The organism is Fulvivirga sediminis (assembly GCF_016757215.1).
In the GTDB taxonomy this organism is placed as follows: domain Bacteria; phylum Bacteroidota; class Bacteroidia; order Cytophagales; family Cyclobacteriaceae; genus Fulvivirga; species Fulvivirga sediminis.
In genome coordinates this window covers 57,672-173,014 of sequence record NZ_JAESIY010000008.1, presented here as the reverse complement: position 1 = coordinate 173,014, position 115,343 = coordinate 57,672, and the positions used below count along the sequence as shown (strand labels likewise).

The 115,343-nt window shown below is 37.8% G+C and carries 75 protein-coding genes (2 of these 75 cut by a window edge); 37 read left to right on the top strand and 38 right to left on the bottom strand.

The window, feature by feature from the left end; all coding sequences use genetic code 11:
- The 6 genes from JL102_RS15345 to JL102_RS15320 form a co-directional block, all read right to left on the bottom strand.
- Positions 1 to 831: the 5' portion of a cupin-like domain-containing protein gene (locus JL102_RS15345; protein WP_202245310.1), read on the bottom strand. 75 nt of this gene lie to the left of the window's left edge; only the first 831 of its 906 coding nucleotides appear in the window; it begins with the start codon at positions 829 to 831; its stop codon lies beyond the left edge, outside the window.
- Positions 832 to 1,127: 296 nt separating this feature from the next.
- Entirely contained in the window at positions 1,128 to 3,491 is a 2,364-nt protein-coding gene (locus JL102_RS15340) for an ABC transporter permease (RefSeq protein ID WP_202245309.1), read from the bottom strand.
- 102 nt (positions 3,492 to 3,593) lie between these two features.
- Positions 3,594 to 5,981 (bottom strand): TonB-dependent receptor, encoded by a 2,388-nt coding sequence (locus JL102_RS15335; RefSeq protein ID WP_202245308.1) that lies wholly within the window; start codon positions 5,979 to 5,981, stop codon positions 3,594 to 3,596.
- 20 nt (positions 5,982 to 6,001) lie between these two features.
- Positions 6,002 to 7,402: an MFS transporter gene (locus JL102_RS15330; RefSeq protein WP_202245307.1), complete on the bottom strand. Its 1,401-nt coding sequence runs from the start codon at positions 7,400 to 7,402 to the stop codon at positions 6,002 to 6,004.
- A complete protein-coding gene (locus JL102_RS15325) occupies positions 7,395 to 27,704 on the bottom strand; it encodes a non-ribosomal peptide synthetase/type I polyketide synthase (protein ID WP_202245306.1) in 20,310 nt (6,769 codons plus the stop codon). The genes JL102_RS15330 and JL102_RS15325 overlap by 8 nt, the downstream gene beginning before the upstream one ends.
- A gap of 425 nt (positions 27,705 to 28,129) precedes the next feature.
- Positions 28,130 to 28,636, bottom strand: a complete 507-nt coding sequence (locus tag JL102_RS15320) for a UpxY family transcription antiterminator (RefSeq protein WP_202245305.1) — start codon at positions 28,634 to 28,636, stop codon at positions 28,130 to 28,132.
- Positions 28,637 to 29,194: 558 nt separating this feature from the next.
- Between JL102_RS15320 and JL102_RS15315 the strand changes: the two genes are divergently transcribed.
- On the top strand, positions 29,195 to 30,898 hold the full coding sequence (locus tag JL102_RS15315; protein ID WP_202245304.1) for an AMP-binding protein: 1,704 nt from the start codon (positions 29,195 to 29,197) through the stop codon (positions 30,896 to 30,898).
- A 68-nt stretch (positions 30,899 to 30,966) separates the two neighbouring features.
- On the opposite strand, the gene JL102_RS15310 is transcribed toward JL102_RS15315, so the two are convergent.
- Positions 30,967 to 31,482: a M23 family metallopeptidase gene (locus JL102_RS15310; protein WP_237390612.1), complete on the bottom strand. Its 516-nt coding sequence runs from the start codon at positions 31,480 to 31,482 to the stop codon at positions 30,967 to 30,969.
- Positions 31,479 to 31,982: a hypothetical protein gene (locus JL102_RS15305; RefSeq protein ID WP_202245303.1), complete on the bottom strand. Its 504-nt coding sequence runs from the start codon at positions 31,980 to 31,982 to the stop codon at positions 31,479 to 31,481. The genes JL102_RS15310 and JL102_RS15305 overlap by 4 nt, the downstream gene beginning before the upstream one ends.
- Before the next feature lie 531 nt (positions 31,983 to 32,513).
- On the opposite strand from JL102_RS15305, the gene JL102_RS15300 reads away from it, so the two are divergent.
- From JL102_RS15300 to JL102_RS15290, 3 genes are all read left to right on the top strand, one after another.
- Positions 32,514 to 33,068 (top strand): RNA polymerase sigma factor, encoded by a 555-nt coding sequence (locus tag JL102_RS15300; RefSeq protein WP_202245302.1) that lies wholly within the window; start codon positions 32,514 to 32,516, stop codon positions 33,066 to 33,068.
- A 65-nt stretch (positions 33,069 to 33,133) separates the two neighbouring features.
- Entirely contained in the window at positions 33,134 to 34,099 is a 966-nt protein-coding gene (locus JL102_RS15295; protein WP_202245301.1) for a FecR family protein, read from the top strand.
- Positions 34,100 to 34,111: 12 nt separating this feature from the next.
- Positions 34,112 to 37,213, top strand: a complete 3,102-nt coding sequence (locus tag JL102_RS15290; RefSeq protein WP_237390611.1) for a TonB-dependent receptor — start codon at positions 34,112 to 34,114, stop codon at positions 37,211 to 37,213.
- Between the two features lie 111 nt (positions 37,214 to 37,324).
- On the opposite strand, the gene JL102_RS15285 is transcribed toward JL102_RS15290, so the two are convergent.
- The 5 genes from JL102_RS15285 to JL102_RS15265 are packed head-to-tail and all read right to left on the bottom strand — an operon-like array spanning position 37,325 to position 40,360.
- Entirely contained in the window at positions 37,325 to 38,152 is an 828-nt protein-coding gene (locus JL102_RS15285; RefSeq protein WP_202245300.1) for an O-methyltransferase, read from the bottom strand.
- A gap of 54 nt (positions 38,153 to 38,206) precedes the next feature.
- Positions 38,207 to 38,434: a hypothetical protein gene (locus JL102_RS15280; RefSeq protein ID WP_202245299.1), complete on the bottom strand. Its 228-nt coding sequence runs from the start codon at positions 38,432 to 38,434 to the stop codon at positions 38,207 to 38,209.
- Between the two features lie 33 nt (positions 38,435 to 38,467).
- Entirely contained in the window at positions 38,468 to 39,055 is a 588-nt protein-coding gene (locus JL102_RS15275; RefSeq protein ID WP_202245298.1) for a DUF6940 family protein, read from the bottom strand.
- Positions 39,056 to 39,110: 55 nt separating this feature from the next.
- The gene (locus JL102_RS15270; protein ID WP_202245297.1) at positions 39,111 to 39,584 is read right to left on the bottom strand and encodes a threonine/serine exporter family protein; all 474 of its coding nucleotides are present in this window, start codon (positions 39,582 to 39,584) and stop codon (positions 39,111 to 39,113) included.
- A complete protein-coding gene (locus JL102_RS15265; RefSeq protein WP_202245296.1) occupies positions 39,581 to 40,360 on the bottom strand; it encodes a threonine/serine exporter family protein in 780 nt (259 codons plus the stop codon). The genes JL102_RS15270 and JL102_RS15265 overlap by 4 nt, the downstream gene beginning before the upstream one ends.
- Positions 40,361 to 40,818: 458 nt before the next feature.
- On the opposite strand from JL102_RS15265, the gene dnaE reads away from it, so the two are divergent.
- Both dnaE and JL102_RS15255 read left to right on the top strand, forming a co-directional pair.
- Positions 40,819 to 45,066: a DNA polymerase III subunit alpha gene (gene dnaE, locus JL102_RS15260; RefSeq protein WP_202245295.1), complete on the top strand. Its 4,248-nt coding sequence runs from the start codon at positions 40,819 to 40,821 to the stop codon at positions 45,064 to 45,066.
- 87 nt (positions 45,067 to 45,153) lie between these two features.
- Positions 45,154 to 45,609 (top strand): hypothetical protein, encoded by a 456-nt coding sequence (locus JL102_RS15255; RefSeq protein WP_202245294.1) that lies wholly within the window; start codon positions 45,154 to 45,156, stop codon positions 45,607 to 45,609.
- Between the two features lie 39 nt (positions 45,610 to 45,648).
- Here the strand turns inward: JL102_RS15255 and JL102_RS15250 are convergent, their stop codons facing one another.
- A complete protein-coding gene (locus tag JL102_RS15250; protein ID WP_202245293.1) occupies positions 45,649 to 46,749 on the bottom strand; it encodes an AI-2E family transporter in 1,101 nt (366 codons plus the stop codon).
- 165 nt (positions 46,750 to 46,914) lie between these two features.
- Between JL102_RS15250 and trxA the strand changes: the two genes are divergently transcribed.
- Entirely contained in the window at positions 46,915 to 47,238 is a 324-nt protein-coding gene (gene trxA, locus JL102_RS15245) for a thioredoxin (RefSeq protein WP_202245292.1), read from the top strand.
- 55 nt (positions 47,239 to 47,293) lie between these two features.
- Here the strand turns inward: trxA and JL102_RS15240 are convergent, their stop codons facing one another.
- Complete coding sequence (locus JL102_RS15240) at positions 47,294 to 47,731, bottom strand: NUDIX domain-containing protein (protein WP_202245291.1); 438 nt, start codon at positions 47,729 to 47,731, stop codon at positions 47,294 to 47,296.
- 236 nt (positions 47,732 to 47,967) lie between these two features.
- Positions 47,968 to 51,216 carry a leucine-rich repeat domain-containing protein gene (locus JL102_RS15230; RefSeq protein WP_202245289.1) on the bottom strand — a complete coding sequence of 1,083 codons (3,249 nt, stop codon included), beginning with the start codon at positions 51,214 to 51,216 and terminating at the stop codon, positions 47,968 to 47,970.
- 174 nt (positions 51,217 to 51,390) lie between these two features.
- Here JL102_RS15230 and JL102_RS24135 point away from each other — a divergent pair, with 174 nt between their 5' ends.
- From JL102_RS24135 to JL102_RS15215, 4 genes are all read left to right on the top strand, one after another.
- Positions 51,391 to 51,501 carry a hypothetical protein gene (locus tag JL102_RS24135; RefSeq protein WP_394369245.1) on the top strand — a complete coding sequence of 37 codons (111 nt, stop codon included), beginning with the start codon at positions 51,391 to 51,393 and terminating at the stop codon, positions 51,499 to 51,501.
- A 497-nt stretch (positions 51,502 to 51,998) separates the two neighbouring features.
- Positions 51,999 to 52,376 (top strand): VOC family protein, encoded by a 378-nt coding sequence (locus JL102_RS15225; RefSeq protein WP_202245288.1) that lies wholly within the window; start codon positions 51,999 to 52,001, stop codon positions 52,374 to 52,376.
- An 82-nt stretch (positions 52,377 to 52,458) separates the two neighbouring features.
- Complete coding sequence (locus JL102_RS15220; RefSeq protein ID WP_202245287.1) at positions 52,459 to 53,394, top strand: endonuclease/exonuclease/phosphatase family protein; 936 nt, start codon at positions 52,459 to 52,461, stop codon at positions 53,392 to 53,394.
- Entirely contained in the window at positions 53,391 to 54,257 is an 867-nt protein-coding gene (locus JL102_RS15215; protein WP_237390610.1) for a DMT family transporter, read from the top strand. The genes JL102_RS15220 and JL102_RS15215 overlap by 4 nt, the downstream gene beginning before the upstream one ends.
- A gap of 8 nt (positions 54,258 to 54,265) precedes the next feature.
- Here JL102_RS15215 and JL102_RS15210 read toward each other — a convergent pair whose 3' ends face one another.
- The gene (locus JL102_RS15210; protein ID WP_202245286.1) at positions 54,266 to 54,967 is read right to left on the bottom strand and encodes an SGNH/GDSL hydrolase family protein; all 702 of its coding nucleotides are present in this window, start codon (positions 54,965 to 54,967) and stop codon (positions 54,266 to 54,268) included.
- A gap of 54 nt (positions 54,968 to 55,021) precedes the next feature.
- Positions 55,022 to 55,579: a thioredoxin family protein gene (locus tag JL102_RS15205; protein WP_202245285.1), complete on the bottom strand. Its 558-nt coding sequence runs from the start codon at positions 55,577 to 55,579 to the stop codon at positions 55,022 to 55,024.
- Between the two features lie 217 nt (positions 55,580 to 55,796).
- Between JL102_RS15205 and JL102_RS15200 the strand changes: the two genes are divergently transcribed.
- A complete protein-coding gene (locus tag JL102_RS15200) occupies positions 55,797 to 56,306 on the top strand; it encodes a metallophosphoesterase family protein (protein ID WP_202245284.1) in 510 nt (169 codons plus the stop codon).
- A 58-nt stretch (positions 56,307 to 56,364) separates the two neighbouring features.
- On the opposite strand, the gene JL102_RS15195 is transcribed toward JL102_RS15200, so the two are convergent.
- Entirely contained in the window at positions 56,365 to 56,559 is a 195-nt protein-coding gene (locus JL102_RS15195; protein WP_202245283.1) for a hypothetical protein, read from the bottom strand.
- A 142-nt stretch (positions 56,560 to 56,701) separates the two neighbouring features.
- On the opposite strand from JL102_RS15195, the gene hisS reads away from it, so the two are divergent.
- The 5 genes from hisS to JL102_RS15170 all read left to right on the top strand — a co-directional run bounded on the left by hisS (position 56,702) and on the right by JL102_RS15170 (position 62,920).
- The gene (gene hisS, locus JL102_RS15190) at positions 56,702 to 58,078 is read left to right on the top strand and encodes a histidine--tRNA ligase (RefSeq protein WP_202245282.1); all 1,377 of its coding nucleotides are present in this window, start codon (positions 56,702 to 56,704) and stop codon (positions 58,076 to 58,078) included.
- Entirely contained in the window at positions 58,071 to 59,564 is a 1,494-nt protein-coding gene (gene hutH, locus JL102_RS15185; RefSeq protein ID WP_202245281.1) for a histidine ammonia-lyase, read from the top strand. The genes hisS and hutH overlap by 8 nt, the downstream gene beginning before the upstream one ends.
- Before the next feature lie 2 nt (positions 59,565 to 59,566).
- Entirely contained in the window at positions 59,567 to 61,450 is a 1,884-nt protein-coding gene (locus tag JL102_RS15180) for a T9SS type B sorting domain-containing protein (RefSeq protein WP_202245280.1), read from the top strand.
- A gap of 120 nt (positions 61,451 to 61,570) precedes the next feature.
- Positions 61,571 to 61,903: a YbaB/EbfC family nucleoid-associated protein gene (locus tag JL102_RS15175; protein ID WP_202245279.1), complete on the top strand. Its 333-nt coding sequence runs from the start codon at positions 61,571 to 61,573 to the stop codon at positions 61,901 to 61,903.
- Positions 61,904 to 62,920 (top strand): glycosyltransferase family 2 protein, encoded by a 1,017-nt coding sequence (locus JL102_RS15170; protein WP_202245278.1) that lies wholly within the window; start codon positions 61,904 to 61,906, stop codon positions 62,918 to 62,920.
- Between the two features lie 11 nt (positions 62,921 to 62,931).
- Here JL102_RS15170 and JL102_RS15165 read toward each other — a convergent pair whose 3' ends face one another.
- Positions 62,932 to 63,150 carry a PspC domain-containing protein gene (locus JL102_RS15165; RefSeq protein WP_202245277.1) on the bottom strand — a complete coding sequence of 73 codons (219 nt, stop codon included), beginning with the start codon at positions 63,148 to 63,150 and terminating at the stop codon, positions 62,932 to 62,934.
- Between the two features lie 226 nt (positions 63,151 to 63,376).
- Here JL102_RS15165 and JL102_RS15160 point away from each other — a divergent pair, with 226 nt between their 5' ends.
- Together JL102_RS15160 and JL102_RS15155 are read left to right on the top strand one after the other, a co-directional pair.
- Positions 63,377 to 65,149, top strand: coding sequence for a TPR end-of-group domain-containing protein (locus JL102_RS15160; RefSeq protein ID WP_202245276.1), 1,773 nt, complete (start codon positions 63,377 to 63,379; stop codon positions 65,147 to 65,149).
- Between the two features lie 124 nt (positions 65,150 to 65,273).
- Complete coding sequence (locus JL102_RS15155) at positions 65,274 to 66,251, top strand: pyruvate dehydrogenase complex E1 component subunit beta (RefSeq protein ID WP_202245275.1); 978 nt, start codon at positions 65,274 to 65,276, stop codon at positions 66,249 to 66,251.
- 82 nt (positions 66,252 to 66,333) lie between these two features.
- Here the strand turns inward: JL102_RS15155 and JL102_RS15150 are convergent, their stop codons facing one another.
- The 3 genes from JL102_RS15150 to ffh form a co-directional block, all read right to left on the bottom strand.
- Positions 66,334 to 68,154 carry a M61 family metallopeptidase gene (locus JL102_RS15150; protein WP_202245274.1) on the bottom strand — a complete coding sequence of 607 codons (1,821 nt, stop codon included), beginning with the start codon at positions 68,152 to 68,154 and terminating at the stop codon, positions 66,334 to 66,336.
- Positions 68,155 to 68,229: 75 nt separating this feature from the next.
- Entirely contained in the window at positions 68,230 to 69,723 is a 1,494-nt protein-coding gene (locus tag JL102_RS15145) for a cytochrome C (protein WP_202245273.1), read from the bottom strand.
- Between the two features lie 272 nt (positions 69,724 to 69,995).
- Positions 69,996 to 71,324, bottom strand: coding sequence for a signal recognition particle protein (ffh, locus tag JL102_RS15140; protein ID WP_202245272.1), 1,329 nt, complete (start codon positions 71,322 to 71,324; stop codon positions 69,996 to 69,998).
- Between the two features lie 244 nt (positions 71,325 to 71,568).
- Here ffh and mobA point away from each other — a divergent pair, with 244 nt between their 5' ends.
- A complete protein-coding gene (gene mobA / locus JL102_RS15135; protein WP_202245271.1) occupies positions 71,569 to 72,120 on the top strand; it encodes a molybdenum cofactor guanylyltransferase in 552 nt (183 codons plus the stop codon).
- On the opposite strand, the gene JL102_RS15130 is transcribed toward mobA, so the two are convergent.
- From JL102_RS15130 to JL102_RS15110, 5 genes are all read right to left on the bottom strand, one after another.
- The gene (locus tag JL102_RS15130; protein WP_202245270.1) at positions 72,117 to 73,652 is read right to left on the bottom strand and encodes a PorP/SprF family type IX secretion system membrane protein; all 1,536 of its coding nucleotides are present in this window, start codon (positions 73,650 to 73,652) and stop codon (positions 72,117 to 72,119) included. The genes mobA and JL102_RS15130 overlap by 4 nt on opposite strands.
- Positions 73,649 to 76,039 carry a T9SS type B sorting domain-containing protein gene (locus JL102_RS15125; protein ID WP_202245269.1) on the bottom strand — a complete coding sequence of 797 codons (2,391 nt, stop codon included), beginning with the start codon at positions 76,037 to 76,039 and terminating at the stop codon, positions 73,649 to 73,651. The genes JL102_RS15130 and JL102_RS15125 overlap by 4 nt, the downstream gene beginning before the upstream one ends.
- Before the next feature lies 1 nt (position 76,040).
- Positions 76,041 to 76,784 carry an energy transducer TonB gene (locus tag JL102_RS15120; protein ID WP_202245268.1) on the bottom strand — a complete coding sequence of 248 codons (744 nt, stop codon included), beginning with the start codon at positions 76,782 to 76,784 and terminating at the stop codon, positions 76,041 to 76,043.
- A complete protein-coding gene (locus tag JL102_RS15115; RefSeq protein ID WP_202245267.1) occupies positions 76,781 to 77,362 on the bottom strand; it encodes an RNA polymerase sigma factor in 582 nt (193 codons plus the stop codon). Before JL102_RS15115 ends, JL102_RS15120 begins: the two co-directional genes overlap by 4 nt.
- A gap of 73 nt (positions 77,363 to 77,435) precedes the next feature.
- On the bottom strand, positions 77,436 to 77,837 hold the full coding sequence (locus JL102_RS15110; RefSeq protein WP_202245266.1) for a molybdenum cofactor biosynthesis protein MoaE: 402 nt from the start codon (positions 77,835 to 77,837) through the stop codon (positions 77,436 to 77,438).
- Positions 77,838 to 78,350: 513 nt separating this feature from the next.
- Between JL102_RS15110 and JL102_RS15105 the strand changes: the two genes are divergently transcribed.
- A complete protein-coding gene (locus tag JL102_RS15105) occupies positions 78,351 to 80,801 on the top strand; it encodes a YfhO family protein (protein ID WP_202245265.1) in 2,451 nt (816 codons plus the stop codon).
- Here the strand turns inward: JL102_RS15105 and JL102_RS15100 are convergent.
- The 5 genes from JL102_RS15100 to JL102_RS15080 form a co-directional block, all read right to left on the bottom strand.
- Positions 80,798 to 81,790 carry a 2-hydroxyacid dehydrogenase gene (locus JL102_RS15100; RefSeq protein ID WP_202245264.1) on the bottom strand — a complete coding sequence of 331 codons (993 nt, stop codon included), beginning with the start codon at positions 81,788 to 81,790 and terminating at the stop codon, positions 80,798 to 80,800. The genes JL102_RS15105 and JL102_RS15100 overlap by 4 nt on opposite strands.
- 7 nt (positions 81,791 to 81,797) lie before the next feature.
- Positions 81,798 to 85,595 carry a glycosyltransferase gene (locus JL102_RS15095; protein ID WP_202245263.1) on the bottom strand — a complete coding sequence of 1,266 codons (3,798 nt, stop codon included), beginning with the start codon at positions 85,593 to 85,595 and terminating at the stop codon, positions 81,798 to 81,800.
- Positions 85,582 to 86,874, bottom strand: a complete 1,293-nt coding sequence (locus JL102_RS15090; protein ID WP_202245262.1) for a glycoside hydrolase family 2 TIM barrel-domain containing protein — start codon at positions 86,872 to 86,874, stop codon at positions 85,582 to 85,584. The genes JL102_RS15095 and JL102_RS15090 overlap by 14 nt, the downstream gene beginning before the upstream one ends.
- A 141-nt stretch (positions 86,875 to 87,015) precedes the next feature.
- Positions 87,016 to 87,939 carry an NAD-dependent epimerase/dehydratase family protein gene (locus JL102_RS15085; protein WP_202245261.1) on the bottom strand — a complete coding sequence of 308 codons (924 nt, stop codon included), beginning with the start codon at positions 87,937 to 87,939 and terminating at the stop codon, positions 87,016 to 87,018.
- A gap of 2 nt (positions 87,940 to 87,941) precedes the next feature.
- Positions 87,942 to 88,598, bottom strand: a complete 657-nt coding sequence (locus JL102_RS15080) for a phosphoadenylyl-sulfate reductase (protein ID WP_202245260.1) — start codon at positions 88,596 to 88,598, stop codon at positions 87,942 to 87,944.
- 243 nt (positions 88,599 to 88,841) lie between these two features.
- Here JL102_RS15080 and JL102_RS15075 point away from each other — a divergent pair, with 243 nt between their 5' ends.
- The 15 genes from JL102_RS15075 (at position 88,842) to JL102_RS15005 (ending at position 106,433) form a co-directional block, all read left to right on the top strand.
- On the top strand, positions 88,842 to 89,255 hold the full coding sequence (locus JL102_RS15075; protein WP_202245259.1) for a 6-pyruvoyl trahydropterin synthase family protein: 414 nt from the start codon (positions 88,842 to 88,844) through the stop codon (positions 89,253 to 89,255).
- Positions 89,212 to 89,901 carry a GTP cyclohydrolase I FolE gene (folE, locus tag JL102_RS15070; protein WP_202245258.1) on the top strand — a complete coding sequence of 230 codons (690 nt, stop codon included), beginning with the start codon at positions 89,212 to 89,214 and terminating at the stop codon, positions 89,899 to 89,901. The genes JL102_RS15075 and folE overlap by 44 nt, the downstream gene beginning before the upstream one ends.
- A gap of 265 nt (positions 89,902 to 90,166) precedes the next feature.
- Entirely contained in the window at positions 90,167 to 92,437 is a 2,271-nt protein-coding gene (locus JL102_RS15065; protein WP_202245257.1) for an aconitate hydratase, read from the top strand.
- 101 nt (positions 92,438 to 92,538) lie between these two features.
- The gene (locus tag JL102_RS15060) at positions 92,539 to 93,714 is read left to right on the top strand and encodes a THUMP domain-containing class I SAM-dependent RNA methyltransferase (protein WP_394369244.1); all 1,176 of its coding nucleotides are present in this window, start codon (positions 92,539 to 92,541) and stop codon (positions 93,712 to 93,714) included.
- Positions 93,711 to 95,999, top strand: a complete 2,289-nt coding sequence (locus tag JL102_RS15055; RefSeq protein WP_237390609.1) for a patatin-like phospholipase family protein — start codon at positions 93,711 to 93,713, stop codon at positions 95,997 to 95,999. Before JL102_RS15060 ends, JL102_RS15055 begins: the two co-directional genes overlap by 4 nt.
- A 548-nt stretch (positions 96,000 to 96,547) precedes the next feature.
- Positions 96,548 to 97,054, top strand: coding sequence for an RNA polymerase sigma factor (locus tag JL102_RS15050; protein WP_202245255.1), 507 nt, complete (start codon positions 96,548 to 96,550; stop codon positions 97,052 to 97,054).
- Between the two features lie 17 nt (positions 97,055 to 97,071).
- On the top strand, positions 97,072 to 98,550 hold the full coding sequence (locus JL102_RS15045; protein WP_202245254.1) for a phytoene desaturase family protein: 1,479 nt from the start codon (positions 97,072 to 97,074) through the stop codon (positions 98,548 to 98,550).
- On the top strand, positions 98,547 to 99,383 hold the full coding sequence (locus JL102_RS15040; protein WP_202245253.1) for a phytoene/squalene synthase family protein: 837 nt from the start codon (positions 98,547 to 98,549) through the stop codon (positions 99,381 to 99,383). Before JL102_RS15045 ends, JL102_RS15040 begins: the two co-directional genes overlap by 4 nt.
- Entirely contained in the window at positions 99,383 to 99,904 is a 522-nt protein-coding gene (gene idi / locus JL102_RS15035) for an isopentenyl-diphosphate Delta-isomerase (RefSeq protein ID WP_202245252.1), read from the top strand. Before JL102_RS15040 ends, idi begins: the two co-directional genes overlap by 1 nt.
- An 84-nt stretch (positions 99,905 to 99,988) precedes the next feature.
- Positions 99,989 to 101,284, top strand: a complete 1,296-nt coding sequence (locus tag JL102_RS15030) for a cryptochrome/photolyase family protein (RefSeq protein ID WP_202245251.1) — start codon at positions 99,989 to 99,991, stop codon at positions 101,282 to 101,284.
- A complete protein-coding gene (locus tag JL102_RS15025) occupies positions 101,281 to 102,726 on the top strand; it encodes an SDR family oxidoreductase (protein ID WP_202245250.1) in 1,446 nt (481 codons plus the stop codon). Before JL102_RS15030 ends, JL102_RS15025 begins: the two co-directional genes overlap by 4 nt.
- A 9-nt stretch (positions 102,727 to 102,735) precedes the next feature.
- Positions 102,736 to 103,212, top strand: coding sequence for an SRPBCC family protein (locus tag JL102_RS15020; protein ID WP_202245249.1), 477 nt, complete (start codon positions 102,736 to 102,738; stop codon positions 103,210 to 103,212).
- Between the two features lie 3 nt (positions 103,213 to 103,215).
- A complete protein-coding gene (locus JL102_RS15015) occupies positions 103,216 to 103,689 on the top strand; it encodes a sterol desaturase family protein (RefSeq protein ID WP_202245248.1) in 474 nt (157 codons plus the stop codon).
- 3 nt (positions 103,690 to 103,692) lie between these two features.
- Complete coding sequence (locus JL102_RS15010) at positions 103,693 to 104,397, top strand: lycopene cyclase domain-containing protein (protein WP_202245247.1); 705 nt, start codon at positions 103,693 to 103,695, stop codon at positions 104,395 to 104,397.
- 92 nt (positions 104,398 to 104,489) lie between these two features.
- On the top strand, positions 104,490 to 106,433 hold the full coding sequence (locus JL102_RS15005) for a cellulase family glycosylhydrolase (protein ID WP_202245246.1): 1,944 nt from the start codon (positions 104,490 to 104,492) through the stop codon (positions 106,431 to 106,433).
- A 235-nt stretch (positions 106,434 to 106,668) separates the two neighbouring features.
- Here the strand turns inward: JL102_RS15005 and JL102_RS15000 are convergent, their stop codons facing one another.
- The gene (locus JL102_RS15000) at positions 106,669 to 107,130 is read right to left on the bottom strand and encodes a response regulator (protein WP_202245245.1); all 462 of its coding nucleotides are present in this window, start codon (positions 107,128 to 107,130) and stop codon (positions 106,669 to 106,671) included.
- Positions 107,115 to 109,091, bottom strand: coding sequence for a sensor histidine kinase (locus JL102_RS14995; RefSeq protein WP_202245244.1), 1,977 nt, complete (start codon positions 109,089 to 109,091; stop codon positions 107,115 to 107,117). Before JL102_RS14995 ends, JL102_RS15000 begins: the two co-directional genes overlap by 16 nt.
- A gap of 402 nt (positions 109,092 to 109,493) precedes the next feature.
- Between JL102_RS14995 and JL102_RS14990 the strand changes: the two genes are divergently transcribed.
- Positions 109,494 to 110,279 (top strand): hypothetical protein, encoded by a 786-nt coding sequence (locus tag JL102_RS14990; RefSeq protein ID WP_202245243.1) that lies wholly within the window; start codon positions 109,494 to 109,496, stop codon positions 110,277 to 110,279.
- A gap of 59 nt (positions 110,280 to 110,338) precedes the next feature.
- Here the strand turns inward: JL102_RS14990 and JL102_RS14985 are convergent, their stop codons facing one another.
- From JL102_RS14985 to JL102_RS14975, 3 genes are all read right to left on the bottom strand, one after another.
- Positions 110,339 to 111,928, bottom strand: coding sequence for a BCCT family transporter (locus JL102_RS14985; RefSeq protein ID WP_202245242.1), 1,590 nt, complete (start codon positions 111,926 to 111,928; stop codon positions 110,339 to 110,341).
- Positions 111,929 to 111,945: 17 nt separating this feature from the next.
- Positions 111,946 to 113,124 (bottom strand): hypothetical protein, encoded by a 1,179-nt coding sequence (locus JL102_RS14980; protein ID WP_237390608.1) that lies wholly within the window; start codon positions 113,122 to 113,124, stop codon positions 111,946 to 111,948.
- A 240-nt stretch (positions 113,125 to 113,364) separates the two neighbouring features.
- Positions 113,365 to 115,343, bottom strand: the 3' portion of a protein-coding gene (locus JL102_RS14975) for a DEAD/DEAH box helicase (RefSeq protein ID WP_202245241.1). The gene runs 1,405 nt beyond the window's last position; 1,979 of the gene's 3,384 nt are visible here — the last part of the coding sequence; the start codon falls outside the window, past its right edge; its stop codon occupies positions 113,365 to 113,367.

The window sequence follows — 115,343 nt, the reverse complement described above, 5'->3', positions numbered from 1 at the left end:
AGCTATTAACATATTGTACATAATATTTGGCCTGGGCGCTCTTTTGCGTAATGCGGTTGCTATTCCTTTTCTTACAGTTTGCTTGGTATGCCAATCAATATTAAAAGAAATAGAATTAGTAAGACCTCTCACCTGATGTAATGTACCAGCAGGCATAAAAAGAATATCGCCGGGTCCCACATGAAATTTAATAGGTGCAACCTCCTTAAATAAAGGATACATATCGTAGTTGGGTTTATCGAGATTCACTTTAGACCACTTCCATTTATGCATATAACATTTATCTAAGTCTTTGGCCAATACAATAGTGAATTCCTTATAGCCTTTCACTTGAAAAAATAGATTATTAGTAAATAATGTATCTATATGCGGAGGTGTAAAGCTATTTTCCGCACCCATAAAAAAGCATATATAATTCCACCATTTATCTTTGTACCACTTAGGTAAAAAGTCTGTAGGAAAAGGCTCTATATCATCGCTAAGTTGAGGCATAATTTGAAATATTGGGAAATCATGAAGATAGTGAGAAGGTCTATTGTTTCGGGATGGAGTAGAAATGATCTGTACATATTCTTTTAATGTCATGCAAGAAAGTTCTCCTCTAGACACATCCCCTTTTTTAGCCACAATCTTATTATCCATAGTAAGATTACCGAAATATGATTCATCCCAACAATGATATGCCTTCCACTGCTGCATCATATCTTTGATAATTACTGGCTTATTTTTACTTACATACTCACTGTAGAATTTTTGCGGACTGAGATTGTACTCAACATCCAATGGAGATTCTGCAATTTCTGAGGGAAATATTGAAACACTTTGATTCATAGCTGTTTAGAGTTAAATATTAAGTATTTGGATTTAAAGGTTAATTTTCAGAAAGCAATAGGACATCTGGCCTACCTCAGAACGGGGAAGGGTTCTTTTGACTCCGGAGTTATTATATTCTGTGATAATAGCTTTGCGTTTTATGATGCAGAAATCATCATTTGAAGTACGCAAAGTATCCTAAAGAATAATATTGATGATTAAAATACCACCCAATTCTAAAGGTTTTGAAAGAAGATATTAATCAAGTAATTAATTACTGCATAATCACACCAATAGGCGTGATTAATTTATATTTATTCAGAACGTAAAGCTTTAATAGGACTAGCTTTTATAGCTGAAATAATACGGTAACTTATAGTACTAAAAGCCACCAAAAATATTACCAGAGCAGAGAGTAGAAATGGTAAAATAGAAACCTTAACGTGATAAGCGTAGATTCCGTCAAGGAATAAATTCACTAACAAATAACCAAAGGCACTGCCTAATATGGTGGCTAAAATAAGTAGAATAACGAACTCTTTATTTACTACATAAAATATGTGCAAAGATGATGCTCCCAATGATTTACGAATAGCGATTTCTTTCAACTTCCTAATCACCTTTATAGAAACCATTGTAAAAAGTCCTGTAACTGACAAAATAAGTGCTACTACAGCCAGAAAAAGAAATATGCTTTTCACATTACTATTAGCCACCCGAGCTTCTCTTGTGGTGTCTTCCTGGTAAAAACTCTCATATTGCTCACTGAAATTAGAGTTCCAGTTTTGCTTTAGGTAATCATTACTCTCTATTAGATTTGAGGCATTTGTTTTAGTGATTAAGTAATGAAAATTATCTGGTGCAGTTAACTGTACTACTACCGGTTTTATAGCTTCCCACATGCCTTTATTATAAAAGTTTTTCAACACGCCTACCGCTTCATAAACTTTACCGTTTATCTCTAGCTTCTTACCTACTGCATCTTTCCAGCCAAAAGCACTCATGAGCTGCTCGTTTACCAAGACTGCATTATTTCTATCTGCCTCTGAATGTTTATGAAAATTACGACCATTTATTATTTGAAGACCTAAGGTTTCCACATAGCCATCTCCTACTTCAAGCAAATCAACCTCCTCTTCTACGCTACCACTCTTTACTACTGCCACTCCATTATCTACTCCTATTTGATGCTGGCTGCCACTGACTCCAATTGTATTGCTGTGCTGAGATGCTAATTGATAAAACCGCTCATACTGCTGCCTTCCATTTACTTTAACTACTATAAGAGATTCTTTGTCATAACCATAGTCAAGTGTATTTTGATACTCTGCATTTTGCATAAAAATAACTCCTGCAGCTACCGCAGCCAAGGAGGATGAAAATTGAATGGTAAGAAGAAATTTTGAAAACACCGTAGTGCTACCAAATTTCAGCTTCTCTTTAAAAATCTGTGCTGGCTCATGCTTGCTGATAAAAAAAGCAGGGTATGCTCCAGCCAGAAAACTAGCTATCAGCACCATTATCAATAGAAAAACAATAAAAGCGATGTCATTAAAATGCAGCTCAATATCAAGCCCCACCCAAAGGCTACTGTAGGCAGGTATTAACTTCTGAGCAATAATGAGAGCTACCAGCATTGACAAAAAGCAGAAAAAGAGGCTTTCTATTAAAAATTGACTAATCAATTTAGAATGTGTAGCCCCGAATACTTTCCTTAAGCCAATTTCTTTTAACCTCTTACTGGAAAGAGCTATACTGGTATTAGTAAAATTAAAACAAGCTACCAACAGAATTATCCCGGCCATAATAATAGGACTTACTATAGCTGAAGGTATAAAACTATGTTCCAAATAGTTAGCATACATGTCTCGCCCGTCAGGAGCCACCTCCATCATCGGATCGATATAGAAATTATTAACATCCCAGATATCTTCAAGACTGTTTTGTACAGAAAGGTATTTACTTAGATTTTTTTCAACCTCAGCAGCCGCCTGAGGAGTACTTGTGGTGAAAAAAGTAGCATATACCCATTGTGACCAATCGCTATTCTTTACCTCATTAAAATCCAGATAATTTTGAAAATTGGTAACGGCATCAAACTGTAGGCTTGAATTTTCTGGTATTTTCTCAAAAACACCACCTACTAGAAATTCAGCATAGCTATTATCTTTAAGTAGAATTCTTAAAGTTCTTCCTACAGGGTCTTCACTCTTAAAAAACAACTCAGATGTTTCTTCAGAAAGATAAATGTAATCTTTTGCACCAAAGTCTGACTTACTACCATACTTCAGTGGAAAAGAAAATATATCAAGAAAATCATCATCTGCATAAGCCACCCTTCTGCTAAAGGTATCATAATCTTTCTTGAAATTAACACTACTATATACAAACCGGGTTACTTGGTCTATATTAGCGATATCATTTTTAATAACATCACCTATGGGTAATGGCACCACTCCCCAATGCTGAAGCTCGCCCTGAACTTTTCTTAAACTATTGATCCGATATATGTTGTCCTTTTGAGTATGAAATGCATTAAAGTTCTCATTAAACTCAAAGCTAAGATAAGAGATCATGCAAAATGTGAAAGCAAAGGCCAGTCCTAAAACATTAATACTGATGTAGAGCTTATTTTTAAATAAATCTCTAATAAAAACCTTTAAATAATGGGTAAACATAGGTTAAGGTTAAGGTTTATAAAATATATGAAGTGAAAACTGAACAGTACTAAACCAGGTTAGAACTGTACAGCTTTCATAATTTTGAAAGAGAAGTAAAAATTAGAATTCTATCTTATAACTGATAAAAGGGAGTATTCCCAAGCCATAATCTTTTTCGATTTGCTGAGAACGAAAGTTGTATACATATTCGGTAAACTGCTGAATATTAAAAGCATTTTTGAGCTGCACAGCAATTATTCCTGCATATTTAGCTCTATTCATCCGGTAGGTTACTGTGAGATCTATATTATAAAATCCTGGATCTCTTTCTTCATAAGCATGGCTATAGTCAAAAACCACCTCTTTATCATTAACCGATTGCTGCTTATCAATCAAAGCTTGTCTGAGCCCACCTGAAAACGTTAATCTTCCATTGATCCCTAAGACATTATTTTTGCTTCTGCCTACTAAGATTTCCTTACCTCCCAAAATATTAAGTAAATAATTGCTATTAAACCGGGTGTTATATCGCTTACCATCTCCTCCTTCATACGTTGATGAAAAAACGGAACTGCTCAGCATATAATAAAATCCTTTTTTAAAGAAGCGTTCAAACGTAAGGTCTATCCCTACGTTTCGCCCTGTACCCTCATTCACCAATACTTTATCAAAGAATGGTTCTCTAGTAAAATTAAGAAGGGAATAATAAGTGCCTTTCTCTACAGGCACATTGAAAAGGTACTGGAAATATGGCTCTACTTTTAACCTTAGGTGATCATTAAAAAGATGATCATAGGCAATAACAATATGATGAGCTCTGGTGAACTCCAGAGATTTATTAGGAGTACCTAAATCACCTTGTGCATCTGGTATTTTGGCAAAATAGATATTTAGTGGTTCCGTATTACTGTGTAGACCATAGCCAAAACTAATAGTGTTAGAAGGGTTAACTGTATATTTAAGTCCTACTCTTGGCTCCACTGACAAATCATTATTAACACTAAAATGTAATAAGTGAACGCCAATGTTAGCCACAGTTCTTGGGGTCAACTGCAAACTACTTTGAGTATATGCCTGAAACATGTTAGCCTGCCCATCATCATCCACATATTGCACCAAGTCATTTTGTTCTTTTTCATAGGATTTCAGATTTAGGTTGTATCCCATTCGGTGCAAATAAAAACCTGTCTTATTAGTATGCCTGCTTCCGAAATAATTTTCCAGAAACGAGGCTAATGTAAACCGGTAAGTATTATCTACAATATATTGATCTGGCCTTACCGCCTTCTCTTCAAAAAGCCCCTGATCCATAGTGAATCCGGTGCCTGAGGCAGCCAAGGTAGATTGTATATAAGTCTTTGAATTGATATTATACTTATGTACCAAGCCTGTAGCGCCTACCGACATGTCTATTTCAAATTGCTCACGATCATAGTTTGTTTCCCATAAACTAGAATCGCTCTCACCTTCATCTTTATTAAAACTCTTGCCACCAATACCGTATAAGGAAAATACACCCATCTTTTCTGTTGGTAAATTAACTTTAAAAGAGAAGTCCTGATAAGTAGCTATTTGGTCTCTATCTAGTATTTCACTTATTAGCCCAATAGTAGAATAACGATAATTGGCCAGGTATGAACTCCCTTTGCCTTTTACAAACGGCCCTTCTGACCCTACCTCAATACCTTGAACTCCTAACTGAACCATATGCTCTCGATTTTGATTATTACCATTACGAAACTTCATATCAAATACTCCCGCCATGGCATTACCATATTCAGCAGGAAAAGCACCGGTAAAAAAATCTGAGTTAGCGAGAAGGTTACTGCTAAAGATGGTCACAAGCCCGCCGCCTATTACATTCACTCCTCCAAAGTGACTAGGATTGGGTATCTCAACCCCTTCTAGTCTCCAGTGAACCCCTTTAGGGCTATTTCCCCTAATAATCAAGGCATTATCCTGCGTAGCAGGACCAGAAGCCACTCCCGCAAAGGCAGACACCATTCTGGCCGGATCATCCAATCCTCCTGCATATCTACGAGTTTCTTCTACAGAAAAGGACCTGGCACTCACTGTTGCCATTTCATTAAGAGGCTTATCCTTGGAAAACTTGTCTTTAACAACAATTTCATTCATTACCATAGTGCTCTCTTCTAATGATGCCTCCAGCACCAATTCTTTGGCTGAGCTCACCAATACTTGTCGGAGTGTAGTAGTCTCATATCCCATACTACTAATCTGTATGTCATAACGGCCTATGGGCACATTTTCAATAATAAAATCACCATCAATTCCGGTTACACTACCTTTTATAGGATCCGTGCCCACCACTATCACACTGGCTCCCACAAGCGGTTCCCGGGTGTTAGCCTCTGTTACATGTCCTCTAATACTCTGACTTAGTACCTGGCAGTAAGCCGGCTTTGTTGTTAGAGATAAATTAAAAAACATAAAAAGCACAAAAAATAGAACTTTAGGTTTGTAGGTCTTCTTAAGGTTAGGTTGCATTTTGATTTAAAATATTTTGTTTATTTATTGGTTTTGATAACGTCAATAATTTCAAACTCCTCAGAATTCACTAACTCTAGTTCACTTGGATCTACAACTTCTTCCTTGTCAGGAATAACAGGCTCTGAAGGCACCTTGGGCACAAAACTCAAAAAAGCTCTAAAGTGCTTATTGAAAGAGGCCGAAATAACTATTAAAAGCATAATAGCCCCGACTGCTATAAACATTAATCTTACATTCTGCTGAGCCATATCTAGAACTATACCCGCCGCTCCATATGAAATAGGAGTTATACCTTCTGTAAAGGTGGTCAGGTTACCGAAAACCCTGCCTCGCATTTTTTCATCTGTATTAAACTGTATTAATGTTATAATACTGATATAATTAAAACCATTGCACAGACCTATTATAAAAACAAAAAGCATAATCAGAACTATCTCATTCACCACCCCCAATAGCACTACCAGTATCCCCATGGCCAGCCAAGCTAAGGAAATGGCTACCTGTCTTGTTTTACCTTTAAAATTGACTGATCCTGCACCAAGATATCCTAATACTGCACCTGCCCCAAAACAGGCCATTACATACCCGTACCAATCTGGAGATAACTTCAAATCATCTTCAATAAAAAATGGCAAGAATAATACTAAAGGAGCCAAAAAAAAGCTGATACAGGTTATTACTAAAAAAACTGTGCGTAGACCGTTATTTTTCCAAATATATTGAAAGCCATCACCCGTTTCAGTTATGAAACTCTTCCATTTCCTAGCTTTACTTAGTACTACTTTGGCTCTGGATTTTTCATGAGCGAATACCATGAAGCTTTCGGAAAAAGCAGATACCAAATAGCTAATTCCATCTACCAAAAAAAGTACGGGTGCTCCCAATATACGAAAGCACACACCTCCAATTCCCTGCCCTAAAAATATGGCTAATTGAGTGGATACCTGTATTAATGAATTAGCTTTCTCCACTTTTTCCTTCGGCACTATATTAGGTATACTAGATAATACTGCTGGCTCAAAAAACGCCTTTGCAGTAGCCACCATTACGCTTACCATAAATAAAGCCACTAACAACGCTGCTTCAGGCACAGAAAACCATACCATAAGAGCAAATGACGTTACGACTATACCATTAATAAGATCGCACAATACTATCACCTTTTTGCGCGAAGCTCTGTCTGATAAGGTGCCTCCAAATGGTCCCAAAACAATTCCAGGAATTGTGCTTACCATAAGTAAAATACCCAGCAATGAAGCAGAGCCAGTTACCTCCTTGATCCAGAAGATCATACCTATATGAAATGCCTGAGACCCTAACTGACTAACCAACTGCCCCTGCCATAGCAGCACAAAGTTCTTATTGAATAACTTATTTTTCATGCCTGTTTTTTCTACACGTTTTATATAATTATTCATTCTTTAACTGTTTCTCAGTATAGAGTTCAACTACTTCTTGCCTAACTAGCTGCTCAAAACTTTTGACAATTGTTTTGATGGTTCGTTTGGCCACTGCCTTTTTATTAAAGGCAATGTAAAGTTCTAGCTGGTTATCTAAAAAGAATTCGACTGATACATCATGTGCTGTTTGGCCATAAAAAGATACGTCTTTTACGGAGATGTAATTATCATTTTTTGTATTTTTTACTGTATCCTTAACGGATTTTCTTGGGTAATTCTGCACTACAACAACATGATCTATATTTATATTATACTGTAGAAGTAATTGATCTACAGCTACATATTCATGAGTTTGACTATCCAGAAAGTGCCGCTTGGTATTCATGGAAAGTTCAGATAATTCGGTTTCTTTAATGCTCTCAAAGCGCAAAGGCACTACATTTATAAAAAGCCCTATGGTTTGCAGAGCACCCTCAAGATTCATAGGTCTTCCAGAAACCACTGTGCCAAATAGTACATCTTGCTGCTTAGAAACACTGCTAATCACTTTTGCCCAAATGGACATTAATAAATGTGAAAGAGTGATTTGATGGTCTTGAGCAAATTCTTGAAGCATTTGTGTCTGATTAAGAGAGAGCTCCAAGCTTACTGCATCATAATCATCACCTTCATTTCTCCGTTGTTTCCTTGGTATCAGCTCTTGGTGATGATATCCCTTCATATATTCAGACCAATATTCTAAGGACAGCTGATGATTAATCTGATTTAACCACTTTATAAATTTTTTATAAGAAGTCTTTGCTCCTAATTCTAATTTCTGATGATTTATGAATGAATTATAGATCTCAGTTAGTTCATCAAGAATAATATGTATACACCATCCATCCATCAGTATGTGATGAAAAGTAATTAATAGCATATCCTCTGACATGAACCCTCTCAATAAAGTAAATCGAACGGGAGCTTGCTGTTTAAAATCAAAACCTTGAGCTCTGTCACTACTTACTACTTCATTTATACCTTGCGATAATCCTGTTTGAGCCACCATCATCCTATAATTAATTGAATGTGGAGGAAGCACCGCTTGCACCGGCTGACCTTGATAATTCTGATAAAATATGGTTCTTAACATCTCGTGCCTTTCCACCAAATAATCTAGCGTCTTACGGATTGAAAGTTCATCTACTTTACCGTCGAATTGCAATAACATTTGCTGCACATATGCCTCACTATCAGGGTAGCTGCTTTTATAGTTAAAGAGAGCCTCCTGTACCGGCGAAAGGCCGAAAGCATCTATAGGGTAAACCTGTGGCTGCTCATTATGTAAAACGTCAGATAGACCATTGGTTGCTGTCGATTTTATGATCTTTTTCAAACCATTTTCAAAACCTTTTAACAGCTGAGACATACATTTTTCAGTATGCCGACGAGGGTTATAACCCAGACTCAACTTCATCATTCCTCCAGTGATTGCGCCAGACACTTCCAGCTCATTATACCGTCTATCACGAGGATCGATATCCTCAGGTGTATAATCACCGGCCATCTTGAGTATCTCTGACTCGGCACTATTATCCAGTTCACCTAAATAGTTAAATGCTATGGCTGGATTTTTTAACGAACTTTTATTTCTCTGCTTTAAAACACCATATCCCAGCCCCTTATGAGGTATTTTTCCTCTTGTCTCTTTTACTTTTTGTACCTGAACTAAAACAGAATCTGATTTATTGAATTGAAAAACCAAAGGGTACATAGACGTAAACCATCCTACCGTTCTACTCACATCCAGTCCTAATTCATTTTCTCTTCCATGCCCTTCAAGAAGTATACTAATATGATCCAGGTCGAAGCTTTCATTTATAGCCATACCCAATGCAGTAAGTAATATATCATTGATCTCGCAATTCATCAACTTGGGTACCTGAGACTGTAACATCTCTGTCTCTTTAAGTGATAGTACCAAAGAAATTTCCATAGCCTCCCCTACTAAATCTTGCTCTATTGACTTTCCTGGTATATGCTCAACCACTCCCTCTTCGGCCTCATTCCAAAATAATTTCTCTTTTAACAGCTCCGTACTGTTTGAGTAGTTATGCAATGCTATAACCCACTGATAGTAAGAGTTCGTAAGAACAGGAATCTTTGGTTTTTCTCCTTTTTTATAACTTTCATAAAACCTCACAAGATCTTCATGAATAATGCGCCAAGAATAAGTATCTACCACCAAATGATGTAACGCTATGAATAATTGATCTTTATCCTGAAAATTAAAGATGGCAGTTTGGATAAGCTCCGCCTTTTCAGGCCTCATCAATTGCTGCATTGATTTGATTATACTATCCCTTTTCTCTAAAGGAGACGTTTCTTCAGATAGGTCATATACTATTAAATTCACCTTATTGTTAGATAAAACTTGCTGCCTCCACCCCTGATCTGTTTTGAAAAATTGCGTTTTAAGCATCTCATGATGTATACTGAGATCTCGGACTGCCTGCCTCACAGCATCTATATCTAAACGTTCATTAGCATCTAGAACTATGGATTGATTATAATAATTGATGCTTTCTCTTTCACCCGAGAAAAACCAATTCTGAATGGGAGATAGAGGGAAAGGATCGACAGAAGTAGCTGGTGATATTGACAGTTCAGCGGTTTGCAATAAAGGACTAAGAGAAGCAATGTTACCCTTTTCATAAAGGCTTTTAACATCTAACATATAACCAGCCTGCCTTAAGTCTGCAGTCATCTGTAATGCTTTTATACTATCACCGCCCAACTCAAAGAAATTATCTGTTAATGACAGTGCAGATCTATTCAGATACTTCCTAAAAACTTCGTATAACACTCTTTCTTTATCACTTAGCAGGTTTTCATTTTTAATGATATTAGTTTCAAAATCACCCTTTCTACTCAGTGCTAATTTTTCGAAATCAACCTTCCCATTATTATTAAGTGGAAAATCTGAAACTAAATAGATGTAAGCAGGAATCATATAGTCAGGCAAGAACTTCATCAGGTAGGATCTCAGTATCTCTTTATTGATAGCTATTTCTTCTGATTCTGCAATTACATAGGCTACTACCTCTTTGGGGCTTGTTTCTGTAACATGAACTACAGCATTTTTAACAATCTTGTTCTGCATCAAACAAGCTTCAATTTCGCCTAACTCTACCCTATGCCCCCGTATTTTCACCTGATCATCTACCCTTCCCATAAAATCCAGCGTGCCATTAGGCAGCCATTTCACTAAATCTCCGGTGCGGTATAATCGTTCTTCTTTTAAATAAGGTGAGGTTATAAATTTCTGGTCGGTAAGGTCTTTGTTACCATAATACCCCAAGGCCAGCCCCACTCCTGCCAGGCACAACTCCCCCTGCCACCCCATGGGTACAGGTTCTAACCTATCATTAAGCACATAGCATCTTATGTTACTTATAGGCTTTCCTATACTTACTCTTTTCTGTCCTTCAACTAAACCTGCTACCTTATTAACTGAGGCACATACGGAACATTCCGTTGGTCCATAAGCATTATAATAATTGAGCTTACCGCTCCAGTGTGCTACATCCTTTATTATAGCCGGCTCACCAGCTGTAATAATATGTTTTAATGTAGGAAAATCACAGCCTGATAATAAATTTAGATAAGTAGGTGGCAAAGTGACTACAGTTACTTCATTATCATTTATATAGGAAACAAAGCTCTTTATATCTCTAACGATAGCTTTGTCTATAATAACCATTGAAGCTCCCGAATACAGTGCCATAAAAATTTCATAAATGGACGCATCAAAAGCCAGCGAAGCAAATTGTAAAACTTTATCATTAGGGGTCAGCTCAAACAACTTGGCCTGATCCAGACTCATATTTACATTACCCTTATGAGGAACCAGCACTCCTTTTGGCTTCCCTGTAGACCCTGAAGTGTATATTAGATATGCTGCAGCTTCTGGTTGTATATTTTTATGAGGATCATCATACCGTTCATCTTTATCAAGCTGCATATCCTCTATTAGAATAATGGTGCGAGACAAATAAGATTCTTTTGGGATATGATTTAAATGCTCTGCATCCGTAACAACTATTTCAGCTCCAGAGTCTTTCAAGATGTATTCTATACGATTTTCAGGAGAAGATGGGTCTACAGGCATGTAAATAGCTCCACATTTCATTATACCCAGCATACTTGCAATAGTATTTACATTTGAAGGACAAATGACCGCAACTCTAACACCTTCAGCAACCCCTTTCTGCTCAAGGTAATGCGCTGCCTGGTTAGCCATATTATTTAGCTGAATATAATTAACCTTGTGCTCATTATGAATAATAGCTATTGCCTCTGGGGTTAACACAACTTGTTTTTCAAAGGTGTTAACCATAGTACCTGTAGAAGTAATAGGCTTACTTGTATTATTAAAATCATAAAGCAGCGTTTTTTCCTCCTCTGCCGATAGATATGGAATACTAAGCAACGGTTTTTTAATATCCGCCAGAACGCCATCAATAAGGTTAGTGAAATAACTGAAAATTTGATAGACCGAATCTTCACTAAACCTATTCCTATTGTAAATGAATTCTAGTTTTAGCTCCTGACCAGTATGTATCATTACACTAAAATGAAAGTTAGTCTGTTCAAAAGAGTCTATGTTATCCAAGCCTAGCTTAAGAGCTATATCTTCATTTGGTGCCAGTGTGCCTATTTCCTCCTCCTCTAATGGATAGTTAGCAAAAGCAAGTATATGATCAAACAGCTGCTGATGGAGTGCTGATAAGCCTTGTATTTCTCCTAATGGCAGGTATTGATATTTTTCACTTGAAGCAATCTGTACTTGCAAGGCTGCCATTACATGCTCCATTGTGGTGGTATTAGCCAAACTAACTCGTACAGGAACAGTATTGATAAATAAACCGATCATACGCTCAATACCTGGTACCTCGGCAGGTCTACCTGAGAGTACTTCTCCATAGACTACATCATTTTTTCCCGTATATTTAGCCAGCAAAAGACCCCAAAAAGCTTGTAAAGCCACATTTAAAGTCACCCCTGCCTGACTTGCCACTTTTTTAATACGTTCAGTACGATCCTGATTAAGCCCTAATTGAATTACCTCATTTTCATATTCATCTTTTAAAAATGTACTCTGAGAAGTTATTTCAGCTAGTGAAGAATAACCACTAAGTAGTTCCTTCCAATAAGCCCTTGCCCTATCTTTATTTCTAGTGTTCAGCCAATCCTGATAATGAGCATAGGATGGTGCTGGAAGTAATTGAATCGGCTTGCTCTCGCACAATCCATAGTAGATTCTAAATAGTTCGCTGAAAATTATTCCTACACACCAACCATCAATAATAATATGATGATGACTCCAGATAAACTCATACTTTTCATCCTCTATTTTTAATAAATATACACGCACTAAAGGCTCTTGTGATAGATCAAATGGAACCTCTTTATCCGTCTCCTTTATTCTGCTAATCTTATTGACCTTTTCACTTGACTCACTGGCACTTATATCATCATAATAAAACTTTACTTCTCTATTTTTTAAAATCAGTTGCAATGGTCCGACTGTAGTTTCCACAAAGGCTGCCCGCAGAATTTCATGTCTTAGCATCAATTCATTGAAAGCTTTTTGAAAATGCTTAGGGTTCACTTTACCATAAATAGGGAAAGAAGTCTGTTCAAAATATGCCAATGATGTTGATGAGACCTTATCATTATAAAACAAGGCCTTTTGCATGGCAGATAAGGGATAAATAGTTTCTAATGAAAACTCCTTTTGAAGCTCATCAAGCTCCTCTATAGAGAGGTGATTCACATGGGTGTCATGCGGTGTGAGGTGTGAGTTATCAACATACTTACAAACCTGCAACAAATTATCCAGCTCGTTAAGCCAAGTCTCTCCTAATAGCTTTATAGTAGCATGATCTATTTGTTTATCAGTATAATTAAACTGTATACTAAGTTTTTTATTAATCACTTCAGCGGTAACCTCTAGAGCATACCTTCTTTTATTGTGAGGTGATTCTTGAATACCTGTATTATCTGTACTTACAGTAAAATGTTTTTCTTCCCAATCTCCGTCAAACTGTCCTAAGTAATTAAATAGCATTACAGGTTTAAAAGCTCTGGTTATATCACTAAAATCAGCCATTAAATACTTCGCTATACCATAACCGAAGCCTTTTTTTGGTATTTTGCGCATGTATTCCTTCACGGTTATCAGCTTTTTCTCTAGTGATGACTCTGGAAGCGTAATAGCCACCGGAAATACTGTTGTAAACCACCCCATAGTACGACTCACATCTACCGATACGGGAAGCTCTTCTCTTCCATGTCCCTCAAAGTCAGCTACAAACTTTTCGGCCCCAAAGCATTGCTGAACAGCCATAGCCAGCGCTGTAATGAGAATATCACTCACTTCAGTATTATACTTATGATGAACTTCAGAAATAAGAGTTAACGTTTTCTCTTTTGATAATGACAGTGTTAATGTACTGGCATCAGAGACTAGCCCTGAGTCAGCCGTTTTTATGCCTAAGGTTGGAACGGTAGTGTTTTTAACCAAATCCAGCCAATAAGTACGCTCAACTTCTGAAAGAAGCTTGTCAGTATTTTCCTTTAATAGACTGGCCCACAGCTGATAAGAATCCGTTTTAGGAGGAAGAGTTGCAGAATCATCACTCATAAAAGCTGAGTATAAATGGCCAAAATCTTCTATTAAAATCCTCCATGACACGCCATCTACCAGCGTATGATGTATAGCAATCAATAACTGATCATGAGATGGAAGTCTAAAGAGAGCTACTTTATACAACGGATATTGACTGAGGTCAAAGCTCTGTTGCAATCTTTCTACTTCGTAAGCCATTTGCTCCAATCCATCCGCGGGTGTTATATTGCGGTAATCATATTTCCATAAGATGAGGTCTGCTTGCTTAGCAGGCATAACATACCCTTTCCAGCTTTTATTTTTCTCTATAAAGTAAGTCCTCAAACTATCATGATGCTCCAATAAAGCTTTCCATACTCTTTTAAGCTTATCTTCCTCAAACCGCTGATTTGATTTTAGCCATACACTTTGATTGAAATGATGGGTGTCAGGCTTAATTTCTTCAAATAACTGATGGTAAATAGGCGTGAGAAGCACCTCCCCAACCACCTCTCCTTGGTTAGCTACTTTCTTTATAGGTTCCATTTTCAAAGCCATGTCACCTATTACAGGATGTAAAAAAACATCTTGTACTTTTAACCTATATCCTTTCGTCTGTAAGCGAGAGCCTAATAGAATAGCCTTGATAGAATCTCCCCCTATATGAAAGAAATGATCCGTTCTGCTAATCACCGCAGCAGTAAGTAAGCCTAATAGCACTTCACATAAAGCTTCTTCCTTTTCACCCACAGGAGCCAGGTAGTGATTAGCTAAAGACACGTTATGCTCTATTTGAGGCAAGGCTTTCCTGTCAATTTTTCCTGTAGGAGTTAAGGGAAAATGATCTAACTCTATCAAATGACGAGGCACCATATATTTAGGCAAATATTTAAAGCAAAAGTCTTTTAGAGCATCTAGTCCTCCTTGTACCTTACCTGTAAAATAAACGACCAGTTGATGAAGACCATTTTCTGAATTTACCACTGCTAATGCCTGCTTGACATCCTCATGACGGGTTAAAATAGCTTCAATTTCTCCCAACTCTATCCGGATTCCATTGATTTTTACCTGATGGTCTTTCCTTCCTAAATACATAATGTTACCATCATGACGACGAATAACAAGATCTCCTGTAGCATATAGGCTTTTACCTGAGATGTTTTTAAAAGGGTTGTTAATAAACACCTTTCTTGTCTTCTCAGGATCATTAAAATACCCCTCACCGACACAATCTCCCCCCAGAAAAAGCTCACCCACCACCCCAAAAGGAACAGGCTGATGTCTTTTATCTAAAACCAATGCTTTCACATTATCTATAGGCATACCTATAGGAATAGCATCCGGCACCTCTTCTGCCGCCCACATATGATAAAAAACAGTACCTATAGATGTTTCTGTAGGACCATAAGTATTAGTAATACTCACCTCAGGAAAAATAGCTCTGAAATTGCGAATAATCTTACTATTCATAGCCTCACCTCCAATTAGAAGATACTTAAGAGATTTAAAGCCACTGACATCCTGTTGGTTTACCTTTAAATAATCTACAAAGAGGGCAAAAACAGAAGGCACAAAATCGGTTATTGTTACTTTATATTCTCTAATTAGTTCGGCCACCTCCTGAAAGTCTAAAGCAGCAGAAGTAGCTGGTATAATTACCTGAGAGCCTGTGGTAAGGGGCCAAAACAGCTGCCATACAGCCGCGTCAAATATATGCTTACTAGTAAATAATATCCTCTCATTATTACCACCACTATACACATTATTCATATACATGAATCTGTTACGAATACCACGATGTAAATTCATAGCACACTTAGGCAATCCGGTACTACCAGATGTAAAAAATCCATAGATCAGATCATCTGGACTAATATCTATACCCGGGTTTTCTTCTTTACTATCTGCTGACTCTACATAAAAACAGATTTTGGGCTGTTTCACAGTAATTCCTTGATTACCAACCACAGCATCCATGAGTACTACCTTAGGAGATATAGTATCTAAAAGAAGTTGAATACGTTCCTGGGGCCAGTCAGTATCAAACGGAACAAAGACACCACCAACCTTCATCACCGCCAGCATTGCCACCGGTAACTCTACACTCTTCGTCATCAATAAAGGAATTAAGTCTCCTTTATTAATGCCTATATCCAATAATTCAAAAGCTAAAGCATTAGACTTTTCATTTATCTCTTTATAGCTAAACTGTTTTTGTTTATAGTGAATGGCTGTAGCTTCCGGATATCTTTCAGCACTTTTTTCTATCATCTGCACTATAGTATCTCCATCAGGATAAGGAACATCTGTCATATTACATCCTGTGGTAAGCTGGTACATTTCCTGGGTTGTAAGCATGCTTACATGGCCTACTATTTCCTCAGGTTTTTGTAACATATTCATCAGCAGCTGATGGTAGTGATTAATTAGCTGAAGAGCCATTTCATCACTAAACAGATCAGTGTTATATTCCAGTCTTAGAGAAAGGTCTTGCTCTCCTTCCGTAAAATCAAAACAAAGGTCGAATTTGGAAACTTGAGTATCTGTTTCAAAAAGCTTTAGGTCAAATCCACTCCACTGGTCTAAGGATGACTGCACATCGCTCGTATTATCCATGGTAATCATTACATCGAATAATGCAGAACGTGACAAGTCTCGCTCTACTTTACTATTCTCTACTAGTTTATCAAAAGGATAAGCCTGAAACCTGTAGGCCTCCATAAGGTTATTATGCACCTTTTTTACCACCTCAGCAAAATTTTCTTCATCGTAAATTTGGGTTCTTATAGCTAGTGTATTTACAAAGAAGCCTATTTGATTTTCAAGGTCTACGTGTTCTCGACCAGACACAGGAGTTCCTATTATCATATCAGCCTGATGAGTATACTTATGCAGTAGAACATATAGTGCAGCCATTAAAGTAGTAAAACCCGAAACCTGATAAAGCCTATTAAATTTTTTAAGTTGCTGCCTTTCATTCACCGAAAATTGCTTCACCAACGCAGCACCTCTATATGTTTTTACAGCTGGCCTGGTATAGGTTGTAGGCATATCTAGCACAGGAATGTCTCCCGAGTATAATGAAAGCCAAAAATTTTCGGCCTCTTCCATTCTGTCTCCTGCTAATTGTCGGTTGTGCCACACGGCATAGTCCTTATATTGTATGGCCAATGGTGTAGGATTATAATCCAAGCCTTTACTCAGGCTATCGTAGGCGGTAAACCAGTCGCGTATAAGTACCTCTATAGACCAAGCATCTGCTATAATATGATGCATAGTAATAAGGATTACATGCTCTTGCTCTGACAGCTTTAATATTTTTACTTTTATAGCGTGTTCAACAGCTATATCAAACACCTCATTAGCAAAATCTTTTGCTAGTTTATCTGCAACATCTTTTGGATCAGGGCTGGAGGAAATATCTCTGAACGAAAATGTCTTTAAAACATCCTTATCAATAAGTTTTTGTCTAGGTTCACCATAATTCTCTATAATAACCGTACGTAGAATCTCGTGCCTGAGAAAGAGTTGGGCATATGCATTCTGCAAAGCTTCCAAGTTTAATTCACCCTTAAAAAGAAGTGCTCCTGGCATGTTATAAACCGTACCCTGATCTTCTAATTTATTAAGAATCCATAGCCTTTTCTGACCATATGACAGCTCATAATCCTCTAATTCTTCAACCCTTTTAATAGAACCCGCTGATTCAGTACTCTTTAATATCTCCGCTTCCAGAACATGAGACAAACTCAGAATAGTGGTATTCTCAAAAAGCTTCCTCAAATCGGTTTTATAATTCAGTTGTTGATAAATACGAGAGGCTACTTGTGTGAGCTTTAAGGAATGACCTCCAAGCTCAAAGAAGTCATCTTCTAAGCCAATAGGAGATAGATGAAGAACTTCTTCCCAAATAGATACCAATGTTTTTTGCAATTCTGTTTCCGGTGCCTTATAGGTCTTTTCAGGCGTATAACTATCTAGCTTTTCCAATAAAGCTCTACGGTTCACCTTCCCATTTCGTGTAATGGGCCATGTATCCATTTTCAGCAGATATGAAGGAACCATGTACGCGGGCAAAGTATGCTTTAAGTGCGCCCGCACCTGAGCAGTATCTAAACGAGAATTATCCCCCGCATAAAAGGCTGCCAACTGTTTATTACCATTAGCATCGTCAACAGCTATCACCACAGCATGCTCAATAGCGGAATATTCCACAAGAACATTTTCAATTTCACTGAGTTCGATTCTAAAGCCTCTGACTTTAACCAACGAATCATTTCTGCCTATCATCATTACATTTCCATCCTGAAGCCAATAAGCAAGATCTCCGGACCGATACACTCGCGTGCCTTTTATGACATCTAATAAGAAATGAGCTCTGTTTAATTCCGAATTATTGAGGTATCCAAGAGCTAGCCCTGGCCCTGCAATATAAAGTTCACCCGCCACACCTGTAGGACATGGCATGCCATGTTCATCTAAAATGTAATAGCGCGTATTGGCTATTGGCTTACCTATAGGCACATAATTCACATTAGGTAATTCTCCATTTACCGCTTCGTAATAGCTGGAATCTACAGTTGCTTCTGTAGTACCATAACTATTAATAATACGCATCTGATGCCCAAAACGCTCACTCAGCTTACGATAGTCTTCCATCATAAAAACGTCAGAACCTACTATTAGCAGCTGCATAAAGGACACATCTAATCCATTTTCAAATACGTAGTCCATTAATGGTAAGATCAAAGATGGAGTAGATTCGAAAATATTGATCTTACGAGTATTTATAAGATCATAAAGCCCTTCTATATCCATCCGTATGTACTGAGGGCAAATAACCATGTAGCCGCCCGATAAAATACCTCGGCAGAAATCTCCCACAAACACATCCCAGGCTATGCTGGCCAGCTGAAGGTAATGCTCTTCAAAAGTATTTAAGCGGTATTCTTTTAGCCATGAATAGGCCATATTGATAATAGCCTGATGAGCCACTTCAACTCCTTTAGGCTTTCCGGTAGAGCCTGAAGTATAAACTATATATGCCGCTTGATCCTGAATATTAGCAAAAGGCAGATTGACAACAGACTCATTGCAGACAACCTCCTCCAGATTTTTCACATCATAACAAGCAACACCTTCAGCGTCCAAGATTTCACCCCTTTCCTGATCTGTTAACAATAGCTTGGGACCACTATCAGAAATAATATAGTCCACTCTACTCGGCGGATATTCAGGATCAATAGGCAGAAAAGTAGCTCCTGCTTTCAGGACGCCTAAAAAATAGACATACATCATTTCTGACCTACTTACCATCACACCTACCCTATCCCCAGACTGAACCATAAGGACATTTCTCAAATAATGAGCCCATTGATTAGCCTTTTCATTGAGTTTTTGATAGGTAAAGGTTTTCTCTTCATATATAATAGCGATTTTATCAGGCGTTTTAGTGACTTGCTCTTCAAATACCTCTGGCAGTGCATTTTTCATAATTACCTCTTGCCTTGATACCTCATTAAAAGATTGAAGCACTAACCTTCTTTCATCATCACCAATCCAGTCCATTTGGGCTATGGACTGATTCTCGCTTGACATCCCCTCTAATATTTTACTATAAAAAGACATCCACTTTTTTAATGTGTCACTGGTGAGCAGGTCTGTATTGTAATCACAGTCTATCCATAATTCTCCATTTATTTCGGTAACATCTACCGATAAATCATAAGCGGTGGCAGCCACATCTCCTTGGGAAAAATATGAGTCTAAACCTTCAAAAGACGGGATTTTTACTCTGGGGTTAACTGTGAATAACACTTCTGCCAATGGCGCTCTGCTCTTATCACGAGTTTGAGGCATTTCATTCAATAAATCAGCAAAAGCAAATTGTTCATGCTGAAAACTTTCTAGAAGCTCTTGCCTAACTGCCTGAACATGCTGCTTTATAGTGTAAGAGCCTTTAAGAGAGCTTTTAATGGGCACCACATTAGCGCAATAGCCCACCATACAGGTATCGTCTTCATCATTTCTACCTGCGGTAGGAATACCAATTACCAAATCATTCTGGCTACAAAGTTTGTGCATTAAAATGGAAAAGCCTGATAAGAGTGTCATAAAGGGCGTTACCCCTTGTTTTTTACTTACTTCTTTAACGGTAGAATTTAATTTTTCAGAAAAGACAACCGTGCATCGTGCTCCCGCATATGTTTTTTGAGGTGGTCTATTGGTATGTATAGGTAAATTCAAAACAGGCATCTCCCCTGAGAATTTTTCTAAAAGATATTGTTTTGATTTTTCATACTCTTTGGAAAATGCATCTTCGGTTCTTCTTTTTAAGTATGAAGCAAAGGAACCAGGCTTTGACAAAATAACAGGCTTATTGGTCACCATAGCAGAATAGCATTTACTCCATTCTTCTAGCAAGAGACTTACTGACCAGCCATCACTCACAATATGATGACTCACTAATATCAACTCAAAATGATTATCTTCCAGAGCTAAAAGACAAGCTCTTATTAAAGGTGGTTGGCTAAGGTCGAATACCTTACTTGCAACTTCCTGTTTAGCCATACTTATGGCTTCTTGTTGTATAGAAGTAGCCATACCCTTAAGAGACATTAACTCAAGCTCACAGATTACGTTATTTATAACGGTCTGAAATTCACCTTCCTTATCAATACTTATTCTTAAGGCCTCATGCCGATCGACCAACTGCTGTAAAGACTTTTTTAGTACATGAACATCCAAATTTCCTTTTAGCGTTACTGCTCCTATCATGTTATAAGCAGCTGCCCCTTCAGGACTCATAGCGGACAGCATCCACAGTTGCTTTTGAGCACTGCTAAGAGGTGTAGAGTTAGAGCCGTGAGATACACCATTGGTAGATAATGGTTGGGCCGCAATATCAAAACCTTTAATTAGAACCTCATTTCCATGATCAGGACCTTCTGGGGTAGCTTCCGGAAAAAAGCCACCTGCTATCATTTCTTCAATAGCTTCCTTTACTTTTACAAGTATGGACTGAATATTTTCCAGGGTATGTTCTGTTGATATAAAACATATTTTTCTTTCCCAGCCATAAACCCCTTTATAAATCAATAGCTTATGAAAAATTTCTAATTCTATAGGTCTTAGCATCGCCGAATACTTCCCTGAACCCTCAAATCGGAATAAAGATCCAAAATTCACTATCTTAATGCTTATAGAAAGATTTTGAAAAAAGGCATTTAATGAAGCGGCCATGTAATCTGTGAGCCTATTCACACGCTCATACATGGCATTACCTTCTTCTATAATTTTTTCAGTAACTGCCAGAGCAGCTGCCATCGCTAGTGGATGCTTACAAAAGGTGCCTCCAAAAAAGGTCATAGGTACAGAAGGATAAGAATCATCTCCATAAGACCAACTACCTCCATCGATCACATCCATATATTCCTTTTTACCAGCTACCACACCTATCGGCATACCTCCACCGATTACCTTGCCATATGTGGTAATATCAGATTTAAAATCAAGTAACTGCTGAGCACCACCAGGAGCTATACGGAAACCGGTAATAATTTCATCAAAAATCAAAGCCACTTTATTCTTTTGAGTGACCTGCCTCAATTGTCTTAAAAAAGATATTGGGAAAATACCCGGTCTGCGACTCTGAACTGGCTCTATAAGTACAGCCGCAATTTCAGCAGCATGCTCTTCTATATATCGGATTGAATCTTCACTATCGTAAGGTAGCACTATGGTGTCTTCAACCATTCCAAGAGGTGTTCCTGGCGCTATAGGAAAAGATCTTTCGTTATCCTCGCTTGTGCCTGGCTGAGCAAGATTACCGTCAAAGGTACCATGATAAAAACCTTGAAAAACTACTAATTTCTGTTTATTATGCTTGGCTCTGGCAATACGTACTGCAGCCATTACAGCTTCGGTTCCTGTATTACAAAATGTAATTCTCTCTTGCCCGGTAATTGCACTAATACGCTGTGCCAGCTCACTTACCTTATCAAATTGAGAGGCCAGCTCTATACCTTCATGTAACTGATCTGAAACAGCCTTTTTTATAAATAAAGGAGTATTGCCAAAAAAATTAACTCCATAGCCCAAAGCCACGTCAACATATTCATTACCATCTATGTCCTTGAATTCTCCTCCTTTTGAGGATACCGAAACTATGGGATATTGCATCTCTTTGAGCAGCATTCTAAAATCAATAGAATTTATCCAATCAGCCAATACTGCACGACTCTCCTGAGCATAAAGCTTAGAACCTGCCGTTCTTGAAGTAAATTTTGCGACCAATTGATCAAGAAATACTTGCTGCTTATCCGTTAATTGCCGCGGCTCATTAAGCATTATTTCTTTGGCATTAGCCGGAGGTATTGAGCTTTCTTTTTTCTGCCTCTTTTCATAATTTACCTCTGAAGTACTTGCACTATAAGTCGACGAAGATGAAAGAGCCTCTATTTGTCTCTTAAGTGTGTCTTGCAGCAGCACATTATTCTTTTCTAGTAAAGCCAGTTGTTTTTCAAAGAGATGCTCCTTTCCTCTGCTCGCTGCCAAAACTTTAATATCGCTCGCTTCGCCCTCCTTATTTTCTGTTTCTAAAATCGGTTCTACAGCTGGATTTACGTGTGCATGAGATTTTACATATTGGTCTTTAATAGTTTGAGGAATATTTTCATCAATGTAAATGGCAAGCTTCTTCAATGTATTCTGATACTCAAAAAGCTGATTGATCTGCAACTTCACATGATACCTCTTATTGATTTTTTGTAATAAACTCATCATAACCAGAGAATCCATGCCCAGCTCTAAAAGCATACTATCTTCCTCTATTGCATCAGGCTCTATCTCCATTGGTTCACTAACCATCCTTTTTAGCTCAGCTAAGATTACCATTGACACCTCTTGCGTAGACTGCTTAGGAACTTCATTTATAAATTGATCAGATAAAACATCTTGCTTCTTATGTACATTTGTTTTAATCCATAATTTTTCCCGCTGAAAGGGATAAGTTGGAGTTCCTTCTATTCTAGTAACGGGCATGGGAATAATTTCTTTCCAGTTTACCTTACACCCATTAATGTACATTAGAGACAAACTATCCAGCATTGTTTTCCATTCGTCTCTATTTTTACGAATGCTTGATAACCATACATTATCCCCATCAACATTTAAAGCTATACTCTGCCCCATAGCAGTGAGCGTTCTTCCAGGGCCTACTTCAAGAAAAATATTAGAGGTGTTTTGCTTTAATAAATTATCTATACTATCCTTAAAACGTACTGTCTGAAGTATATGCTCGCACCAGTAATTGGGCTGTAGTAATTCCTGAGAAGCTGATTTGCCAGTAAGGTTAGAAATAATATCAATAGTCGGCTGATGAAACGACGTTTTTTCAAGCTCTTTTTTAAAGTCACTCAACATAGGTGCCATTAATGGTGAATGAAAGGCATGAGACACTTGAAGATACTGAACAGTGACGCCTTGTTTGATTAGGGTATCACTTATCTCTACAAGCTGTTCCTTACTTCCTGAAAGAACAAATTGCTGATCTGTATTTTCTGCTGCTATGGCCACCAGCTCCTTATCAAGTATTAGTGGTGTAATTTTGTCTTTAGTAGTAAACACCGCCAGCATGTCACCATCAACAGGAAGCTGCTGCATTAATTCTCCTCTTTTAGCCACCAGCCTCAAGGCATCTTCTAAAGAAAATATGCCCGCCACACATGCAGCAGTATATTCTCCTATGCTATGCCCTAAAACATATTGAGGTCTAACACCCCAACTCAACCATAGCTCTGCCAAGCAATATTCTATCATAAAAATCAATGGTTGAGCATATTGGGTCTGATTCACTAGAGGATCATCGTTAAAAAGAATTTCTAATGCTGATCTATGCAGATACGGCCTAAGAAGGGAATCACAGCGATCCATCAGTTTCCTAAAAAAAGAATGACTCTTATATAGCTCCTTGCCCATACCGGAGTATTGAGATCCCTGCCCTGTAAATAAAAAAGTAACTTGTGGCAGCGTAGCACTAGCTTTATCTGAATAGTAAGTACCCGATAGGCCTCGCTGCTCATCTGCAAATGCTCCCAATTGAGTCAGTAGCTCCTCTTTATTAGAAGCGACAAATGTAGCCCTGTACGGCAAATCACTACGAGAAGTATTTATATTTTGAGCAATAGCCTGCCATTGTATGGAATCATTGCTTCTTATAAAATCTTTATAATTATTTGCAATATCTCTTAGAGCCTTAGGGCTTTTTGCTGACGCTTTTGTGACATTAAAAGTCAATGATTTCACTTGAGGTAGCTCCTGAGAGGGAACCTCCACATCTTCAACTATAAGGTGTGAATTAGTTCCTCCAAAGCCAAAAGAACTTATTCCTACACACCTAGAACGTCCATTTTTTTTCCATGGCCTAAGCTCTGTCACTATTTGCAGAAATTCACTATCATCATTTATTTTAGGGTTGATACTATTGAAATGTAATTGCTTGGGAAGGAAGTTATTTTTCAATATCAATACCGCTTTGATCAGCCCTGCTATACCAGCAGCAGGTTCAAGGTGACCTATTTGAGATTTCACCGACCCTACGTAACAAGGTTCTTCTCTCCTGTTAGTGGTTTTCATAACAGATAGCAAAGCATTGTATTCTATCGGATCTCCTAATGGAGTACCTGTACCGTGCATCTCTACATACCCGATATCAGACGGAGATATCTGAGCATTATGACAAGCTTTCATAATCACCTCTCTCTGGGCTGCACCGTTGGGAGCTGTTATTCCATTACTTTTACCATCTTGGTTGATTGCACTACCTCTTATTATTGCTTTTATATCATCATTATCTTTTATAGCATCAGCAAGCCTTTTCAAAACAACTATACCACAGCCTTCACCTCTTACATATCCATTAGCTTCAGTATCATAAGTTTTACAACGATTGTCTGGAGAGAGCATCTGCGCATCAGTAAACACCTCATTGATATCATTATTTAAAATGAGATTGACTCCTCCGGCAAAAGCCATTGATGATTCATTTCTACGTAAACTTTCACAAGCCTGGTGTACTGCTACTAATGATGAACTACAAGCAGTATCTACCACAATGCTTGGGCCTTTAAAATCAAAAAAGTAAGAGATCCTGTTGGCCAGAATACTAAAGGCATTACCAACACCTGTAGTATAGCTTAACCGGTTATCGCTAACACTTAGATTCTTCCAGTAATCGTTACCACTAGCACCTATAAAAACTCCTGCAGCACTACCTCTTAAATCTTCCTCTGTTAATCCTGCATTTTCAATAGTTTCCCAGGCCACTTCCATTAGAAGACGTTGCTGAGGATCCATGGATCGTGCATCTGCAGGTGAGATTTTAAAGAATCCTGCATCAAAACCATCCACTTCGTCAAGGTACCCACCTTCAAAATTTTCATCCTTAAGCCCCTGAGGATAAAGTTCATGTCGTTCATATGATAGTGGTCCCACCCCATCTTTTCCATAACGCAATAGCTGCTCGTATTCTTTTAAATTATGAGCTCCAGGAAAGCGACAGGCCATACCTATAATAGCTATTGGCTCTGCTTTCTGTTTTCCCTCAGCTTTATCAACCTTGCTTCTAACTGCTATGTCAGATGAGTGGTCCTTGGTAAGGTAGTTACTCAAATCACCAATAGTAGGGTACTCGTAGAGCAGCTCCGGGTGTAACTTTTCACCTACCATATCCCCCACTTCCTGACTCAGCTGCACTAGTTTAAGCGAATCCATTCCTAACTGAGAAAATACAGTGGTAGAATCAATAGAAGAAGGAGGTACATCTAGCTTTTCATAAACGAGCGCCATTATCTTTTCAGTAATAGCTCTGGTAGAAGAAGCAAATGGCTCCTTATTTGGCTGCTTCATTTTATCATCAGAACTCTTTACTTCAGCCTTCTTCTTAAAGCTCAGGTCCGGATTGTGCCATTGTGCCATGACCTCCAAGCTGTCTTCAATAAACGCCTTTTTGCATGCCCGTCTTTGAATTTTTCCGCTAGAAGTCTTAGGGACTCCCAATGTTTTTAATAAAATGATAACCCCTACCTGTATATCATGATTAACAGCAACGGCAGACCTAATATGTTTGATTATTTCATCCTTGTTAAAATTCTGCAAGGAGGTACGTTCCAGTTCCTGAATAATTACAAGAACTTCATCCCCATCATCCGAAAGCGTAGAAAAAGCGGCTCCACTGGCAGGTTTAAGATCCGGGTGGCACTTTTCTACTGTATACTCTACATCTTGAGGATAGATATTTTGACCTCTAATGATAATAAGGTCTTTATGACGCCCGGTAATATATAGTTCATTTTCTTTAACAAAGCCTAAATCACCGGTGCGTAAAAAGGGGCCCTCTCCTGTTCCTTTTATATAAGCATGAAATGTGTGCTTCGTCTCTTCCTGATTTCTCCAGTACCCCTGTGCTACAGAATCATTTTTCAACCAAACTTCACCTATTTCATTAGCTTCACATTTTTTTAGAGTATCCGGATTAACGATGAATACATCACTACCTTCAGGTATTTGCCCGTTACCAATTAGGCATATCTCACCTCCCTCAATCACTTCAATTCTATTATCAGCGGTAAGAGCGGCCTGAGAAACGTATATACTCTTAAATTTTTGATCAAAATCACTTATACTAATAGCAAGAGTCGCCTCCGCCATCCCATATCCAGGACAAATAGCTTCAGTCCTAAGTCCTTGAGGGGCAAAAGTTTCTATAAACTCATGTACTACGTCATAGCGTACAGGTTCTGCCCCATTTATTGCTGCCTTAAGAGAAGATAAATCAAGTGTTTTTTGTTGATCTTCACTGATTTTATCGCTACAAAGCTGATAGGCAAAGTTAGGAGCAGGAGTTATGGTTCCTTTAAAGTCACTTATAGCCTTAAGCCAGCGGTAAGGTTTTGCTAAAAAGAATACTGGGGGAATGAGACAGCATGTAATACCGGAAAATAAAGGTAGACAAATACCTATAATAAGCCCCATGTCATGAAATACAGGCAACCAAGAAACGATTACATCATCCTGCGATATAGCCAATTGCTTGTGCATGTAGCTAGTATTAGCAATAATATTTCCATGACTAACCATTACTCCTTTAGGGTTACCCGTAGAGCCTGAAGTATATTGAAGAAAAGCTAAATCATCTGGCAAATAATTTTCATTGGTGTAATCTTTACCTGAATACTGAAATTGATCTATTATCAGAAATTTGACCTCCCTATTATTCACCACTTCATTAAACCTGCGCTTAATGCTAGAATGAGTTTCCGAACTACATATAACAATCTTGGCTTCCGCATCTGATATGACTGATTCTAAACGTTTAATGGACTTATTATTCCGGGGAGGATAAATAGGAACAGCAATTACTTTAGCATATAAGCAACCAAGAAATGAAACTATGAAGTCTGTACCAGAAGCAAATAGCAACAAGGCTCTTTGTCCTTTAAAATTATGATGTTGTAAATAAGATGCTATTTCTCTCGCTTTGGTATCAATTTCTTCATAAGTAAGTGAATGTGTTACCTGTTCACCGTTTTCCAGGTATTTAAATACAACTTCATTGGAGGAAGTTGAACGTTTATGCATCACCAGTTCTGCTATAGAATTAAAAGACATGAGTAAAGTAGTTTAGGTTATTTATTAGGTAAAGAGTTTTGCAAGAAACATATTGAATATACACTGAAGTATTGTAAGAGCCTTCTAAGATAGAATTTCGAAATGGCCAACAGTTAATATGATAAAACCCTAACAATGAGTATCTTATCACTATTTAACATGTAATGTTTATAAAATATTTCTTCCTGCTTTATTCATCAGAAAAGAGAGATTTAATATTGCGTAAATTTCAATAGACATAGCTTCGCTCTGCTTGGCTGAAAAAGTTAGCCATGCCATTTCGAAAAAAGACTAAAAATTAAATGAAGGTTTTCTAAAACTTAGATAAAGAGTAAAGGCTAGCGCAAGAATTACTATATAGATAGTTAACCATTCTTACGTGTAGGCTTAAAATAGAGCATTAATAATTGCAGATAATTATTAATCTAACTGACATATTCACTACATTCCAGTACTTCTTCTCCTATTTCCAGCATTACGCTCTGTTGTATAGAATTTAGTAGAACAATTAACCGTTTCTCTCCTTTATAACTCATTAATTGCCCTTCTAAACCCGCAAATGGGCCATTACTGATCTTCACATTTTCCCCTAACTCTAGTTTTTGGGCACAAATCGAAGGTTCACCACGAAGTAGTACTTTGATCGTTTCTATTTCCTCATCAGGAACAACATCTTTCTTACCGTTTGTAGATAAAAACCTCAGAAAACCAGAAACTTCATACACATCATGAAATTCGCTAATTTTTAGTTTTGTAAAGACATATCCAGGAAATAAAGGAGTTTGAATTTTTTTCTTTCGATCACAACGCTGAACAATTTTAGTACGGAGAGGAAGAAAGACCTCCAAATTCTTTTTTAACAGTCGATCTCTTACATTTTTTTCAGCATTAGGCATGGTATATAAAACATACCATCTTTTGTTGATATACATGAATATTAAATTTAGGTTGATAAAAGCAAGGGTACGGCTTCGCCAAGGTACGTAACAGTATTTTAGATCAATGATGGTTATAAAAGGCACTAGAAATAACCTCTATCTCAGCATATTTTACTTGCCAATACTGCACTCCTATAGAGTAAATCAAGGACGTGTAATATAATATTAATATCAAAAACTAACTATTAAAATATAATTATTACATAAAATATTAATATAATTACGCATCTAAAGTAGAAAACTAAAATCAAATTAACAAGTCTTAAATATTTTAAATAAAATATTCATTTGTTAAAAAATTGTTATCAGGCCTATTCGCAGTTCTTTTTCCAAAACCCTCAAAATGGCTATAAATCCCTATACTCTTAGTATATAAGGGGATAGGGCAAGATAGCTGAGACAATATTATTATATCAAAGACCGGCAGTTCATCGGCTTTTTTGCATACTCATGTCGGATATTTTATAGCATTTGGCGGGGATTTACAAGCATGCATTGCTAGGTCAGTATTAAACTTGCATTTATATTTTTTCATTCACAAATCCTTAAATAATGCAATCACAAGCTGTGACCGGTCAGGATTGTTACCCCTGGCATAAACAATACCCAAAAGAAATCCCCAGTTCAATTAACCCTCATCGTTATGAATCTCTGGTAGAACTACTCCATACTAGTGTTAGAAAATTTGGTACTCTCCCCGCTTATCATTGTATGGGAACTACCATTACTTATGATAAACTCAATCAGCTGTCGTCTAATTTTGCCAGCTACTTACAAAATGACTTAGATTTAAAACCAGGAACACCTATAGCAATACAACTTCCGAATATTCTTCAGTACCCAATAGCACTATTTGGGGCTCTTAGGGCAGGGATGATTATAGTCAATACCAATCCTCTTTATACACCCAGAGAAATCAAACACCAACTGGTTGATTCCGGCGCCAAGGTAATTGTGATACTGGCCAATTTTGCGCATAAATTAGAGGAAATCACTGATGAAACTGCTGTAGATCATGTAGTAATCACTGAAATGGGTGATCAGTTAGGCAGAATAAAAAAAATACTTGTGAATGGGGTGGTAAAGCATGTAAAAAAAATGATCCCCTCCTATCATCTTCCTGGCGCTACCAAGTTCAACCAAGCTTTGAGCAGTGGCAAGAAGCAAGTTTTTAAAAAGGTATATCCCAGAGGCTGGAATACAGCCTTTCTTCAGTATACAGGTGGAACCACTGGAGTATCAAAGGGAGCTGTGCTTACGCATACCAATATTGTAGCCAACATAGAACAGTTTTATGCCTGGCTTCTATCTACCAAAATAAAACAGGGAGAAGAGACTATGATTACAGCCCTTCCTCTCTATCACATTTTAGCACTAGTAGCTAATTGCTTTCTAATGATGAAGATAGGAGCCAAAAACGTGCTTATTCCTAATCCCAGAGATATGCAAGGCTTCGTAAAGGAGCTTAGTAAGCACAAATTCTCTCTCTTCTCTGGTGTAAATACATTGTATAATGGCCTCATGAATGAATCTGGTTTTGAACAGTTAGATTTTTCCAACCTTAAACTCTGTGGGGCAGGTGGTATGGCAGTACAAGCCAATACAGCAAAAAAATGGAAAAAGATGACGGGATGCCCTATTTCTGAGGGTTATGGACTCACTGAAACGTCTCCTATACTCACCTTTAATATTGTTGGCCAGGGTAAAGAACGCATTGGAAGTATCGGCCTCCCTATTCCCAACACCAAGCTTATCATAGTTAACGAGAATGAGGATGAACTACCTGAAGATGTTCCAGGAGAAATATTCGCCAAAGGACCACAAGTGATGAAAGAATATCACAACAATCCTACTGAAACGGAAAAAGTGTTTACTAAGGATGGATGGCTCAAAACTGGAGACATTGGTGTAAAAGATAAGGACGGATTTTTCAGAATTGTAGACCGAAAGAAAGAGATGATTCTGGTTTCTGGCTTTAACGTCTACCCTAATGAGATAGAAGAAGTAATATCTTCACATGAAAAAGTAAGAGAAGTGGCTGCAATAGGTATTCCTGATGCCAAATCAGATGAGGCGGTGAAAATATTTGTGGTCAAAAATGATCCTACACTTTCAGAGGAAGAGTTAATCACTTATTGCAAAACTAAACTTACTGCTTATAAAGTGCCTAAGCAGGTAGAGTTCAGAGATGAGCTACCAAAATCTAATGTAGGCAAAATCTTACGAAAGGCACTTAGAGAACAAGAGAGGGTGTAAAGTCCCTCGCGTGCTCCATTAGTTGGTGTTTCAGGAGGGAGATATAAAGGTAATATGAATAATAGCCTTTATATGCCCTCAATAAATTCAATAGGATTTAAATAAAACATTTTTTTCCACCCTTGCCGATCATTGTCTATTTTCCAAACGTAAGGCAACAGCGTAAGAATAGAATAATGCAAGTGAGGGGGCTTTCCGGCTGCATTACCACTTGTTCCTACAGTACCGATACCATCTGTTTTGTCTACTATTGAAAAAGGAGAAATATCAATATCCTTAAGGTGAGCATAGTAATGTAGTCGCCACTTAGGACCTAAGACTAGAATCACTTTCCCTCCTATTGCCATTTTTCCTGCATACAGTACAAGGCCAGTTGTAGCAGATTTTATAACTGCACCTTCCTTAGCAAATATGTCCACCCCTTTATGTGTCACAGACCGCCCCCATGGGTAGTACCAAAACGATTCTGAATTATAATCAGACTTGCCAGCCCCCACCACGGGCATAGATAAATCTTGAGGAATCAATAATCCAATCATCAAAATAATCAGAATGATTATTCCTATTTTACTTCTCTTCTTCAAAGGATTGATAATTTACCTATTGGAGATTTAGAGAGCTCTTCTAGCTTAGCATCAATATCATTAATCTTCCCGGTCCAATATTCGACAGCTTTCTGAATATTCACATGTCTCTTTTTCCTTGTTCCGGTTTGTAAATATGAAGGAACTTTACACAAATACTCTTTATTAGCATGCCAGTCTTTTTGCTTCTCCCTGTCATTCGTTGGCTCCTCTCTATGCTGCCAAAACCGTCTCTGGTCTATATACAGATTTTTCATTCGCTTAAGGTAAGTAACCAAAGCTTCATAATCTCTGGGGATATATCCTGGGCCAGTGCAGCCACAAGAGTGAAACGTTATTCCTGAGATATAAAGATTGCGAACATACTCCCAAGATTTCAAATCATTTTTTTTAGGAGATTCAAAGTCCAATCCCATATCCGCCATCATACTTCCACATTCAGGACATTTGGCCTTTACATCCTCTCTATTTTTATTAACTCCCCTTTCAACATCTCTCATCAACCTTCTTTTAAAAGTTTTTCTACAATTAAAACAGGCATAGTGAGGCTTATATGTTACCATTCCGTATCTACACATAACTATTATATTTCACCAGAAAATGATTACTGCCCTTAATATTTACAATTTTCTTCTCTTGTACGCCTGCTAGCTACAAGAGGTTACGCTTTTAAACGCTTCAATATAAGCAGGGGTACCGAATACCAGAAATAATGTGAGAACAGCTTAAACAGTTATAAGAAAACACGTAGAACATAATTCTTTCATGACTACTTACTCATTTTTACTTGCCTGATTAAGCTATGGCATTTATTTATTGCTTCAATCAACCAACCTAACCCATAGGACATAAAATAAACCTAAAATAGGATAAAAAATAATATTTAATGAATTTAAAGACATATTTAAAACCAATAAAACCTATTTCAACTATTGAAATTCATTTTATAGGTTAAAATTACATTATATAAAATATCTATTGATTATATCATTTTTATTGACTTAATTAAAAGTTAAATATTTGTATTATCCGTGATTTTCCTAGAAACATATTCAGAAAAAAAGCTACTTAAATCGCTTGTAAAGGGGAAAGAGTGTGCTTTTAAGACACTTTTCAATCATTATCACAAGCGAATTTTTGGACTTGCACGATATATGGGCATGTCAGTAGATGATGCCGAGTGCATAGTACAGGAAGTATTTATTTCTATCTGGGAAGGGCGTAAGAAAATATTAGTCAATAAACCTTTTGCACCGTATATTTTCACTATAACCAAAAGAATTATATTAAAAAAAATCAAACGAGGCACACTCGAAACCAATTATATCAACAACCTTAGAAATCAATCCCCAGCTTTTCAACATAACACAGAAGAGTACATCATTTTCAAAGACTTACTCTCACATGCAAACTCTTGCATAGACAACCTCTCTACCAGTCAGAAGCAAGTTTTTATGCTTAGCAAAAACGAAGGCCTTTCTAACAAAGAAATAGCCAAAGAGCTCAATATCTCCATCCGGACAGTAGAAAATCAGCTGTACCGAGCCACCAAAGAAATCAAGCAAGCCATCAACGAGCAAAAATAATTTTCCATTGTCGTGAGTAAATAAGTGGAGCTAAGGTAATAGCTATTTATACACGCTTATTACACATGACTATTATCACCAAACAACAATTAAGGGAATTTTTGGATGGAGCCTGCGACGCCGAGGAGGAATCTATGATCAGGCGCTACCTGGAAACCCCCGAAGGGATGCTTGCTCTTAACAAATTGATGGATGAAGCCTGGTTAACAGAGGAAGAGTCTCTGCCAGATGAAAGCAAGACATTCTCAAGCATACTGAGTAAAACCACGCGTTCACCTCAACGCAAGGTTCAGAGTTCTCTATTTTACAAAATAGCAGCTCTTTTCATAATTTTAGCAATCCCTACTTACCTACTACTACAGCAACCACCCCAGCCCCCTACCCAGCCTCAGGTAGACGTACTGGTAAAGAAAAATGAGCGAGGTCAAAAATCAGTAATCCACCTCAGCGATGGCTCTAAAGTATACCTCAACTCCGAAAGCTCTATTAAATACAATCGTTATTTTACTGATTCATCTCGAATTATAGAGCTAGATGGAGAAGCGTATTTTGAAGTAGCCAAGGATAAAAAAAGACCTTTTATTGTTTACTCTCAAGGGTATGAGACTACTGCTCTTGGCACTGAGTTTAATGTTAACAGCCGGGCTAGCCACTACAAAATTTCCTTAGCTGAAGGGCGTATAATGGTAAATGCTCAACATAAGAAAAGTAACAGTATAAATCTTGCTCCAGGGGAAGCCGTAAAGATTGATACTGAAGGCCATATTTTAAAAAAAGAAACAGGCAATGCCCAGGATTTTCTATGGATATCAGGCATTCTGGACTTTCATAATGCCTCCATACAGGAGATCATCACCTCACTAGAAAGGTGGTATGATGTAAAAATAACCCTTATATCAAAGCCCAAAACCTCAAAAAGATATACCGGAAGATTCGATAATGCCAGTCTTGAGCATGTGCTTACCAGCATGTCATTCGCTCTAGACTTCAAATACCAAATCCATGATAAAAAAATAAACCTAACATTTTAACCTAAAACTAGTATGAGAAAAACCACAACCTACTCCTTAAAACTAACCCTCTTAGCTGTATTGGCCATCATGCAGCTACAGATAGCCATGGCTAAGCCAGGCTATCAGGCCAAGAGCGTTAAAGATGTTTTTATTGACCTAAGCCTGAAAAATGCTTCACTAACAGAAACCTTTGCCAGAGTAGAATCCAAAACAAATTTTAAGTTTCATTACAGCGAATCTAATATTAAAACAGCTAATCGATTTTCTAAAAACTACAAGAAAACCTCGGTTGCGGAAATATTAACAGATATCGCTAAAGAGTCAAGCCTAAAATTCAAACAGGTCAATAATGTCATCAGTGTAAATAGAGTAATCAGGGACATTGCTAAAACAGAACCAATAGAAATAGAAATGGCCGGCGATCCTGTAACCATTACCGTAGTTGATGAAAATGGCAATCCGCTCATTGGTGTAAACGTATCCATAAAAGGCACCTCACAAGGAGGAACCACTGGCGTAGATGGTTCTGTAACTATCAACGCCACTAACGGAGCTAAACTTATGATTAGCTACGTTGGCTATGTTACCCAAGAGATCGCTTACAACGGCAAGACATCCATTAAAGTAAGTATGCAACCTGATGTAGCCACTTTGAACGACATCGTAATTGTGGGATCAAGGAACTCCCCTAGATCATCAACAGATACCCCACTACCGATAGACATGCTAGCGGCGGATGAACTTACCTCTACCGGACAGCCTACTTTTGATAAAGCCTTACAGTACAGAGTACCTTCTTTCAACACAGTACAAACACCTGTCAATGATGCCACATCTCTATTAGATCCTTACGAAATCAGAAACATGGGACCTAGCCGTACGCTTATTCTTATCAATGGAAAAAGGAAAAACCTTAGTGCTTTGCTCTACACCCAAACCTCCCCTGGTAGAGGAGAAACCGGAGCTGACATCTCTGGTATACCTACCGATGCCATTAAAAGAGTAGAGATTTTAAGAGATGGTGCCTCTGCACAGTACGGTTCTGACGCTATTGCTGGTGTAATGAATATTGTTTTAAAAGACGATAATAGTGCTGGAAGAGCGACTTTAAGAACAGGAATCACCTCAGAAGGAGATGGAGAGATGATTGGCTTTGCCGTAAACAATGGCAGCAAACTAGGAGAGAATGGTTTCATCAACTACACCATTGACTTATCTAAAGTAAACCTAGCCAACAGACCTGGAACTGTAGACCCTGTAGGTGATGCCGCTGATTTTGATGCCGACATAGAAGAGGTAGAACGGTTCTTAGCCCTAATGCCTGACGCTGGTAATATAAACGGCTCACCAGAAACCACTGCCGCTAAGTTTTTAGTAAATGGTGGTGCTGAACTATCAGAACAAACAGACTTGTATTTCAATGCTGCTTACGTATACAAAAAAGTAAACAGCTTTGCTAACTACAGAACGCCTTACTGGAGAACATTAGATGACTACCCTTACCTTTCTACCTTTTTTCCAAATGGACCTAATGGAGAGTATGTAGGTTACAGACCTACTTTTGATGGTAACTTAAATGACTACAATGCCACCTTAGGTTTCAAAACCAATAAAAATGAATGGATGGCTGACTTAAGTATTACCACAGGTGGAAACAAACAAACCTACAATGTAAGTAACACTCATAATGGCAACTCTGTGCTTTCTGACCCCATTTATTATGGAGATTTAAACAATAACGGACAGGTAGATGCTGATGAGATCGTTCCCGGAGTAGAGCTTTACCGTGAAAATAGTCGACTATCTTTTGACCCGGGCGGCACCATGTTCTCACATATTGTAGGTAACATAGATATTTCCAAACCTCTTACAGACCACCTGGGATTAGCCTTTGGCTCTGAGTTTAGAACCGAAACTTTCACTGTATTAGAAGGTGAATTAGCCTCTTATGATGGTGGTGGCTCTGACTCTTTTGCAGGTAACACTCCAGAAAACTCAGGGAAATTTAACCGATACAACTTTGGTGGTTATGTAGATTTAGCTTGGGACATCACCCCTGACTTTCTCATTAATGGTACTGCTCGTATTGAGAATTATAGTGATTTTGGTGATGCTTTTGTTTGGAAAGTAAGCTCAAGATATAAATTCCTTGATGATAAAATCACTTTGAGAGGATCGATCTCCACCGGTTTCAGAGCTCCAACCCTCCACCAGATTTATACTCAAAAAGCACAATACAGCTTCGTTCCAGGACAAGGAATTCAAGTAGGCGGTTTGATCAACAACGTATCTCCACAGGCTCGTTTACTTGGTGTACCAGAGTTAGACGCTGAAAAATCAGATAACTTCACCATTGGTCTTGGAGTTAAACCAACCTCCAACTTTGATATCACAGTGGACTACTACAGCATAGCGATGAAAGACCGAATTATATTAAGTACAGAAATAGGTCCTACAGCAGACGGAGACACCCCTCTTGATCAAATATTACAAGAAAACAATCTTTCTGACGTGAGTTTCTTTGTAAATGCTTTAGATACCAGAACATCTGGTATAGACGTGGTAGCCAACTACAAAAACCTTTCTTTAGGCTCTGGAAGCCTTAGCTTCAGCTTATCGGGTAACTATACCATAGAAAATGAAAGAGATGGCGCCGTGAACAACCCGTTATTAGTTGAAGGTGCTAATCAATCAGTGGTAAATGAAACACAAGAGGCTCTTTTCTTCACTTCCAGACCTAAAACTAAATGGATTTTAGGCATAAACTACGACTTGAACAAGTTCGGATTTGGTATCTACAACACTTATTTTGGAAAAACAACGTTCCATCAACAAGGTTTACCTGATGGACTAGACACTGAGTTTGATCCTAAAATAGTAACGGATATTTCTATTAACTACAATGCCACTGAAAAGTTATCTGTAGCCTTTAATGTAAATAACGTATTGAACATTCTGCCTGAATGGCACTTTGTGGCCGGCAGCACTGAAATAGATGCTGATGATCCTTCATTAAGAACAGAGAGAAACTTGATCACTTTTAACCAAAGATACTCTCAAATGACTTATGATGGCTCTCACTTCAGCCAGTTAGGAACCATGTTTAACCTGGCTATTTCTTATAAATTTTAAAATCTATCCCTAAACCTAACCTACCGGAGGTGTCTCGCAAGAGGCACCTCTCATATAGAGATTACGTTTTCAAAATTTTCAATATGCTTTAAGTAAGGTAAACCTTTTCAACTAATAAGCTAAGTGTAAATCAAACTTTTCCCCTTTACTAGTTTCATTTTTATCAATGATTACTACACCTTGCTCATACAAGTCTATTGAAAAATTAACATCTTCATCATTTCTAATTATTTGCCAAGCCTCTTTCATACCCTCACTCCAATAAATATCATCAAAAACAAATAAAGCTTTATTTCCAATGGAGGAAGATTTTAACTTCCTGAAATATTCTAAAGTAGGTTCTTTTTTATGATTGCCATCAATGAATAATATATCAAATTTTTCACCATTTGATATTAGCTGAGGAAACGTATGATCATAAAGCCCCTGTAATATTTCAAATCTTGAAGGTGAAACTATCTCAGAAAATCGCTTAGATGAAATCTCGCACAACTTTGGTAACCCCTCCATACTAATAAACTTACCATTTCCTGGCTTCATAGCTTCAAGTATATAACTCCCGGAAACACCCAGATTTGTTCCTATTTCCAGTACATTAGCGTTATCTACACTCTTTACTAAATAGTACAAAAATTGACACCATTTTTTAGTTGACACTGCCTTCATGCAAATATTTTGTACCAATTCTTTTTTATCAAGGGAGAATACCTCATAAGTTACCTCAGTTGGATCATCAAGCAATTTTTTTCTATAATTCTCCACACTCTCAAATGCTGCAAGATCTTCCTTTGTATGAGTATTTGACTTAGTTAATTGAAAAGCCTTAAGCAAGCTCATCAACATGTCATTCTTAAAATATAAAATTTTATCAATTTCAGATTTTTGCTTAATCCTTCTTTTGAAAATTAACTTATGCTTATAAATTCTTCGCTTTATCATTATATATGCTGAAAAGTTTAAATGCCATTTTATTCTTCAAACAAACATAAAAAACTATTTCCGCATATCCTTACCCTTCATATTCGGATCATATATTTTGCCATCTTTAGCAAAATCCCACACATCAGACACTTCCCTTAACTGCGGCAACTGCTCCTCCCCTTTATTTATTTTTTGGTTTACCCTCTTTCTTAGCCTTCTATTTGCCATTTTTTTACTTTCCTTCTCAGATTTAGCCGTTGTGATTCCTCTGATTTTATTCTTTCTTCTAGACTTACTCATAACTTCATATATTATTCCTTTCAAACTACATGCTTACAACAGCTTATATGGCTCATATCTATAATATTTAGGCTTCTGATCAATTCTTACGTGCAGCCATGATACACCCAGCCCAGCAGTACTTAGCCATAGCGGTTGATCATTCATTAATCGGCTATAAGCATCACCTACCTGTTTCCAAAAACTGTCTATTTCATAACTATCAGCTGTTTCTAAAAACGCTGCCAAATGAGCATAATTAGCTTTATGGTTTATTTTATTTGGCACTACCAAATGGGCATCTCCTCGTAGATTCGGAAATGAAAGAGTGAGAGAAACAGTATCAAAATACTCTTGAAAAGGCACTGAATCCATTTTTATATTTACAAGGCCATTGGCCTGAACCAAAGCAAATTCAAACACATCATCCAGCAAAATGGTAGAGCAAGGCTTTACCTCCCAAAAATACGCCTCAAATCCTGTGTTATTTAAGGTACTGGTTAACTCCCCTCTGAAGTCAGAAGAATTCATCAAAAAATCAATCACCTCTCTAAAAGTGAGTCTTTTACAATCACTTTCTACAGTATAAGTTACCGCACCCTTTAAATTTGTTGGATGATTTTTAAACCTGATTACTGACATTAGAAAACTCAATTTACACTATCAATCCGCAATCTCAACTTCTTATTTACCTTCTTCATATAGTTTTTTTCACAGATTCCTTTCGGGTCACCAAAAGAGGAATAGCAACACCTAATGCTAATGAAAGCAAAATAAAAGTAGCATTCAACCCATTACTGATAGTTTCTGAAAGCACTTTCTCATAGTTTTCGTCAGGAATTATAGATAGCTTTATCAGGCCTAGCATCATCCTATAAGCAAAAACACCGGGAACCATAGGTATAACTGAGGGTATAGCAAAAACCATTGGCGGTGCATGCTTATCGTGCGCTGCGAACACGCCCATATAGCCTGCAAGCGTAGCTCCACCCAAGCTGGAGACTATGACATTCACTCCAAACCACAAAAGTAAAGTTTTCAAAAGCCCTGCCAGAGCTCCCATTATAAAAATATACCTTAGCGTCCGTCTAGGCACGTTAAATAGAATAGCAAACCCAATAGCTGCAGCTCCAAACCATAAGCCTTTCTCAAAAAAAAGTATCCAATTCATAACACTAATAGTTGACAAATTTGCATAGCCAGCATTAACCCCATAGCAATAGCAAATGCGATAATTAAACCATGTACACTTTTCACTATTCCATTCATAATATTACCATGAATCAAATCTGAAAACGAGTTTATAAAAGGTACCCCAGGTATAAGATACAGCACACAGGCATTGAGCGCCTGATCATGAACATCCACCCTAAACTTAATGCATATACTAGCGATGAGAGAAGATGTGAAAGCTGCAAAAAATATACACAAATAAGCATTAAAATCTCGCTTCAGTGATTCTTGCCGAACAAACAGCCCTATAAAAGTAGCTCCAAATGCCACCAACATATCAATATAATTTCCTCCAAAGAGCCTGCAAAAAGAGGCCCCTGCCAAGCTTACCACGCACAACACTAGCAACCTCGGGTAGTGAGGTAACGCCACTAAGCGATCTATCTCATTATTAACATCCTTTATAGACCAGTTTTTTTCCACCACCCACCAACTCATCCGACTGATACCAGATACCAATCTAAAATTCACCCCATGAGGTAACGTCCGTTTTAATCCGCTATGAAAATGGGTTAGCTTATCATCTCCGATGGTGATCATCAATGCCCTATTGGTAATAAGCAGATCGACAGTACAACCAAAGGCCCCGGCAATACGCTCAACCGTTTTTCTGATACGTTGAATATTGGCCCCTGCACTCATTAAATAAGCTCCTATACGTAAGAGTGTTTGGCCAAGCTCTTTTAGCTCCGTTTCTGTATGATTTTCAGCCATAATTTTTTGTTTAAAATAGTAGGCTCTGAGTCTATAACCGTTGGCTAAAATTATCTAATTTTTTATTCTTTCAGTTAGGAAAAACTATAAATAACTGAACTTATTAAGGGATAAATATTGATACTGCCTGACCCCGCTTAAACTAGCTTTTTTGATGTTTTACCATGGAGATATACAAGGAATAATACCAGTCAAAACCATATAGAATTACAGGCCTTCTTAAGCACTAAAACACCTCAAAATACTCCCAAAAGCCATTTATTTACTCAAGTCAACTTAGCAAAAATTAAAAAACTCAAATGACTTAGACTCAATTATCTACACCTCCTGATTACTTAGTATTTATTCTAAATACTAAATTCCTTTGAACCCTATTCTATTTACTCATAACTATTTACTTTTGTAGTCCGCCCCATTACTACGGGCATCTATTTAGTAACCACTAGCTTCCTTTTTGCATGTACATAGTTTTTGATACCGAGACCACCGGTTTACCTCATAGTTATAGCGCACCCATTACTGATCTGGAAAACTGGCCCAGACTAGTGCAATTGGCCTGGCAGCTACACGATGAAAAGGGTAAGCTACTTTCTAACCATAACTACATAGTAAAACCAGAAGGTTTTACCATTCCTTATAACTCTGAAAAGGTTCACGGTATTTCTACCAAAAGAGCATTAGAAGAGGGACATGACCTTAAAAAGGTTCTTGATATCTTCTCTGAAGATCTGGATAAAGCCACTATAGTTGTAGGTCATAACATTGAGTTTGACAACAAAATTGTAGGTACAGAATACGTACGTACCAGCAACCAGCCTAAAGGTGAAGAACTTCAGGAAAAAGAGAAAATAGATACTTCTGAGGTATCTAAAGAATATTGTAACCTGCGTGGTGGTATTGGCGGTAAGCTAAAATCACCCAAACTGATTGAACTCCATGAGAAACTCTTCGGCGTAGGATTTGGCGACGCTCACGATGCGGCTTATGACGTAGATGCTACGGCAAAATGTTTCTTTGGCCTTATCACTGAGAAAGTAGTACCTACCATCAACGATCTGCCAGTAGAGGAAGTGGTGTACGAAGCTCCTAAGCTGGATGAAGCCAACTTTGCCAAAACAGAGAAAAAATCCACTGTTACTTATGGTGGCGATAAGGCTGCAGCCCAGAAGATAGACCATCCTTTTGTACACCTACATGTACATACCCAGTTCTCAGTATTACAGGCTGTACCAGACATTAAGGGCCTAATAGCTAAAGCTAAGGAATACAACATGCCAGCAGTAGCCCTCACTGACTTGGGTAATATGTTTGGTGGTTTTAAATTCGTAAGAGAAGCCATTGCTAACGACATCAAGCCTATCATAGGTTGTGAGTTTTTTGTAGCAGAAGAAAGAACCAAGCTAAAATTCACGAAAGACAACCCTGACAAAAGATTTAATCAGGTACTAATAGCTAAAAACAAGGCAGGTTACCATAACCTGGCTAAGCTGAGTTCCATGGCCTACATGGAAGGTCTATACGGTATTTATCCGAGGGTGGATAAAGAACTGATAAAGCAATACTCTGGAGATGTAATCGCTCTTACCGGAGGCCTTCAATGTGAAATACCCTCACTTATTCTAAACGTAGGTGAGCACCAGGCCGAAGAAGCCTTCTTGTGGTATCTGGAGGTCTTTAAAGATGATTTTTACATAGAATTATTAAGACACGGCAACCGTGCTGGCCAGGGACTGGAAGAAGAAAACCGTGTAAACGAAGTTCTGCTCGACTTTGCAAGAAAATACCATGTAAAAGTAATAGCAGCGAATGATGTCTACTACATCAACCAAAAAGATTCGGAAGCACATGATGTATTGCTATGTGTAAAAGAAGGTGAAATGAAATCAACGCCAATAGGTCGTGGCCGTGGCTTTAGATTTGGTTTCCCTAACGATCAATTCTATTTCAAGTCTCAGGAAGAAATGAAGGTTATATTCAGTGACCTTCCTGAAGCCATAGAGAACCTGACTGAGCTAATTGATAAAATAGAAGTCTATAAGCTAGATAGAGATGTGCTACTCCCTGCCTTCAACATCCCTGAAGAGTTTAAACACCCAGATGATGAAAAAGATGGTGGCAAAAGAGGTGAAAATGCCTTTTTGAGACACCTCACCTATGAAGGTGCTAATAAACGCTATCCTGAAATTACAGATAAAATCCGGGAGCGACTAGACTTTGAACTTCAGACCATTGAAAACACAGGATACCCTGGCTACTTCCTTATCGTACAGGATTTCACCAGTAAAGCACGGGAAATAGGCGTTTCAGTAGGTCCGGGAAGGGGTTCTGCGGCAGGTTCGGCCGTAGCCTATTGTATAGGAATTACCAATGTAGACCCCATAGCTTATGACTTACTTTTTGAGAGATTCCTAAACCCAGACAGGGTGTCACTGCCCGATATTGATATTGACTTTGATGATGAAGGTCGGGAAAGAGTTATACAATATGTAATTGACAAATATGGCCGTAATCAGGTAGCCCAGATTATCACCTATGGTACCATGGCGGCTAAGTCATCTATTAGAGATGCTGCCCGGGTTATGGAGCTTTCTTTAGCGGAAGCCAATGACCTGGCTAAGCTTATTCCTGAGAAACCAGGTACTTCGCTAGACAAAGCCTTTAAAGAAGTAAAGGAGCTGGAACAAATGAGACATGGCTCTGACCTGAAAGCAAAGGTACTCAACCAGGCTAAAATTCTGGAAGGCTCAGTAAGAAGTACCGGCACACACGCATGTGGAGTAATCATCACTCCTGATGATATTACTAAGTTCATTCCGGTTTCTACCGCGAAAGACTCTCCTATGCTTATCACCCAGTTTGATAACAGCGTGGTAGAGAACGCAGGTATGCTTAAGATGGACTTCTTGGGGCTAAAAACCCTCACCATCATAAAATCAGCCATTGCTAATGTCAAAAAGCGGCATGGCATTGAGATCGACATTGATCATATCTCATTAGAAGATGAGAAAACTTACGAACTTTATCAAAGAGGAGAAACCAATGGTACGTTCCAGTTTGAATCTCCTGGCATGCAGAAGCACCTTCGCGCACTTAAGCCCGATAAGTTTGAAGACCTGATTGCCATGAACGCCCTCTATAGACCAGGACCTATGGAATACATTCCTAACTTCATTGCCAGAAAGCATGGTGAAGAAGAAATTACTTATGACATAGAGGATATGTCTGAGTACTTGGCTGAGACATATGGTATTACTGTATATCAAGAGCAAGTTATGCTTCTAAGCCAGAAGCTGGCTGGTTTCTCTAAAGGTGATGCGGACGTTCTGCGTAAGGCGATGGGTAAGAAAATATTTGCCTTACTAGAAAAACTCAAGCCTAAGTTTGTAGATGGAGGTAAGGAAAGAGGCCATGACCCTAAAGTACTTGAAAAAGTATGGAAAGACTGGGAAGCATTTGCAGCTTACGCCTTTAACAAATCACACTCCACCTGCTACTCACTGGTAGCCTATCAAACGGCATACCTTAAAGCCCACTACCCTGCCGAGTATATGGCAGCAGTGCTTACGCACAACCAAAGTAACATCGAAAAAGTTACTTTCTTCATGGAAGAGTGTCGTAACCAAGGCATCAAAGTACTTGGTCCGCACGTTAATGAATCAGCTGTAAATTTTGCCGTAAACGAAGAAGGTGAAATTCGTTTTGGGCTGGGCGCTATTAAAGGAAGTGGTGAAGCAGCTGTAGAGGCTATAATAGAAGAAAGAGAAGCCAATGGCCCTTTCAAAGATATATTTGACTTTGCAGAAAGGATCAACCTAAGAACCGTAAACAAAAAAACCTTTGAATGTCTGGCTATGTCTGGAGCATTTGATTGTTTCGAAGAGTTTCATAGAAGGCAATATCTACAGGCTCCCGAAGGAGAGCAAACGCTTATAGAAAAGGTAATCAAGTACGCCAACAAAATGCAGATGGAAGCTGAGAGCTCTCAGGCCAGCCTGTTTGGTGGAGATTCCGGCATAGAAACCCCTAAGCCTAAAATACCAGCTATGGAGCCTTTCGGCGAAATAGAAAAACTAAACATCGAAAAAGATGTAGTAGGCCTTTATATCTCCGGTCACCCGCTAGATGATTTTTCTTTTGAAATAGAAAATTTCTGCAACACAGAACTCAATCAGCTCAACGACCTGACACAACTTACCGGAAAGGAAGTAAGAATTGCAGGCATTGTTTCTTCTTTTGCTCATAGAACTACAAAAGGAGGAAAACCTTTCGGCACTTTAACCATGGAAGATTATAACGGCAACTTCACTTTCTTCCTGTTTGGCGATGATTACATCAAGTTCAAAGAGTACCTGATGCAGGGTTGGTTCCTCTACATACAGGGCAGCGCTACAGAAAGAAGATGGGGAGATAAAAGCCTGGAGTTCAAAATCAGAACCATTGAACTACTTAATGATATCCGTGATAAAAGGACCAAAGGCGTAGTAGTAAATGTTAATGTGGAAGAGCTCAATGAAAAGATTATTTTACAGCTAGAAGGTATCTGCGAGCAGTTTAGAGGAGAATGCACCTTCCATGTTAACTTGCTTGATACTCAGGAAAATATAGCCGTAGAACTGATGTCTAGAAAGTACAAAGTGAACCCAAGTAATGAAATGATCAAAGAGATCAAGAAAATTCCTGAACTAAAATGCCGTGTAATGGTATAATAAGATGGCTATGTCTTTTGCTGTAATAATATCAAAAGACATAGCCACCCTAGTAATCAACCTTTCAACCTAATGCCTATTACTTAAATGAAAGAAGAGTACCTACAATCAGTCCAGTCTTTAGATGACATCATCAACACGATGTACAATACCATTTCCGGACCAGCAGGCAAGAAAATAGACTGGGAGCTTTTCAAACTCCTTTTTCATAAAGAAGCCAAACTCATACCTTCTGGCAAAAATAATGATGGGGCCATAAGCTGCAGATACCTGAGTCCTTTAGAGTACATTACCTCCGCAGGCCAATGGCTGGAAGAGAATAGCTTCTATGAAAAAGAAATCAGTCGGATTACAGAAACCTTTGGCACCCTTACTCATGTTTTCAGCACCTATGAATCTAGAAAAGAAGTAGATGATACAACCCCTTTCATGAGAGGGATTAACAGCCTACAGCTACTTTATGACCAAAGCAGATGGTGGATTTTAAACATCTATTGGACTAATGAATCTGATCAAAACCCTTTACCTTCCAAGTACTTATAGCCCTTCTCATTATTACCCCATTGAGTAAATCAAAGCCTTTTACTTACTCTTGGTAAACCATTTCTTCAAGTCATCTAACTTATAACTAATAACATCCCCTTTGTTTTTAGACATTACAAATGCAATAGGCCTCAAGTACCTGTAATGATGACATATCACCTTAAACATGCCTGCAAAAGGCACACTCATAAACATGCCTGGAATGCCCCAAATCATCCCTCCTGCTATTATAATTAATATGGTAAAAAGTGGATTAATAGCCACCCTTCCTCCTGTAATACTTGGAGTAAGTATGTTGTTTTCCAAAAATTGAATAATAACAAAGAGAATTATTACCCCTATAGCATTTTTAGGCTCTGAGGAAACCAGCGTATAAAGCAAAGGTATGGCCGCTCCAATCAACGTACCGAAGTAAGGAATGAAATTCATCAGAGCACTAAGAATCCCAAACATAATAGCATACTCTACACCCACTATCATTAACCCAAAAGAATTAACAAAGCACAAGATCAAAACCACAATAAAAACACCGCTGATGTAGCTCTTGGTTATTAAAGAGACCTCCCCCAGAATAACCTCCACGTTTTGCTTTTGACTTCTCCCTGCGATCATATAAACAAACCTGGCAAAACGCTCTCTATAATAAAGCATAAAGAAAATAAACACAGGCTGAAGTCCCATTTTCACAATAGTGCCGGTGGTAGCATTAAAAACGGTAGCCATTATATTATCACTATTGTTAAGCAAGTCCGAGACCTTCTCTCTAAGCCACCACTGCTTATTATGGTCCACAGGCCCCACCACATCATCTATCTGTAACTGTAGGTGATCAATATTATCCAGAGCGTGTTTTTTTAACTCAGGGAAATCATCTATAAACACAGTCATCTGCTGATAAAGCAAAAACATACCTCCTCCAAAAATAGCGATTGCAGAGATTATAGAAATAAGAATAGCTGCAACACGTGGCAGCCTCCATTTCTCTAAAAGGTTGGTTATAGGATACAGCAAAAAAGAAAACAATAGGGCCAAACAAACTGGATACAAAAAATCTCGCCCCACTATAAGCATGACAATGATCAGACTCAATAGAAAGAGAACCAAAGTTAACCTGATAACAAAAGGATATTTTTTTCTCATATGATCTCAACACTCCAAATCTGGTTCTGTTATGAATTATCACTTTAACCTATCAGCTCATCGATAATAATTATGAACTGCAAACTGTTCTCAAAAACAAAAACCTTTATATTTGTGTTGATTCGATAGACGAAAAAAGATTTTTAATACTTAAAATATAAAGTAATGAGCAAAGCAATAGAAATCACTGATTCAAACTTTGAAGAAATCATAGGCGGTGATAAACCAGTATTGGTTGACTTCTGGGCAGAGTGGTGCGGTCCTTGTAAAATGATTGGACCTGTGGTAGAAGAGCTAGCAGGAGATTACGAAGGAAAAGCGGTTATAGGAAAAGTAAATGTAGATGAGAATCCTAACATCTCTGCTAAGTTTGGAATCAGAAGTATACCTACACTTTTAGTATTTAAAGGTGGTGAAATCGTAGACAAACAAGTAGGTGCAGTTCCTAAAGGTGTACTTGCTCAGAAAATTGATGCTCAAGTAGCATAATCAAAGCATTTATGATATTTAAAAGAGAGGCGAAATTGTAATTTCGCCTCTCTTTTTATTTTATCCCTTTTAGCTTCAGCGCCTTCTCCAATATTTCAGCATGATCAAAGCCTAGCTGCGGCAAATCATTTAACGGCCACCACTGCGCTTTTTCAGCATCATCTGAGCCTACGGCTTTCTGCTCACCTTGATTAATTTCAGCCACATAAGCTACGGTCACCATTCTACCTCTGGGGTCTCTTCCCGGCTTACCATAAGCTCCTACCTGCATGAGATCTCCTGCACTAACCGTAATTTGCGTTTCCTCTTCTAACTCCCTGGCCGCTGCCACAGCAAGATCCTCATCATCCTCTACAAAGCCACCAGGCAAAACCCACTGACCTTTAAAAGGTTCGTTTTTTCTTCTTACCAGTAATATTTCTCTGCTTTCTGCATCAGGTTGATTAAAAATAACAGCGTCTACCGTTAGTAATATATCTTGTTCAATGGCCATTTTTCTACTATTTTAGTTCTCTTCTGTAACAATGAACAATGCTAACTTAAAAATTCTTAAAAAATAAAATATAAGATAAAAAGAAGCACCAGTAATATAGCCACCACCTGAATCCAGAGGCTGGTGGCCGGAAATTCATATCCACAAATAGGACATTTTTTACTTTTTGCATCTATTTCCATGGCGCAGGAAGGACATTCTTTTTTTGGCATTTCTGTGTCTATTATTCAACTAAATTAGTAAATCCACAGCAATTTCAATTGAAAGACCTCGTCCCCATTATATAACTCTCCAACATACATACCTGAATCAACCCTGTTTCCACAATCCAAAGAACCATCCCAAATCAAAAATTCCGTTTCAGGAGACAATTCAAACTTTTTCAACTCTCTGCCTTCAAGATCATAAATGTAAAATAGAGCCGAGCCTGAAGAAATACTTTCCCTTTTGAAATAGATGGACACCGACTTAGATGCCGGATTCGGCAAGAATGAGAATGGAGTTACATCAATGTCATCAACACCGGTAACTTCCTCCGCAATATAACTCTGGAAATTCCAATTTTCATTCACCTCCTTATAAGTCATGGAACTTGGTGTAAAAGTATACCCTGATAACATTGGAGTAATAGTGCCGGACCAACCTTTGGGAACAGAAAACTCGTAATACCCATTCTGATCAGTAATAACATCTTCATTAATAAGTCCATCTAAAACAACTCCCTCAACACCTACCTCATTAGAGGCAAAGCTTATAGTACCAGAAATCATATATTCACCCACATACGTTCCGATAAAATCTTTAAGAGTAGAATCTGCCTGTATATTTTCAAAAACAATCTGCTCTGGACTGAAAGTATAATCAGCTAACATAGGCGTCAGGGTGCCTGACCAACCTGGTATCACTTCTACAGAATACTTGCCATCAGCGTCGGTAAATACATCTTCAGTAAAACCTTGAATTTCTACTGCTGACAATGGTATATTATTCTCATCTATTGCTAAACCAGAAATAATAAACCCAGTTTCTATAACCGCAAAAGTGATACTAAATGATGCATAACTGCTCTGGTTAGTAGATTCAAACACATAAAAATCAACTTTCTGAGTGTAACTACTATCTGGAAACTCTGGCTGAGCCCTTAAGTAAGTGCTACCTGCCCGCTCTATAAATTCTATATTGAAACTACTAACACTTCCTAATTCAAACTTTAGATCAGTAACATTCAGATAGTCATCTTTCACATAGTCTGATAGATCCAAATCGGCAAACCTTGGAGCCCCTTTAACCATCCTTTGTTCAGAGATTGTTTTTACCACCGGAGGCATATTAGGACCTGCTGAATCATAGATTAATGTTACTGGAGCTGTACTTTTTGCCCCATCCTTGTCTTTCACCACCATATTGATAGTTCTATTCAAGGTGGTATCTTCGCAGGCAAAAACTAGTACATTCAATTGTTTATTAGAGCCAAACTGACTTATATCTATATAGAAGTTATCATTATTAGCAAACTCAGCACTATCTGAAGGATCTAATGAAAAATATAAGTTATCTATAATATCAAAATCGTCCGCGACAAATGGGCTTAGAAAAGTGGTAGAGCTGTATACATATGTCATAGAGCAAGGCCCCTCAGATCCGTTATCAAAAGATCCATCAAACTTTAGATAGATTGGTGATATTTCTTTAATGATTGGGGCGCTGTTTTCAGAATCAGCCACTTTAATAATTACATCTTCTTGCGTGTATGCACCCTCCTCATCAGTAACCGTAAAAGTGACTGTATCTACTCCCACCCAATTGGGATCATTGAGTATAATTTTTCTTTTTCTAATTACAGGGTCTTCGGAAGTTACTTCAAACTCCAAATAGGGAGAGTCTGATATACTAACAATCAAATCTTCAAGAAAAGTAAAATCATCGCTTACGGAAAAAGTAAATTCTGGTACAGAGTCGTTTCTGAATACAATTAAATTATCTACCTGAATTTTGGGAGCTTCATTATCTCCTACAACGCGAATTCGCTCACTTTCTAACTGTAAACCTGAAAGACTAGGGTGTGTAATTACTGCATAATAAATGCCTTTATCCTGCAATGGATTAAAGCTATCTATCAGTAAGGGAAGAACACTCCCCACAAAAGTAGGAGCTCCGTTATAGATCAACCTTGGAGTTTTATACCACTTTACATCTGCACCACCCAATGGAGTATAGCCACTAATTGAAAGAGTCAGCTCTGAGCCTGCATCAGGTATAACTTTCTCTTTTTCCCCAACCAAATTTTGTGGATTGAACTTAAAGTTGGTGTTACTGTTTTTTAATCTTTGATAAATTGGGTTGATATCCTTGAGAGTAAATGAGTTATTGTTTATAAAAAAGAGGGTGGGCATGGGCTTATCGGCTGAGGTGGAAATAACCCCTGAAAGCATATTAAAGGATAGATCAACTCTTAAATCTGATCTTGTAAACAATTCTGAAGGAATGCCCCCAGTCATCTTATTTCTACTACCGTTGATTTCCTTTAAATTAGGCAGCCCTGCAATGCTTAATGGAAAGGACTCAATTTCATTAGATTGAAAACGAATAACTTCTAATGAGTTGAGCGAGCTGAGTGAGGCCGGCAGATTTTTGAGTTTATTATATGAAATATCAAAAAACCTAAGTGAAGTCAAACCATCCACCCCTGAAGGGAGCTCTTCTAAGGCCCCCTCGTTTAACCTTAAAACTTCAAGCTTTGATAGCTGACTGATGCTTTCTGGGAAAACCCGCAGATTGTAATTGTAGGATAGCACTAATTCGATCAAATTCGGCACCTGGCTTATACTCTCCGGCAATCTTGTTAACTTGCATAATTGAAGTCCCAAATATTCTAAAGATTCAATTGTAGGAATATTGTAGTCACCTGTTAAAGGGTTTCTGTTCATATTAAGAATTTTCAATTTAGGAAGCGCTGATAAATCTGGGATATCTGAAAATTGATTGGAATTAAGAAATAATTCTTCCAATTCTTTAAGTGCGGATATTTCAACTGGCAGCTCTTCCAATTCATTAAATCCAAAACTTAAACTTCTAAGCTGAGTTAAAACTGATATCTGAGGAGTTATATATCTCAATCCAATTTCTCCTATGTCCAAACTCTGCAAATGATCTAATTCTTTTAATCCTATTATTAAATCTGTTAAACTGTCCGTTTTGAATGCGGAATTATTGCCATTAAGGCTAAATGAGGTGGCATAACCACCATCCTGAATGGAGGACCATGTGACTGCGGCCCATGATCTGGCTGGAGAATTAATGTCATAAAACGTAGGCCAACCTATCTGTGTTAATGCTTCTTGAAAATTGGCCAACACAGTTGAATCTTTAGGGTCTACTGGGATATATCCTTCTGATGACAGTAAATGAGATGCATCAGTAGCTTTAACTGGCTGCATCATGCCTAAGCCAAGCACAACAAGGGCTATAAAAATTCTCTTGATCATAAAAAATGATTGTAAAAAGGATAAATCAAACCCGAATTACTCGAGTTGGGTTCAATCTCGGCCAAAATAAATAAAAACGAAGTCTTTGCTTATCCTTAAACATTAAGCTTAAGGCTAGAGAAAAAAGGAACCTATCATGAGCAATGTAACACTTTTTAGTTAAATAATACAAAAATAGATTATGATTTATTTAATGCTCTGATAAGGGAGAAGCAGACAGATAAAAGATGTAAAGGTTTCAATAGCTGGACACATCTGGTTTTATCCTATTCTATCATTTTGTGAAAAACACATCAATTCAGGATATATCCCATGGATTACGGTCAGCCACGAAAAACCTTAATCGCCTGATTATCAGACAGGACCTTCTAAATCAAGTATCAGCTATCAGACCCCATTCAGAGATACTGATTTATTCGGGCATCTACACTACAGCTCGCTAAAAACTTTAGGACAGCAAGCTGACCAACACAGGACAAAGCTGAAGATAAAAGTTCCCGTTTACTTTATATGCTTTGGTGATCAGTCTTTGCTTATCTGCATTTAATTGCACTATTTTCCGTAGTAGTAAAGGAGCTGTGAAGATAATTCAAACCTCAGATTTCATTTAGGACAGGCATAAACTAATACCACTCCCTATTATTAAAAAACAATCATTTCCTTACCACCTCATCAATTAACCTTTTAATTAAACCTTCTTAGCCTCTATTTCATTATATTTATTCACAAACGAAAAAATAGTATTTCACAAACAGATCTACTCTGAATAAATTATTTTAACTATGAAAATTCCTGAAGGTTACAATACGGTAATGCCTTACCTCATAGTGAAAGATGCAGCAGCTTTTAAGGCATTTATGATAGAAGTTTTTAACGCAAAAGAAAAGGTAGAAATAATGCGAGAGAGTAGCGACGTAATTATGCATGCCGAAATAACCATTGGAGACAGTACTATCATGTATGCTAACAGCACAGAAAATTTCAAAACTGAAAATGCTGGTATGTTTATTTGGGTTAAAGATGCCGACATTACTTTTAAAAAAGCTATGAATCTGGGAGCCAGCTCCGTTATGCCACTGTCGAATCAAAAGTATGGCCGTACTTGTGGCATTCAAGATCCTTTTGGAAATACATGGTGGGTCACCTCTCCTATCCGATAATAAAATATTAAGAAAAGCTATTACCCGAAATTTTCTTAAAAAGCCTTTTAATTCTTTTCTTTGAAAAGAAATTTACGCCTCCATGAAAAAAATATTACGCTTCGTATTGCAATGGGGCGCTGTAATGTTAATTATAGCTACTACCCTAGGCTTTTTAGGACGCTTCCATTGGTTTTTCGAACTCTTCACAAGCTTTAAGTTACAATACACATTCAGTCTTTTGATTGCAATAATAGGATTGACATTAATCAAAAAGCGGATATTAGCACTTATATGTATGGTGTTTTTTATCCCCAATCTACTAGCCATCCTGCCTTCCTACTCTGCTTCATCTTACGACAACATTAACCTCGGAAACCTTAGAGTAACCAGCATTAATCTACTTTCGAGCAATCATAACTACACCCAAGTAGAGAGCTACATTAACAAGGTAAAGCCTGATATACTGGTAATGGAAGAGTTTCAGGAACATTGGCAACAAGGCTTAAAAAACACCTTAAAAGATTATAGTTTTCAGTACGCTGTTCCGCGCATAGACAACTTTGGTATTGCCATATTTTCAAAGACTAAGCTAAACTCTACCAAGACCTTAACCCTGAATCAAGCAGGAATTCCCTCCCTGCTCTGCTCTTTTTTAATCAACAATGAAGAAGTTTACCTCTTGGCCACTCACCCTCCACCACCCATCTCATCCTCCAAATATACTATAAGAAGTAAGCAGCTAAATGAAATAGGCGCTCTAGGCGCCAAACTTAAAAATCTAATCGTCATTGGCGATTTAAATCTAACTCCTTACTGCTATCATTTTGATAATTTATTGGAGCAAGGACATCTAAAAGATACACGTGCTGGCTTCGGCATACAACCCACTTGGCCCACATGGGGCTGGCCATTTAGCATTCCTTTAGATCATTGCCTTACTTCAGATGATATAATTACTATCAACAGAAGTGTTGGGCCTGATGTAGGCTCAGACCATTACCCTATTACTATAGATTTATTAATTTCCTCGCTTTGAAAGAAAAAACACATTTACAAAATCTACTAATGCTCAATGTAACCATGATCATCATGAGCACATCCGGTGCATTAGGCAGGTATATAGATATGACTCCAGCTGCTACCATTTGGTGGCGATGTATACTAGGAGCCGCTTTTCTTTATACTTTTTGTAAATGGAAAAAGGTAAATATTAAAATCAACTGGGCTCATGACGGCTGGTCATTAATTATTGCCAGTCTGCTTATGGGAGCACACTGGCTCACCTATTTCTATGCCTTAAAGCTTTCTAACGTAGCTATTGGCATGTTATCACTTTTTACTTATCCGGTAATCACGGCGTTTTTAGAACCCATCATATTAAAAACAAAATTTGAACTTACTCACATTTTATTAGCCCTACTGGTATTAATAGGAATATACTTTTTAGCGCCAGAATTTAATCTTGAAAACGACACAACACTTGGTATAATATTCGGAGTAGCCTCTTCCATATTTTACACCTTAAGAAACCTGCTTTTAAAGAAAAAAGTAGAACGCTATGCAGGCACTACCCTTATGCTATATCAGATTATCATAATAGCGTGTGTACTGTGGCCCGTTTTCTTTTTTTACGACATCACCACCATACAAACAGAATGGAAAGCTACAGTAGCTTTAGCTCTGATTACCACCGCCATAGGTCATACACTTTTTGTTTCTAGCTTAAAGAAATTTTCAGTTACTACAGTAAGCATTATTAGTGGAACCCAGCCCATTTATGGAATACTATTAGGCTTTCTTTTTCTTAATGAAGTCCCACAAAGCACCACCATAATCGGAGGAGCTTTAATCCTTACTACCGTGATTATAGAAAGTACTAGAACCAAGAAAACCAGCTAAATAAAAGGCTATTCAAACCACTTTTGAAGACGGAAATCAGTTAAAATCAGCTCCACCCAAGCTTCATACTGCTTTCCAGAAGGGTGTAAGCCGTCGCCTGCCACCATATGAGGATCATCTGTGCGGGAAATAGGAGTTATGTCATAATACCTAACTCCTAACTCATCCGTTATTTTTTCATTCACAGCATTATAATCATCAATAGCCTTTGATATCTCTTCCTTTTTATTGGCCCCAAACGGTGTATACCCATAATCAGGAATAGATAAAACGATCACATGATCTATACGTCCACCTGCAAACCCTATAGCCTGCTGCAATAAAGTTCTGAACTCAGCCTGATAGGTAGATACACTTTGCCCTCTATATTGATTATTGACACCTATTAATAAAGAAACCAGGTCATAATCTTTATTTAGGTTATGAGCGGCTATTCCCTCTTGCAATTCTTGAGTGGTCCAGCCAGTACGAGCCACAACATTAGGCTGCTCGAAGGAATGATGAAAACCTTTTGCATTTATCGCATTTACCAACTGCACCGGCCATCTTTGAGCTTCTGATACACTCTCACCAATAGTATAAGAGTCTCCCAAAGCCAAAAAGGTAAGGGATTGATTTAAAGTATCTCCTGCTGGATTTGATGCTGTAAAAGTCATGTCATTATCACTAGTGCAAGCAATAAAAGTTAGAAGGATTATACCTAAAAACATAGTAGTACGCATTTACTTTTTGTAATACCTACGTACTAACTCACTTTTTAGCTTTTACTTCTTCCACTTAATATTACACCCTTGGCTAGGCCACTGCTCTTCAGAAACAGGATTTCCCTTGATAATATCATCTAAGGTATTTCTCAAATCTTTACCCGTAAGCTCCTTTTCATTTCCAGGCCTGCTATCATCCAGCTGCCCTCTATATACCAGCTCCAAAGAACCGTCAAAAACATAAAAATCAGGAGTACAAGCAGCATCATAGGCCTTTGCTACAGCCTGTGTTTCATCATACAAATAAGGAAAAGGGTACCCCCACTGCCTTGCGAGTGTCTTCATTAACTCAGGAGAATCTTCCGGATAGTTCTCTACATCATTAGAGCTGATGGCCACAAATGAAATGCCTTCTGGAATATAATCTTCAGCAATCTTCACCAACTCAGATTGTATATGCTTAACGTAAGGGCAGTGATTGCAAATGAACATAACCACAGTAGCCACTTCAGATTTCACATCATCTAAAGTAATCATACGTTCTGAAACCACATCTATTAGATTGAAATTAGGAGCAGACGTTCCTAAAGGAAGCATATTTGATGGTGTAAGTGACATTAATTTTATTTTTAAGTGTTATTTTAAACGGCATTATAAAAAAAAGCTATCATTCCTTTCCTTCCAAGCTTTGATATCTACACAAGAATAAGGAAAATTGTTTACACCTAAAGAATACTAACCTACAACCTTTACCTTATTTGGCTTTAGCTTTACACCAAAAGTCTATTTGAATCGGTTTATAGACCTCCATTAGATATTATTGAACAGACCACTTATGAGAATAGGACTAATTTCTGACACCCATACCCATCTTGATCCTAAGGTTTTTGAGCATTTTGCAGAATGCGATGAAATATGGCATGCAGGAGACATTGGCAGCGGCGTGTTAGAACCACTTCAGGAATTTAAACCTGTAAGAGCCGTGTATGGAAACATTGACGACAAAATCATTAGAGCTTCCTGTCCGGAACACCAAAGATTTGAATGTGAAGGGCTTAACATTTGGATGACTCACATAGGAGGTTATCCGCCCAGATATAATCCTACCATGCGACCACTACTACAACAAGATCCACCTGATATGTTTATATGCGGACATTCACACATATTAAAGGTAATGCGAGACCCTAAGCTAAACAACTTAATCTTTATCAACCCCGGAGCAGCCGGAATACATGGCTTCCATCAAGTAAAAACCATTATGAGGTTTGATATTGAAGAGAAAGCCGTAAAGAATATGCAGGTAATAGAGCTTGGCAAAAAAGGGAAGATCCAACAATCTTAAACACAAAAAAAGCCATCTCTAGTATGAGATGGCCTCTTTTTGATATTTTAAATAAAGATTAGTCTTCTTTTTCAGCTTTAGCTTCTTTCTTAGCCTTAGCAGTTTTAGAACCTTTAGCAAACTCTTCTTTTATCTGCTCTACATCTACACTCTTGATTACAGGCTTTGTGTTAAGTCTTTGAATAGTCTCTTGTCTAACTTTAGACTTTACTTTATTTCTTTTTGCTTTTCTTTTAAGTCTGGTAACTGCCATTTCCGAATATATTTTTGTCAAAAGAGGTTGCAAAGTTAGAAGAATAGATTAGAATATAAAACATACTTGATAAAATAATTTCAAATTACCTCCAATTCAAATACTACGCCTCAATTAAATGCTTTTTCGTAGTTTTGCCCTCATGAGTCAAAAGCCTACTATACCCAAAGGAACAAGAGATTTTGGACCACAGCAGATGGCCAAAAGAAATTTTATATTCAAAGCTATAAAAACTGTATTTGAAAAGTATGGTTTTATGCCTTTAGAAACTCCTACTATGGAAAATCTTTCTGTACTCACAGGCAAGTACGGAGATGAAGGAGATCAGCTATTATTTAAAGTACTTAACTCAGGAGACTACCTTTCTAAAGCCTCTGAAGAAGAAATTTCAGGAGGCAGTAAATCACTACTTCCAAAGATTTCAGAAAAAGGCCTTAGATATGACCTTACCGTACCCTTTGCGCGCTACGTGGTTATGAATCAGCATGATTTGGCTTTACCTTTCAAAAGATATCAAATACAGCCTGTTTGGAGAGCAGACAAACCTCAAAGAGGTCGATATAGAGAATTCTATCAGTGCGATGCTGATGTGGTAGGAACAGAATCACTGATCTGTGAGTCAGAGATTATTTTAATGATCAATGAGGTTTTTGCTCAGCTGGGCATTACCGATTATAATATAAAAATAAACCACCGACAGATATTAAAAGGTATCACCGAAGCCATCGGGGCGGAAGGAAAAGAAAGTGAATTCTGTGTGGCCATCGATAAACTAGACAAAATCGGCCTGGAAAAGGTACTAAAAGAAATGGAAGATAGAGGCATCTCCGCTGAGGCTGCTCAAAAATCCGTACCTATTCTGGAGCTTTCTGGCAGTATTGAAGAGAAAATAGCCAAATTAAAAGATATATTTAAAGACTCTGAAAGCGGTAAAAAAGGCCTTAATGATCTTGAGGAAATATTAGAAACTTTAAAATCATTTGAGTTAGATAATAACCACATTGATTTCGATGTTTCTCTAGCCAGAGGGCTGAGCTACTACACCGGATCTATTTTTGAGGTGAAGGTTAACAATGTAAGCATCGGCAGTGTAAGCGGAGGTGGTCGTTATGATGATCTTACCGGAGTATTTGGTTTAAAGGGGCTTTCAGGCGTAGGCTTCTCTTTTGGCGTAGATCGTATTTATGATGTATTGGAAGAACTTAACCTTTTCCCTACTGATGCCACTACTTCTACAGAAGCTTTAATCGTTCACTTCGATGAAGAGACTAAAAAGTATGGTTTATCTGTACTTAATCAATTGAGGAAAGCGGGTATTAAATCAGAGATATACCCAGATAAAGCTAAGCCTAAAAAGCAATTTACCTATGCTGATAAAAAAAATATAGCTTACACTATAGTAATAGGTTCAGATGAAATGGCTTCAGGCAATCTTACCCTGAAGAGCATGGCTAGCGGCCAGCAAGATCAACTTGCTTTAGATGCTATTATAGATAAAATCACTGGGCATAATGAATAACAAAGTCCATTATATTTCAGATGAACCCCTTTCGCTGGAGAGTATTCAGGAGATTATCTCAGAAGGATACTCTTTAGCCCTTTCACCTGAAGCAGAGCAGAAAATCACAAAATGCAGAAACTACCTGGATGAAAAGATAAAATCGTCATCTGATCCGGTTTATGGTATTAACACTGGCTTTGGCTCTTTATACAATAAGCATATCCCCAAAGAAGAGCTAAGCCGACTGCAGGAAAATCTTGTGAAATCTCATGCTTGCGGCACAGGGGCAGAAGTAAATCCTGAAATAGTAAAGCTCATGTTGCTACTCAAGGTGCAGTCATTGGCATATGGGCATTCTGGGGTTCAACTGATCACAGTGAAGCGTTTAATAGACTTCTTTAATCATGATATATGCCCGGTAGTTTATGAAATGGGCTCTTTAGGGGCTAGTGGTGACTTGGCACCTCTGGCACACCTCTCCCTACCTCTTATCGGCTTAGGAGAGGTTATATACAAAGGAGAAAGACTTTCAGGAGCGGCTATTAACCAGAAACTAGGCTTCTCCCCCATTACATTTAAAGCCAAAGAAGGCTTGGCTCTACTCAATGGCACTCAGCTAATGAGTGCTTTTGGCATTTGGTGTCTCATGCATTCTGAAAGACTCTTTGAACTAGCCAATATCATAGGAGCTATCTCATTAGATGCGTTCGATGGCCGAATAGAGCCTTTCAGCGCTAAAGTGCATCAGATAAGACCTCAAAAAGGACAAATTTTAGTTGCCCAAATATTCAGAGAATTATTGGAAGGCAGCGAAATAATACTTCAGGCCAAAAAACATGTGCAAGATCCCTATTCTTTTAGATGTATACCACAAGTACATGGCGCCAGTGCTGACGCCATATTTTATGTAAAAGACATATTCCTAACAGAAATCAATGGCGTTACTGATAATCCTAACGTATTTCCTGATTCTGATGAAATCATCTCTGCAGGTAATTTTCATGGTCAGCCATTAGCCTTGCCGCTAGACTTCCTGAGCATGGCCTTGTCAGAACTGGGCAGCATTTCAGAAAGGCGCACTTTCCAACTCATTTCAGGTTCAAGAGATCTACCTAATTATCTGGTAGCGAACCCTGGTATTAATTCCGGTTTAATGATACCTCAGTATACTGCTGCCTCTATAGTGAGTCAAAATAAGCAATATTGCACCCCTTCTTCTACTGACTCCATCGTGTCATCTAACGGCCAGGAAGACCATGTAAGCATGGGGGCCAACGCTGCAACGAAAACATTTAAGGTGGTAAACAACTTATATCGTATATTGGCCATTGAATTAATAACAGCAGCACAGGCTATGGAATTTAGAAGACCGTTAAAAACATCCGATTATCTGGAAGACCTTCTGAACAATTTCAGACAGAAAGTTCCGTTTATTGAAGATGACCGCGTTCTTTATGAAGACATGGCCAAAGCTGAAGAATTTTTAAAAGAAGTAATTGTATAAATTTGAATCGATCCTTTCACTATATTTTACTCTTATTTTTTATAACTTTAGTAAATATAGAAAGCCATGCGCAGTATAAATCTGTTTTTGGCAAGTTTGAAGTTAATGAGATAAAAGGATGTTCTCCATTCACAGTTAGTGTTAGGTTCTTAGAGTCTTGCGCAAGCTGTAATGATGCCATTTTTTATGAATACACTTATGGAGACGTTAATGGAACAAACCTTACTTCCCACACCTATACCCAACCAGGAGTTTATTCATTAAAGATATTTTTCACCTCAGGACAAGATTCTGTAGCCATCGAAGTTTCAGATCCCACCCCTCCCACTTTCGATATTTTCAAATGCAACAATAACACTATTCAGGTAAGTGTAACTGACACCAGGTTTGATAATTACATTATCAACTATGGCGATGGTAGCCCTGAAGTCACAGTAGATGCATCATCGCCCAGGGCCACGCACTCTTATGCGAACAGCAGCGTAAGAACAGTAAGTGTTAGAGGTATTAATGACGATGGTTTTGATAATTGTACTTCTGGCACTCAAGTAATCACCCCAGTAACCACCTTACCGGCTGGTGCTATAACAAGCTTAGAAGTAATAGATGAAACCCATGTAGAGTTCAATTATAACCTGCCTGAAAATGTGTTATATCAACTATACATAAAACCAAACAATCAAGGTACCTGGCAAAAATATGGTAAAAGATTTTTCAATATTGACAATCAAACCGCCACCACGGGCCTTCGACTGAAAGATAATGTATATTGCTTTATGCTCAGGGCATACAACCCATGCGACATGATTTATACAACTGCATCTAATGAAATATGCACTTCTATTTTGAGCCTTTCTACAGAAAGCGATGTCAACAAGCTCAGCTGGACGGCCAAATCACCAGAGGTAAATTTCACCCTAGAGAGAAGTGATAAACTCAGCCAACCTATAGATGCAAATGACCGATCTTACTCAGACACTAACATTAGCTGTGGCACTGAATATTGCTATCAGCTAGTGGCTCATTACAACGGAGGCCATACCAGCAGATCGGCCAGTGTATGTGGTACCGCTTTTAGCAACACCCCTCCCGAAATCCCCTCTAATATCGCCACTATTGTTGAAGGTCAAAGCATCATGCTCAAATGGTCAGGCACAGCAGGAACGAACCAATATACTATATTAAGAGGCGAAAATAATGCTTATGAACCAATAGGCAGCAGTACTACACCCTCTTACGCAGACCAAAACCTTAATACCGAAGAAGGTAATTATTGCTACCGCTTAGGCATTACGGATAACTGTGGCAATAGCAGCCCTAACAATACCAACGGCGTCTGCTCCATCTTTATTTCAGGGTATTTTGATAGAGAAAACACCGCCCACCTTAGCTGGAATGAGTATAATGGCTATGCAAATGGTGTTTCCTCTTACCTTATTGAAAAAACCTATTTGGATGGTAGCAGCACTACTACAGACGTTGGAATGGCTACTACTTATGATAATGTAGAAACTGATGACTCTGAACAGGTAGTTATTTATCGCGTCATTGCCAGACCCAATGACAGCTTTGAAAACAGCATTTCAAACCCCGTCACCCTTATTAAACCCAACAACATTTACTTCCCTAATGCCTTCACGCCAGATCAAAATGGCAATAATGATACTTTCAGGATTCATGGGAAATATATCACCAGCTTTTCTCTTATGATATACAACCGCTGGGGGGAGCTCATTTTCGCTACGGATAACATGGAAGAATCTTGGGATGGCACCTATAATGGCAAAATACTACCTTTGGGTACCTACGCCTTAGTTGCAGAAATGACCGACATGGCCGGACGAAACATCAAAAAAACAGGCACTATCATGCTGCTAAGAAGGTAATTTTCACCAAAAATGCATTAATGCTTGGTTATTCTTCATAACCAGTACATTTTTGCAACTTTAATTTTCAAATTCCGATTCTTAAAATAAACGAATTAACAGACCTAAAATATATATACTATGTTTGACATGATGAAGATGATGGGCAAAATGAAGGAAGTGCAAGCTAAGATCAAAGAAGCCCAAGAAAATTTAGTTCATTTACGAGCTGTAGGAGAATCTGGCGCTGGCATGGTAAAAGCTACTGTTAACGGCAAAAAAGAAGTGATAGCACTGGAAATAGATAATGACCTGGTTAAACCTGAAGATAAGGAAGTGCTGCAAGACCTAATAGTAGCTGCTGTAAACAAGGCCATACAAGAAATGGATGTAACTGCTAAAGAAGAACTTAAAAAAAGTACTGAAGGTATGCTTCCTAACATCCCTGGCCTCGATCTGAGCGGATTAATGTAAATGAGAGAAACCGCCATTGTTATTTTAAATTATAACGGAGAGCACTATCTCCGTAAGTTTTTACCCTCCGTTATTCAATACAGCCCAGGCTGTGAAATAGTAGTGGCGGACAACTGTTCCAATGATGAGTCAGTTGCCTATCTAAAAAAGCATCATCCCGAAGTAACAGTAATATTACTATCCTGTAACCATGGCTACAGTGCCGGTTATAATGAAGCCCTGGCGCAAGTAGATGCAGAATATTATGTACTTCTTAACTCTGATGTAGAAGTAACACCCAACTGGGTACCTCCAGTCATTGATCTACTTAAGGCCAACGACAATATGGTAGCTGCTCAGCCCAAGATATTAATGTATGATAAAAAGACCCACTTCGAATATGCCGGAGCAGGTGGTGGATTTATCGACAGTCTTGGCTATCCATTTTGCAGAGGCAGGCTCTTTTTGGATGTAGAAGAGGATAAAGGCCAGTATGACAATGACCTGAACATATTCTGGGCGACCGGCGCATGCCTGTTCATCAAATCAAAAGCCTTTCATGAACTTGGCGGCTTCGACCCTGACTTCTTCGCCCATATGGAAGAAATTGACTTATGCTGGCGACTAAACAATGCCGGTTATCAGATAGCCTATACTGGCAAGAGCACTGTTTATCATGTAGGTGGTGGCACCTTACCTAAATCTAACCCAAGAAAAACCTATCTTAACTTTCGCAATGGACTTACCTTGCTCTATAAAAACTACTCTCCAATTGATTTATGGACGAAATTTCCGATAAGGTTAATGTTAGATTGGATTGCCTGCTTTAAGTTTATGCTTTTCGATTCTTTTAACGATGGCATGGCGGTAATGAAAGCGCATTTTCATTTCGCCAAACATTATCGTACAAATTTCAAGAAGCGCAGAGAGGTGCTAAAGATAAAGACACAACGAAACATCCCTACTATGTTTAGAGGGTCAGTGGTATTTGAATACTATATTAAAAGGAAAGATACCTTTAATAAGCTAGACTTCTAATAAGCCTTATTCTAATAATACCAAACAGAATTTCTCTTACGTCTCAGGTGTTTACGCATGTTCATACCAAAGGCCAAGACCAAGTATACAATCAGGGGTGATCCAAAGGTTAGGAACGATGCATAAATAAAGTATAATCGTATGCTAGAGCTAGCAATCCCTAATTTTTCACCCAGCTTAGAACATACACCAAAAGCGTATTTTTCAAAGAAAAGTTGGATTTTTTTCATCGCAAGTAAATTTAAAGCAGAAAAAAACAACTAAGTAATAAACAATCTTACCAGTTAAACCTTTATATCATGTGGCTCAACGATAAATATGTGCCTTCACAAATATAATAAGCATATATTCAAAAGTCACTTAGTTATTTCTTATTTTTTTTAATTATTATTGCATAATTCACTATACACAATAATTTTGAATACATATTCAACCAGACATTTAAAACAAAAACCAATGAGAAAATTATTCTACGCTATAGCTTTATTTGGAGTACTTTCCCTGACCGGTTGTACCCTTAATAAAATGGTAAAAATGGCGGAGGACCAGAATTTAACTGTTACTCCAAATCCGTTGGAGGTTCACGCAGACACTGTTGCTTTTGAGATGTCAGCCAACCTTCCGGTTAAGATGCTGAAAAAAGGTAAGGTTTACTCAGTAAATACATTCTACAAGTACGGAGAAAACGAAGTTGCATTAGAGCCTATCGAATTTAAAGCTGAAGATTTCCCTAACGCAGATGAGCAGCAGCCTAAGCAAACTAAAGAGTACGCTTTTGCTTATTCTCCAGCCATGAAAAATGGTATGTTAGAAGTACAAGGTGTTGCTTCTGACCCTAAGAACGGAAAATCTAAAGAAACTGACAGAATGCCTGTTGCTCCTGGTGTAATCACTACTTCTAAATTAGTAGAAGAAGTTTACGCTCCAGCTTATGCTGACCATGGATACAACAATCAGGAAGAACTTATCCCTACAAGAGTTAACTTCTACTTCGTACAAGGAAGCTCTGTATTAAGATATTCTGAAAGAACTAGTAAAAGAGGTAAGAAATTAGATGCTTTCATCGCTGATAAAAACGTAACTAGAACAGTGACTATCACAGGTACTCACTCTCCTGAAGGTGCTGAAAGAATCAACACAAGATTAGCTAAAGACAGAGCTGAGTCTATCCAATCTTTCTATAAAAGAGAAATGAAGAAATATGACTATGCTGGAATGGCTGACTCTATCAACTTCATCACTAAAGATGTTGTAGAAGATTGGGCTATATTCAAAGATTCATTAGCTACTTATGAAGGTATTTCTTCTGAAGAAAAATCTGCTTACCTGGATATAGTGAATGGTCCTGGTTCTTATGAAGATAAAGAAGATAAATTACACAAGCTGCCTACTTATAACAAAGTATTCAGAGATTTATATCCTAAGTTAAGGGTTGCTAAAACTGAAATCCTTACAGTAAAAGAAAAGAAATCTGATGCTGAGATTTCTGTACTTTCTAAAGGTATTGCTGATGGTTCTGTTTCTGCTGACACTTTATCAGAAGAAGAACTTCTTTACGGAGCTACATTAACTCCTTCATTACAAGAAAAAGAAGCTATCTACAAAGCTGCTACTAAGAAAACTGATAGCTGGGTAGCTCATAACAACCTTGCTGCTGTATATGTGGCTATGGCTATTGAAGGTAACGCTGACAAGTATGGTGATATGGCTATGACTCAACTAGAAATTGCTTCTAACAAGCAAGAAAGCGCTGAGATCTATGCTAACATGGCTTCTGTAGAATTAATGAGAGGTAACCCTTACAAAGCTTATGAGCACATCAAAAAGGCTGACTCTATGAACCCTAGCAGCGAAATGGCTCCTGGTTTCAACGGAGTAAAAGGATCTGTTGAGATCATGCTAGCTAAGTATGGTGACGCAGTACAATCTACAGCTAACGCTGAAGATAACGCTGTAAACTCTTTCAACAGAGGTTTAGCTCAAGTTCTTAACAAAGATTACCAAAGTGCTTTAACTTCTTTCAAAGAAGCTACTGAGAAAGATTCTGATATGGGTATTGCTTACTACGGAGCAGCTATTGCTAACGCTCACCTAGGTAACGAAGATGCTGTATATGAGAATTTAGACAAAGCAGTAAGTGCTGATCCTGATCTTAAAGGAAAAGCTCTTGAAGACTTAGAATTCGCTTCTTTCGTTTCTAACGAGCAATTCAGAAATATCCTGAAATAAGAACTGAATAAATAATATCAAAAAAGCCCCGAAGAAATTCTCTTCGGGGCTTTTTTTGTACCCATTGTTTTTGTGATTAGCCCCCTGAATGCTATTTTTACAATCCAAATTTAAAAAGGATACAATGAGAGAAATACAATTTAGGGAAGCCTTAAGAGAAGCAATGAGCGAGGAGATGCGTAGGGATGAGAAAGTCTACCTCATGGGAGAAGAAGTTGCTGAATATAATGGAGCTTACAAAGTAAGTCAGGGTATGCTCGATGAGTTCGGCCCCGATCGTGTAATCGACACTCCTATTGCTGAGCTTGGCTTTGCAGGAGTAGGTGTAGGATCCGCTATGAACGGATTGAGACCTATCATAGAATTTATGACCTTTAATTTCTCTCTTGTTGCTATAGACCAGGTGATCAACGGAGCAGCTAAAATGATGTCTATGTCTGGTGGACAGTTTAACGTTCCTTGTGTATTCCGTGGCCCTACAGGAAATGCCGGTATGCTTAGCTCTCAGCACTCTCAAAACTTTGAAAACTGGTTTGCTAACACACCAGGTTTAAAGGTAGTAGTACCTTCAAACCCCTATGACGCTAAAGGCCTCTTAAAATCATCTATAAGAGACAATGATCCTGTAATTTTCATGGAGTCAGAGCTTATGTATGGCGATAAGGGTGAGGTTCCTGAAAACGAATATCTAATCCCTATCGGTTCTGCTAAAGTAACAAGAGAAGGATCTGACGTGACTATTGTTAGTTTTGGTAAAATTATGAAAGTAGTAGATGAAGCTGCTGAACAACTAGCTAAAGATGGTATTTCTGTTGAAGTTATTGATCTTCGAACAGTAAGGCCTATCGATTATGCTACAGTAGTAGAGTCTGTAAAGAAAACGAATAGATTAGTGATTGTTGAAGAAGCATGGCCTATTGCTGCTATGAGTTCTGAAATCACTTACCACGTTCAGAAACATGCATTTGATTATTTAGATGCTCCTATTCATAGAATTAACAGTATGGATGTTCCTTTGCCTTATGCTCCTACATTGATAGAGGCTATCTTACCTAACGTAAAGAGAACCGTAGATGCAGTAAAAGCTGTTACTTATAAATAAGAATTAATAGAGCTATTAAATAACAAAAAAGGTGATGGATATTAATCCATCACCTTTTTTGTTATTTTGTATTTTAAAAGACTTATGGATTAAGCCAGTTTTGCCTTTTAGATAATGTTTTCTTTTTAGCCTCTTCTGCCAATTTTATACTATATGAAGCATCTCCTTCTAAAGTTAATTGAGTAGTAAAACTCTCTCCGAAATGACTATACTTTACCTCCACCGTATCTCCCGGCTTATGAGCAGCTAGCCATTGGCTCATTTCCTCCCCGCTAGCGAAGGCTTTTCCCTCAATTGAAGTAATGACATCTCCAACATCAATACCTGCCTTATACAGCGCTGTTTTGCGTGATGGCGGAGAAGAAACCATCATCCCTCCTTCGTAGTTTAAACTCACAGCTCCTAATGATGCCTGACCATTGCTCGCCTGCTCTAAGCTATACCCTACCTTACTGAGAAGCATCTTATAATCCGGCACTTTAGTACCATATATGTAGTCTGCAAAAAACTGATCTGCAAATCTTTCATCTTCTGTTATTTTCGCCAGCGTCTGTTTAATATCGTCATTAGTATAAGGAATCCCCTTTTTACCAAACTGAACCCACATAGCCCTCATTAAGTCATCCAGCGATAAACCATTAAATCGGGTTCTTATTTCTAGGTCCAGCGCTAGCCCTATAGCTGCTCCATATGTATAATAAGAAGTGAAAGTATTAACAAAATTAGTAGGATCTACAGCAGTAGCTGCATCTACAAAAGGAGCCTGTTTACTCATTTCTACAGGAGAAGAAACTCCCATGCCACCAGAATTAATTACATAATTCAATAAACGACCCATTCTTTCGCCATAAGTAACCTCATCATGAATACCTGCCCTAACCAGAGAAAGCTCAGTATAATAAGACGTAAAACCTTCAGCAAACCAGAGTTCTCCACTCATGTTAGTGTTTTCAAAATCAAATGGCTCCAAAGATTTAGGTCTGATCCGCTCTACATTCCAACAATGGAAAAACTCATGAGCCACTGTTCTTATCAGCTGATTCTCATTACCTGCCAAAGGGGATGATGAAGTAACCATAGTAGAGTTACGATGCTCCATTCCATCTCCATGAAATTCGGGTCCGTAACCACACAAGAAAATATAATTTCCATAGTCATAGTCAGGCACCTCCCCATACACTTTTTGTTCTTCCTTTACCACTTTTTCAACCATTGTCGTATAGTTCTTCGCCACTGTTTCATCTACTCCCCTATTAAGAGCTACATGAATATCTTGTTCACTTCCATCATTATCAGTAATTACGAAGCTATTTAATATAAGATCTCCCATTATGGTAGGGCTATCCATAAAATACTGTAAATCTTCGGCTACAAAGCGTTCTTTAGAGTCTGTGGGTTTCAATTGAGTAGCGATATCCCAATCGGCAATAGGTAAATTATATTTCACGCTAATGGGCCTGTTATCAAGGCCTCTTGCCCACATAAATACTGCTGGCATATTAAAGTGAACAAAAAGAGGATCTATACCGGCATAAGTACCATCAGGGTGGTTAGCGAATAGCTTATAACTCACCTTTACCCGGCCATCATGGTTCTTTACTTCCCATACTTCCGGCTCCACTCTGGTTACGGTCAGCTGATTCCCTTTTCCATTATAGGCATTAACGTCATATACATTTTTTCCAAACTGATGGAAAGCATATCTGCCGGGTGAGGACAGACTCATGCGGACATAGAGAGGCTCACCAACCTTCAATTTTTCATAATTAACAGAAATTTCTGCTTCATGATGTTTTATATTAGGGAAGCTAACTTCATACCTAATAGTGTCACTCACCTGAGCATTAGCCCCAAGCACAGACACAAAGACTATAAATAAGGAGTGTATCAAATAATTTTTCATGCTTTAAATTATGATTCACTCCTCATTAATCAAACCTATAGATAGGGAATTACTTAAATGGTAAAATTTAAGGTTTTATAAACAAATCATATAAGCTACTAAGGCTTCCTTCTCTTCCTTTTTAAGCTTTAGTTCTAGTACAATATTGAAAAACTCTACTGCATCCGCCAAGGTAGGACACCTGCCATCATGCAAGTAGGGAGGTGAATCCTTGATACCTCGCAGGGGGTATGTCTTAATAGGGCCCTCTGGCCTCCCTTTGTAAAATCTTTCCACCTGTAGATCATGCATATAATCATCTACAAAAGCGGGGCCCGAGTGGCAGTTACCGCATTGAGCTTTACCAAAGAAGAGTTTTTCTCCATACAATTCCTGCTCTGTAGCCTTATCTTTATAGAGCTTACCCATAGGACCTAACTTAGGTGCTGGAGGAAAATCTATGATAGAATTGAAATCTCCCATTCTATTAGTCACCTCTCTCTTTTGCGACCTTTGGCCAATGGCCTGCTGCATACCCGGGTCTCCATCAAAATACTCCTCCACTTCCGCAAAGTGATCCATACTCCTTATTGACCTCTTTGATGAAAGCTGCATAAGGTTATAATTACCCCTCATGGGAGGTGTATCTGCTCTTAAACGAGCAAGATTAGGCCTGGCATCAGGAGCTAGCTCAAAGGCTCCGTTAGTATGCCCATTAGTATGGCAGCTGAAGCATGCTACACCGGCACTAGGCTCTATTGTGACCCTGTGAGTAGTTTGATTAAACCAGGTGGAAGGAGTAGGCTTAAGAAGCTCCTTTAGCCCTTCCATCTGCTCCGCAGTAAGCAAACCATCAAACATCTCAAAATAGTTACTCAAAGTAATTTCCTTCCCTTTAGTAACATCTCCCAACTCTTTATGAGTAGTTAAAAATAACGGAGGAGGAAACTCAGGTAAATATTCATCAGGAAAATCATGGTCCACATCAATTCTATGATGCTCTGGATGAGCCTTATTATATTTTTCAGGAAAAACCATATGAGCTGTAGTCTGCAAAGGGTGGGCTAAAGGTTTATAAGGAAATATGTCTTTAGCTTTAATCTCATCAGGTGAAAGCGTAGATAAAAATTCATACGATTTTACCCCTTCAGGCAAACGCGCTACGGGGCCTGCCATTATAGGCTTTCTGTTTCCAGACATATACTCTCCGGTTATGGTTTTGCCTGAGAAGTCAAACCTCATTTGCATGTAATCACGTACATCACCCATGAGTTCGGGTTTTTGCTTTTTATTAAAAGCTACCCATTCATTCCAGGACATTGGCAGCTCTGGCGTCTCATAAGAGCTTTTCCCTCGACCTGCATAATTCCAAATATCAAAAGGCGTACGCTCTCCTTTCTTTAGCGTAGGGTAGTTTTTTAAGCTATCGATATAGCCACTTCCCAGTTCATAATCATAATCTTCATAATTAGCAATCTCTCCTGGCGGACTTTGCAGTAAGTGTAGATTACGATTTATAACCTGAAAGCCAAATACAACAATAAACATCAAAGAACTTACTCCTAGGAGCAGTAGTTTTCTATTAAACATGGTTATTAAGGTTGATTAGTATTTTACGTTATTATTCATGATACAATCAAATGCAAATAGACCAAATCATGATAACAAACAATTTAATGGCGTATAATTTACAATAATTAAAACGATTTACAATACTAAAATCAACCTACTTACCTCATCATCTTTAATCGGAACTGCTTTTTACAGTATAATTGAGTTACTGAAAAGGATTGAAACTTTAAAAGACATAAAAAAAGCCATCTCATGTATGAAATGGCTTTTTTTATGATTTATTTGATATCTTATTTGAAAGGATTCAAAGCGGCAAGTCCTCTTTGTCCACCTCCCATTTTGTTCATGGTCTTCATGAGTTTCTTCATGTCAGCAAACTGCTTCATCAAGTTATTCACTTCCTGCACAGAAGTACCACTTCCTTTAGCAATTCTTTTTCTACGGCTTCCATCAAGTATCTCAGGTCTTTCTCTTTCATCATTAGTCATTGATCTAATAATGGCTTCGATGGGTTTGAAAGAATCATCATCAACATCTATATTTTTAAGGGCTTTACCCATACCTGGTATCATACCTAACAGATCTTTAATGTTACCCATTTTTTTGATCTGCTCTAGCTGGGTTAAAAAGTCATTAAAATCGAACTGATTTTTTCTGATCTTTTTATTTAATCTTCTGGCCTCCTCTTCATCAAATGTTTGTTGAGCTTTTTCTACCAAAGACACTACGTCACCCATACCCAGGATTCTATTGGCCATCCTATCAGGGTGGAACTTGTCAATAGCATCCATTTTCTCACCAGTACTGATGAATTTGATAGGCTTATCTACTACTCTCCTAATAGATATAGCAGCACCACCCCGGGTATCACCATCTAATTTGGTAAGGACTACACCATCAAAGTTCAGTCTGTCGTTAAAGGCTTTGGCTGTATTCACTGCATCCTGACCTGTCATGGAATCAACCACAAAAAGAGTCTCTGAAGGATTAAGAGCCTCTTTTAGTTTTGAGATCTCATCCATCATCTCCTCATCTACAGCCAAACGACCGGCTGTATCCACAATGACTACTTTCTTACCATTATCTTTCGCATGCTTGATAGCGTTACTGGCAATTTTTACAGCGTCTTTGTTTTCTGGTTCAGCATAAACATCTACACTTATTTGCTCTCCTAACACTTTCAACTGATCAATAGCTGCAGGACGGTAGATATCACAAGCGGTTAATAACACTTGCTTACCCTGACCTTTTAGATAGCTAGCAAGCTTACCTGAAAATGTTGTTTTACCAGAACCTTGTAAACCAGCGATAAGAATGATAGCAGGATCACCTGTAATACTTATATCTTCATGGCTTCCTCCCATAAGCTCAGTAAGCTCATCGTTGGTCACCTTTGTTAATAACTGTCCTGGAGATACTGATGTAAGCACATCTTTACCTAGTGCCTTTTCTCTAATTTCATCAGTAACTTCCTTAGCTACTTTGTAGTTAACATCGGCATCTATTAGGGCTCTTCGTATTTCCTTTACTGTAGTAGCTACGTTTACTTCCGTAATACTACCTTGCCCTTTTAGGTTCTGTAATGCCTTATCTAACTTATAACTTAAATTATCAAACATATTTAAATCGGATTATGGGATGCAAAACTAAGAATTTCAAAGGTTAAATTGAAGACTGAACACATCTTTTAGCATTTATCTAAAATCTAATTCTGAATTAATCACTTGTACCTTATACTTCCGTATAGTTTTGCTAGGAATAAAAGTACTTTTTTATGTATAGATGATGCTCTATTCGTAACAATGAATTCTGAAGTTTGGTTAACTAAATTAACCATTTAATCAACAGAATTAATTATAGACATTGGATAAAAAAATACCTCATCCAGACCTATACGGCTTGGTACTTATCGGTGGAAAAAGCTCTCGTATGGGCACTGATAAAAGTATGTTACAATATCATAAAGTAACACAAAGAGAGTACAGCTACCAGCTTTTAAGCAAATATTGTAGCCGGGTGTTTCTCTCCTGTAATCCGACCCAACAGGATAGCTTAGCCTTACCCCATATAGTAGATACTCATTGCGAAGGGCCAATGACTGGAATACTAAGTGCTCATGAGGAATACCCACAAGCCAGCTGGCTGGTATTAGCCTGCGATATGCCTTATGTAGATATAGATATATTGAATCAATTATTACTACATAGAGATGATTCGTCAATAGCTACTTGTTTTTATAAGGAAAGAATAGAGCCTTTATGCGCTATTTGGGAAGCCTCATGCTTCCCTTCTTTTAAAAAATATCACAGATCAGGCAATAGAAGCCCCAGACGTTTTCTGGAAGAAAATAAAATTAAGGCCCTATTTCCTACAGAAAGTGAGAAAAAGAAGTTGAGGAATATTAATGAGGGTTAATAATGTAAAATAAATTCCACCCTTCTGTTTTTGGATCGACCTTCTTCCGTGTCATTAGTAGAAATCGGACTTTCCTCTCCTTTGCTTTCTACTTCTATTCTTTCCCTCTCTACTCCAAGACTTACAAGCAAATCAGTCACTGAGTTACATCGAATTGCAGATAGTTTTTCATTGTAATCAGCACTACCTTTATTATCTGTATGACCAATAATCTTCACCTTTAGATAAGGGGCTTGCTTCAAAAGCTCAGATAATTCAAGAATATACTCTTTAGACTCTTGATTAATTTCTGTACTATTAAAATCGAAATAAAACAGCACATTGGTTTCATCTAAATTTAGTGTGTGATGCTGAAACTCTCCCACACGAGCATCAGTAGCGATCGAATCCTCTGCGACCTCAAGCTCTTCATTTTTGTCAGTATCTACTAATATAGTATCGCTATTCTCAATAAGATTATCATTCCTTTGCGGCTTGTCTACTTCTTTAATTGGCCTTTTAACCTTTTTGGCTGATGTTGTTTTAGACTTCACTTTAGGTTTACGTTTCGACTTCCTACTCCTATGCCTTTTCTTATTAGGTGACCTCTCAGCTCTAAGTAACAGCCCCACTTCAAAAGCATTATTTAATGGCTTATCATTTAAAGAAAAATCATAACTAAAGCCTATTTTAAAATCACCTTTATCTACCTGCAGTCCAGCGATAGCATAGCCCCCACTACTATACTTCGTAATGACATTAACCTCTGCCTCCCAAGAGCCATTTACCCCCATATCATATTTCGAAACCGCCCCCAAATTAACAACGGATTTCGATGCACTTGCCGTATAAGTAGCCTCAGGATATACACTGAGAGCTCCTTGTTGATAAATTAAAAAGTTACCGGCGAGCACAAACGAAGTAGGAAGTTGATCATCGCTACCATAAAATGATTGTTCTGGCCTGTTAAAATCAAAAAACGATAACCCTAAATAACTTTGTTGAACTCCTTTCCTATCCAGATGCCTCCACCCCATTCCTATACTAAAAGTATATAAGTTTTGCCTTAGACCATCCAAGGTCTCACCATTATCCATCCCTGGAAGAAAACCTCGATCAGGAACAAACTGACTTCCTGTATAAAGTCCATCGAGAGAAAACCGTCTACTCTGATAAATTCCTTTTACACCTAAACTTAATTCATCTTGTCTACTTATAGGGAGACTTAATGCATAGGTAAGCCCCACTTCATTCACTTTATAGATATTCGTTACACCTGTCCTATCATCCAAAAAAGAGATGCCCAAGGCAGACCATCTTTTATTTCTATTATTTAAAAAAGGATAACTTATAAAAGCATTAGCACTCTTTATACTCATTGTTTCAGAAATATCCTGCCTTCTATATATAACACTGGCAGTAATATCATTGGAACTAGAAATCAAGGCAGGATTAACCCTGTCAGGAGTGAAGTCAAACTGAGAAAACTGAAAGTATTGAGCTCTTACCTCTGAAAACAATAACACTAATATTATGATACAAGTTAATCTCATCGCATTAAATGTATAGCTCCTTCTCTTCTCTCATTCAATAAAATGGGTTTACCATCTCTATAACTACCGCTTACTTTCCAATAATAAACCCCAGATGCTAGCGATTTGCCCTTATAATCTCCCGACCAACCACTCCTTGAAAGTTCATCTGGACTGCTAGACTCATACACCACCACTCCAGATCTATCATAAACCTTAAAAGACAAGCTACTAACTCCATTTAAACCATACACAAATAAGACATCATTTTTACCATCCCCATTGGGAGTAAATAAATTCGGAATAAAAGCTTGATTAGCTACTATTATGAGCACCTCCTGAGTGCTTTCGCAATCTAAGGAATCATAACCATTCACTATATAGGTAGTAGTAACTTCAGGGTTAGCAATCGGATTTGATGAAAAAGGATTACTTAGGCCAGACTGAGGAGACCACACATAAGAATCTGCACCAGAAGCATTTAACTGAACCTGATCTCCTGAATAAATCTGGAATCTATCATTACTCACGGCTAAAGCAGGCTCACTTACAGTAACTAGAAAGTTATCATCAATAGAGCATCCTTGATAAGCATATGAATAATATATTGTATCTGACTCATCAAATGTAAATTGGAAAATATTAGTAGTAGAAATTATACCATTCGACGTTGATTGCCACGTAACTGAATCAGGAACAAATGGTAATTCAATAAATAATTCTGAACTTTTACATATAGTGGTATCCGATAACAATAATGGCTCTGCTAGTTTAATTATCCAATTCTTATTCTCAGAGCAAGAGGTAGGATTTTCCGGAGCCATATATAATGTATCTGTGCTTTCTACATAGTAGGATATGCTATTAGTATATCCTAAAAATCCTTTTGACTTGGAATACCAACCGGCATAGTCTTCTTGGCTAATGTTAACATAACCATCACAGGTATTATAATCAGCATAGGTGATTTGATCACAAACTAAAAATGAACCGCACGCTATGGGTAGTCCTGCACATTTGGCTTCTCCTCCTCCGCCTCCACTAACACTTCCTATACAATAGTATGCATTATCAATAGGTTGAATTCCATAAAAGTATAGTCCTGGGTCAATAGCTTGAAGCACCATTTCAGTTCTATATCCAGAATTGCCATGTTTTACTTTGAACCGCTCTGAAGTAGTTAAATCCAAATTTGAAGATAAAATCTCATTAGACAATTGAGTTTTTCCTGCATAAATATCATAGGTAATACTCTTTTGAGGTGTAGTATCATCTACCCCAGCTGACCAAGCCATTACCACTTCTCCATCTCCCTTGTTAAAAACAAAACTATGCTCGGGAGGTGCAGGAGAAAGGTTTTTAATAGCATTGTTTTCCATCCATACTACATAATTCCCTTTATGAATAGCTAAATCTAGATCACCATCTCTATCAATATCTCCGTATGCCAGAACATATGATTGGGGGTATTGGAAATATGAAACGCTATCACTACTCAAAAAGGTTTTAGAGGTCATAGGAGATGATAAGGTAAAATCATTAACACCATCACTATTTAGGTCTCCAATAAATATCCTTTCATATAATTCCCCTACAAGAGAATCAATTGATACCAGAGTATCTGTACTGTAATCTATATAAATTTCACCATCTCCTGAGGCATTTATTGCATTCACTACAATATCCACTTTTCCATCAGAATCAAGATCACTATAAGACAACGATGAAAAGGAAAAAGGATAAGTCTCTATTCCCTCACTCCAGATTCCGGCATTATTTTCATATAGAATAGTTTGAGAGTTTTGTATATCAGACACAAAAAGGTCATCAAACCCATTATTGTCATAATCAGCTATTGTTATTTCAAAATTTGACGAAGGAGTTATAGATAAGAAGCCCTGTTCAAATATACCATTATCTTGATATTGAAAATGAATTTGAGATTGGTCTGATGTTTCTATATACGCAATATCCTTATCACCATTATGATCAAAATCGTTAATAACAAACTGTTTAACATTGGTTCCAGCCAACAATCGAGGAGCCTCAAAAACACCTGCATCAATCTGATGAAATATCACCAACCTCTCAGTAGAACTGTTTACAATTGAAGTTACAACATCTAGTTTATTATCATTATTCATGTCCTCCACCTGAAACTCTCCAACTAAGTTATATGTGCTTAGTAATGAATCTTCTTTAAGTGACTCATCATTAAATATAATCCTTAGTTTATTCTGCTGAAGAAAAAGAAAATCTAATGCTCCATCTTTATCCAGATCAACCCATTCGGATCTTGATATGAGCGCTGAAGATTCAAGCTTAACAGAGTCTTTTGCTATAAAGGCTTGACTATATAATGAACTCCACATTAATACGAATAATAATATTGTTAAGATCGGCTTCATATTAGTTAATGTTAAAGGTTAAAGGAACACTCATTTTAGACTTGATAGGATTTCCATTTATAGTGGCAGGTAGCCACTTAGGCATATTTTCTATGACTTCAATAGCAGCTTTATCGAAATTTTCTCCCAAGCTCTTATCTATAGAGATTTCTACAGGCTGCCCCTCTTTATCAATGAAAAATGAGACAATAGTCACCCCGCTTATAGAATCTTGAACACTCTCACTCGGATATTTCAGGTTATTTTCAAAGTATAAATACAAGGCTTCCATTCCATCCATTGGACGCGCCTCCTGATAATCATATTCCTGAACAGAGTCTTGCCTGGCAATATTCTCCGAAACATTAGGCTTATTGTTGTCTTTAGGCGAAGATTCTATTTCAATGCTTTCTTCTTTGGTCTTAGTCCCGGTTTCATTTTTGGCTTGGGCTCCACTTTCATCACTAGACTTTTTCTCATTCATAGGTTCTTCAATGATGAAATCTTCTTCACCCAGAATAGCGGTACCTTCATTAGGTTTAATTCTGTTTTCTTCACCAGAGTTATCTACAAAGTTTTTATTAACAAACATCATAAAAGATACCACTAAGGCTACTCCTAAAAAAGCTTTTAAATAGAATTGAATATCCGCTTTAAAACTCTTCTTAGCCTCATACTTTTGCATTAACCCATTAAAATCTTGCGCTTCTTTTAAATTTTGATCGGGCAAAATTCTTTTTGTTCTTATGACTTTATAGTTTTTCATTTGATATCCATTTTAAGCCGTACCTTATCCAGAATTCGATACAGTTTCACCTTTGCATTATTTTCTTTTATATCCAAAATCTGAGCTATTTCCCTAAATGATAGGTTATCAAAAAATCGAAGTTGAAGTAACTGAACTTGTTCCGGCTTTAAGGTATGAATTGTAGCTTCTAATTTTTGGAAATGCTCTTCTCTGTAAGCACTATCAGTGCCTACTTCTTCACTTAAAAAATCAAGAGTTTTATCATCCAATATGATTAATCGAGATGATTTGGATTTGCGGTAATAAGCATTACATTCATTTAATGCTATTCTGTAAAGCCAGGAAGAAAAGGGTATACCCTTATAAGTAAATTGGTGGATTTTAGATAACGCATTTAAAAACGTCTGCGAAGTGAGCTCACTGGCGGTATTAGCACTTTCTATGCGATAAAAAATAAAGGAGTATATCTTCTCAAAGTACTTGGTATATAAAGGCTCAAAAGCTTGTGGGTTCTGCTTACAGTCCTCTATTATATCAATCTCTAATTTCTCCTCATTCAGATTTTTACGATATGTTAATCTTAATGAATTTTCCAAGGTTGCGTTGTTTTACAACCTTATTAATGCATTTATCTTAAAAAGATACAGATTTATTTAAATTATTTTTATACTATTTATGCAACTCCTCCCCTTCAGCATAAATTTCGTTTTTCTTGATTACATCAGCTTTTCTCAAAGCTTCAACAGCGTACTCGCAGGCCGCAAAGCTCTCTTTTGCTTCAATAGCACTCACTGCTATCACTACTTCAACCTCCCCTAAAGTGAGCACTCCACTTCTATGATGAATAGTAACATGATGAACAGGCCATTTATCTTTCATCTCTTCAATTATTTTTTCTATTACCTCAATAGCCTGATCTATGTCTACTTCATATTCCAGTCTCACCACCTTTTTATCTTGGTTATATACTTTTGCTGTACCTACATATACATTCACTGCCCCTGCATCATTATCATACACGGTGCTCATAACATCTTCAGGACTTAAAGGGAGTTCGGTTATCTTGATCATAATTACTTTTTATTTTTTGGCGGGGATAAAATAGAATATATTCTATTAGCTATTTATGAGTATAAGGTATATCAATTAGGTTGAAAATCAGCAGAATGCACTTATCATTACGATAAAGACCAACTGTCTTTAATCATTATAAATCGCTTAAAACAAAATTTAGAAACTTGGCAAAACTACTTATAGACTAAAACATGCGAGACTACGGACCAAATATAATAATGCTTATCGATTGGAACTAATTTATTCATCTCTAGTAAGATAGTTTCATCAAAAAAAACCCAACTATTCCCTTTTCCAAGAAAGAAGTCCCTCCTATTCCGTTTAGTTGAATTTCAATGAGCCTTCTTTAACTTTAATTATTTTTTTAATGATTTATAAAACTTCTATTTTGCAGCTCTTTAAAAGGCTAGGTGAACTATATTCGGGCTAGGACAGCGGTTCTCTACCAACAAGAGCAAGAAATCATGGACTTTAGCCGTTTATATAACCTATAAAAACAAATTGAAACAAATGAAAATTGATTTTAAAAAGCAGGTGATTCCTCACATTGTTGCTTTACTCACTTTCTTACTCATTACTGTTTTATTCTTCAACCCTATATTTTTTGACGGCAAAAAATTAGCTCAGGAAGACATTAACCAGTGGCGTGGGGGCGCTCAGGAATTAGAGCAATATAGAGAAAAAACCGGAGAAGAAGGCTTATGGAATAACTCCCAATTTGGAGGAATGCCTGCTTATCTGGTAAATGTACGGTGGAGTGACAGTATAGTTTCAGGAATAAAATCAGTTCTATCATTTGGGCTTCCTCACCCAGTAAAGAACATTTTTCTTTCTTTTCTTTGTTTCTATATATTACTTTTAGCCTTTAAGGTACGGCCTTATTTGGCCATCGGTGGCGCTTTAGCCTTTGGCCTTTCCTCATACATGCTTATAGGCTTGGGAGCCGGTCATAACGCCAGAATTGGCGCCATTGCTTTCATGCCTCTGATCATAGCAGGTATTCATATTGCTTTTACCCGAAATAAAATATTAGGCTTTGGCCTTACCGCTGTAGCTGTAGCATTAGAGCTAAGAGAGAGCCACCCTCAAATTACCTATTACCTACTTATGATTCTAGGGGTTTATGGAGTACTTCAACTAATAGCCTTTATAAAATCTAAACGAGCTAAAGACTTCGCTATTACCAGCGCCCTTTTAGTAATAGCTGCTCTATTGGCGCTAGGCACCTCTTTTGGCCGAATGTGGTCTATATATGAGTTTAGTAAATACTCTCAAAGAGGAAAGTCTGAACTATCAAAATCTATTTCTGACCAAGAAAACACCGAAGGTTTATCAAAAGATTATGCTTTTAAATATAGTAATGGCATACTTGAGCCTTTGGTGATGATGATACCTGACTTCTATGGGGGCAGCAGCGGCCACTTATTGGTACAAGATGAAGACAGCAAAGTGCTGGCTGCATTACAAAAAAGCCGAGATCCTCAAACTGCCAATCAGCTAGCACGTTACACCTCAGCCTACTGGGGAAATCAGCCTTACACGGCTCCTTATTACGCAGGAGCAGTTATATGCTTGCTGTTTGCCATAGGTATAGCTTTCGCTGACAAAAAATATGTGATTTGGCTAGTTATAGTTGCCGCTTTGGGTATCATACTTAGTTGGGGAGATAACTTTAAAGCCCTCAACTATTTCTTCTTTGATTATTTACCTGGATACAACAAATTCAGGTCCGTCACCTTTACTATCATTATGCCTTTGTTGGCCATGCCTCTATTAGGCTTTATCGGGCTTGAAAAGCTACTCGCTAAAGGCTTAAATAAGGAAACTCAAAAGAAATTATTTATAGCACTTGGAGCTACTGGCGGGTTCTGCCTCTTAGTAGTAATGTTCGCCGGAATGGCGTCTTTTACCAAAACAGGAGAACATCAGCTGCCTGCCTGGTTCCTCAAAGCGCTTCAAGACGACAGAAAAAGCCTCATGAGAGGTGATGCGCTCCGATCATTAGTATTTATATTAATAGGCTTCGGATTGATATTTTTCAACCTTAAGAATAAATTGTCTTTTGGTATTATGGCAGGCGTATTATCACTAATTACACTAGTGGATCTTTGGAATGTGGATCGCAGGTATTTTGATGATGGTAACTTCAAAAGAGAAAGAGACAACTCTTTCTTCAGCATGACAGAAGCTGACAAAGAAATATTGAAAGACAAAGGACTTAGTTATAGAGTATATAATCCTCAAGGTACTTTTATGGATGCCCGAACCAGTTATCATCATAAGTCTCTGGGTGGCTATAATGGCGCCCGAATAAGAAGGTATGAAGAGTTATTTAACGGCTGTATTCAGGAAGAAACCAGCCAACTGATTTCCAGCCTTCAGAGTGGAAGCAGATCCGTAAGTGGTTATGGTGTACTTAATATGCTTAATACGAAATACATTGTATTCGGGCCCGCAAAAAATGCTGTTTTGAAAAACAATGAGGCTTTGGGTAACGCCTGGTTTGTTGAGTCTATTAAAAAAGTGAACTCAGCAGATGAGGAATTTGATAGCACATGTGAAATTAATCCAGCTAAAGAAGCTGTAATTGATATTTCTAAGTTCACTCCAGCGGAAGCAGGATATGATGCTTCGGCAAGTATAACACTCTCTGAATATAAGCCTAATGAGTTAGTGTATGAATCTAATAGTTCTAAAGACGGGTTAGCCGTATTCTCTGAAGTGTATTACCCTATAGGTTGGACTGCCACTATAGATGGCAAAGAAGTAGATATTATGAGGGCTAACTTTGTGCTCAGAGCTTTAAATGTACCTGCAGGAAAGCATACCATCACCTTTAAGTTTGAACCTAAAGCTTATACAGTAGGTGATAGCGTAACATTAGCATCTTGCATAATTCTGCTGCTTGTATTTTTGGGAAGTATAGGCTGGACTATAAAACAAGAAAAAGTAGCCTCCTAATTTTGGAGGACTACTTCATTGTTATTTTCAACGCCTGCAGCGAAATCATTTATATTTTTAATAGTGGTTACTGCAATCTGACTCAAAGCCTCATTAGTAAAGAAGCCCTGATGTGCTGTAATAAGCACATTGGGGAATGATATGAGGCGAGTAATCATATCATCAGCAATAATACTTTCAGACAAATCCCTAAAGAACAGCTGTTCTTCCTGCTCATAAACATCAATACCCAAATAGCCTAGTCTGCCGCTTTTTAATGCTTCAATGGCATCTTTGGTATCAATAAGAGCTCCCCTGCTAGTGTTTATCAGCATGACTCCATCATTCATCTGAGCAAAGCTTTTTGCATTAATCAAATGATTCGTCTCAGGCGTTAGTGGACAGTGCAAAGATATAATGTCTGATTTGTTTAAAAGCTTTTCAAAAGACACGTATTCTATTCCTGCTTTCTTCAGCTCATCATTAGGATAAGCATCATATGCAATTACTTCACAGCCTATGCCTTTCATCATTTTGGCAAAAATGCCTCCTATTTTACCGGTTCCCACTACCCCTACTGTTTTGTTATAAATATCAAAACCAGAAAGACGCTCAAGAGAAAAGTTACCTTCTCTTACTCTATTAAAGGCTTTATGTGTTTTCCTGTTGAGGGTTAAAATAAGTGCTAAGGCATGTTCAGCCACCGCCTGAGGAGAATAAGCAGGAACCCTGTATATTTTTAATCCTAAACGATCAGCAGCTGCCAGGTCTACATTGTTAAAACCAGCACAGCGCAAGGCCACCATTTTAATGCCATTGGCCACTAATTTCTCTAGCACATCAGCATCTAAATGATCATTGACAAAGGCACAGATTCCATCAAATCCTGCAGCCAGCTTTACTGTATCAAGGTTAAGATTGGCTTCATAAAATTTAAACTGCACCCCATTATTATGACTTTCAAAAGACTCTTTATCATAAGACTTACTACTGAATACTGCTATCTTCATGGTTCGGTTATTTTAAAAAATATTCAACTTGTTTTGGACTTACATCTTCCAAATTACTACCCTCATAAAAGGGTGTGTTTAAAGGCCTGGTTATAGCTACCGATTGGCCGTTTTTAGACACCTTTAATCTGAGCTTGTAAGTTACAGGATCGTGCGGAATTGTCAAACTTACGGCCACCCCTGAGCCCTCTAACCTGAAGGCTACCGGAGTACCAAATCCGTCTACCTTGATTAAGTACCAAGTGTACTCAAAATCTTCATTATCAAAAGCAGCTAAGCTCCATTGCCCCTCCCTTTTTAGCAGTGCGTTAAACGTAAAAACTCGCCCTTCATATGCGATTTCTGCCGGTCTAAGTATATTTATCTCAGGCAACAGGAAGTCATCTTCCTTTCCTTTCACTGCATAATAAGATCTTTTCTTGCGCCCATCAGCATCTAAGAGACCATTATAAGCCATATGATCAGAGTACAAATCATCTTGCCATGCATTAGCGAACATGCCAAAGTCTTGCTGATTAAAATCAGAAAAATTTTCTGGAACAGAATTGATAAAAACCGGGATTGGCAAAGAAAAAGACCTCAAGCTATCAATATGACTAGAATTCAAATTTATCCCAATCGCATCTAGCTGAGGCACCTCTGAAACTATGGCTTTTAGAGCTTCAGATAATTGAACAGTTTCGTTCAACTCAATACTAACGGGTCTATCATCGACCTTCTTAATATCTCGCACCAAAGCAGCTAACCATTTTAAATAAGCTTGTTTTTGATAGTATTCTACTGGTTTATAATACTCTGAAGCCAGTTGATCCCAAGTAGCATTTCCCACATGCCAGGCTTTGATCTGATCATCTTTTTTTCTACTCTTTATCTCTGCAATTATAGACTTCTTCTCTTTCTTAAGATAACTGGTATCCTCTAAAAAATTTATTCCCCTAGAAAGCCAGAAGCCATACATAATCTTCAAGTCAAACTCATCTGCACATTCGCTGATGGTATGATCATAAATACCCGGCCCATACCTCTTTACCCAAGATAGCTTTAGGCTTTTTATCCTTTCAAAATCTTCATTAATATTTCTCTTAAAAAGAGGGTGCATGCTCACTTGCCAATCTTGCCCTTTGAAATAGTCTACACCTCTAATCTGATTATATAAACTTTTTTTAGATACCGTTTCCAGAGCACTATTTTCGGTTTTAGTCATAAAAACCTTCTTTGCATCATTGTATGTTTGGAAATCCTTAAAATATTGGAAGCCTTCATTTTGCGAAGCCCAGTTGAGTGCACCATCTTTAGTATTCAGTACATTTTTATCATACGCTGAAGCAAAGAAAACCACAGCTTTCACTTCCGGATATTTGAGCTTTAAAATTTCTCTAGCCTTCTTAAACCACTCCTCAGAACTACCCCTCCCATTCAATGTACCAAACTCAGAAAGCATTACTGGCAGCTGACTCTGAAAAGGCATAGTCCGGCTAAATGGCTGGTATATATCCTCAAAAGTGTTCCAATTATCAACTGACACCTCACTGGCGTAGTTTAGGGCCGTGACGCCTAACCAGTCTACATATTCATGCCCTGGAAAATAGGCGTTTGCATGTTCTGCCTTCCACGGGTTATATACCCAAATAATATTTCTTACATCTTGTGCTTGCATCAATTGATGCATATACCTCCATGCTTTTATATACTCTTCCCCTGCCTCATCATCACTACTATACCACGGATATTGAGGATTATCCGGCTCATGAGCGAATCTCAAAAAGAAAGGTTTTTGAAGCTTACGAAACTCCTCTGCCATGCCTATAAGATATTCATCCAAATCCCCCTGATAGATGCTTTGCATGATGGACTTATTAGTATCTAAAGGAAATAGGTCTAACCACGGCTCCCAGGTAATCATAGGGTAGGCTCCCTTTTCATAAATGTTACCTAGATACTCTACAGGAAAAGGCTGCTGAGCCAAAGGCTTCCATGCTAAATAGGTCGATATAATACCGAATTGCATATTGGTACTCTGCTCCAATTGTAGCACAGAAGCGAAGCTAGAAGTGCCACTTTCGTCATCAGGTAAAAACACTCCAAGAAATTGCTCTCCCGTGAGCAATCGATCATTTTTAACTAGATCTATATTCGTGATATCGGCCTCTTTCTCATAATAATAAACACCATAAATAAATAATATAATCAGCGGAAAAGCTGCTATTCGGAATAAACCATACACCTTATGCCGCAATAACCATAATAGCCTTTTCACTGACCACACATGATATGAAAGCTGATCCGCAAAGTTATTTCTGCGTTTAAAAGCCCTCCAGCTGTTATGATAGCCTACCCAGAACATAAAGACCACAAAACCAATATTAATTCCGGCAAAACCAGACATAGCAATGGTATATGGATTGAAATCATTATAAAGGCCATAAACAATGGCTAAAAAGGATATCGCTGCCAGCAAAAGGTTAGGCATAAGTAAACCTAAAACATTTTCTTTACCGGCCTTTTTTGGAGTAGGATCATAAGGCACTTTTTTCCTCAATAAAGTAAAGACGAAGCCCAAAGTGTGAATCCACCAAGTACCAATGAGCACTAGACCTCCCAAAATATGAAAGCCACGTTCCTCCTCTTCCATCACCCACCGTTGCACATAATGCCTAATGAGAAAGGTACAGGAGAAAAAAGGAATAGACCACAGTAAGAAATGAATAATATCCATCTTCATAGGCATGGCGCCTAAACATAATGACAGAATGGGAATCAAAAAATTAATAAGATAAATCAACCCTGAGAGATAGTGCAAGGGCATCACCCCATAGTATAACTTCTGCCTGAAAGTAAATTTCCTAAAACAAGTAAGATAGGTAGTAAGCCATAGCTCAAAAACACCGCGTGACCATTTCAACTGCTGTTTATAATACGCTGAAATACTAGAAGGAACAAGGCCACGAGTAAGCACCTTAGGCACATACGTAGACCTCCAACCTGCAGCGTGAAGCTTCATGGCAGTATTCAAGTCTTCAGCTAACCCTGCTGCATGCCCTCCTATGGAATCCAATGCCTTCCTCCTAAAAGTGCAATTGGCGCCTATTGCTTGCACCGTACCATAGCTGTTCATGGTCATCATCATAGGACCATAAAACTGATAAGTCTGCTGTGCTGATGCCTTAGCTATCAGGTTTTCCTTATAGTTCTTATAGGCTTGAACCACCTGCACAAAACCTATTCCCTCATCATCAAAATAAGGTAACACCTCATCTAAAAAGTCTGGAGCAGGTACGTGATCTGGATCCAAAACCACACAAATATCTCCTGTAGCATACTTTAATGCATTGTTAATATTTCCGGCTTTCGCATCTACCCTATTATTTCTGGTCACATGCTTTACCCCAAGCCGATTGCACTGCTTGATGAGATAGGGATCATTGGCTTCATCACATAAATAGGTAGTATGTGGATAAGTGATTCGCTGAATAGCCTCCAGGGTTTCTATAATCATTTCATATGGTTCTCCTGGGCAAAAGGTAGTGAGTATATCTACTTTATACTCCTTAGCTACCTTTCTTTTCTCTGGAATAGAAATACTGAAGTAATGATACCATTCAAACAACACCCTAAGGCTTAGAAACACCAAACTGATTATTAAAACGTAATAAAGTGGTTCATAACCTATTACTCCTGGCTGTAAAACACCAAAAAGAAAGAAGCCCATAGCCCCTAAACCCGTCAATATCATACTCCTAAGCCATGCTCTTTGCCAACGAGAAGGACTTTTAACCACTATGGGCCGTTTATCATCGTACCACATAAAAGGGCATGTTAGTAGATGAAAAATGTCCTTGCCCATCAGTAACCTTCACAAACAAACGGTACGGCCCTTCACGCTCAGGCACTTGAAATTTCAAAATCGAGGTAGAAGCAGAGTCATATTTTTCAGGAATAGTAATTATTGAGACAGGAGTATTTTTCATTTGCAATAGCCAGTCTTCTGGTTTCAGATCCCACTGCACAAATAAACTATCATCATCCGCATCCATTATTGCTGCGCTAGCTACATGTAAAGAACCTGGGTTAAATAGAAGCCTATTATATTCATTGCTCCCATCTATCCTCAGATTGCTAACCACGGGAGGAACATTTCCTGTTATTGGCTCGCCCCATAAATCCGCCAGAGCAAATACAGACGTATTAGTTTCTTTATTGTCAGAAAAATAATTGAACCATGTACCTGTCACTTCTTGGCGCTGTCCCCAGAAAAAAGCAAGGCTTCCCAAGCACCTGTGATCATCATTAGGAAGCTGCTTATAAATATATTTAAGACGCTCTGCTTTTTTTATATCATCTAGTTCCAAAGGCGCATTCCAACTAGTAAAATCAGTTTCCCAAGGTCCACTAACCCCATACTCTCCTATTAAAAACGGGCCATCCCAAAGCCATTCATAGTTTTGCATATCTTGCTGTAACTCTGGCAAGCGCCCAAAAGTATTGAACATGATCAAATCAAGCCCAGATATCTTCAATGATATATTTATAATGGCCCGGTCACTAAAGTTAGCCATAGACCATGCTACTGGGTGATTAGGATCCAGTTGTTTTAAAGTGTCTACAAATTGGTTATAAGCTGTAGCAAAACTGTAGTTAAAAAAATCATAATAGTTCGGTTCATTTCCTAAACACCAAAAAAGTAGTGCCGGGTGTGCCTTATACTTTACCACCTCGCTAGCCAAACTCTTTTTATAAGCCGCTATCAGGTTATTGTTATCATAAAACCATTTTTCATTTGACTTAGGAAGAGGAATTCCTACTATTACCGCAATGCCAGCTGCATTTGCCTTATTAAGTACGGCTTTTAGGCCTACCGTATCATAAGTCCGAATGGTATTTCCGCCTATCTGCTTCAGCAAAGTAAGACTATCTTGCCCAGCCACACCCTTCACTTTAAAAGGACTACCTTTTCTTATAAGTGAATATCCACTATCAGACTTTTGAATATAAACTGCACGATCGGAGCCAACAGAAGATGGTGATTTTTCTTCACAAGCTATTATAACCCATAAAAACAATAGATATCTAAGACCTTTGTACATTTTGCTGGCAGCTGTAATAAGCTAAAAATAGGAAATGCCAGCTTAGGTTAATAGATAGGATAAAATAAAACTTCTTCATCAACGCCTATTAAATCCATAAAACCATGAATATCAAGCAATTGATAAAGAAGTTATTTATATTTAAGAGAAACTAAAACGTTGCCTAAATTCTTCTATTTCCTCATTAAAGGTTTTATCATTAATAAGTCCTAGTTTACTATTAAGCTCTTCATTAGGCTTTACTTTTAACTGACGAAGTTTCAAGTGCTGATTAACGAAGATAAACTCCAATTCCGGGATCTGCTCTTTTAGCGTATCTACTATATCCAACACTTGCATATCACGGTCTACCAAGTTATAAATTCCTGAGTTCAGCTCACCATCCAGCACTCTTGTGAGCGCCTCTGCCACTCTTTTTATATGAATAAAAGACCGTTGTTGAAAACCATCTCCATGAATAGAAATGCGTTTATAGAAATGCGCTTCAAACACAAATTTATTAATAACTGCATCAAACCTCATACTGCGGTTATAGCCATATACATTGCCACACCTAAATATGAAAGTATCCATTTTATCTTTGAGTCGGCTAGCATGCTCCTCCCCTCTCATTTTAGATATTCCATAAAATGTTTTAGGGTTAGTCTCTATACTTTCATCTACCGCCTCTTTTGAAGAACCATACACTCCCGTGCTACTAGTGAATATAAACTTCTTCACATCACTTTCTTCCACAGCATAGATCAGCTCAGCAGTACCCCAATGATTTACCTGCTCATAAAAATGAGGGTCGGTATTAGCAAAAGGGGTAGTTACTTTTGCCGCTAAATGATAAACAACATCTATTCCTTTCAAAGCCTTTTTCAAAAAGCGAGAGTCTAGAAGTTCTCCTTTCACAAATTGCACTTTAGCATTATTAGTGAAACTGTGGCCAAGAAAAAAGTTGAAGTTATTTTTACTTAAATTATCATAAACTACTATCTCTTCTACATCATCGCGCTGAGCAAGGAGACCTACTAATTCTGTGCCTATATAGCCGGCACCTCCGGTTACTAAAATTCTCATAATTATTTACTTACCAAGTCCGTGTGCAATCCACATTCCGTTTTATTCATGCCGTACCATCTGGCTTCCCTTTCCATCATATCAGGGTTTACCTTGCGAGTACAAGGCTCACAGCCAATACTCAGATAGCCCGAGTTTTCCAGCGGATGCTTTGGCAGATCATATTCTTTTTGATATTGATAAATCATTTTCGCATTCCAATCCAGCATAGGGTGAAACCTCACCGCGTTATTAGGTGCTGGCTGCTCCACCTGCATGGCCTTTCTTACTGCACTCTGGTCTGCTCTAACACCGTTTATCCATACATCGTGCTGCATTAAAAGCCTGTTTACAGGTTGCGTTTTATTTAAAAAGCAGCAGTGGTCTGGGTCAGAAGTAAATAACAACCTGCCTTCAGCGTCTTTTTGCATAAATTTTGGCGTTTCTGACTTTAAGTCCACAGTATTCAGACCAAACAAATCCGCCACCCTGTCTTTAAACTCTACTGTCTCAGGAAAGTGATACCCTGTATTTATAAACACCACAGGAATACTCTTATCTATCCTACTTAAAATATGTAGCAATACTATACTATGCGACTGAAAAGAAGAAGTAGTAAATAATGACTTGCCTTCCTCTTTATATTTCTCTAATTGTGCTTTTATTTCATCAAAACTCACTGAAACACCTCCTTTTTGATTTGTTCAAAGTTATTCATTACTATACCATTTGAAAATAAAAACCTAAATAACTGCACCTTGTAAATAAGCCATAGCAAAGCAGCATCTCTCTAAATCAATATTTTTCATTGGTATCTATTTATTTCAAAGTTTCATTTTTCAAGTAACTAGTGCTAATTACCCATATTATTGTTATAACACGTATATTCACGGCTATAAATAGAACCACTAACCAGAATAATTTTGAAAGTAGCCGTTTTTAGAAAAGAGCATTTCAATGCTGCTCACAGACTATACAACCCTGCCTGGGACGATGAGACCAACTTCAAAACCTTTGGTAAATGTAGTAATCCTAATTACCACGGCCATAACTACGAACTTTACGTAAAACTCATTGGAGAGGTTAACCCTGACACGGGATATGTTTATGATATGAAAATTTTGAGTGATCTGATAAAGGAGCATGTAGTGAAAAAATTTGATCATAAAAACCTTAACCTCGACACTCCGTATTTTAAAAACAAGATACCCACTGCTGAAAACATTGCCATGGTCATCTATGATTTATTGAGAGAGCAAATAGAAGATGACCTGGAATTAAAAATAAGATTATATGAAACAGAAAGGAACTTTGTCGAATACCCCGTTGGAAAGTGAAGAAATAGATGAAGTGGGCGATGACCACGTAGGTTCAGCCGCCGACACCCCTCTCAGACCTGATGCCTTCGACATGAGTGATGAAGACAAAATGGTTAAAATAGAAGGCCATTTTAAAGAGATAATGGAAACTTTAGGACTTGACCTAACAGATGACTCTCTGAAAGGAACCCCTAAGCGAGTAGCCAAAATGTTTGTTCAGGAGGTTTTTAGTGGACTTAATCCTGCCAATAAACCTCATGCTCGCCTTTTTGAAAATAAGTATAAGTATGATCAAATGTTAGTAGAAAAGGATATCACTTTCTACTCTCATTGTGAACATCACTTTGTGCCTATATATGGTAAAGTGCATGTGGCTTATTTTTCTTCTGGCAAAGTAATCGGTCTATCTAAAATTAACAGAATAGTTCAGTACTACGCCAAAAGACCTCAAGTACAAGAAAGGTTAACTGTGCAAATAGGCAATGAGCTTAAAAAAGCACTGAATACCGAAGATGTAGGCGTAGTAGTAGATGCTACCCACCTATGCGTAGCCTCTCGCGGAGTAGGTGACACTAATAGCAAAACAGGCACCGCTTACTTCTCTGGTAAGTTTGAAGAAACTCAAACCAAGAACGAATTTCTCAATTATATTAATGCAAAGTAATACTCTAAAGGCCGCTAATTATAGCGGCCTTTTTTATTATCTTGTTATTTAAATAATCTATACCGATATAGACGTAAGCTATAAGCTGATAACTATTTTTCATTACGCTTTGTTCTACAAATAGTTATCGTTGTTTTATAAGAAGCTATTTCATTATTTAAAGAAGATATAAATAAGCTTGGCCAAATAGCTCTTATAATAAAAAGCAATTAAATTTTGTAATTTTGCAACTCATTTCAAATTAACAATAAAGACGCTAAAACATATGGCATTTGATATTGACATGATAAAGGCGGTTTACTCTCAAATAGGAGAAAAAATAGACGCCGCCAGAAAAGTGGTGAACAAGCCGCTTACTTTATCTGAAAAAATTCTTTACTCCCACCTTCACGCAGACCAAAACCTTGAAAGTTTTGAAAGAGCAAAATCATATGTAAACTTTGCTCCAGACCGCGTGGCTATGCAAGATGCTACTGCACAAATGGCATTATTGCAGTTTATGCAGGCAGGTAAAAAGCAAGCGGCTGTACCTTCTACGGTACACTGTGACCACCTTATCTTAGCCAAAGAAGGAGCTAAAGAAGATCTAAAGAGTTCACTTACCGCCAGTGGCGAGGTGTTTAACTTCTTAGAATCAGTATCAAACAAATACGGCATTGGTTTCTGGAAGCCTGGTGCAGGTATCATTCACCAGGTAGTGCTTGAAAACTACGCTTTCCCTGGTGGTATGATGATCGGTACCGACTCACACACTGTAAACGCAGGTGGTTTAGGTATGGTAGCTATTGGTGTTGGTGGTGCTGACGCTGTAGACGTAATGGCCGGAATGCCTTGGGAGCTTAAAATGCCTAAAATGATTGGAGTAAAACTTACCGGTAAATTAAACGGTTGGACTGCTCCTAAAGATGTGATCTTAAAAGTAGCTGGTATCCTTACTGTAAAAGGTGGTACTGGTGCTATAGTAGAATATTTTGGAGAAGGTGCTAAATCTATGTCTTGTACTGGTAAAGGTACCATCTGTAATATGGGTGCTGAAATTGGTGCTACCACATCTACTTTCGGGTATGATGAGAGCATGGAAAGATACCTTAAAGCTACAGGCAGAGCTGACGTAGCTGAAGCTGCTAACGCAGTAAAAGAACACCTTACTGGTGATGATGAGGTATATGCTAACCCTGAAAAATACTTCGACGAAGTAATTGAAATTGACCTTTCCACTTTAGAGCCACACATTAACGGTCCTTTCACTCCTGATAGAGCAACTCCTGTTTCTAAAATGAGAGAAGAGGCTGAGAAAAACGGATGGCCTACAAAAGTAGAATGGGGACTTATTGGTTCTTGTACTAACTCATCTTACGAAGATTTAACACGTGCAGTGTCTATCGCCAAACAAGCTATAGATAAAAAAATAACAGCCAAATCTGATTTTGGTATCAACCCAGGATCTGAGCAAATCCGCTTCACAGTAGACCGTGATGGTATTCTTCAAGTATTTGAAGACCTTGGAGCAAGAATATTTACTAATGCTTGCGGACCATGTATCGGACAGTGGGACAGAGCCGGAGCTGATAAAAAAGAAAAAAATACTATCATCCACTCTTTCAACAGAAACTTCTCTAAAAGAGCTGATGGTAACCCTAATACTCATGCCTTTGTAACTTCACCTGAATTAGTAGCTGCATTGGCTATCAGTGGAGACCTTGGTTTTAACCCTCTTACTGATACACTTACTAACGCTGATGGCGAACAAGTAAAATTAGATCCTCCATCAGGCTTTGAACTTCCTGAAAAAGGATTTGATGTAGAGGATAATGGCTATCAAGCACCTGCTGAAGACGGTAGTAACGTAGAAGTAAAAGTAGCTCCAGACTCTAAACGTCTGCAGTTATTAACTCCTTTTGAGCCTTGGGATGGCAAAAACATCACTGGCATGAAGCTTTTAATCAAAGCAAAAGGAAAATGTACTACTGACCACATTTCTATGGCTGGTCCATGGTTAAGATATAGAGGTCACTTAGATAACATTGCAGACAACACTTTAACAGGTGCAGTAAACTACTTCAATGATGCTACTGACTCTGTTAAAAATCAACTTACAGGTGAGTATGGAGCTGTACCTGCTACACAAAGAGCCTACAAAGACGCTGGAATACCTACTATAGTAGTCGGAGACCACAACTACGGTGAAGGTTCATCTCGTGAGCACGCAGCTATGCAACCAAGGCATTTAGGTGTAAAAGTGATATTGGTGAAATCATTTGCCAGAATCCACGAAACCAACCTTAAAAAACAAGGTATGCTTGGTTTAACATTTGCCAATGAAGCTGATTATGACAAAATCCAGGAAGACGATACTTTTGACTTCTTAGATCTTGATCAGTTTGCGCCTGATAAGCCTTTAACTCTATCTGTAAAACATGCTGATGGATCTGAAGACACTATCAAAGTAAACCATACTTATAATGATCAGCAGATTGCTTGGTATAAAGCAGGATCTGCTCTTAACCTTATCAAGGAAAAAGAAAAGGCAAATTAATTTTGTCAAAAAACAATAATACAAGGCTACTTCATTTTTGGAGTAGCCTTTTTTTTGTAACAATTCTTAGCTTTGAATAAATAACCATAAACGTAAAAGCATTGCAAGAGCAAACCAAACATAAAATTATCATTACCTGCTCACCAAGAATGAGCCCTATAGTAGAGGAAGAAGTAAAAGCATTAGGCTTCAAAAACACCAGCATCCACCACCAGAATGTGGAGCTGATGGGTACTTTTGCTGATACCTTGCGCCTCAACCTCTACCTACGTACTGCCAATAGAGTGCTATTTGAAATAGATAACTTCAATGTAAACACCGCTGATGAACTCTATAAAAAGGTAAAGAAAATAAGATGGGACTCTATTTTTGATGTAGATGGATATTTTAGTATTAAAAGCTATGTGAAGAATGACAAAATATTAGATCCTCGTTTTGCAAGCTTAAGGGCTAAAGATGCCATTGCTGATTACTTTATGGAGAAATACGACCGCAGACCTAACTCAGGTAAGGATCTGTCTCAAACCGTTTTATTTCTACACTGGCATGAGCACGAAGCCGCTATCTACATAGATACCTCGGGAGAAACTATTGCCAAGCACGGATACCGAAAAATTCCTATGAAGGCCCCTATGATGGAGTCTCTAGCGGCCGGCACCATCTTAGCTTCAGCCTGGGATCAGAAGAGCCATTTCATTAATCCCATGTGCGGTAGTGGTACACTAGCCATTGAAGCCGCCCTTATTGCTAAAAGAAAATTCCTCAACATCAACAGAGAAAACTTCGGTTTTATGCATGTAAATTATTACAATGCTGATATCTGGGAAAGAATGAAGCAAGAGGCTGCTGTACTGGAAGTAAAAGAGCTCCCCTTCAAAATTATAGCTACTGACCTTAACCCTGCCGCTATTGTAGCCGCAAGGCAAAACGCCCTGGCAGCAGGAGTAGAAGAACTTATTGAATTTAAAACTTGTGATTTTAGAGACACTCCCCTCCCTGAAGACGAAAAAGGAGTCATATTTATTAACCCGGAGTATGGACAAAGATTAGGAGAAGAAAAGGCTTTAGAGAAAACATATCAAGAAATAGGTGATTTCTTTAAGCAAAAGGCTTCTGGCTATTTCGGTTACATTTTTACCGGAAACCTGAATTTAGCTAAAAGGATCGGTCTAAGAACAAAACGAAGAATTGAATTCTTTAATGCTAAAATAGACTGTAGGCTCTTGGAGTACGAATTATACGCAGGCACTAAAAAAAGTGGTAAATTGGATAAATGATTAAACGCATAAGTGTATTTGGGGAAAGTATTTACTATTCTTTTCCCATACAGCTATTATTGAATCATGTAAAGAGAAATCAAGTATTGCTTCTTTGCTGGGTTATTCTTTTTGCCATTATCTCAGGCAATTTTGGCAACTATCTGGGCATCCCCTACCTCTTCCTAGATCCTGTATACCTCAATAAAGTAAGCTTTTCCAGCTTCTTCATCATGGGCATAGTCATATCTGGCCTAAGTGTGGCATTTCACATTACCACCTATATTAATGACGGGCACAGATTTTCATTTATTGGTGTTATATCCAAGCCGTTCACCGTTTTCAGCCTCAATAACAGCATCATTCCTTTTATATTCTTATTCAATTATGTAATCTATATCATTCAGTACCAGGTATCTAACGAATACCTCTCTTTTGACAGCCTTTTCATTAACCTGCTTGGCCTCCTCTCCGGCTACAGCCTCATGCTTATAGTTTTATATTCTTACTTCTGGTTTACTAATAAAGACATATTCAAATATGTAGTTTGTAAACTCGATGAAAAGCTCAAACAGAACATTAAAGCTACAAGAGCCAGCGCCATGAAAAAGCTCAATATAGCTAAGAAAAAACAGATAAGAGTGGATAGCTACCTGTCTTTGAATTTTGAAGTGAAAGGAGCCTACGAATCACAAGGTTTTTATGACAGAAATACCATCTTACAGGTATTTGATCAAAACCATTTTAACTTGGTAATCATTGAGTTATTTATCCTTCTTATACTTTTGGTGATGGGCATTTTTCGAGATTATGAAATATTTCAGCTGCCCGCTGCTGCAAGCTTCACCCTGCTATTAACCATTTTCATCATGTTTGCCGGAGCCTTTTCCTATTGGTTTGGAAGCTGGTCTGGCAGTGTAGCATTGATACTATTGCTAGCCGTCAACTTTATGGTAAAAGAAGGCATATTTAACAAAAAATATGAAGCCTATGGTATCAATTATAACACTAAACCCAGCCCCTATAACCTAAATGAAATAGACAAGCTAACCTCTGCCGAACTGGTTAATGCTGACAAGCAAAGTGGCAGGGAGATTTTAGAAAACTGGAAAGCCAAATTTGACCCTAACACCAAGCCTAAAATGGTACTGCTATGTGCCAGCGGTGGTGGCCAGAGAGCGGCTTTGTGGACCTTATATTCACTGCAAGTAGCGGACAGCCTTACTAACGGCCAGCTTATGAAAAACAGCATGCTCATAACTGGCGCCTCTGGCGGGTTAATTGGCGCAAGTTATTTCAGAGAATTGTACCTACTAAAACAAGAACAGGAAATAGACAACCTATATTCAAAAATATACTTCGATCACCTGGGCAGCGACAACCTCAATGCGGTTATATTCAGCCTACTTATGAATGACATGTTCGTAGGCTTTCAGGAGTTTAATTACAAAGGCCTAAAATACTCCAAAGACCGTGGCTATGCTTTTGAGCAGCAGTTAAACAAGAACACAGGATACATACTAGACAAGCCTCTTTCAGCCTATAAAGAACCTGAAAGAGATAGTAAAATACCTATGCTCATCATGGCTCCAACTATCATCAATGATGGCCGCACGCTATACATCTCTCCTCAGAATGTTTCTTATATGATGGATGCCAGTGATAGCCTTTACAAGGCTGAAAAAACCAATGGTGTAGAATTTTTAAGATTTTTAAAAGATCAGCAAGCCGATAGCCTACGGTTTTTAAGTGGTCTAAGAATGAGTGCCACCTTCCCTTACATTACTCCTAATATTACGCTGCCAAGTACCCCACCTATAGAGATCATGGACGCCGGAATTACAGATAATTTTGGCATTTCTGATGCTGTCAGGTTCCTTTACGCCTTCAAAGAATGGATAGCAGAAAACACCTCAGGAGTAGTATTGGTTTCTATTAGAGATTCTGAAAAAGAAGAGCCTATTAAAAAAGAAGATAAACTCTCTCTTTTCGAAAAATTCTCATTGCCTATCAGCAGCATTTACCAAAATTTCCAAAGCCTGCAAGATATCAATAATGATGACCGGGTAGAGTACGCCAAAAGCTGGTTCTCCGGCAGCATAGAGAGGATAGACATTCAATATATCCCTGAAGAATATATGAAAGAAAATCTTCCTAAAACTGATAGCTTACGCATGGAAAATGTAAAAAGAGCCTCACTTAGCTGGAGACTAACTAGCCGTGAAAAGGCCAGCCTTATCAACAATATAAACACTCAATCCAACAGAGCTGCTCTCAAAAAGCTACAGCTGCTTCTTAAAGAATAAATTCATCTACTTGGTTATTTTATATATTAATTTCAAGAATATATAAAAAGGTAATATAATTTGAACAAGATTTTCATAACGGTGTTAATATAGAGTAAAGGTTATGTTAACTATGTTTGTTTATCTCATGCATAAAATCTAAAACGATATTACATAACTTACAATATCTCATAATCACCTCTTTAATTTGAAGACTGCGCTTAGCTCTAAGCACTGAAGCCACTAAATTCACCACCACATATAGTTGTGGAATTAAATACACAGTTCACATATAAATTCCCCACACAATACCCCTATATTTTACCACGCCTTTGTTTCAACATAGTTTTATAATCACAAAAAAACAGCCTCTATTTCCTCCTATTGAGGAATTCTCAAAAATATAGTTCAAAAAATGATCGCGTCAATATTTTAGCATGATTTTTCACCTTACGGTCAATGAAACTGACTAACATATTCATCATCAGTAAAACAAAAGAGAAGAATAAAACAGTCAGACTAATATTTGAATCTTGTCTTAACATTTGACCAAAGTAATAAATACAATTATGACCGCTATTGAATTTAATCACCGAATCGCCTCATTAAAAGATACTCTTGAACTGTTCACTAGAAGATTTACTAAAGACCAAGAAGAATCGGAAGACCTTATACAGGATACTGTGCTTAAAGCTTTAACCTATAGAGATAAGTTTAAGCAAAACACTAATCTTAAAGGTTGGTTATATACAATAATGAGAAATACCTTCATCAATAATTATAGAAAAGCTCAAAGATCAAAAACTACTCACGATGATACTAAAGAGCTTTACTATTTAAATGTTGCTGATGACTATACATTTAATTCTCCTGAAACTTCTTATGAGTATGAGGATATCATGAACTGCGTAAATGACGTGAAGTCTGATCTTTTACAGCCATTCAAAATGCACGTAGAGGGTTATAAGTACCATGAAATTGCTGATCAATTGGATATTCCTATCGGGACAGTTAAGAATAGAATTTTCCACGCAAGAAAAGAAATTCAGAAAAAACTTGTAGCTTACGCAAGGTAAATAATATAAAATATTGAATGAGTGAAAATATTGCTGTAATAGGCTCAGGCTTTGCAGGATTATCTGCAGCCTGTAGCCTTGCTTCTTTAGGACACCAAGTTACTATATACGAAAAAAACTCTACAGCTGGCGGAAGAGCCAGAAAATTTGAAACTCAAGGCTTTACTTTTGACATGGGCCCCAGCTGGTATTGGATGCCTGATGTCTTCGAACGATTTTTCAATCGTTTTGGTCGTTCTGCCAAAGACTACTATCACCTCACTCGTTTAGACCCTTCCTACCGAGTTTATTTTGGCCAGAATGATTTCACTGACATACCGGCCAACTTAGATCAATTATATATCCTATTTGAAAGCATCGAAAAAGGCAGCGCTGAAAAATTAAAAGCCTTTTTAAAAGAAGCTGAATATAAATATGAAATAGGTATGAATGATTTGGTTTATAAACCAGGCAAATCATTAACCGAATTTCTAGATACAAGGCTTATAAGTGGAGTGCTACGCTTACATGTTTTCAAGTCTATTTCATCTTATATCCGCAAGTTCTTTAAAAATCCAAGGTTAATTCAACTACTTGAATTCCCCGTGCTCTTTCTGGGTGCTATGCCTGAAAAGACACCAGCTCTATATAGTTTGATGAACTATGCTGATATGTCTCTAGGTACGTGGTATCCTGAAAAGGGAATGTATAGCATTATAGAAGGAATGGTATCTTTAGCCCAAGAGCTTGGAGTAAAGTTCGAGTTTAATGCTCCTGTAGATAGCATTTGGATGAATGAAAAAAAAGCATTAGGCCTTTGTATTAATAATAAAAATATACCACATGATTATATAGTAGCCAGTGCGGATTATAACCATGTAGAGCAAAAGCTTCTACCCAAAAAATTCAGAAAATATAATGAAGACTATTGGGATAAGAGAGAATTAGCCCCTTCTTCTTTAATATTTTATCTGGGTGTGAATAAAAAGATAGATAATTTATTACATCACACCTTATTTTTTGACAAAGAGCTTAAACAGCATGCTAAAGAAATCTATGAAACCCCCCAGTGGCCTACAGATCCTCTTTTTTATGTGTGCTGCCCCTCTAAAACAGACCATTACTGTGCTCCAGAAGGAATGGAAAATCTTTTCATTCTAATGCCAGTAGCTCCCGCTTTGAAGGATAATGAGGAAATAAGAGAAAAATATTACAACCTGGTTATAGAAAGGTTAGAATCATTGATAGGACAAAATATAAAAGAGCACGTTATATTTAAAAAGAGCTATGCTCATAAAAACTTTATTGAAGATTATAATGCCTTTAAGGGAAATGCTTACGGCTTGGCTAATACGTTAAAACAAACGGCCATATTAAAACCGTCTATGCACAGCCCAAAGGTACCTAACCTCATATACACCGGCCAGCTTACTGTACCGGGACCTGGCGTACCTCCTGCTATTGTTTCAGGACAGGTGGCAGCGCAAGAGATAAACAACCTAACCAACAAAATATGAAAGCACTATTTGATCAAGTATCCGCTAAATGTAGTAAGCTTACCACTCATCATTACAGCACTTCTTTTTCATTGGGCATAAAATGTCTGGATAAGCCCCTGAGAGACCCTATTTGTGGAATCTACGGCTTTGTGCGCCTCGCAGATGAGATAGTAGATAGCTTTCATGATTATGACAAACCCAACTTATTAAAAAGGTTTAAGGTTGAAACTCACCAGGCCATTGAAGAAGGGATTAGTCTCAACCCAATATTAAATAGCTTTCAGCATGTTGTGAATACTTACAACGTTGACAAGATTCTAATAGACCAGTTTCTATTCAGCATGGAAATGGATCTTTCTAAAATAGAGTATAACACTAAAAACTATGAAGAATACATTTTAGGATCAGCTGAAGTGGTGGGATTAATGTGCCTGAAGGTTTTTTGTAATGGCAACCAAGAGCAATATGATCATTTAAAGCCCTATGCCATGAAGTTGGGTTCTGCTTTTCAAAAAATCAACTTTCTCAGAGACTTGAAAGATGATTATGTAACCTTAGGAAGAAGCTACTTCCCTGGTGTTGAACTCAATAATTTCAACCAGGCTCATAAAGAAGAAATAGAAAGAGATATAGAATCTGAATTTAAAATGGCCTTAACTGGAATAAAAAAATTACCTAGAAGCTCCAAATTCGGTGTATATCTGGCTTATATCTATTATTATTCCCTTTTCAAAAAAATCAAAAAAACCCCTTCTACACAAGTCATGAAACAAAGAATACGCATTCCTAATCCACAAAAAATTTCGTTGTTATTTTACACTTATTTAAGACACAGACTGAATATATTATAATGGATAAAGTGGTTTTGGTAGATCAGAATGATCATGAGCTAGGAACAATGGAAAAGATAGAAACTCACAGAAAAGGCCTGCTACACCGTGCCTTCTCTCTGTTTGTTTTTAATAGCCAAAATCAATTGCTCATTCAAAAAAGAGCTGCTCACAAGTATCACTCTCCTGGTTTATGGACTAACACCTGCTGCAGTCATCCTAGAAAAGGAGAAACCATAACTGATGCTGCAAGAAGGCGCATATTTGAAGAAATGGGTATTACTACCGACTCTGAGTTTATTTATAAATTCATTTACAAAGCCGATCTGGAAGGTGAAATGATAGAACATGAGCTGGATCATGTACTCGTGGGATACACTGATGATACCCCAAACCCTAACCCAGAGGAAGTAGAAAGCTATCTGTATGATTCCATGGAAAATATTCAACAAAAAATAAAGGCGGCTCCTGAAGAATACACCTATTGGTTCAAAATCATTATGGAGACGCTTCCTTCAAAACTTGAGAATCTTAAAAAGTAAAACATCCTGTATTAAACAGCCGTTTTACTTCATATATTTCAAAGTAATAAAATCACTGTGTAAAGTGATTACTGTAAATAAAGGATGAGCAAGATTAATATTTTTTGGTTTAGAAGAGATCTACGTGTAGATGACAATATTGGCCTCTATCATGCTATGGAGCAAGACTTACCAGTACTTTTGCTTTTTATTTTCGATAAAAATATTCTCAACGAACTACCAAAAAATGATGCCCGTGTTACTTTTATACATCGGCAATTGCAAGCTCTGAATGAAGACCTTAAATCTAAAGGTTCATCCATATTAACCCTTTATGATTCGCCTGAAAATGCTTGGGAATCGCTTATTAAAGACCATAATATACATTCGGTTTACACTAATCATGATTATGAGCCTTATGCGAAAGATAGGGATACAGGAATTGAGAAACTGCTGAGTGATAACGACATACTATTTAAAACCTATAAAGATCAGGTAATACTGGAAAAAGCTGAGGTAGTAAAAGATGATGGAGAACCCTATGTAGTGTTTACACCCTACAGCAAAAAGTGGAAACAAAAGGCCTCTAAAAAACATTTTGAAAGTGTTCCCTCAGCATTATACTTCAGTAATTTTTTCACTCATAATAGTAAATTAATACCCCTCAACGAAATGGGGTTTGAAGAAAGCGATTTGGCAATACCTTCTGATCAAGTTTCTGAATCCATTCTAAACAATTATGAAGAGAGAAGAGACTACCCCGGAGTGAATGGCACGTCGAGGTTGGGAGTTCATCTTCGCTTCGGCACTATAAGCATCAGAAAAGTAGCTACTAAAGCCAAACAGCATAGTGAAACGTTTCTCAATGAACTCATCTGGCGAGAATTCTATCAGATGATTCTCTGGCACTTTCCACGAGTGGTGGAGGAAAATTTCAAAACCAAATACAATGCTGTAAAATGGAGTAAGAGTGAAGAAAATTTCAAAAAATGGTGCGAGGGAAAAACTGGCTACCCCATGGTAGATGCCGGCATGAGAGAACTGAATGCCACAGGGTATATGCATAACCGGGTGCGGATGGTTACCGCTAGCTTTCTTACCAAACATTTGCTTATAGACTGGCGCTGGGGTGAAGCCTATTTTGCTGAAAAGTTGTTAGATTATGAACTCGCCTCTAATAACGGTGGCTGGCAATGGGCTGCAGGTACTGGTACGGATGCTCAGCCCTACTTTAGAATATTCAACCCGGAATCACAATTGAAAAAATTTGATCCTGATCTAAAATATGTAAAGAAATGGGTGCCTGAATATGGCACAGATAAATACCCTGACCCTATAGTGGATCATAAAGAAGCAAGAGAAAGAACATTAAACGAATATAAAACGGCTCTAGACTCATGAAAATATTGCTCACTGGTGCTACTGGCTACATTGGACGCAGGTTACTTCCTATACTGGTAAACCAGGGGCATGATGTAGTTTGCCTGGTGAGAGACCAACGACGTTTTGACTGGGACGACTTCGATGATGATTTTCTGGCTCACGTAGAGGTCAGAGAAGCTGATCTTGCTGATCCTGAATCTTTAGCCAATATCCCGAAAGACATAGATATTGCCTATTATCTGGTGCATTCTATGACTAGCTCCTACTCTGATTTTTCCATTAAGGAGAAAGAAACAGCCATTAACTTTGCCGAAGCTATAAAGCACACTAGTACGCGACAAATCATTTACCTGAGTGGCATTACCAATGCTGACGATCTCTCAGAACACCTCAAGTCAAGAAAAAATGTAGAATCTTATCTTCAAGAAAGCGGAAAGGCCGTAACAGTACTGCGCGCTGCTATTATTATAGGTTCAGGCAGTGCTTCATTTGAGATAATAAGAGATATTGTAGAAAAACTACCGGTAATGCTGGCTCCTAAATGGCTTAAGAGCAAATGCCAACCCATAGGTATACGCAATGTAATGGAATACCTAGCAGGCGTGGCTGATAAAAAAGAGTCCTTTGATAAGGTTTTTGATATTGGAGGGCCCGATATATTCACTTATAAAGAGATGCTCTATGAATATGCTAAAGCGCGTAAGCTAAAGAGACATATACAAACTGTTCCGGTACTTACACCTAAGTTATCATCACTTTGGCTTTACTTCGTAACTTCTACCTCCTACCCCCTGGCCAGGAATCTGGTAGACAGCATGAAACACGATGTAGTGGTACAACATGAAGGCATTGATGAAATAGTGCCTTTGAAAAAATATGCCTACCAGGAAACTCTTGAAATGGCTTTTAGCCGTATCAGCCAAAAGAATGTTATCTCTAGCTGGACTGACGCCCTTTCAAGCCATAAAATCAAAGAAAATTTTATGGACTTCATTGATATACCTAAGCACGGGTGTTTTCATGATGTGAGAGAAATTGAGTTTACCAGATCTGTAGATGAAGTGCAGGAAAACCTTTGGGCTATTGGTGGCACCACTGGCTGGTACTTTGGAAATTTCCTTTGGAAAATAAGGGGTTTTTTGGATAAGTTAGTTGGTGGCGTAGGCCTTCGTAGAGGCAGAAGAAGTCAGCATGATTTAAAGGCCGGAGATGCTTTAGATTTCTGGCGAGTGCTACTAGCCAATGAAAAAGAAAGAAGACTACTGCTATATGCTGAAATGAAGCTACCAGGAGAAGCCTGGCTAGAATTTAGAATTAAAAAAAGTGGAAAAGCTTATAAATTGATACAAAAGGCTACTTTTAGGCCATTGGGTATCTGGGGTAGACTTTATTGGTACAGCGTACTGCCTTTCCATTTTTTAATTTTTCCTAAAATGGCAAAAAACATTGTAAACAGCTAAAACAAAAGCATGAAAGTATATAACCTAACCAGTACTCAGACTTTAAACATTTCGCTTTTAAAAGCTTGGGATTTTTTTTCCTCTCCTAAAAATTTAAAAGAAATAACACCTCCTCACATGGGGTTTAAAATCAATTATGTCTCTGGAGGGGAACGTATGTATCCAGGTCAGATCATCAAATATATTGTGAACGTTTTGCCTGGAGTACCTGTTAAATGGACAACAGAAATAACGCATGTGAGTGAGCCCAATTTCTTTGTAGATGAGCAGCGTTTTGGCCCTTATGCCATGTGGCATCATCAGCATCATTTTAAAGAAGTACCAGAAGGAGTAATGATGACTGACATAGTGAACTACGCCATACCTTACGGCTTTATTGGCAGACTGGCCAATTGGCTATTTGTAGAAAAGCAAGTGAAGAAAATATTTGCTCACCGCCACCAAGTATTAGAAAATTATTTCAACCATAAAACTCAAACTGTTTAGCCTATGTCTGGCGCACCTCTTATTATAGTATGCTCTTTAATAGTAATCGGAGTATTCCTTTTTATGGAAGCCGTAGCATGGTTTACCCATAAATACATTATGCATGGCTTTTTATGGAGTTGGCATCGTTCTCATCATACACACCATAAGCATGTTTTAGAGCGAAATGACCTCTTCGCTCTAGTATTCAGTATACCATGTGTTTTACTCTTTTATTACTCTACCTTGGTAATTTACAGCCCCTATCTCATCTCTGTGAGTATAGGCATATTGTGCTATGGTATTTTTTATATGATCTTTCATGATATCATAGTACATCAGCGCATAAAATGGTGGCCGAAAAAAAGATCTAAGTACTTAAACAGAATGATCAAAGCACACCATATTCACCACAAGAAGCACACAAAAGAAGATGGAGAAGCTTTTGGTTTCTTATATGCGCCTAAAAAGTTTGAAAAAAGAGATATCACAAAATAATTTATGAGTGACCACTGGCTCTACCTCATGCTAGACCTTGGGGCTATTAGCGTACCCTTTGCCTGTAGCTTTTACTCCAAGGCCAATTTTTCTAGTACCTGGAAATCACTGGCCCCTGCCATGATTATTCCTGCCATCATATTCATCATATGGGACATACTATTCACAGAATGGGGATTCTGGGGTTTTAACCCTAAATACCTCACTGGTTACAAAATATCTAACCTACCTGTAGAAGAATGGTTGTTTTTCTTTTGCATACCCTATGCTTGCACATTCACCTACTTTTCTTTTAATCATTTATTCAAAACCAATCCTTTAAAAAAATATGAAAAGGCCATCTCTTGGGTTTTGATAATAGTGATGCTGATAGCAGGTTTCTGGAATTTATCTCTTGCCTACACTTCTGTAACCTTTATTAGTTTGGCATTTTTCTTACTAGGTTATAATGTTTTTATCAAAAAATCTCTAGCCTATTTTTACCTCACCTTTATTGTCATACTCGTTCCTTTTTTCATCATCAATGGAGTGCTCACCGGCACTGGTATTGAAGGCGAGGTAGTGTGGTATAATGATGATGAAAACTTAGGTATCAGGATGTTAACAATTCCAGTAGAAGATACTTTTTATGGCATGTTACTTTTGATAATGAACATCACTCTCTATGATTACTTCAGGTTTCGTAACTCTGCTGATTCTGCTGGTTAAGGTGACTTTACTTTAAAACTTACATTGCTATATCATAGCGAAGGTGTATTTGTTATTATTGAAGTTCATTATTTAACCTATTATCATTTCATATGACAAAAACCAACAAATACCTTTCTAGTCTATTTTTGGCGAAATTTCTTTTTATTTTTTTCTTATCTACTACACTGATTAATAGCTCTTTCGGTCAGCCGCCATTAACAGTAAGTGGGAATAGAATATTAAGTGGAGGCGTAGAAACAAGCTTTGCTGGTAACAGTTTTTTCTGGAGCAATAACGAGTGGGGAGCCGAAAGGTTCTACAATGCCAATTGCGTAGAGTGGCTCAAGAATGACTGGGAATCTACCATAGTTAGAGCAGCTATGGGTATAGAAGAAGATGGAGGCTATATTGACGATCCTTCAGGAAATAAAAACAGAGTGAAAGCCGTGGTAGATGCTGCTATTGATCAAGGCATATATGCCATTATAGACTGGCACTCTCACCATGCAGAAAATTATCAATCAGAAGCCATTAATTTCTTTAAGGAAATGGCCACTGAATATGGTAGTACCAATAATGTGATCTACGAAGTATACAATGAGCCTCTGGGCAATGCTTCATGGAGCGGACAGGTAAAGCCCTATGCTGAGGCTGTAATAGCTGCTATCAGATCCATAGACCCTGACAACCTTATTGTGGTTGGTTCACCTAATTGGTCTCAGGATGTAGATGTGGCTTCAAGAAACCCTATTACTGGGTATAATAATATTGCCTATTCTTTGCATTTCTATGCTGGCACACATGGCCAGTACTTAAGAGACAAAGCCACTACAGCCATGAATAACGGTGCAGCCATAATGGTTACCGAATGGGGAACTGTAAATGCAAATGGTGACGGCGGTGTAAACGAGTCTGAAAGTAATGCGTGGATGAACTTCCTGGAGGACAATAACATTTCTCACTGTAACTGGTCTGTACATGATAAACAAGAAGGTGCATCTATTTTAAGACCAGGGGCCAGCAGCAATGGCGGCTGGAGCTCTAACGATCTTACAGCCTCAGGGAAATTCGTTAGAAACATCATCAAAAACTGGGAGAGCAACTTGGGAGGTGGAGGAAACTCAGCTCCAACAGCTATAATCACTGTAAGCGTAGATGAAAGCACACTTACGGCTGATTTCACTGGCTCCGGATCATCTGACCCAGATGGAGACATGCTTACTTATACCTGGAGTTTTGGAGATGGAAACACTGCTACAGGAGTAAACACCAGCCACACCTACAGCAACCCTGGTACCTATACCGTTTCTTTAACTGTAAACGACGGAAATGGCAACAGTGGAAGTAAAACTATGAGCATTTACTTAGGTAGCTCAGATGGCGGCGGGGGTAATGGCTGTAATTTCAACACCCCGAGAGCTTCAGCCTTACCTTCTAAGCAAAATTCATATACTCATGTACATGTATCCTCCGGTGGCCCTAACTTGAGTAATATTTCAGACCTAACTATTAATTGGGATCTTCCTAATAATGGATTATATCAATTCTCAGCAAGAACTACCAATGGTTCTCCCAGCTGGTGGAATGATTTAATACCTAAGGCTTCACACAACTTCAACCAGTCACAGCCTTCTATTAGCCTTTCTGGCACTGGTTTTCCTGGTCTGGACGGTGAGTATTGGGTTACTTTTGATGGAGATAACTTTGTGATGGTTAGCAAAACAGATGATTACTACATTTATTTTTCTAACAGTGCCAGCGCACCGTCATGCTTATCAATAGCTAGCACAAGTAACTATGCTAGTTTTGGAGGCAAAGCGGATGAAATCATCTATCCAAACCCAAGCAATTCAGAATTCTCTGTGAGGATAAGTACTCCTGAGAAAGCTGAAAGTATAAACCTCTATGACAGCAATGGTCTGTTAATTCGCTCATATGCTAAAAAAAGCATCCAATCATCAATGGAAATTGGCGGCGAACTCCCTAGAGGATTATATATCTTAAAAGTAAATTATAGCGAAACAAGCAAATCTTATAAGCTTATTAAAAAATAATAATGTCAACAGCGGCTGTGCCAAATGGTGCGGCCGCTTATTTCTTAATCTTTCGCAAACATATAGGGTTAAAAACAAAAAAACTGAACGTAATAATCAGTTCAGCTCCTATTTTTATCTGGCTAATTGTCAAGGCCACATCCCTCCTTTCCTCCAAAGCCCAATCACTTGCTATCGCCAGCTTTATTATAAAAAGTGACTCTCCCTGAACAATTAATGGTTTCACAATAACTATCTACATCTGCACATTAGGTTGGTTAGGATGTTTATTAGTAAGAATCCAATACATACCCAAATCGCCTATAATTTTAGAAAAATCACTAAAATTAACAGGTTTTACTATGTAGCTATTCGCTCCCTCGTTATAGCATGCATCTATATCTGGTACCTCATTAGAAGAGGTAAGTATAACTACAGGTATATTCTGAGTTCGCGGATCCTTTTTTATTTTTCTTAATATGTCAATTCCACTCATTTTGGGGAGCTTAAGATCAAGCAAAATTAGTTTAGGATTAAATACTTTCCCTTTATTATAGGAATATTGCCCTTCATTAAACATAAAGTCAAGAGCCTCCTTACCGTCATCAATATGTAGCATATTGTTAGCGAGTTTGCTTTTCTTTAGGTTTCGCATGGTTAATTCGGCTTCATGATGGTTATCTTCAATCAGCAAAAGTTCAACTAGTTCAGTGTCCATCTCTGTTTAACATTTTTTGTCTCAGTGGGTATTGTAAAATAAAAGGTAGTTCCTTTATCAATTTCAGACTCTGCCCATATTTTACCACCGTGCTTCTTTATAATTCTTTCTACAGTAGCCAACCCTACCCCAGTACCTTCAAATTCACTTTCTTTATGCAGCCTTTGAAACACTCCAAATAATTTACCGGAATATTCCATATCAAACCCTACTCCATTATCTTTCACACAGAATGTGATTTCCTCATCACTTCTAAACGAATTAATCTCAATAATAATTTCAATTTTATTCTTAGAATATTTTAAAGAATTTGAAATTAAATTAGAAAATACTTGCTTCATCAATCCTGGATCACCTTTCATGTTTTCCAAATTCCCTAATTTCACATCTATATTCTTATTTTCTGCCACACTTATCTGCTCTGAAAGAACCTCCTCTACGAGGGGGCAGGTATCTATATCCTTAAGTTGAATATCTCTTCTACCCAATTTAGCAAAATTAAGAAGCTCATCTATTAGCACGCCCATTTTTATAGCATTATTGGAGATAATATTCATGAGCCTCTGGCTTTCATTATCCAAATCGTGTAAGTCTTCCTTGAGCATAGAAAGGTAGCCATCAATAATTCTAAGAGGAGCTCGTAAATCATGAGCTACCGTATAAGAAAAAGCCTCTAGCTCTTTATTAGCGCTTTCTAACTGCGCTTCTTTCACTTTGCGATAGGTGGCATTAGAAGATAATAAGGTTACACCCACTATATCTTTATTATGATCATAAATGGCTCTATATCTCAATTCAAACCACATATCTTCTGATTTCAGGTACTTTTCTTCCGTAATAACTTCACCTGCCAGCACTGAACTCATTTTCTCTCTTAAATCTTCATAATGCTCTGGTAGAGAAATAATTTCCGATAGTGGCCTACCTATATCAACCTCCTTATTATATATACCTTTAATAGACTTGGCAAAACTTTTATTATAACTAATACATCTTAAATTCTTATCTACAGAAATAATGGATATATCTCGAAGACTATCAATACTAGATCTTAAGAGTGAATCAGTCCATCGTACTTTAGACTCAGCTATTCTATGAGCTCTGTCCTTTTTATTGATTTTTATAATAGCCAACCAGATAAACATTGTGTTAGATACTATAATAAGCATTGCGGCTAGTGCTATTCCAAGCTCTTCAGAAGTCCTATATTTTAATTGCAACATTTCGGCCAGTAGGCCTGCAAAAAAAGTCAGGCCTACAGAAAGAGGCATAATTATTCGTGCTATTTTACCTCCAGACAAAGACGTGGTGACATCTCTCATTATGCCTATATTGCACGTATTAAAAAGAATAGCTAAGGATGCCGCTGCGAATCCTATAGCGGTATGCACTGCCATAGGAAAATAGGACAGTAAATCATAAAATTCCTTTACACCATAAGCATAGCCGATCAAAGAAAAATTAGCAAAGTAAAAAAGCATAACTGCGAGTATCTGATAATAGAAGCTATTCAGCTTAAAGCTTTTTCCAACCACTATAAAACCGCTAAGCATAAAACAGAAGGCGGTATTAAGCGCCATTCTATTCGAAATTTTTCCCTCTCCCTCTATTAAAAGGCTTTTATTAAAAAGAACCTCATCTACCTGAAAATGAAAGTTGGTCAAATAGAAAACAATGTGTAAAGAAGAAATTAGAATTAAAAGCAAAGAAAGAGTGCGAGTAAGCATTTTTCTTTCCTGCCAAAAAAGGGCGGCCCCATATAATACGAAACAAAATGCCGTGAGTGGATTCATAGCCACAAGCCCAGAAATAGGCCTCTTTATAAACTCCACATCAAACCCCCAACCTATAAGCACTATAAGCCCCAGAGTGATAACAAAATATATAAGATAGATAGACAGTGTTTTTAAAAATGATCTTAGGGCTGTGTCTACCCCAATCTCTTCTTTTCCTTTAGTCATATGATACTTTCTGATAATGTCAAAAAATACTTAATGTCTAGAATTGATTAGTTTCATTAATGAATATAATCAATTAACAACATAATATAAGATTATAAAATGGAGAAATATCATATATGTTTCTTATCAATCAGATTAGAAACATGACGTCTTTGCGCTTACCATGAAAAAACATAAGGATCTGATTTTCAAAACATAACAAAAATAAATATTTCTAAAAGCTGCATTATTTATAATCTAACACCTGATAAAATATTGGCATTTATCTCGAATGATAAGTAGAAGCCTTTTTAAAAGAATATTAACAGGGTAAATAGCGTTAAAGAAGGAGATATATGAGCTTCGATTAAAAATTTGTAAAAAATCAGACAAATCCTTTACATTTGAATCAAACCATACATTATGCATAGATCATTTATTATACTCATTCTACTACTTGCTACACACTATAGCCACGCACAAGAAGACTATCTGGTGACGCTGAAAAGGGATACTATTAAAGGAGAGGCACAAATTCTTCTTCCTTCAGAAAGAAATGATGAGATCATATTTAAAACTGATGAAGATAAAACAAGATACAAAGCCTATCAGCTATTATCGTTTTATCATGAAGGAGAACAGTATGTGCCTGTAAAAATGCCTGAAAAGTACGCTATAATGAAAGTTGTAAAACCTGGCTACCTAAGCTTGCTTAGCTACAGAATTGATAATAACTATGATTTTGGTAATCTTTACTTGCTCAAAAAGACCGGAGAAGGCACTGAAGTCCCTACTTTTCTGTTCAAAAAAATGATGACCGATTTTCTAGCTAATTGTGCCGAGGTGAGTAAAAAAATTGAAAACAAGGAATACAAAAGGTCAGACATCGAAACCATTGTTGATGAATATAATAATTGCATTATCAGGCAAACTGCAGATACCTATTCTAACGAAGAGCCGGTTAAAAAGAATAATGCCCAAGCAACTGATCATCCTGCCCTTGCCATTATTAAAAATATTAAAACTACTCTTGAAAGTTATAGCAAAGAAGAAACTGAAGATATCATAGCTGTGCTCTCAGACCTTAGTGATAAATTAAGTAAAGGTGAAAAAATACCTTCTTATATGGTTGGGGCACTAAAAGAAGAGTCTGAACCTTTTAAACAAATTCAAGCTGATGTAGAATCTTTGATTCAATCTATACAATAGCAAAAGCTCACCGAAAGATTCAAATAATAAAAGGCTGCCATCTCTGGCAGCCTTTTTATTTATCCAATAGCTTTTTTATTCTTCTTCACTGGTTTTAGCTCCTCTTTATTCTCCTCACTATACTCTGTAAGTGATTTATAAAAGCTAAAACACATGACTATAATAATTATAGCAAATGGCAGACCGGTGATAATAGAAGCGGTCTGCAAGGCGGTGAGTCCTCCTCCTACCAAGAGCACAGCAGCCACTAAACCTTCCATAGAAGCCCAAAATATCTTTTGACCCTTGGGAGCATCATGCCTTCCTCCAGAAGTAAGTGTATCTACCACAAACGAACCTGAATCAGACGAGGTAACGAAGAAACTAGCCACCAACAGCACGGTTACTATAGAAGCAAAGGATGTTAAAGGATACTGTTCTAGCAGATAATATACTGCAGTAGATACATCCTCTTTAACAGCCACCGTAACATCATGATTACCTAACAGCTCTTGATAAATGGCGCTACCTCCAAAAATAGACATCCACAAAAATGTGAATAAAGTAGGCACTAATAACACTCCAAAAATAAATTCTTTTATGGTTCTTCCTTTAGAAATTCTGGCAATAAATATACCTACAAATGGAGACCATGAGATCCACCAAGCCCAATAAAACACAGTCCATGTGTTCTGCCAGTTGGTTTCTTGTCCTACTCCCTTATAAGTGTTAGTCCAAAAACTTAGCTCAAAAAATTCATAGATATAATGCCCTATATTTTGAACGAATGATTTAAATAAGAAAAGCGTAGGTCCTACTACCAACATGAATAACATTAGAAAAATGGCCAAACGCATATTCCACTCACTCAGCATCCTGATACCTTTGTCAATTCCTAATATCAGAGATAGTGTAGCAAAAAACGTAATCACAGCAATGAGGATTACCTGTACCATCTCATTATTGTCAATTCCGAAGAGATATTCGAGACCTGCATTTACTTGCTTTACACCCAGCCCAAGAGATGTAGCTAATCCGAACAGAGTAGCTATAACACTAATTATATCAATTACATCACCAATAGGACCATGAATTTTGTCTCCGAATAACGGGTGAAATACAGACCTAATCGTTAGTGGCAGTTTCCGGTTAAATGTAAAAAATGCGAGAGCCAATCCAATTATCGCATACAATGCCCACGCATGTATGCCCCAATGCAAAAAGGTAATACCCATAGCCTCCTTAGCCGCCGCTACCTTATTCTCAGGATTCTTCATGAAAGGATTACTATTGAAGTGGAAAATAGGTTCTGAAACACTCCAAAAGAGCAGACCTATTCCCATACCAGCACTAAAGAGCATTGAAAACCAGCCTAAAGTTGTAAACTCTGGCTTGGCATCAGCACCGCCTATCCTGATATTCTTAAACTTGCCAAAGCCAAGAAAAATCGCAAATATAAGTAAACCATTTACCAATAAAATAAAGAACCATCCCACATGGTCTGCAATGTAATTTTGTGTTTTATTAAACCATGCTTCCATAGGCTTACCTACTATAAGAGTGGTAAGCACTAACCCTAAAATAATTACTAAAGAAGTAATAAAGACGGGCCCATTTGCTTTAATCCCTAAAAATTCCTTCTTATCACTTCTCGTAGTTTTTTCCGCCATATATTCTTAATGTTTGATTAAAAGTAATATCCAATATTTATATTAAATCGTGTTTCCCATTCCGCTTTAGGGTTTCCCTGTGCCAAACCTTCAGTCCACTCAGGGCCAATCCAAGGGTGATTTTTACCAGCAGCTAGGTCTATATATGTATAAACCTGCCCGGCAGTCACCATCACTCCCGATACATTGATATAAGTATCAGAAAAGGCACTAGAAGATTTCTGCATATATCCGAAATCATCATATACTTTTAGCTGAGAAACAGGGCCCCAAGTTACAGGTATAACGTAACCGACACCCAAAGTATAAGTAGTAGCAGATGCTGCTGTTAAATAAGGTGCGCCATAAGCTGTCATAGCTATGATGTCATCCCGCTCCCCTTCTGGGTTTTCAGGAGAATATTCATAGTGAGACACCTGCGCTTTAAGATCAAACCGGCCAGCCAACAGCTCATAATGTCCCGCCAATGCATAATGATTACCCATATCTTCGGTAGTAAGGTTATATAAGCCACCATACTGTACAGATGCCCCTAGCTTATGCTTTACACTGCCTGTAAGTAATTTATAAACAAGCTTACCATTTACCTGATTTACCTCTTTGTTTCTAAACTGTAGAGAGCCATCTCCATTATAATCAATAGAAGCCACATCATAAGAATATCGGCTATCAGAGACATCACTATTAGACCCGAAATTGAGCTCTTCTGCATTTTTAAAAAAGGCAATATCATAATCCCATTTCTCACTTCGATGCTTAAACTTAAGGCCCATATCGTGATCATCTTCCAGACCAACGTAGTAATTTAAACCAAAAAACCAATTATGAGAATCATACTGGGTAATACCGAAGGGAACCTGTGTGAGGCCTAACTGTAGTTCATCCTTCGTATTGAAATCATAAGCTATCCAACCTTGTTTTAGCATGCCCCCACCAAATGCAGAAGAATATAGCCTATATTCGGCATTGAGCTTTACTCCCTTATAACTTGCTTTCGCATTGATTCTAAAGAGGTCATAACCGAAGTCACCACCTCTTTTTTGCTGCCCGTCTTTCCATGAAGATAAATTATAATTAAACCTGAGAGCTCCTCCAACTTGAATTTTTGGTTTTTCTTCCTCGCCTTCTTTTTCCTGCGCCAATAAAGGCATGGTGGCTAATAAGCAAAGCCCTACCACCCCAATTATAAATTTCATTAATACTTAAAAATTTGGTTACATCCTATCCCACATCCAAGCCCCATAGCCAAGTGGCTATTATCAAGTTACCTTTTGCTATAGCAAAAAAAGCAGAAAAAAACACAAAGGGCAAACTTACACCAACTACGCTCCATACCAAAAATTAAGTTAATGGATCAAGTTATATACTAATCTAAAGCTACTTTTTTGAATGTGTCAGATATATAACCTTATATTTAAGTGAATAGTTTAATAAAATTATTGAAGCAAACTGATAAGCTCTTCCTTCGTAAGGTTATTTAGAAGGCTATTTTCATCATTGATAATTCCTTCGAGCAACTCCTTTTTGGAAGACTGCAGCTTAATGATTTTCTCTTCAACAGTACCAGGGCATATTAATCTTACGGCCGTAACTTTCTTATCCTGACCTATTCTGTAAGAACGATCAATAGCCTGATTTTCTACAGCAGGATTCCACCAGGGATCTACCATATACACGTAACTAGCCTCTGTAAGGTTAAGCCCAACCCCTCCAGCCTTCAGGCTGATGAGAAAGACCCTTATATTATCCTCTTTCTGGAAGCGCGTTACTATTTCTTCTCTATTTTTCGTAGAACCTGTAAGCATAGCATAGCCCACCCCTTTCGCCTCTAGCTCCTCTCGTATAAGATCAAGCATACCCACAAACTGAGAGAAAACCAACATTTTATGATAAGGAGCATGATTATCCACCTGCTCCATAAGCACTTCTATCTTAGCAGAAGTTTCCTTAAGCTCTGCAGGAGTAGTTTCTAGCAGTTTAGGAGAATTGCAAATCTGACGTAACCGAGTAAGCCCTTTGAGTACATACATGGATGTTTTTCGAATATCATCGGTTCCTTTATCTTCCATGTACTCTCTTAGCTCCTTTTCACTAGCTTCATAAATGCGCTTTTGTTCGGGTTTCATTTCACAATAGATCACCAGCTCCTCTTTTTCCGGCAACTCCTTAGCTACTTGATCTTTAGTTCTTCTTAGCAAAAAGGGACTTATTTTATCCTGTAGCTCCTTGGCCCTCTTCTTACTCTTAAATTGATCAATAGGCGCTGAATATCGCTCTTTAAAAAACTGTTTGCTCCCCATGAGACCCGGGCAGGCAAACGAAAACTGACTATAAAGATCAAAGGTATTATTTTCGAAGGGGGTACCCGTTATTACAATCTTATTCCGAGATTTTAACAACCTCGCTGCCTTATAGCGCTGAGAACTAGGATTTTTTATTTGCTGTGATTCATCCAGAAATATATAATCAAACATAAAATTCTTTAGAAAAACGATATCAGCTAGTAGTGTACCATAGCTGGTAAGTATTATATCATACCTCCCAAAGAGAGTAGTATCTCTTTGTCTATCAACTCCTTTCATTTCTAACACCTCCAAATCAGACGTAAATTTATCTATCTCAGACCTCCAATTAAATCTGAGCGTAGTAGGCACTACCAGCAAATGAGGCTTCTTTCCTTGCTTCTCCTTTAAAGCCAGGATAAAAGCGATAATCTGTACAGATTTACCTAAGCCCATATCGTCGGCCAGGCAACCGCCAAAGTTAAAGTCATCAAGAAAATTGAGCCAATTCAGACCTTCCTTCTGATACGAGCGAAGCTCTGCTCGCAGCCCAGCAGGTACATTAACATGACTTATAGCTTTAAAATTGTCGAGCTTTTCATGGTAAATGGCCAACTCATGTCTTACGGGTTCATCTAACATCTGAGCCTCAAACAGACTTTCTATGGCTGAGAAATTGACTTTAGGAAAGGTAATCATATCCTGTTCGTCAATTTCCCCTGCATTAAAGTAGGCTTCAAACTTCTTCATCCACTCTTGTGGAAGCACGCCAAAAGTGCCATCATCTAGCTGCACATATTTCGTCTTGTTACGTACAGCTGCTTTCACCTTTTTCATAGAGGCTTTTTGCTTGCCATAGCGCATGTCTACATCTGCATTAAACCAATTGATACCGCTCACCACTTTAATATCAATACTCACAGGATTGGGGTTCAGACGATTACCCTCTATTTCATCAAATCCTAAAATAGTGATATTATCTTCGGCCCATTCCCTACATGTTTTAAGGAACCACTCTTCTTCTAAAAAGCGGCTTTTATGTAAGTAGAAATAAGAGAGATCATTTTCCTCTAACTGCTCTTCAAAGAAAGTATGCTGCCTGAGCATTAAAGCCAGAAAATGTGATTCTTTAC

What these genes read in the sequence shown, in the direction of transcription:
- JL102_RS15340 (WP_202245309.1), bottom strand. Translation starts at nt 3,491, where the DNA reads ATGTTTACCCATTATTTAAAGGTTTTTATTAGAGATTTATTTAAAAAT.
- JL102_RS15335 (WP_202245308.1), bottom strand. Translation starts at nt 5,981, where the DNA reads ATGCAACCTAACCTTAAGAAGACCTACAAACCTAAAGTTCTATTTTTT.
- JL102_RS15330 (WP_202245307.1), bottom strand. Translation starts at nt 7,402, where the DNA reads ATGAATAATTATATAAAACGTGTAGAAAAAACAGGCATGAAAAATAAG.
- JL102_RS15325 (WP_202245306.1), bottom strand. Translation starts at nt 27,704, where the DNA reads ATGTCTTTTAATTCTATAGCAGAACTGGTGATGCATAAACGTTCAACT.
- JL102_RS15320 (WP_202245305.1), bottom strand. Translation starts at nt 28,636, where the DNA reads ATGTATATCAACAAAAGATGGTATGTTTTATATACCATGCCTAATGCT.
- JL102_RS15315 (WP_202245304.1), top strand. Translation starts at nt 29,195, where the DNA reads ATGCAATCACAAGCTGTGACCGGTCAGGATTGTTACCCCTGGCATAAA.
- JL102_RS15305 (WP_202245303.1), bottom strand. Translation starts at nt 31,982, where the DNA reads ATGAGAGATGTTGAAAGGGGAGTTAATAAAAATAGAGAGGATGTAAAG.
- JL102_RS15295 (WP_202245301.1), top strand. Translation starts at nt 33,134, where the DNA reads ATGACTATTATCACCAAACAACAATTAAGGGAATTTTTGGATGGAGCC.
- JL102_RS15290 (WP_237390611.1), top strand. Translation starts at nt 34,112, where the DNA reads ATGAGAAAAACCACAACCTACTCCTTAAAACTAACCCTCTTAGCTGTA.
- JL102_RS15285 (WP_202245300.1), bottom strand. Translation starts at nt 38,152, where the DNA reads ATGATAAAGCGAAGAATTTATAAGCATAAGTTAATTTTCAAAAGAAGG.
- JL102_RS15280 (WP_202245299.1), bottom strand. Translation starts at nt 38,434, where the DNA reads ATGAGTAAGTCTAGAAGAAAGAATAAAATCAGAGGAATCACAACGGCT.
- JL102_RS15275 (WP_202245298.1), bottom strand. Translation starts at nt 39,055, where the DNA reads ATGTCAGTAATCAGGTTTAAAAATCATCCAACAAATTTAAAGGGTGCG.
- JL102_RS15270 (WP_202245297.1), bottom strand. Translation starts at nt 39,584, where the DNA reads ATGAATTGGATACTTTTTTTTGAGAAAGGCTTATGGTTTGGAGCTGCA.
- JL102_RS15265 (WP_202245296.1), bottom strand. Translation starts at nt 40,360, where the DNA reads ATGGCTGAAAATCATACAGAAACGGAGCTAAAAGAGCTTGGCCAAACA.
- dnaE (WP_202245295.1), top strand. Translation starts at nt 40,819, where the DNA reads ATGTACATAGTTTTTGATACCGAGACCACCGGTTTACCTCATAGTTAT.
- JL102_RS15255 (WP_202245294.1), top strand. Translation starts at nt 45,154, where the DNA reads ATGAAAGAAGAGTACCTACAATCAGTCCAGTCTTTAGATGACATCATC.
- JL102_RS15250 (WP_202245293.1), bottom strand. Translation starts at nt 46,749, where the DNA reads ATGAGAAAAAAATATCCTTTTGTTATCAGGTTAACTTTGGTTCTCTTT.
- trxA (WP_202245292.1), top strand. Translation starts at nt 46,915, where the DNA reads ATGAGCAAAGCAATAGAAATCACTGATTCAAACTTTGAAGAAATCATA.
- JL102_RS15240 (WP_202245291.1), bottom strand. Translation starts at nt 47,731, where the DNA reads ATGGCCATTGAACAAGATATATTACTAACGGTAGACGCTGTTATTTTT.
- JL102_RS15230 (WP_202245289.1), bottom strand. Translation starts at nt 51,216, where the DNA reads ATGATCAAGAGAATTTTTATAGCCCTTGTTGTGCTTGGCTTAGGCATG.
- JL102_RS15225 (WP_202245288.1), top strand. Translation starts at nt 51,999, where the DNA reads ATGAAAATTCCTGAAGGTTACAATACGGTAATGCCTTACCTCATAGTG.
- JL102_RS15220 (WP_202245287.1), top strand. Translation starts at nt 52,459, where the DNA reads ATGAAAAAAATATTACGCTTCGTATTGCAATGGGGCGCTGTAATGTTA.
- JL102_RS15210 (WP_202245286.1), bottom strand. Translation starts at nt 54,967, where the DNA reads ATGTTTTTAGGTATAATCCTTCTAACTTTTATTGCTTGCACTAGTGAT.
- JL102_RS15205 (WP_202245285.1), bottom strand. Translation starts at nt 55,579, where the DNA reads ATGTCACTTACACCATCAAATATGCTTCCTTTAGGAACGTCTGCTCCT.
- JL102_RS15200 (WP_202245284.1), top strand. Translation starts at nt 55,797, where the DNA reads ATGAGAATAGGACTAATTTCTGACACCCATACCCATCTTGATCCTAAG.
- JL102_RS15195 (WP_202245283.1), bottom strand. Translation starts at nt 56,559, where the DNA reads ATGGCAGTTACCAGACTTAAAAGAAAAGCAAAAAGAAATAAAGTAAAG.
- hisS (WP_202245282.1), top strand. Translation starts at nt 56,702, where the DNA reads ATGAGTCAAAAGCCTACTATACCCAAAGGAACAAGAGATTTTGGACCA.
- hutH (WP_202245281.1), top strand. Translation starts at nt 58,071, where the DNA reads ATGAATAACAAAGTCCATTATATTTCAGATGAACCCCTTTCGCTGGAG.
- JL102_RS15175 (WP_202245279.1), top strand. Translation starts at nt 61,571, where the DNA reads ATGTTTGACATGATGAAGATGATGGGCAAAATGAAGGAAGTGCAAGCT.
- JL102_RS15170 (WP_202245278.1), top strand. Translation starts at nt 61,904, where the DNA reads ATGAGAGAAACCGCCATTGTTATTTTAAATTATAACGGAGAGCACTAT.
- JL102_RS15165 (WP_202245277.1), bottom strand. Translation starts at nt 63,150, where the DNA reads ATGAAAAAAATCCAACTTTTCTTTGAAAAATACGCTTTTGGTGTATGT.
- JL102_RS15160 (WP_202245276.1), top strand. Translation starts at nt 63,377, where the DNA reads ATGAGAAAATTATTCTACGCTATAGCTTTATTTGGAGTACTTTCCCTG.
- JL102_RS15155 (WP_202245275.1), top strand. Translation starts at nt 65,274, where the DNA reads ATGAGAGAAATACAATTTAGGGAAGCCTTAAGAGAAGCAATGAGCGAG.
- JL102_RS15150 (WP_202245274.1), bottom strand. Translation starts at nt 68,154, where the DNA reads ATGAAAAATTATTTGATACACTCCTTATTTATAGTCTTTGTGTCTGTG.
- JL102_RS15145 (WP_202245273.1), bottom strand. Translation starts at nt 69,723, where the DNA reads ATGTTTAATAGAAAACTACTGCTCCTAGGAGTAAGTTCTTTGATGTTT.
- ffh (WP_202245272.1), bottom strand. Translation starts at nt 71,324, where the DNA reads ATGTTTGATAATTTAAGTTATAAGTTAGATAAGGCATTACAGAACCTA.
- JL102_RS15130 (WP_202245270.1), bottom strand. Translation starts at nt 73,652, where the DNA reads ATGAGATTAACTTGTATCATAATATTAGTGTTATTGTTTTCAGAGGTA.
- JL102_RS15125 (WP_202245269.1), bottom strand. Translation starts at nt 76,039, where the DNA reads ATGAAGCCGATCTTAACAATATTATTATTCGTATTAATGTGGAGTTCA.
- JL102_RS15120 (WP_202245268.1), bottom strand. Translation starts at nt 76,784, where the DNA reads ATGAAAAACTATAAAGTCATAAGAACAAAAAGAATTTTGCCCGATCAA.
- JL102_RS15110 (WP_202245266.1), bottom strand. Translation starts at nt 77,837, where the DNA reads ATGATCAAGATAACCGAACTCCCTTTAAGTCCTGAAGATGTTATGAGC.
- JL102_RS15105 (WP_202245265.1), top strand. Translation starts at nt 78,351, where the DNA reads ATGAAAATTGATTTTAAAAAGCAGGTGATTCCTCACATTGTTGCTTTA.
- JL102_RS15100 (WP_202245264.1), bottom strand. Translation starts at nt 81,790, where the DNA reads ATGAAGATAGCAGTATTCAGTAGTAAGTCTTATGATAAAGAGTCTTTT.
- JL102_RS15095 (WP_202245263.1), bottom strand. Translation starts at nt 85,595, where the DNA reads ATGTGGTACGATGATAAACGGCCCATAGTGGTTAAAAGTCCTTCTCGT.
- JL102_RS15090 (WP_202245262.1), bottom strand. Translation starts at nt 86,874, where the DNA reads ATGTACAAAGGTCTTAGATATCTATTGTTTTTATGGGTTATAATAGCT.
- JL102_RS15085 (WP_202245261.1), bottom strand. Translation starts at nt 87,939, where the DNA reads ATGAGAATTTTAGTAACCGGAGGTGCCGGCTATATAGGCACAGAATTA.
- folE (WP_202245258.1), top strand. Translation starts at nt 89,212, where the DNA reads ATGAAACAGAAAGGAACTTTGTCGAATACCCCGTTGGAAAGTGAAGAA.
- JL102_RS15065 (WP_202245257.1), top strand. Translation starts at nt 90,167, where the DNA reads ATGGCATTTGATATTGACATGATAAAGGCGGTTTACTCTCAAATAGGA.
- JL102_RS15055 (WP_237390609.1), top strand. Translation starts at nt 93,711, where the DNA reads ATGATTAAACGCATAAGTGTATTTGGGGAAAGTATTTACTATTCTTTT.
- JL102_RS15050 (WP_202245255.1), top strand. Translation starts at nt 96,548, where the DNA reads ATGACCGCTATTGAATTTAATCACCGAATCGCCTCATTAAAAGATACT.
- JL102_RS15045 (WP_202245254.1), top strand. Translation starts at nt 97,072, where the DNA reads ATGAGTGAAAATATTGCTGTAATAGGCTCAGGCTTTGCAGGATTATCT.
- JL102_RS15040 (WP_202245253.1), top strand. Translation starts at nt 98,547, where the DNA reads ATGAAAGCACTATTTGATCAAGTATCCGCTAAATGTAGTAAGCTTACC.
- idi (WP_202245252.1), top strand. Translation starts at nt 99,383, where the DNA reads ATGGATAAAGTGGTTTTGGTAGATCAGAATGATCATGAGCTAGGAACA.
- JL102_RS15030 (WP_202245251.1), top strand. Translation starts at nt 99,989, where the DNA reads ATGAGCAAGATTAATATTTTTTGGTTTAGAAGAGATCTACGTGTAGAT.
- JL102_RS15025 (WP_202245250.1), top strand. Translation starts at nt 101,281, where the DNA reads ATGAAAATATTGCTCACTGGTGCTACTGGCTACATTGGACGCAGGTTA.
- JL102_RS15020 (WP_202245249.1), top strand. Translation starts at nt 102,736, where the DNA reads ATGAAAGTATATAACCTAACCAGTACTCAGACTTTAAACATTTCGCTT.
- JL102_RS15015 (WP_202245248.1), top strand. Translation starts at nt 103,216, where the DNA reads ATGTCTGGCGCACCTCTTATTATAGTATGCTCTTTAATAGTAATCGGA.
- JL102_RS15010 (WP_202245247.1), top strand. Translation starts at nt 103,693, where the DNA reads ATGAGTGACCACTGGCTCTACCTCATGCTAGACCTTGGGGCTATTAGC.
- JL102_RS15005 (WP_202245246.1), top strand. Translation starts at nt 104,490, where the DNA reads ATGACAAAAACCAACAAATACCTTTCTAGTCTATTTTTGGCGAAATTT.
- JL102_RS15000 (WP_202245245.1), bottom strand. Translation starts at nt 107,130, where the DNA reads ATGGACACTGAACTAGTTGAACTTTTGCTGATTGAAGATAACCATCAT.
- JL102_RS14995 (WP_202245244.1), bottom strand. Translation starts at nt 109,091, where the DNA reads ATGACTAAAGGAAAAGAAGAGATTGGGGTAGACACAGCCCTAAGATCA.
- JL102_RS14990 (WP_202245243.1), top strand. Translation starts at nt 109,494, where the DNA reads ATGCATAGATCATTTATTATACTCATTCTACTACTTGCTACACACTAT.
- JL102_RS14985 (WP_202245242.1), bottom strand. Translation starts at nt 111,928, where the DNA reads ATGGCGGAAAAAACTACGAGAAGTGATAAGAAGGAATTTTTAGGGATT.
- JL102_RS14980 (WP_237390608.1), bottom strand. Translation starts at nt 113,124, where the DNA reads ATGAAATTTATAATTGGGGTGGTAGGGCTTTGCTTATTAGCCACCATG.